The following is a 115,343-nucleotide window of genomic DNA, read 5'->3' as shown; positions in this document are numbered from 1 at the left end:
TACTGAGGACACTTCCAGCGGACAGGAAGGCTTTTACTGGCTGAAAGAAATTCTGAAGTATGACCCTTCAGCAGTGGTGGTGATGATAACGGCTTTCGGGGATGTGGAAATGGCCGTGCGGGCACTGAAAGAAGGCGCCACTGATTTTGTGCTGAAACCCTGGCAGAACGAGAAGCTGCTGGCCACGCTGTCATCCGCTTCCAAATTGCGCAACTCCTACAAAGAAGTAAACCAGCTAAAAGAAGTAAACCGCACGCTGTCCACGCAGCTGAACTCCTCGCAGAACATTATTCAGGGCGAAAGTGCAGCCATGCGCCAGCTGTTTTCCATTATTGATAAAGTAGCCGGAACCGATGCTGATGTGCTGCTGCTGGGCGAGAATGGAACCGGAAAAGAGGTGATTGCCCGCGCCATTCACCAACGCTCCTCCCGCGCCGATAAAGTATTTGTGGCGGTGGATATGGGCGCCATAACCGAATCTTTGTTCGAGAGTGAATTGTTCGGTCATAAAAAAGGCGCTTTTACCGATGCCAAAGAAGACCGCATCGGCAGGATAGAAGCAGCCAACGGTGGCACCCTGTTTCTGGACGAAATCGGTAATCTGTCGCTGGCCATGCAGGCCAAACTGCTCACGGTGCTGCAGCGGCGCGAGGTAATACGCGTGGGCACCAACAAACCGATTCCGGTGAATGTGCGCCTCATTTGCGCCACCAACATGCCACTGAAAGAAATGGTGCAGCGCAACGAGTTTCGCCAGGATTTGCTGTACCGCATCAATACCGTAGAGCTGAACCTGCCGCCTTTGCGCACCCGCCTGGATGATATTCCACTGTTTGCCGGCCATTTTCTGGCAACTTACGCGCAGAAGTATAAACAGCCGCTAAAACGTTTGGGAGCTTCGGGTTTGGAACGCCTGCGCCGCTACAGCTGGCCGGGCAACGTGCGCGAACTGCAGCACGTGCTGGAACGTGCCTCTATCATGAGCGACAACCGGGAACTCGAAGCCGACGATTTCTTTTTCCTGGCCGAACACGAAACACCTGCCACAGCAGGCGCACCAGCCGTTCCGCAAAGTCTCGATTTGGATGAACTGGAGCGGGAAACAGTTGTAAGGGCGCTGCAGAAACACGAGGGCAACATCTCCAAAGCTGCCAAAGAACTGGGCTTATCGCGCGGCGCGCTGTACCGACGGCTGGAAAAGTATGAGCTTTAGAAACTACAGGCTGCAACTGCTGCTGCGCATAGCCCTTTTAATCATCAGTATCTACTTTTTTGCGCGCCTGGATTTTAACCCCGGGTACCGCGGCACTATCATCGGGCTTGGTGTTTTTATACTGCTGCAGGTATGGCTCCTTATTCGGTTGCAGGAGCGTACCAACAGGCTTTTCCTACGCTTCCTCAATTCCATTAAGTATGATGATTTTACGGACCTTTTCCAGACCAGCGGTGAGGGCAAACGGCAGCAGGAACTGGCGCTGCGGCTAAACGAGGTGATGCATAAGTTCCGGGAAGTACGCGCCGAAAAGGAAGCTAATATGCAGTACTTTGAAGCTATTGTGCAGCACATCGGTATCGGCATCATCACCTACAAACCCGATGGTAGTATACTTTTGCTCAACAATGCCGCCAGGAAATTGCTGCGAATCGGGCAGGCACAGCAAATTCAGGATCTGGCAGCTGTGAGTCCGGAATTGGCAGTAGGACTGCAACAACTGGAGCATGGCGAAACCGCGCTGGTGCCGTTGCGGCAGGAGGGAGAGCAGGCCCATTTGTCGGTGCACGTGATGGAACTGTCGCTGCTCGGCGACCGCATCCGGCTGGCTTCTATCCAGAACATTCAGCGGGAACTGGAAGAGAAAGAAATGGAAGCCTGGCACAACCTCATCAAAGTGCTCACCCACGAAATCATGAATTCGGTTACGCCGATTGCCTCCCTCTCAGCCAGCGCCTCTGAGGAAATCAGCAGCTTTACGGATACACAATCTGATGAGGTAACGCTGCTGCGTGAAGAACTGGCCGACATCGGCCAGTGCCTGCAAACCATCAGCCGCCGCTCCGATGGCCTCATCCGTTTTGTAACCGATTTCCGCAACCTCACCACCATTGCCGTGCCGCAGCTAAACCGCTTTAATGTAACGGAACTGCTGCAGGAAATTAAAATGCTCATGCGCAAACAGCTGGCTCAAAAGCAGGTAGAACTGCAGGTAGAAGTGCCATCAGATAGCCTGCTGCTTTCCGCTGACAGAAGTATGGTGGAGCAGGTGCTTATCAATCTGGTGAAGAATGCTATGGAAGCTGTGCAGGAGCAACCCCATGCCCGGATTATACTGCGGGCTTACCTCGACGAGCGTAGCCGCCTGAGTATAGAAGTAGCCGACAACGGCAGCGGCATGACACCTGAGGCGATGAGCAAAATCTTTATCCCGTTCTTCAGCACCAAAAAAACAGGTTCGGGTATTGGTCTGAGCTTGTCGCGGCAAATCATGCGGTTGCACAAAGGCACCATTTCGGTACAGTCGGAACTGGGGCAGGGCACGCGCTTTGTGCTACGGTTCTGATGGCGGGTTAGCCAGGTTCTCAGAACAAGGGAGTCGTTATACCTGTGCCGGAGACAAAACCTTTTAGCCCTGTTTTGCTTATACCTGAAGGCCATGCAGCTGCGTGGTTTAAAGCCTGAAGTATATGAACGTTACAGAAAAAGAAGGTTTTTTAACAGTAAGTGCCGACAGCACCGCTCCTCTGGTAGCCAACATCAAAGCCGGTAATCAGACCATGGTGATTGATGAATCAGTTGTGGTTACAGGCCATAAGACAGGTCCCGATCCATACGATTATATCTTAAGCGCCCTTGGTGCGTGTACCGTAATTACGCTGCACATGTACGCGCAGCGCAAAGGCTGGCCGCTGGAGCGGGCAGAAGTAAGCCTCTGGCACGAGCGCATACACCCCAACGATTGCCTGAACTGCGAAGATAAGAACACTAAATTAAGTCAGGTAACAAAGCGGCTGCGGCTTTATGGCAACCTGACGGCGGAGCAGCGGATCAGGCTTGAAGGCATTTCTTCCAAATGCCCGGTACAGAAAACGCTGGAGGGCGGCATTACCATCAACACCATCCTGGAAGTATAAAACAAGCTACCGTCTGCTTCGGAAACCATACTTTAAATGGCGTCCGGAGGCTTACGTTACAGCATACTTTTGCTATCTTCGTTCGGCTGCCAGATGGTGAGCTCACTAAACACTAAACCTGCATGCTCAAAACAAAAGCTTATACTTACTTCATCGCGCTTGCCCTTGCGTTCGGCACAGCAGCCTGTGTGCCGCTGGAGCAGCAGGGCCAAACCGGCAGTACCACCGGTGGCACCCAAAGCCAGCTTCGCTACGAAGATTTTATTTATGCGGACAACGTGAAATCAGTGCAGACTTACAGGGTTACCGGTACACCGCAGCAGGTGCTGGAGCCCGCTGTTGTGTCGCTGAACGAGGCGCGACCTATTGTGCTGGAGTTTGACCGCATAAATGCGGGGCCGCAGCGGCTGATAGCAAAACTCGTGCACTGCAATGCCGACTGGACGCCATCCGGGCTTAACGAAACGCAGTACCTTAATGCTTTTAACGAGTTTTTTATTACCGATGTGCAGAACTCGGTGAACACGCGCATCCCATACGTGCACTACCGCTTTGAGGTGCCGCGCGTAAAGCTGAGCGGCAATTACCTGCTGGTGGTGAGCGAAGAGGGCGGCAACCTGCTGCTGACACGCCGCCTGCTGGTGTACCAGGATGCGGTAACCGTTACTGCCAAACTCGGTGCGCCTGTCGGTCCGTCGGGGCGTGAAACACGGCAGCCCGTAGAGTTTAACGTCTTTTACCCGGACTTTCCTATACTCAGCCCCATGCAGGAAGTAAAGGCCGTGATGCGCCAGAACTACCGCTGGGACAATGCCAAAGCCTATCACCCTACCTATGTGCATGATGCTCAGCGCCGCCTGGAATACGTGTTCTTCGACCCGCAGGAGCAGTTTAAAGGCCTGAGTGAGTTCCGCGCCTTTGATACCCGCAGCCTCAACTTCAACGACATCGGGGTGGAAAGTATAAACCTGCAGGCCAGCCCGATAGAAGTAAACCTGCTACCCGACGCAGACCGCCAGAACGCCGTGTACAGCCAGGACCCTGACATCAACGGGCAGCGCATTTTCGGTAACAAACAGTATGGCTACGGCGAGGTGAATGGCGACTATACCTGGGTTGATTTTGAACTGAAAGTACCCGAAGCAGCTTCCGGCGAAGTATACATTATGGGTGAGCTGACCGGCTGGCGGCCGCAGGACAATGCCCGCATGATTTACGACATTGGCCGCAGCGTATATTCTGGCCGCCTGCTGCTGAAGCAGGGCTACTACAACTACTATTATACTTTAAAATCCAATAATGCCGCAGCGCCCGATGCCAGCTACTTTGAAGGCAGCCACTTCGAAACGGACAATGTTTACGACATCCTCATTTACTACCGCCCACCCGGCAGCCGCGCCGATTTGCTGGTTGGATACCAGGAGCTGTTCTTTAACAGGAAGTAGGAGGTGCTGGCATTGTATACAAGGCAGATAAGTGTAGGTTCATGTTAAGCAACAAGTTGTGAAAAAGTACAAAAACTTAATTGCATTCATTGAATATGAGAGAAACGCAATACTATTTTTTTATCTGCCATGCTTCTGAGGATAAAGATAGCTTTGTTAGACCTCTTGCTATAGATTTATCTAATAGAGGTTATAAAGTTTGGTATGATGAGTTCTCACTTAAATTAGGTGATTCATTAACTAGTGGGATTTCCGAGGGAATAAAATCATCTCTTTACGGTCTTGTTGTTCTAAGCAAAAATTTTCTTAATAAAAATTGGGCAAAAAAAGAATTTGAAGCCTTTCTAAACAAGGAGGTCATTACTTCAAATAATTTGATTCTTCCTGTTTGGTTAGAAGTAGATTTGGAAGATGTTTACGAATTCTCCCCTTTTCTTACAGATAAAGTTGCCATTAAAGCTGAAAGAGGAAATATTAACAAGGTTGCTGAAGCTATTTTTACAAAGGTTTCAATTTATATAACTTCTGTTCAAGACATTAAAGATACAATTGAACATTTAATAAATTGTAATGATGACCGGAGGCAAAAATATTATTTAGAAGTAATTAATAGAGTCAACAATATTTTTCATTATCAAAAAGAATATTACAATTGGTATACAGATGATAACCTGTTTAAGGAAAATGACTGGGACCAAGCTCTAGTTGATATTAAAGAGAAAGAGCTTCAAAAAGATTATAATATCCCTAGTGGTGTATGGCTACTTCCTGAGCCGTTCGATTGGCATGAAATAGATAGAGCGAAGAAGCTACTTTCAAAATGGGTATTTAGAAAATTAAATTATTTTGAATGTGAAGAACTCTACTTTTTATTAGAAGAAGTATTAGATACTGATGTGCATTATATACTGTATGGGTTCCCTCACTCAACGATAAGAAGTAAGTTAGTGTATGAGGAGTCAATCAAGGGTATAAGAACTATTGGTCTAAATCCAAAGAAAAATAAAATAATCGAACCTGACTCGCAAGAACTACTATCTACCCTCTATAAAAAATATTACGCTAAGGAGTAGATTAAAATAATAAAGCCCAACAACAGCTAAAAAGCATTAGGCATAACCTTTTTTAGCTCAACTGCTAGGAAAAAAATCTGATAAAAACGGAAGAGAAAATGAATTCGTAAATTTAATAGAAAGAAACAAGAACGATGACAGCTAAAGATCTTAAAATAGAGATTCAGAAAGTTCTGGACAAAGTTCCGGACGATCTTCTGGAGGACGTTCTTTCCTACTTGCAGGAAGTCCAGAAAAGAAGCGCATCTGATTTTAATAATTCCCAGCATTTGAAAAAAATATTAACAGAAGACAGTGAGCTTCTTAAGAAGTTGGCTCAATGATAAGTATAAAAGAAGTTGAGCAAATACATGATCTGTTAATAGAGGAATTTGGAGGGGCGAAAGGAATAAGAGATTTTGGAGCATTAGATGCCGCTATAAATCGTCCATTCGCCACGTTTGGCCAACAGGAACTATACCCCACGCCAGCCGGCAAAGCAGCAGCTGTTATTGAAAGTATCTTAATAAACCACCCATTCATAGATGGCAATAAACGGACTGGTTATGTACTAATGCGTCTTTTACTTTTACAATCCGGGCAAGACATTAAGGCAGAACAAGAAGAAAAATACGATTTTGTTATCTCCATAGCCACAGGACGATTGACCTTCGATGGTATAAAAGACTGGATTGAGAAGAAATTGCATAAATAAACCTCTAGGTGAAATGTTAAAGAGATCTTAAAGCCTGTTTAGCGTTTCCGATTAATAACTTAAAATAATATAAATGCAGCCATTATTAGTGCTTTTCACAAACAATTATACTTTGGCCGCCGTTCGCTTACAGATGATAAAACCAGCAAGGGCATTAAAAAGGATGACTCAGAAAGCTGAGAAAATACAAAAGAAGTAAAACTCGTATATTAGTACATCTCAAATGAAAATTATGGCAGCAAGAACGATAAATATAGATACTATACTTAATCAGGTAAGGCAGCTTGATTATATAGACAGAATTAATTTACTGGAAAGGGTAATCTCACTAATTAAAAAAGAGAATGTAGTAAAAGAGCAGGTGAAACTGGCCTCCATTAGTGGACTTGGCTCCGAAGTATGGAGAGATGTGGATATAGATAAGTATGTGGAGAATGAAAGGCAATGGGATTAAACAAGTTTAAATCACAGGAAGTCTTTCTGGACACAGCCCCGCTCATCTATTTTATCGAAGGGAATACAGTATACCAGGACAAGCTGCTTAAACTATTTACCGCCTATGACAAGGGTGACTTTTCATTCATCTCCTCTACACTAACGCTTTTAGAAGTTCTTGTCCAGCCGATGAAAATGAATCGGCTGGATTTAGTTGAACAGTATAAACGAGTTTTATCCGAAGCATCAGGGATAATATTAGTTGAAGTTACAACGGCTGTTGCAGTTAAAGCAGCTGAACTGAGAGCAAAATACGGGTTAAAAACTCCTGACGCTATCCAGGTTGCAACAGCTGTAACACATGGAGCAAAATATTTCCTGACAAACGACCTTAGGCTGAAAACTGTTAAGGAAATCATAACAGTTACTCCAAATGAATTATAGAAGCACTTTGCCCAAACAAGCGCATACTTAATCCTTGCTCTGCTTCCGGCTTCGCATTTACAAGCCGTTACTAACATCTTCAATCAGAGGCACATGACCAGAGAAAACAGCTTGAAAAGATTTCTTGATGCACAGGAAGCGGACTACCAGATTGCTTTATCTGAAGTTAAGAATGGTAGAAAACGAAGCCACTGGATGTGGTACATTTTTCCGCAGATACAAGGCCTTGGTTTTAGCGAAACCTCAAAGTTTTATGCGATAAAAGACATCCGGGAAGCGGAAGAATACTTGAAGCATCCGGTTTTAGGTAGCCGGCTTGTTCTTATCTGTGAGGAATTACTCGCGCAGGAGTCAAATAATGCCAACCGTATATTCGGTAGTCCTGATGATCTAAAATTAAAATCATCGATGACCTTGTTTTCGGCGCTTCCTAACACCAACCCGGTCTTCCAGTTAGTTTTAGAAAAGTTTTTTAATGGAACAAAAGACCATAAAACTTTGCAAATTATCGACAGGCAAGCATAATTGAAAGCGTGTGCAATCGCTAAACATAATCCGCAACCTAAACTCACATAAAATGAAAAACGGCTACAAGGCCTTGGTAGGAATCCTGGTGCTATCTGTGGTATCTGTTTCCTGTAAAACTGGCAGTAACGAGATGCAGCAGACGCATGAAACAAACGATACAATAAGCCTGGAGGATAACAATAAAAGCATGACAGCATCAGAAAATACGACTTCCACAACAGGCATTATTGCCGGCCAGGCCAAACCTGAGCTTATCTCTAAGCAATTTGCTTTTACCGAGGGGCCGGCAGCAGACAAGCAGGGCAACGTCTTTTTTACGGATCAGCCCAACAACAAAATCTGGAAGTATGGCACAGACGGAAAGCTATCTGTTTTTATGGACGATGCTGGCCGGGCCAATGGTTTATACTTCGATAAGGAGGGGGATTTAATTGCCTGTGCAGATGAAAAGAACCAGTTGTGGGCTATCTCGCCGGAAGGAGAAGTTACCGTGCTAGTAGAAAATTACGAGGGGCACCTGCTCAACGGTCCGAACGATGTATGGGTAGCGCCAAACGGCGGCATGTATCTGACGGACCCATACTACCAGCGCGATTATTGGGAAAGGACGAAGCCTGAAATAGAAGGGGAAAATGTATATTTTCTGCCAAAAGGTGTAACGGAGCCGGTACTAGTTGCCGATGATTTGGTACAGCCAAACGGCATCGTAGGCACCCCCGACGGCAAGTATCTGTACATCGCCGATATTGGCGATAACAAAACCTACAAGTATGAAATTGCGGCGGACGGCTCCTTAAAAAACCGCCAGCTTTTTGTAGCCCAGGGCTCCGATGGTATGACAATTGATAACAGGGGCAACGTTTACCTGACGGGAAAGGGCGTAACGGTTTACAACCCGGCAGGAGAAAAAATCGAGCATATTCCGATTCCGGCCGAGTGGACGGGCAATGTTACCTTTGCCGGCGAAAACCACGACATGCTGTTCATCACTGCATCAGAAGGAATTTATACGTTGCCCATGCAGGTAAAAGGCGTGCAATAGCGGCGACCAGTATAAAGTATACTTACAGGTGTTTATCGGTATAAAGCAGCAGAGGCAGGTATAATTACCTGCCTCTGCTGCTTAAGCTACATGCTATACGTTAAACCTGAAGTGCATAATATCGCCGTCCTGCACCACATAGTCTTTGCCTTCTACGGCCATTTTGCCAGCTTCCTTTATTTTGGTTTCGGTTTTATACTCCTGGTAATCTTTTAGTTTGATAACTTCAGCGCGGATAAAGCCTTTCTCAAAATCGGTGTGAATAACGCCGGCGGCAGCAGGCGCTTTCCAGCCTTTGCCAATTGTCCAGGCGCGTACTTCTTTTACGCCCGCCGTGAAGTACGTAATCAGGTTCAGCAAACTGTAGGAAGCGCGTATCAGCTTGTTCAGGCCAGACTCTGTGAGGCCATACTCGGCCAGAAACAATTCCTTCTCCTCCGGGTCGGTGAGTTCGGCAATCTGCGCTTCAATAGAAGCAGAGATCAGCACCACCTCCGCATTTTCGTTCTTCACGTGTTCGGCCAGTGCTTTGGAGAACTTATTGCCCTCGATCATAGAATCTTCGTCTACGTTGGCAGCGTAAATCACGGGCTTGGCGGTCAGCAGTTTCAGGTCGTCTACAGCTTCCAGGTCCTCTTCCGTCACATCCAGGCTGCGGGCGTTCAGGCCGGCTTCCAGGTGCGCTTTATACTTCTCCAGGCTCGCCTGTTCCTTCTTCGATTTCGCATCGCCGGCTTTTGCGGCACGCATTACCTTCTGTATCTTTTTATCGATGGATTCCAGGTCTTTCAGCTGCAGCTCCGTATCGATGATTTCTTTATCTGCGATAGGGTTTACCTGGCCATCTACGTGCACAATGTTTTCGTCCTCAAAGCATCGCACCACGTGTATAATGGCGTCTACCTCGCGGATGTTTGCCAGGAACTTGTTGCCCAGGCCTTCGCCTTTGCTGGCGCCTTTTACGAGGCCGGCAATATCCACAAACTCAATGACGGTGGGCAGCACGCGCTCGGGGTGCACCAGTTCTTCCAGTATTTCCAGGCGCTCGTCGGGCACGGTAATAATGCCCACGTTTGGCTCTATGGTACAAAAGGGGTAGTTGGCAGATTCTGCCTTGGCATTAGAAATGGCGTTAAACAAAGTAGATTTGCCTACATTTGGCAGCCCTACAATTCCGCATCTGAGTCCCATTAATTTCTGTTGTTAATTTCAGGGTGCAAATATACGACAAATTGAGGATTTATACCTGTATCCTGTTATTCCGTTTGCATTCGCCTGTTAAAACCCGTAGAGAAAAGCACAATGCCCCGAAAAAGGAATAGCCCATGGAAAACCACGGGCTATACTTTATAGCTTTAATACAGTATCTTCAAACGGAGATGCAGCTTATTCCCACTTCAGCTCTTCATCGAAAGCAGGCGTTGTTGCTACTTCAGCTGTAACTTCGGCTTCGGTATCAGCTGCCGGAGGAGTCTCCAGGGCTGCCAGCGCCTCTTCTGTCAGAAGTTCGGATTTAACGTGATCAATGGTTCCCTGCAACGCTTCGATGAACTTGGCAAAATCCTCCTTGTACAGGAAAATCTTGTGCTTCTCATACGAGAAGTTGTCCTCATTAAACTTCCTTTTGCTCTCCGTAATGGTTACGTAGTAGTCGTTAGAACGAGTTGACTTCACATCAAAGAAATACGTTCTCTTCCCGGCTCTTACCCTTTGGGAATAAATTTCTGCTTTTTCGTTGTTCTCTTCCACGGTTAATAAACGTTAAATTCAACCTTGCGAACCTAAAAGTATGATATACTTTGGATATATAAAAATTAATGAATTTAAAATTTAAGTAAAAACTTTTATGGTATATTTGTATTTGTACCAAAATAGTAAAGTATGCAGCTATGTTCACTTTTACTAGTATTCCTGATTTCGCTGTTTTCCGGTAGCCCCACTACCTATACTGCACAGGGTAAAGCCTCTTTCTACGCCGACCGCATGCACGGCCACCGCACGGCCAGCGGCGAACGCTACGACAAGACAAAACTCACTGCCGCCCACGCTACCCTGCCATACAACACCAGGGTGCTGGTTACAAACCTGAAGAATGGCAAAACCGTGGTGGTGACCATCAACGATCGCATGGCCCGCAGCCGCCACAACATCATCGATTTGTCCAGAGCTGCCGCCAAAGAGCTTGATATTGTTAGGGCAGGTACCGGCTCAGTGAAGCTAAAAGCCCTTGGCAACGAGGAGGAAGCGCAACAAGACGCGCCTTTAAGCGTTTCTGAAGCAACCGAAACCAGGTAAACTGTAGCTCTCATGAAAACACCCCTCACACTGGCTGATGTGCAGAAATTCGAGAACATGGAGTTTCTGGCCAGGCAACTGGTAGAGGGATTTATTACCGGGCTGCACCAGTCGCCTTACCATGGCTTTTCGGTGGAGTTTTCGGAGCACCGCCTCTACAACAGCGGCGAGAGCACCCGCCACATCGACTGGAAAGTATACGCCCGCACCGACAAGCTTTTTGTGAAGCGCTATGAAGAGGAAACTAACCTGCGCTGCCACATGCTACTCGACGTGTCACCCTCCATGTATTACCCCACCGACAACAACGGCAAACTTACTTTCTCAGCCCTCTGTGCTGCCGCCCTGGCCACCCTTTTGCGCAAACAGCGCGATGCCATCGGCCTGGTTACCTTCTCAGATAAAATAGAACTGCAGACGCCGGTACGTTCCACCGCTTCGCACCTGCATACCTTGTTGCTGCTGCTGCAAAAGCAGCTGGAGCAGAAGCCCACTGCCAAAGACACGAACGTAGCGGAAGTAATACACCTGATTGCGCAGCAGATACCCAAGCGCTCGCTGGTCATTATCTTTAGCGACATGCTCAGCCGCCACAATGACAGCGATGCCATTTTTGCCGCCTTACAGCATTTAAAGCACCAAAACCACGAAGTGCTTCTCTTTCATGTAATGGACCGCAAAACAGAGGAGGAGTTTGATTTTGCCGAGCGCCCCTATGTGTTTGTGGACGTGGAGACAGGGCAGGAGCTAAAGCTGCAACCTTCGGAGGTACGCGACAATTACCGCCTGGCCGTAGAGCAGTATAAACGCGAACTGGAACTGAAATGCGGGCAGTACAAAATCGACTTCGTGCCCGTAGACATCAGCGAACCGTTTGATAAAGTGCTGTATGCGTATTTGGTAAAGCGGGCGAAGGTGCGATAGATTTTCTTATCCTATTGTTCTTATCGGACGCCTTAGAGTAGCCTTTATTGCATCATAAAGTAGAGAGTTTACTGGCCTTCATCAGGCCTGAAATGGCCTCTTGTTTTCCCTTTACTTAAAAGCTAGCAAGGGAGATCTGCTGATAGCAACAATGAAAATGTATAGTTGATAGCATTTGATGCTAAGTTGTGCAACAGCTATCAATGTTGTATGCATCCTTTCTTTTTTAGTCGCAACAGCAATGTTTGTCGCCATTAGCCTTTTCAAAACATTCTTTTCCTTCTTTAAAAGCAAAGTATGAAAGTCCGAGCGTTCCAATGCTGTCTATGTATGGGATTCCAAACGCTTCATAAATTCCACTGCTTGCGAGCAGAATAACTGACATATAAACACAAACCAAAGTACAATTGGCATCGGCTAAAATCGGGGCAGAGTTTAATTGCTTTCCGACTTTTCTTTTCCAGGCAAACAAAATCCACATGATTAGGATTGAAATTATTGAAATTACAACTCCCCAAAAAGTAGTTAATGGTTTGTGTCCTGTCCAGATGTTATAAATGCTCGTTACTACAAGTCCGACAACCAATATGTAAAAGGCAATTCCGGTAATTTTTAATGCAGTTCGTTCAAAATTATTTCTTTTACTGTTCGGATGATTCTGGATCCTCAGAATCATATGGGCTATTCCAAGCCCCGAGATAACTTCAATAAAGCTATCCAGACCAAAACCAAAAAGAGCCAGGCTTTCGTCTTCAAATCCGAGATAAGTTGAAATCAGACCTTCTGCTATGTTGTATAATATTGTAAACACAGCGAGTCCGAAAGCAACATTATACAGTTTTTTATTATCTGTCGCTAAAACCGTTTCCATTTTGTCTTTTGTTTTCAGGTTGCATACAACTGCCTTGTATAAACAGCGACCGAAGGCTGACGTTTATACAACGTTAGGCGCTGACATTTTTTTCTCTTACAGAAGGTTCTTCCTGAGTATTCCCAAACCTTCATTCATTATCTCTGCAAGCCTTGCGATTTCTTTCTTAGTCCACTCTGGACTGTATTCCTGTCCTTCTGGTGTAATTGCTGGGATATTGTTGCCGAAGAAAAGCTTATCATAAACTAGATTTCTTACCTTTTCTTTTTTGTTTCCTCCAAACTCAATTCCCAGTGTAGTAACCACGTCCGTGAACAGATTCCAGGCGTTCAGAAACTCTTTGCAGTCAATGAAACCAGTCGGATACTTTACCCAATCTTTTATTAAGTCGAGGTCGTACTTTGCAGACACTTTCTCTTCTATGGCTAATCCGTCCTTTTGGGCAAACTCAAATAGGTAATCTTTTTTACTGAAGGTCAGGAGTCGCAATTCTTCTGCTGCGGGGTCAGTAACCAAACCGTCAACTTCATCAAGAATCCAAATCAGGTACTTTGCTTGGTTGTTTAGTTGCAACTCAATTATATAGTACTGCTTTTCCAATTTTTATTGTTTGCGCCTAACGTGCTGGGCTATAGGGCGGCGTAGCTAACCTTTAAGCGTGGTTATAGTACCGTGCTTCTCCTTTATTTTCACACTAAAAAATACACTTGCAATTAATATGCTTGCTGAATAAACAATGCTGAGTCTAAATGCCAATGAGCCAGAAATAAGAGCCAAAGTGATTAGCACAGCACTTACTATTATTAAATTTAGTAATATTTTAATTAGAATTGGTGAGGATATTTTCATAGTCAAAATTTTGTAGGCAGCAAAGCAAACTAATAATGAAGGTAGGGAAAACATTAATCCAAATATGATGAATAGTGGGAGTACTTCTAAGCCCATATTCCATTCTTCACTGACAAGTCCAGCAAGTATAATCAATAAGGGGGCAACGAAGACAATGGTTGTGAACCAGAGTTGAATTGGATAAAGTTTATTCATTCTTCTTTCATCATTAGCATTGCCTATTACTATCCGCTATACGTGAACCTACGCTTATCTGCACTATGTGCGAAGTGGTTAAGCTATTCACTGAAAGGGTTTGGCTCTCTCAATTGATTAAATATAGTATAAATTTTATACATTTATACTATTCACACTCTACTTCGGTGTATTGTCCAGCGACTGCCACAGGTATTTGCTGGCTATACTTCTGTACGGCCGCCAGTTTTCGGCAATCGCCTGCATCCGTAGCCGCAAGGCTTTGCCGGTTTCTTCCAGGCCATAGTGTTTTTTAATCGCATTCTGAATGCCCAGATCATCCGTCGGGAACACATCCGGCCGCTCCAGCGCAAACATCAGCAGCATTTCTACCGTCCAGCGGCCCACGCCTTTAATCTGCGTCAGGTGGTTTATCAGCGCCTCGTCTTCCAGGGCATCAATCGTGGCGTGCTCTAAGTTACCGGCTGCCGCGAAAGCAGCCACATTGCGCACATAGCCAATTTTCTGAAACGACAGCCCGGCGCTGCGCAGCACCTCATCGGGCGTTTGCTGCACCAGGTGCGGGTGTGGGTAGTTGTCTGGGAATAACTCGATAAACCGCCTGAAAATAACGGCGGCTACTTTGGTGCTTAGCTGCTGCGATACAATGGCGCTCAGCAGTTTAAAGTATAAATCCTCGGATTTGGAAGATTTCAGCGGCTGGCCCTTGCCAATGATAGCGGCAAGCACCGGATCTTTGGCCAATACAGCCATTATTTCGGAGGCCGGGAAGTCTGGAAACATTTTTCTTGCTTTTACTTGTAGCCTCTAAGTAAAGAAGATCTTCCGGAAATGAAAAAGAGCAGAATGCGTGGCTGAAATATATTTCAGCTACGCATTCTGCTCTTTGCTTGTGTAGAGGAGCTGGAGTGGAAACGATAAAGGCGAACGGAAAGAAGTTATATGCTGCCTTATAAATAGCCGTACAGCATTAAGTATAAGTATGAAGGAAAGTTTAAATCAAGTATAAACCATTAATCACCATGATGTTTATACTTCAGGTCTTTCGTCCTTTGTCATACTTTACTTTTGTCCCTATACTTAGCTAGGAGCTACTTTGCGGTGAAGGAATAAACAAGTGCAACACCGGCCGTTGCCTGGCTCTTCCTGGCGATAGCCCCGGCTTCGTTTTCGAAGAAGTCATCCTTTGTCAGGTCAAGCCGTACTTCGGGTTTTACGTTCAGGTGTCCGTCGGCTAGTTTAACATTGCCGGTAAGTGTAAAAGCAGTTGCTTCTACCGGGCCGAAATACCGGATGCCGTGGGGATCAGAAAAGTACTCGCTGCGCAGGCCAAGGCTCAGTTTGTCGGTAGCCTTGTAGTTCAGGTACAGGGCTGCACCTCCCCAGCCAGCGTCTGCAGACCACGGATCAGCCGGGATTGTTTCTGATGTGCCCGTAGAAAAGGAGCCATAAGCCGCATTAATGCCTAGCTTCAAAGCATCATTCAACTGGTAGGAGGTGGTGAGATCGAAAAGACTGGTGTAGGAGCCTTTAGCAGAACCGAAATTGGAGAGGGTGTTGTATTCATCTCCGCCTATCCAGTTCACGTACAGATCAAATCCTGCTAGCGGCGCCACGTGTATCTGTGCTGTAATGGACTTCTTCTTGTTAAAGTCGGTCAGGCTGTCCCAGCCATTTACCACGCCCAGCATCAGTCCCAGGTGCGGGTTAAAAGTATAATCCAGCTTGGCGCCTGTGTGATAAAACGGTCCGTTGCCAAACAGGTAGGAGAGGCTGTAGTTAAAGTTCAGCGGCGCATCAATGAGTTCATACCCGATATGTGTACCATACTGGCCCATGGTAAAGCGCAGCTTGTCCGACACATCGTAGGCAATATAGGCTTGTTTTATCATTTTGGCAGCACCTTCGTTGCCAAAGTCAGCGAGATCGGCGTTCGGACCGAAAATGATGTCTGCCACCACATGCGCTTTGCCATAGTCGTAGGTAAACATGGTTTGTACCAGCCCAACGGAGAAGGTGTTGTGGTATAGATCGAATACGCGGCCCTGGTTGGTACCAGACTCCGGCCGGTTCAGGTTATACTGGTAATAAGTGTCCACGTAGCCTGTAATGCCCAGTTCGCCCGGTGGCTTTTCAGTAGAAATGTCCTGTGCAATAACTATATTTGCACCTGTAAAGACGGTTGCTGTCGCAAGGGATAAAAGCTTTTTCATGCTGGTTTCTTTTGTGGTTAGAAAAACTTGAGAGAAGTGAAAAACAGAAAATGATCCGTTGGTGCTTCGCAAATTGCCGTTTGAGAAGCCAATCAGATAACGGGGAGTACATCTGTTACTAACAGACAGGACAGGCATCGGAAGCTCCTGAGAGCAGCCCTTTATGTTTAGTAAAGCAAGTGGTAGTGTGGCCAAACGCTACCATTTGTCTTTTCTAGCCATGTCATCGTTGTTGCCTTTGCAGGCCATTATTCAACAGCTACAAGCACACTGCTATTATCTCTGCGCCTGCCTGTTTATTAACAGCAACATGCGCGATTTTAAAGTATAAGTTTTACCTCGTAGGCAGCGTCGCTGAAAATGGTGTGAACGGTTGTACAACGCTGACTTTTCACAGGCATATTAAAAGGAATTCCGATACTGATAAGGCTCTATAAAAACCTTCACATCCGGATGTTCTGATGATGGAGATGTTTTTTCATATAGTATAAATTTATATTGTGGGGTATTTTAGCAGGGGGTATGTGCTAAGATGTTGGTGAAAGTATAAAATACCCCCCTCATAAACAAGGGGTATGGTAATAATTTTTAACAAATATTTATTAAATAGGGTTGATTGTTAAAAATTTAAAAGTAAAAGCGTGGTTTTGTTGAATAAATGTTTGCTTCAGACATCAGTGCTGGGTTAAGCGGGAAAGACTGTAAAAGATAAATGTCCTGTGCCGTTGGCAGCAATCGCCAACGGCACAGGACATTTATTCTGCAAAAGAGCTTTAAGCAGTTATTTACCAGAACCTATGCCATGCGCTTGATTCTGGAAGGAAATTGGCTATGGTTGTGTTATATCAACCCGGCAAAAAGGAATACAGCATATCTCAGGCAGTGTTGTGCCGGGAATTAGCGCGCAGTTAAAGCAAATTACAAGGTTGTTGCTACTGCTGCCGTATTCATCGCCCGCAATACCTCCAACAGGTGCTGCTGCATTTCGTCAGTTATATCCAGGTGCGTTACAAAGCGTATCATTTGCGGGCCGAAACTGGAAGCAAGTATGTTCTGCTCCGCGAGCGCTTTAACAAAAGCAGCATCCGTATACTTGTCGTTGAGTTTGAAGATAACAATATTCGTTTCTACCGGCAACACGCTCTCCACATAGTTGGCCTGAAGCAGCGCCTCTTCCAGTTGCTTGGCTTTAAGATGATCCTGCTGCAGGCGCTCTACGTTATTTTCCAGCGCATATATACCGGCGGCGGCCAGGAAACCAGCCTGCCGCATACCGCCGCCCAGTGCTTTGCGAATGCGGAGGCTCTTTTTGATAAAATCCCTGCTGCCTAATAATACCGATCCAACAGGGGCACCCAATCCTTTGGAAAGGCAAACAGAAATGCTGTCGAAGTATGAACCATAGGCTTGGGCATCATCGCCTGAAGCTACGAGCGCGTTAAATACCCGGGCGCCATCCAGGTGCAGGGCCAGGTGGTGGCGCTTGCATACTTCCGAAATGGCTGCAATCTCCTCCAATGTATAAAAGGCGCCGCCGCCTTTGTTGGATGTATTTTCGAGCGACACCAGCCGCGTTTCCGGAAAGTGGATGTTGTCCAGCGGACGAATATGCGATGCAACCTGCTGCGGCGTGATTTTGCCGCGCGTGCCATGCACCAGCGCCACCGAAGCCAGCGAGTTAAAGGCAATACCGCCGCCTTCGTACTGGTAAATGTGGGAGGTAACGTCGCAGATAACTTCTGTTAGCGGGGCGGTATGCGCTTTTATGGCTATCTGGTTGGTCATGGTGCCGGATGGGCAGAAGAGTCCCGCTTCCATGCCAAACAGGGCAGCAGTTTTTTCCTGCAGAGCGTTCACCGTTGGGTCCTCGCCGTACACATCGTCGCCTACAGGAGCGCTGAACATAGCTTCCAGCATGGCGGCAGAGGGTTTTGTTACGGTATCGGAACGGAGATCTGTTATCTGATTCATGAATTTGCTTTTAGAAATACTTTACTTTGTAAAAATAATAACTTAGTTTTGCCGTTCAAATTAAAATTTTGCAACGATGGGAGTTACCAGATTAAAACGAAAAGATCGCAGAAATAAAGCCAGAGCAAATAACAGAGTAGCCAGAATCAAGCAACTGTTGCTGACACCTGTTATCAAGAATGTGGATATGGATGAGCTGAGAGTTCAGTTTGGCGAAGCGCCTAAAAACAAGGTAGAAACTGCCGAGGCTCCTGCTGCACAGAAAGAAGAAGCTGCTGCCGAGTAACCCGCTTTACGGGCACTGCGCCCCTGTGCAGGCCGCGGCTGTATCAGCCAACAGGCGGTTTGCCAGATAAAGATTTCAGGGTGTGTCTGCCATGGCAGACACACTTTTTTTATGCCCGCTTGCCAAGCTCCAGCACCTGCAAATCGCGCAGTTGCCCCGCCTCAATAGCAAAGCGCACCATCGTCCTGACTTTGTGGAAACCATGTTTGCCGGCCGCGCCGGGGTTGATGTGGAGCAGGTTGTTCCGGTTTTTGTCGGGCATGATTTTGAGGATGTGCGAATGCCCGGTAATGTATAGCTGCGGCGGGTTTTCTTTGATGATATCACGTACATCGGGGTGGTATTTGCCGGGATAGCCGCCAATGTGCGTCATCAGCACATCCAGCCCGGCCGCTTCGAAACGCAGCACCTTCGGGTACAGCTGCCGTATGTCCTGCCCGTCGATATTGCCGTACACGCCCCGCAAAGGCGCCACCTCGCGCAACCTGTCCGCTACATCCATGCTTCCAAAATCCCCGGCATGCCAGATTTCGTCGCGGTCGGAGAGGAGCCGCAGGATCTGATCGTCAAGGTAAGAATGGGTATCAGAGAGCAGGCCTATTTTCATGACTGGGATTTTTAGGATTAGGGTGATGTGTAGGATTTTGTCTGAACCAAGATTCTTGTGATTTATCTGATTAAGTTGACGCTTGGTATAAGTATGAATATCGGTACAGAATTATTTTAAACATATTTTGTACGCTTATTTATACTTGATTAATGCTCTGCCTGGCTACATGCTTCAAGAATTCAGATAAATCACTCTCATCAGCTGCAATCAAAGGTTGGGACAAAATCTTATCCATCACTTAAATCCTAAGAATCCTGGCCCCCGTTCCACGTTTCCGGCGACTTTCGCCACGCGGCCAGGGTGTCCATTGCAGCTTCCGGAATGTAACCGTTGGCCAGGGCAGCTTCTGTAAGTGCGTTATAATTGCTGAGGCAGTGGAGCGAAATACCTGCTTTTTTGAAATTCTCGTCCGCTACCGCAAAGCCATAGGTGAAAATAGCAGCCATACCCAATACTTCTGCACCGGCTGCTTTTATAGCTTCAGCGGCTTTCAGTGAACTACCGCCCGTTGAAACCAGATCCTCAACCAGCACGACTTTCTGCCCTTTTATCAGGCGGCCTTCAATCTGGTTACCCATGCCATGCTTTTTCGGCTCAGGCCGTACATACAGGAACGGCATTTCCAGCAGGTCGGCTACCAACGCGCCCTGTGCTATACCTGCCGTAGCAACGCCTGCAACAGCTTCAGCATCAGGATAATGTTGTTTGATGAGTTCTGCCAGTTGCTGTTTGATGTAACTGCGGATGTAGGGGAAAGAGAGCGTAATGCGGTTGTCGCAGTAAATGGGCGAGTTCCAGCCGCTGCTCCACTTAAACGGCTGCGCCGGATTTAACTTTACCGCTTCTGTTTCCAACAGGAAAGCGGCTACCTGATGTGCTGTGTTCGAAGAATCCATAGCCAAATTTACGTAAATATTCTTCCTTTTTGAGCTATCGTATTTTGATTCAGAATAATTCTTCATTGATTTGTGTAAATTTCGGCTTCACCAGAAGCACCCAAACGCATGAACGTTTTTATAAACGATATTCCGCTGATCCTCAAAAAGGCCACGGAGAAGGTGTACAAGCACGAATATGATCTGGTCCTGAAGGCATCGGATCACTTTACCTCCAAAGATCTGGTGGGAGATGTGCTTATCAAGGATGCGGATGCGCAGCTGATTGACAAGCTGGTGCGGCTGATGGAAGTAAAAAAGCTTAAAAAGCTGAAATCGCTCACGCTGGTGGCCGGCAAAAAGAAGAAACTGATCGCGCACCTCAAAGATCAGTTTAAAATTGTGAAGGCAGCCGGCGGCCTGGTGCTAAAAGAAGGTAAAATCCTGATGATTTACCGCCTCGGCGTGTGGGACCTGCCAAAAGGCAAGCTGGATAAAAAGGAAAAAGTAGAAGCTGGCGCCCTGCGCGAAGTAGAGGAGGAGTGCAGCATACAGGTAGAAGTAATTGGCAAGCTGCCCAAAACCTGGCACTCTTATGCGTACAAGGGCAAAAAGATACTAAAGAAAACCAGCTGGTTTGTCATGAACTGCACCGACGACAGCCTCATAAAGCCGCAGGCCGAAGAGTTTATTGAGGAAGTACGCTGGATGACACCTGAGGAAGTAACAGAAGTACTGCCCAAAGCCTATACATCAATCGCCTTTATCGTGCAACACTATCTGCAATCTCTGAAAACCGGAAAGGTATAAACTCATCCACGTTGCCGCCAAAGCGGTGAATCTCGCGGATGATGGAGGAGCTGATGGCAGCCAGCTGCGGCGAAGTGATCAGGAACACTGTTTCCAGATCTTGGTTAACGTGGCGGTTGGCCTGCGCGATGGTGTTTTCGTATTCAAAGTCGGTGGTGTTGCGCAGCCCACGAAGCAGAAACTGTGCCCCCGCTTCCCGGGCAAACTCAGCCGTAAGGCCTTTAAATTTCTGCACTTTAATGGTCGGCTGATCTGCAAAAATACGCACCATCACCTCAAACATTTTCTCTACAGGTATATAGCGCTGCTTGCTACTGTTGTTGCCGATAGCTACAATTACCTCATCAAAAAGCTTTGCACCGCGCATGACTACATCATAATGGCCGTTGGTAAAAGGGTCAAAAGAACCGGGGAACAGCGCTATTCTTTTCATAGGTTTAATTTTGAATAACTGAATTTTGAATGATTGAGTGGTGAGGCTTAAACAGGAAACATTTTCTAGGCATTCTGTTATGCAGTCATTCAATCTTAAAAATTACTCGCACAGGTGCAGGCTGTAAAGGTCAAAATAACGATGCTCAAATAAATCGTGAAACTTATAACTGTACGATACATCGGTGGGTCTTCTGCCCAGCTTTACGTGGCGTACATACCTCATCAGGATATGGAACAACTGGGAGTCGTGCATGATGTCGCCCCATACAGTAATGGTTTCCTGCTCTGGGTTCAGCTTCTGCTCCTGCATCACAAAAACGATGTAGTAAATAAAGTCTTCCGGGTTGTGGTAGCGAAAAATGTTGCAAAACTCCAGGCCGTTGGGGCCTGCCACCAGCAGTGTCAGATAGTTGCTTTCCACAAAGGCATACATACTGCGCGGCGCATGGCGTTCGGCCTGGTGCAGTATGCTGCGGATAAGTGTGCTGGTAAGGTGCACCAGGTGCAGCGGCTGTTCCTGAAATATGCCCTGCAGCGCCTGGTAAACGGCCGCATCCACCGAAAAAATGTTTATCGCCTCCAGCCCCGGATGGCGGTACGAGAGCACCACTTCCTGCTCCGGGTTCAGGTTGCTGTGCAGGCGCAGGTAATCAGACTGGTGTGCCGGGTCGTAGAGCGTTTCGGGCAACAACGTAAAATGCTGGTTGCTGATGCATACACGTATCTCCTGCCAGCTTTGCAGCTGCAGCAGCGGGCTTTCGGCTGCTAACAGGCGTAACTGCCCGGCCATCTGCGCTGGCGTAAGCACCGTCAGCAGTTCGTAATCTTCCAGCAGTATAAATTTGTTCCGGGCAGCATCTATTACGGCCATACGCACCGACTGCTGCGCCAGAGACAGGTATAACTGGTATTCCGGTGCCTGCTGCAGGTCAAATGCCTCATCCTGAATTTTATGCGAGAGCCGGAAGTAGGTGCTGGTTGTATTCAATGTATCGGTTTTTAGAAGCAGCGCAGTACCGCAGCGGCTGAACTGCTGCAAGTATAAAAAAATTATGGCAAAAGGCCGCCAAGCCTTCCCTATCTCCCAAAATGATCGGGCAGGCCCAGCAAATCGTCGAGCGAGAACAGGTGCTGCAGCGCGCGGTGTTTGTCTGAAGTAGGTATGGCCTGCAACTCTTTGATTTTAAGCCATTGCACCTGCCTGATCAGCTGCCTGTCCGCGGCAAGTTCAGGGTCAGTGCCCGTGATTATACTACCGCCCGTAAGGCTTACCTCAAAGAAAAACTCAACGGCGTGCAGCGGCGGCTCCACAAACTCATTTACAAACAAATAGCGGCCTACGGTTACTTGCAAGCCTGTTTCCTCCAGCATTTCGCGCACCAGGGCCTGCTGCAGGGTTTCGCCGAAGTTTACACCACCGCCGGGCGGGGCCCAGAACGCATTGTTGTTCAGGGTGCGGTCGTGGCGCACCAGCAGCAGTTTGTCTTCCTGCAGGCACACGCCACAGACGCGCACGCGCAGTTTATTGGCATAGGCAGCAGCATTTGGGTTCAGGTCCGGCATCGTTTTGTGCGTGTAGGTTTAGGTTGTAGTTTTACAGGATGATACAAACGTACAATCCCGATTTTGAACAGGACATACGCGAAAAGCTGGAGCGGCAGGAATTTATGAAGCTCCTGGGCTTTAAGGTTACAAAGATAGCAGTTGGCAGCATAGCTGGCGAATTAACGTTAGAGCAGCGGCACCGGCAGCACAAGGGCTTTGCGCATGGCGGCGTTATTGCTACACTCGCCGATATTGTAGCGGGCTTTGCCGCCGTGAGCTTGGTGCCCAAACATTACCACGTGGTCACTGCCGAAATCAAAGTCTCCTACTTTCATCCGGGTGTGGGCGACAAGCTGCTGGCGAAAGGATGCGTCATCAAGCAGGGGCGCAAATTCAATTTCTGTGAAGCCGAGATATACGTGGTCAAGGGAGAGCAGGAGCCGCTGCTGATTGCCAAAGCTTCTGCCACCATGGCGACTACAACCCCGGAAGAAATACCCCGTAAAGTATGAGATATCCTGCTGGTAAGTGACTTAAGAACTTATTACAATGCTTTTGTTGACACAAAGCTTCCTGTTTTCAGATTTTTAGGCCTTCAGGTAGTATTCTTGCAAGTTAATTTATATTTTTGGCAAAACTAAAGCAATAGCATGAACAAAGGAGTTGTAAAGTTCTTTAATGAATCAAAAGGATTCGGATTTATTAAGGATGAAGAAACAGGAAAAGAGTATTTCGTACACGTTACCGGCCTGATTGATGAAATCAGAGAAAACGACGAAGTTACTTACGAACTGAAAGAAGGAAAAAAAGGCCTGAACGCGGTAGATGTAAAGCGCGTTTAACCGCCATTTCATACTCGTTTTAAAATCTTTTAAGCCTTACCCCGTGTAAGGCTTTTTTTTGCCCTTGGTAGCTGCTTTTAAGTATAATTAGGCGTAAATTTGTGATAGTGCACGCACCTGATCGGTATGAGTTTTACTACAGTTGCATCGTGCTTATACCTGGCGCAGACTACAGCGCCAGCCTTTTTTCCTTAATTTCTGCATAAATCATGCGCCCCCTGGAAGCCCTTAAAGAGAACTTTCCGTTTGAACCTACTGCTGATCAGGCAAAGCTTTTTGCTAAGCTCGACGCTTTTATACTGGACAGGCAGGAAGAACGCCCGGTCTTTCTGCTGAAAGGATATGCCGGCACGGGCAAAACAACCGTGGTAACGGCACTGGTGAAAATCCTGAATGCCTTCGGCTACAAGTATGTGCTGCTGGCGCCCACCGGCCGCGCTGCCAAAGTGATGGTCAGCTACAGTGGCACGCCTGCTCATACCATTCATAAAAAAATATACCGCCAGACAGCCAATCCATACTCCGAAGGACTAGCTTTTACCCGCCAGCCGAACAAAGCAGACAACACTTTTTACATTGTGGATGAGGCCTCCATGATTTCGGACGACAGTGGCTTTGGGCAAAACGGGTTGCTACAGGATTTGCTCAGCTACGTGTTCGACAAGAAAAACAACAAGCTGCTGCTAATTGGCGATACGGCGCAGTTGCCGCCAGTGGGCCAGGCGCTGAGCCCCTCGCTGGAAGCTGCTTACCTGCGACAGAATTTACGTTGCCACGTGCAGGAGATTGAACTGAAACAGGTGATGCGGCAGGCCGAAACATCGGGCATTCTGATGAACGCCACCAACCTGCGCAACCAGCTCGGAAGCGAGAAGCTCGACATCAAGCTATTTACCAAAGGCTGGCGCGATATTTACCAGATGACGGGCGAAAAACTAGAGGACGGCCTGCGCTACGCCTACGACAAGTTCGGCATCGAAAACACCACCGTTATCTGCCGCTCCAATAAATCGGCCAACATGTATAACCAGCACATCCGGCGGCGCATCTTTTTTGCTGAGGATGAACTGGGCGTAGGCGATTACCTGATGATTGTGCGCAACAACTACTTCTGGCTGCCCAAGGATTCGGATATCGGTTTTATGGCCAACGGCGACTTTGTGGAAGTAACCAAGATAATCCGCTACGAAGACATGTATAACTGCCGCTTTGCCGATATCCGAATCCGCTTTGTGGATTACCCGGATGCACCCGAAGAGGAAGTAAAAATTATGCTCGATACGCTTTACACAGATGCACCCGCGTTGCCCGCTGACCGGAACAAAAAGCTGTACGAGGAAGTATTACAGGATTACCAGGACATCAAAACCAAACGCGACCGCAGCAAGGAACTTAAGAAAAATCCATACCTGAACGCCTTGCAGGTGAAGTTTGCTTATGCATTAACCTGCCACAAGGCGCAGGGCGGCCAGTGGAAAGCAGTTTTTGTGGATCAGGGTTTCCTGAAAGACGATATGCTGAACGAGGAATTTGCCCGCTGGCTGTATACAGCGGTAACGCGTTCATCAGAAGAACTTTACTTGCTGAACTTTAATCAACAATTATTGGTTAGCTGACAAACGATTTCTTACCTTGCATCGTTTTATATATAATTTTCAGTATAATTGCCAAAGCACTCATTTAACATTTTCAAGCAGATGAAAAAAGTAATCCTTTCTATGGTTTTCGCCGCGCTGGTTGCGGGTGGCGCCAGTGCCCAGACACAACTTAAAGCACCAGCTACTGCCCCACAGGAGCAAGCTAAAAATGGCCCGGCTATTACGTTTGAAGAAACCGAGCATAATTTCGGTGACATTACGCAGGGAGATGTAGTAGAGTACACCTTCAAGTTTAAGAACACCGGCACACAGCCCCTCGTAATCGACAACGTAGGCGTAACCTGTGGCTGCACCACACCTAACTGGACAAAAGAGCCCGTAATGCCAGGTAAAACCGGTATTGTGGCTGCTAAGTTTAACAGCGCCGGAAAAATGGGCCAGCAAAAGAAAGCGATTACCATACACTCCAACGCCGCCGCCGGCGATGCTTATGTATACATCGTAACCAACGTAAAAGAGAAAACTACTGCCAGCGCTCAGAAAAACTAAGTATAGGCAGCAAATATAAAGGCATAAAAAAAGCCCTCCATCTCGGAGGGCTTTTTTTATGCCTTTAGCTGATCAAAATAAACATTGTTGGTTGTATTCCATTTATAAAATATTTGCTATATTCGTTCTGTAAAGCCCTGCCATCTAAGAGCTTGCGTACACTGCTATGGACAAACGAATATTAGGAATTGCCTGCGCCTGCCTGTTAAGCTGTCAGGCGCTGCATGCGCAGGAGGCGACACAGCCACTGCTCCCACAGGAACTGACGCACGAGGTATATGCAGGATATGGTCTGCTGTCGCTGCCTGTAGTGGTGAATGGTTTAGGCGATTATATCGGCAATGCATTTGTAGGAGGAGGAGACGAAAAGCATGTGCTGGGTCCTATTATGATTGGCTATACTTATTTTATCTCCAAAAAAGTAGGGATAGGCATAGAAGCGGGCTATACTTCGTACGCATCGCGTTACAGTAATACTGGTGAACTGGATTTCCGGAATTCCTTTTTAGTAGTAATGCCGCATGGAGAGTTTTATTGGGCCAGGCTGCGGAGCGTGGATTTTTTCTCAGGTATAAAAGTGGGCGGCTGCTACATTAAAACAGATGATGGCAATGCAGACACTGGCAATGCCTTTACAACAGCTTTTCACTTAACTACCATCGGTGTTCGGGTAGGCAGGAAATTGGGCTTCTACATGGATTCCGGTGTAGGGTTCGACGGCTTTACAAATGCCGGCTTAAGCCTGCGCTTTTAAACAAATCAGCAGCGCCATACTTTGGTGAGGTATATCATTCTTTACAAAGCCCTGGATACGGCATAGAACAACGCACCCCAGCCTACAATCAGCAGTACGCCGCCGATAGGTGTAACAGCTCCAAGCCACGTTACACCTGTAAGGCACAACGTATACAGTGAGCCGGAAAAAACCAGGATACCCAGAAAAAAGCACCAGGCGGCCACCTGCAATGCCGGCTGGTGTACATGAAAGAGGAGCAGGCCGACCGCCAGCAGCGCCAGCGTATGGTACATCTGGTATTTTACAGCGGTTTCGTAGGTATCCAGGCGGCCGCTTGCCTGCAGCATCGGGCCAAGCGCATGCGCACCAAAGGCACCGAAGATAACGCTAAGCGCGCCCAGCAGGCTGGCAATAAGTAGTATGGCTTTTTGTGTCACGTTTTAAAATGATCAAAATCAGCAATAAGGTTTCCAGTATAAATAGCCAATCAAAATTGAGTATAAGTATAAAAGTAACTGAAAGAAAATAAACAGTTGCTCCTTAAGTAATATTATACTTTAAGTCTTTTGTCTTTATACATCAGTCTGCATCATCTGCCTAAAGGTCTTCTTCCTCGTCTTCCCCTTCCAGTGCTTCTTTTACCTGCTCTTCAAAATCTTCCTGATCGTCGTACTGCGTGAATTCCAGCGTTTTGCCCTGTGCTTTCAGTTCGTTCACTACATCCAGGGCTACCTCCAGCGGTTCCGCTTCCTTGCCTGTCAGGTCAGTATCCCAGTCGGCGCCAAGCAGCAGTGCGTCGCCATACATGCCCACGCACCAGTTTTCCAGAAACTCCACCAGCGAAACCGATTCCGGTACATAATCTGCCCAGTCGTCTTCCGCGCAGGCTTTCGCACCAAGCTCGTCAGACCAGAACAGGATAACCTCCGTGTCTTCGAATTCTGCTGAACTGGACGTCGCCCAGGTTTCGTCTTTCGTCAATCCCCAGACGGCATCTGACGCAATTAATTGCCGGATAAATTCTTTATATTTCTTCTCGATGGTGGCTGCATTCTGTGTCATTTTGCTGTTGTTTTCGTGTGAAAATGGTGCTGCTGCCGAAGCAGGTTTCCTCAAAGGTACTTATTAAGTACGTTAAACCTGACAAATGTATAATGTGCTTAGCGGAACAGGTCAGGATAATCGGTGATGATGCCGTCTATGCCTTTGGCTTTCAGCTGTTTAATTTCATTTATATCGTTCACCGTCCACGGAATCACTTTTATACCCTGCCGATGGCAATCCGCTACCAGCTTTGATGTTACGAGTTTATAGTTAGGGCTGTAGATATCGGGCACAAAACCGAGTTTGCGCAGGTTGGCTTCCAGACCAAGTATATTTTCGACCAGCAGCGCTGTTTTTATCTCCGGGTACTGCGCATGCAGCACCTGTAGCGTCCGCACATCAAAAGACTGAATAATTACATAGGGTTCTATCTCTTTCTCAGTGATTACGTCCATCAGGCGCTGCACAAACTCATCTGGTGCCGGGTGATACTTGCCGTCTGTTTCTGCCTTAGATTTTGTCTCGATGTTATAGAATACCTGCGGCAGGTGGTGCGCCCGGATGTATTGCTGCACCGTGTCGATGACTTCAGAAAGCAGCGGCTTGTATGTTTTAAGTTTTTGCTGATCAGGAAATTTATCGTAGTATTTAGAGCCCGCATCAAACTGGCGGATGTCGGCATAATCCATCTCGTAGAGCACATACTTCTGTTTGTCAGCATCAGGTATCTCATCTCCGTTGGGCAGCAGCTCGTGCGCCGGGTTGATGTAGGGATCGTGGGAGAGGAGCACCTGCCCGTCGCGGGAGATTTGCGCATCCATCTCCAAAGTAGTTACGCCTATTTCCAGCGCTTTCAGCATGGCGGGTATCGTATTTTCCGGCATCAGGCCACGTGCGCCGCGGTGCCCTTCTATGTCAAAGGCCGGCAGCGAAACAGCAGGAGAGGAGTTTGCAGGCATCATTTTAGTGGAGGTGCAACCGGAGAAAAGCAATACAGCAAGTGAAGTATAAAGTATAAATCGCATATAGCGGGCTTCGAGGTATAAAGCAAAAATTTACTGTTCGCGCGTAAAAACAAACCCTAAACCGAAAGATAACGATTCCTTTATCCTGGAACAGCCGGATTTACAAAAACGCTTGAAAGCCTCCTAAGCAATAGGCTTCTATTTGCTGTAATCCCGCGCGCCAAAGATGCCGCTGCCCACCCGGATCAGGGTGCTGCCTTCTTCTATGGCAATTTTCCAGTCCGACGTCATACCCATGGAGATTTCGCAGAAATCCGGGTTGGCGAAGAAGAAAGTATCGCGCAGGTTTTCGTAGCAGCCACGCAGGTAACGGAATTCCTGGCGCAGCTTGGCCTCGTCGCTGGTGTTGGTGGCAATACCCATCACGCCCACCACGCGGATATACTTCATGCTGCGGTATTCTTCGGATTGCAGCAGCGCCACAGCCTCTTCGTAGTCCATGCCATACTTGGTGAGCTCATCAGCAATAGAGATTTGCAGCAGGCAGTTAATCGGCAGGGTGCGGCCATACATCTCGGCGCGTTTGTTTATCTCCACCAGCAGCTTCAGGCTGTCCACTGACTCTATGGTATCAACAAACTCAGCGATAAACTTTACTTTATTTGTCTGCAGGTGACCAATCAGGTGCCAGGTGATATCGTGCGGCAGCTCGGCATACTTCTCTACCAGCTCCTGCACTTTGTTCTCGCCAAACAAGCGGTGCCCGGCTTCATAAGCTTCTTTTATAGCTGCTGCCGGGTGCGTTTTAGATACGGCCACCAGGCGGCAGTTGGTGTTACGCAGTTGCTCATCAAAGTATAAAATGTTATCAGCTATGGTCATGGTTTCGTTGTTCGTTAATTGTAGTTCGTTTTTCGGTTGATGATTGTTTATACTATGTTGGTGCAGGTTATATTGCGCGGATTATATTGCTGGTGCGAGCTTGCAGCTCGTACCTCTGATTTGTTTCTACTGCCATACTTATTCCTGTATTTATAAAATTCCTGTATTATAAAAGGTACGAGCTGCAAGCTCGCACCAGCAATTCTCTAACTCTTTAACCCTTTAATTCTCCAACTCTCCAACTCTCCAACTTCAGTCTTCCAGTACGCTGGTGATGAAGGTGTTTTTTAGCAGCATCCAGATCAGCAGCAGCAGCAAGGCCCACGTCAGGTATACCTGGTAATAGTCGCGGGTATCGCGGAAGCGGCGCTCGATGATTTCCGTTTTTTCCAGGCGGTTGATGTTCTGGAATACTTTCTGGAGCGCATCTTTGCTGCTGGCCCTGAAAAACTGTCCCTGCCCGATATCGGCAATCTGGCGGAGGCTGGTTTCATCCAGCTTCGCTTCCACGTAAAGCGTCTTACCGCTGTCGTCTACATCGTAAGGCACCTGTCCATCTTTACCAATCCCGATGGTATAAAGTTTTATATTGAAGCCATAGGCCAGCCGGGCAGCCATCTCGGGGTCCAGGCTGCCGGCCGTGTTTTCGCCGTCGCTGATAAGAATGATGACTTTGCTTTTGGCGTTGGAGTCGCGGAGGCGGTTTACGGCCACGGCCAGCGCGCTGCCGATAGCGGTGCCGTCGTTAGGTATCATCTTAAAGCCAATGGAATTTATACTTTCGCGCAGCAAATCATAATCGGTGGTGAGCGGGGCCAGCGAATAAGCATCTCCGGCAAACACCACCAGTCCGATGCGGTCCTGCACGCGTCCATTGATAAAGTTAGTAGCTACATCCTTGGCGGCCTCCAGGCGGCTGGGCTTAAAGTCCCGCAGTTCCATCGAGCCCGACACGTCCAGCACCAGCACAATATCAATGCCCTCCGCCGACAGCTCCACCTGTTCGTTTATGCGCTGCGGACGGGCCAACGCCACCAGCACCAGCATCGTGAAAAGTATAAACACCAAAGTCGGAAGGAGGCGCAGCGCGCTGCTCCACTGCCAGCGTGCTTTCCCTTCAAACAGGGCCATATCGAGCTTGTTGCGGGTGTTGCGGCGCATGGTATTTTTGAGCAGAAACAGCAGCGGCACCACCGGCAGGGCATACAGCACCAGCGGGTATACCCACTCGAAGGAATGAAGGGTGCTGTAGCTGAACCATTCCGGGCGCAGCCAATCCCACGAATCGTCGTTAAAGGTTAACATCTTTGGTCAGTTCTCTCTGTGTTGTGTAGCGACTCTTGGCAAAGCGCCGCAGCATGCCCAGCGCCAGGTTCGCCTCGCCCTCCGATTCGGATTGCAGGTTGCCGTAAATGGCTTTATCCAGAATGCGCAGGGCGGTGTTCACTTCCTCGTCGTTCAGGTAAAATTCGACAATCTCTTTGGTGGTAAAGGAATTGATGGCACTGCGCTCCAGCCTGGTCAGGTAATTTTTCCAGAGCGATACGGCTTTTTCGATACTGGCCGGCGCAGCTGTTTTCACGAAGCGGTCTACGTGCGAGCTGTAGCGTGAAGCAAAGTATACATGATCCTTGCGGAGGCGGTAGAGTTTATACTTGGTCAGGATGGCCTGGCCGAAAATAAACCAGATCAGGCTCAGAAACACGGCGCCGGCCACCAGCCATACCAGCATCACCGGCCAGTTAAAGCGCTCTGCCACCGGGGCCAATGTGGTCTCTGCTTTCAGTTGTAAAGGTTCGGATACCTCCTGCACCAGTTGTTTTAGCACTACGGCATCCGCTTTGGCGTACACGGCTATGGTATCATCGTCCTGCAGCACGTACACCGGCAGGGCGAGCTGCTGCACCGGGTAAATCTCGAAGGTACGTAAGGTATACACCGCGCTGTCGGTGCTGATGCCACCTTTGGTAGAAGTGGGGTAAAAGTCTTTGCGCACAAACTCGAAGGGCGCAAAGCTATAACCGGAACCCGGAAGTATGACTTCCTGCGCAGCCGGGTGGCGGTGCACCAAAGTATACGTCAGCGGCTCGCCCAGTTTTACAGTGTCGGCAGCAAAATGGCCGACGGGCTTTGGCACCTGCCGCGCCCCGGCCAGCGCGGGCGCCAGCATAACAAGCAGAAGGAAGTATAACTTACGCACTTTTCTTGGTAGACTTATTTCGGAGCCTGAACAGGTTTACCAACTGCGGCACATAATCCTCGTTGGTCTGGATGGCCAGGTAATTGGCCTGGTATTTCTGGCAGATGCGTTCCACTACATGCTGGTTTTCGGCATACTGGTTCAAGTAGCGGCGCTGGAATTCTTCGCCGGACGTATTCAGCCACAGAATTTTGCCGCTTTCCTTGTCGCGCACCGGCACGATGCCCATCGGGGGCAGCTGCTGCTCGCGGATATCCTGGAGTTGCAGTACAATCAGGTCGTGGCGTTTGGCCAGCATTCCCAGTTCTTTTTCATAGTGCACATCTATAAAATCAGAAATAAGCAAAATGATGCTGCGGCGCTTGATAATGTCGAGCGTAAGCCTGATGCCCGCTGCCAGGCTGGTTTTGCCGGACCTGGGTTGCAGCTCGTGCAGGGCTTTGATGAGCGTATAGGCCTGCTCTATACCTTTGGCCGGTTTGATGTACTTTTCCTTCTGATCCGAAAAGCAGATAATGCCTATCTGGCTCTGCTGCCGCGCTGCCGACAACGCCAGCACACCGCAGATCTCTTTGCCCACATCAATCTTCTGCTGCCTGCCGGTGCCGATAGATTGCGAAGCGCTCACGTCCAGCATCAGGAAAACGGACTGCTCTTTCTCCTCGCGGTAGGTTTTCACGAACACGCCATGCCCTTTGGCCGACACGTTCCAGTCAATCGACCGCACGTCGTCGCCGTACTGGTAGGCGCGCACATCGTCGAACTCCAGCCCGGTGCCTTTAAACACCGAGTGGAAATCGCCCTGCATCTGCGTGGTAATTGCCTTTCTGATCCGTATCTCGTACTTTCGTAGCTTTTGTACAAGCTCCTTCATAGCTTTGTGCCGTAGCGTCAGTTTTTAAAATTAGCACATGTTCTCCTATTTTTTATCCGCAAAAAGATTTTTCTGCCTGTTTTTCTGCCTGAGCCTGTTTAGTTGCCAGTCTGAGAACGAGGAAAAGCCTAAAAATATGATTCCGGAAACGAAGATGGTGCAGATTTTAGCAGATATACATACCCTGGAGGCGCAGATAGAAGGAAAAATTTTATATCCTGACACAGCGCTGATGACTTTTAACTACGGGCAGGATCAAATTCTGAAGCGGCGCGGCGTAACACGGCAGCAATTCCGCAACACCTATCATTATTACGTTACGCATGTAAAGGAAATGGACGCGCTTTACGAAACTATCATCGATACGCTGAGCGTACGCGAGAGCAAGGCCAAAGCAGCGGCAGGTATAACAGATACCACGCGTACCCGTGACCCGGCTCCTTACAATAGCCCTCTTTACAATACACCTCCCTCGCAGCGGTAAAGCATAGCAAGTGTAATCCGCTTTATATCAGCTTGCTGCCATTAGGAACTTTGCCGGCAGGCTGCGCCAGCACAATATCGCCGTTTTCGTCGGCAAAACCCGTAACCAGCACCTCCGACATGTACCTGCCAATTTGCTTTTTGCCCAGGTTGGTTACGCAAAGCACCTGCTTGTCTACCAGTTCGTTTTTGGTATAATGTTTCGTAATCTGGGCGCTTGATTTTTTGATGCCGAGCGGCCCCAGGTCTATCGTGAGTTTATAAGCCGGGCGGCGGGCCTCCGGGAAATCATGCACTTCTGTGATAGTTCCTACGCGGATGTCGGTCTGCTCGAAATGCTGCCAGGTAATGGTTTCCATAGGTTGGGGTTGTGAGTTGATTTGGTGTGATAAAGGCTGCGTATAGATGGTGGCAAAGGTTTTAGCTGAAGTTTATACTTGACCGGAACAGGTTTTATTTTCCCTTTGACAGCATATAAAGCTCCGGCGTTTGCACGGCTATTGCTGCTTTTTTATAGTCTTTTATATTTCTTGTCAGCAAAAGTGTTATGCCGGATTCAATAGCTGTAAAATACTGGATGGCATCTTCAAAATCCCTGAAAGCGGAATTAAGGGCTAATTCTATAATTTTATCATCAACGCTTAAAACGCGCACCAGTACTTTAAACCTGCTCAGGATTCTTCTTGCTTCTGAAGTATTGTATTGTCTGGACAATAGGTAATTCAGGTTCGAGAAAGACAGCGAAGAAACAAACAAGGTTAGCTCTCCCTTGTCGGCCAAGGTAAACAGCGCAGCGGCATAAGCATAATGAGGTTCTCTCTTAGCCAGTAAATCCAAGCAAACGTCTGTATCGACGAATATTTCAGTCATCCAGGTATTTCTTAGCTAAATGACTGGCGTATTTATCTTTGTAGTCAAAGTCTTTGGGAATAGTTATCACACCTGAGAGGCTTTTCACCAAAGGCGAAATATCTTCCTTTGTTTTTTCAGCTGCTGTTACGCTGTCCAGATAAGATTCGATCAGTTTGGAAAGGCTTGTCTTTTTGGCAGCAGCATAAGATTTAGCCCTTTCAATTACTTGCTTATCTAAAACTAAAGTTAATTTGGTGTCCATACGTGTGGAATTATACAATTTATTACGTGTAAACAAGAGGGGGAGTTAGTTTTATGCTATCGCTGATGGAGGCAAACCCTTAGTGTAAAGCATTTTGTAGAACAAAGTGCTTCTTCTTATAATAAATAGCTATCGATTTCTTTTTCAAGTTTAGGCAGTTCTTTAACAACGATTGTCCAGATTATGTCCTCTGAAACAGTATCATAACCATGGATGATTCTGTTCCTTGTATTTACGATCCGACGGGCGTTGGTAATATTTATATCTGGCCTTACCCTCAAAATTCGGTTCAGCGCTTCTCCTATGATTTCCAGATTGCGCTCAACTGCTTTCCTGGTCTTAAGATCCTTCTGGAATAGAGGAAAGCTCCTTTGCTCTGGCAAAAACTCGTAGATTTCTGTGATAGACCTTCTTATGTCTGCTAACCACAATCTGATGTCACTTTCCATAAACAAGCACTTTTGTACGGTCTATCTCTTGTTGCAGGAATGTGTTCCTGATAGCCTTCTGCTCTAACAGGTCAATATCTCTTTGCAGGATTTGTTCTAATTGAAATTTTAATTCAAAATAATGATCTGTATATTCTATGGGGTCTGGTGCGTCAATATCTACAACTAAGTCAATATCACTATCAGCATTAAATTTGTCGTTAGTAACGGAGCCAAACGCAAAAAGGCTTCTTACATTGTGTTGGCCGCAGAGATTTTCTATTTGTCCGATATGATCGCTGATTATTTTCATAATAGTTGAAATCTATGTTTTCCGCGTTAAGCTGTTTAATTTTATGTTTATACCAACGGTGTAGTATAAGAGCAGTAGCGGATTTAAATGCGATTACCTGTCCCCCTCAATAAAAGTTTATTAAATGCACAGGCTTTGAATTTACCACGTCGCAAGCTATTGCTCTTATACAATGTTGTAAGCTGGCCTTCTGCCCTCTACTATTGTTAGTAGAGGTTTCTAGTTTCTGACCAACTGCTTTTGTCTCGGTTGAGTGTGACTTCTGTGTTGACTTATACTTACATATAAAAGCTATATTTTAATTGCATTTGTTCATCAGATCTGAGGTATTTCAGAATCTCTCCAACGTTTCTGGCACACTCGATAGTTATTGGCATTTGTCTGTCAAACTGGGTATTGTTCCAATTCATTTTCGTTAAGGCTAAAATCTCATCTAATATAACATTTGGTGACTCATCATAAGTAGCCAATTTCACTTCAATAGCCCGTGGAATATATCTTCCAGGATATGTTTCGTAATATGGTACTGAACCTCTTGTATACAACAAATGGTGCTTATCAGTCATAGTCAGATGAGTGCCACGCATTGGAGGATAGTTTCCTTGTCTATATAATCGAAGGTCCGATGTCTGAATTGAAACTAGGTCAATTTGGTTTATATGTAGTTTTTTGGCCGCTTCAGTAAACCCATAAATTTCATCGTCATTAAAGTTTGATGTTTTGTGCAAAACAAGTCTTTTCGGATAAATTTTTACTGCATCATAGTACTCCTTTAATGATTGAGTAAGTAAGTTAAATGCTTGCTGACCCTCTAAATGAGGTGTTCTATCAAACTTTTTCAATTTAATTTCTTCTCCACGTAGTATAACTCCTTTACCAAGCTCATTGAATATTTGAGCAATACTGGTTTGAGTTGATTTTTTATCTCTGCTCTTAAAAAAGCTTATACCTGCGTAGCAAGTTGTTTCAGCAGAGTCTTTACGAATTAAAGCCCAAGGTGTGCCAGATGCTTTATAATAAAGAGCCGTAAAGAAATTCCAAGCAATGGTAGCTGGGTCTTGCATTTCTGCTGTTGGTTTTGCAACTCTATCTCTTATAATTTGAATAGGCACATTGTACTGCATTGCTTGCGCCTTTAAATTTCTTCGGAAATTTTGCTCTTTTATTGATACATTTTCTTCGTCGAAGTCCCTTTCAAATATTTCTTGTTCTTCATTTTCCTCTTTATCTTTGGGCTTTGTCTCCATGATGTGTTTCATCATGTTTTCTGAAAGTGCACAGAGAATTACGTCAGGCTTTTTGTTTTTTGAAAGAAATTTGATTTCATTGAGGTACAGATTTGTAACTTCATTTATAATTTGTTCAAGCGAACCATTTCCTTTTATTACTCTATCAAAGTCAGAGTTATTTAGTTTGCGTAAGTATGTTTCATCATATGCTACTTCACACTTAAAGCCAATATTTTTGCTGAAACCACAGAAATTCATGAATAAATTTGGATGTGGATTTTTACTTTCTTTACCAGCTATGTGACTTTTACAACTTTCAATCCATTCTAACACTTTATCCACACTTTCTCCTTTTCCAACAACGCCAATAGTTATTTTTTCAGGTCTAACCTGAGCAATATCAAAAGGATTAAATGAGTAAATACCACTTTTAGGGCAGATGTGATGAGCTGTACCAAATTGTAAGGATGGTTCTTCTATATATCTTAATTTCATTCTTCAAAAAGTTTTATATCCTCAAGTTCGGTGTCAGCTTGTAAGTCAGTTAAAGGAGCATCTATGTCCTTTTCATTAACTTTTACAGGTTTCCATTTTGCTTCCTTCAAACTAGGTGACATGCTTATAGGCTCAGGAGTATGCAATTTGAGGTATGGAAATTCAGGAGTAAAGAGGTCAGTATAAGCCAAGTAATAAGAAAAGAATCTAAAATAGTTAAAAACAGAATTATTGTTTTCTAGACGTTTTATACCAGACATGTAGGCAGATTCAAAACGGCTTTCATGATAACCGCCTGGATTTGTAAAGCTCCAAGTCGGGTTTATTACCATGTACCAATCAGTGTCAAAATTTAGAAATGATGCTTTAAATGCAAGGCTGCGATAACAAATTACATGACCTTCTTTTTTATTTATCATTTCGAAAATGACAGTCTTTGTTGATTCTTTTTTTCCCTTCCAACGTATTTGTTTAACCTTGGGAGGTCTGGAGTTTGCAAAACGGAATGTACTACGAGGCGCATACCATTGAATGCCCTTTTTATGGCACAACTGCATTAAAGTATTGCGCAATAAATTTTTAAACACTCTATTGTAAGCCTCATTTTGGTCATAAAGCTCAGCGCAATCCAATAGAGTAATTGTACCCAAGTCAATTATCTTTCTGAAAGGCTCATTATACTTAGTTAAATCTCTAAAAGTATAAAGCCAGTTTTCATGAAGTATCCAATCGGATGACATTGCATTATTTTCCCTCAATGCACGTTGTACCAGTTTAGCTGGCTTTAATTTTTTAACTTCTCTTTTACCAATTGATATTAAATAACTGTTGAGATTTGCCGTGATATTTTCTTCATCAATATTCAAGTTCGCCTTGTAAAGATGAGATGGAAATGAAATTCTCACCATATTTGGGCAGATGTTTTCAGGCTCACTGTTTAAATATCCGCTTTCAAACTTCTTCTTTCTTTGTTCTATTTGAACATCTGAAAATTCGTGTTCATACAATTTTGAAATGTTCAGCAATTTTGGAGTGGCCGAAATTGCGTTTATCTTTTGTAGGATGGAATCTTTATCAATGATGTGTTCTTCTGCGATGAATGAAAAGCCTTCTGGAATTACCTCTGCAATTTTAGCTTCATTGTATTGTCCGCGTTTTTCGGTAATGACATAAATAAACAAAACATCGAATTGCTGGTGTAAGTTATGCCGACCGAAAGTTTCAAGAGTGGACTTTATTTTATCAAGACTGCTGGTTGATGTTACCTGAATGGCAACTCTGTTCTTAAAATCGGCTAAATCAATTGCAGGAAAATTTTTTCTTTGGCTCGTATTGAGATTTTCAAGTTGCAAGCCTAGAACTTCATTGAGAACAGGAACCAAAAAGCTTTCCGCATGTATATTGATATGGTAGTTTCCTATGGCATTAAAGCCTTCAACTTCTAAAACAAATCTAGCTGCGTAAGAAGTTATCTTGCTTATATAATCGATTCTGTTCAAAATATACTGTTCCCTTTCTAGTTATGAATCAAATTTCTACTTAGTGGTACTCTATATTTTAAGGCTTGCTTACAACTACCAGGTAGCAGAAACTACTCCTGCTACCTGCACTATGTATATAATCTTTAAAGTTATTCAGTTCTTAACATATCTTATTTACAGCCAATATAGCACTTTCTATTTATACTTCATACCACGCCAAAATTCCGCCTCAGAAACATAAGCCACACCACACCGTAATCCTATGCAGGAGGTCTGCCTGATGGCAGCCAACGCCCCTAACTGCATTAAGTGCTAAAACTGAAACTATGAAAAAAGAATCCGGAGCAACTTTTCCTGTCTGGGATCAGGAAGTAAGCATGCCTGTTACCAGTCCCCTGCGCGAAAACCTTACCTGTGATGTATGCGTCGTGGGAGCGGGGATAGCGGGTATTACAACAGCCTACCTGCTGGCGAAAGAAGGCAAAAAAGTAATTGTGCTGGAAGCCAAAACCATTGGTGCCGGCGAAACCACCCGCACCACTGCGCACCTGTCCAACGCCCTGGACGATGGGTACCCGCACCTGATAAACTTGTTCGGGAAAGAGGGTGCCCGGCTGGCCTGCCAGAGCCACGGCAGCGCCATCGACAAGATAGAAGAACTGGCCAAAGCTGAGAACATAGATTGCGATTTCAGCCGGGTGGATGGCTACCTTTTTGCCAACAACCGGCAGCAGGAAGAAGAAATACTGAAGGAACTGGAAGCCGTGCAGCAAATTGGCTGGCGCGATGTGGTGCTTCGCAAAGATTGCCCGGTCGAAACGCTGACCGCACTGCCTACGCTGCACTTTCCGAACCAGGGGCGTTTCCATCCAGCCAAATACCTCTCTGGCCTGGCTAAGGCCTTTTTAGATTTGGGGGGCGAGATATACACTGATTCTCCGGCAAAAGAATTTCAGTCCGGGCCTGTTGCAACCGTGGTCACCGCCGACGGACACGCAGTTTCGGCAAACCACCTGGTGGTAGCCACCAACACACCTGTAAACGATAAAGTAACCATTCATACCAAGCAGGCACCTTACCGTACGTATGCGCTTGGCGTAGCGGTGCCTGCCGGCTCCGTACCCGACGCTTTGTACTGGGACATGGATGATCCGTACCACTACGTCAGACTCATGCGGAGCGATGTAGCGGAAGATGGAACCGGGCCTAAGTATGACCTGATGATTGTAGGCGGCGCAGACCATAAAACAGGGCAGGAAGATAATACAGCCAGCCATTTTCTGGATCTGGAACGCTGGACGCGGCTCAAATTCCCGATGGCGCAGGATGTATTGTATCGTTGGTCGGGACAGGTGATGGAACCTGTTGATAGCCTGGCTTATATCGGACGCAATCCCGGCGACACGGATAATGTATACATCGCTACAGGCGACTCCGGCCATGGCATGACGCACGGCACCATTGCCGGTATGCTGCTGACAGACCTGATTATGGGACGGCCAAACCCCTGGGCAAAAATTTACGACCCCGGCAGAAGCCCGCTTAAATCGGCTGGCCAGTACCTGAAAACAAATCTGAATGTGGCGGCCCAGATGAAGGATTATGTGACCCCCGGCGAGGTGGACGATATGATGGAGGTAATGCCGGGCACTGGCAGAATTATGCGTGATGGCATGAAGAAGATTGCCGTATACTGCGATCAGGAGGGCAACAGGCATCAGTGTTCGGCGGTGTGTACCCACATGGGTTGTATCGTGAACTGGAACAATGTCGAAAGTTCCTGGGATTGTCCGTGCCACGGTTCCCGCTTTGATCCATACGGGAAAGTGGTTACAGGCCCGGCCATTAAGGATTTAGGCCCTATTTAAATTCTTATTTATCATAAAGACAGAAAAGCCCCTGCTATACTTTATAGCCGGGGCTTTTCTTGTTCTTTGGTTGATATATTATGATAAGTGGAGTTTTCTGTATCGGTTGCTTAGACCTTTGAAGCGAAGGAAGAGAAGAAGGGCAGCTACCGATAAGCCCACCAGCAAACCCGTCCAGATACCTGTTACACCAAAGCCTGCTTTAAAACAGAGCAGATACCCTACCGGCAACCCGATGACCCAGTAAGCCAGCAGGGAAATCATACTGGGGACACGCACGTCTTCCAGCCCGCGCAGGGCGCCCAGGCCCACCACCTGCACACCATCCGAAATCTGGAAAAGCGCCGCGATGATCAGCAGCCCGGCAGCAATGTGTATTACCTCCGGATCATCGATATACAGCATTGGTATTAGCCTGTTGCCCAGAACCATTAGCAGGCCGCTGCCCAGCATAAACAGGGTGCCCATGGTAAAGCTGGTGTAGCCCGCCATGCGCATGTCGTGGTAATTGCCGAGGCCCTTCTGGTTGCCCACCCGTATGGTGGCCGCGGCCGCAATACCACTGGCCATCATGTAGGTTACAGAAGCCACGTTGATAGCAATTTGATGGGCCGCCAGTTGCTTGGCACCCAGCCAGCCAATCATGATAGCAGAAAAACCGAAAGCGCCCATTTCGAAAAGCATCTGCACTGAGATAGGCAGCCCCAGCCTGTAAATGCGGTACATGTGGATGAAAGAAAGATGCCGCAGGCGTATAAAATGGCGGAAAACGACAAAACGCTTGCTGTAAAGCACCCAGCCGCCCATCATCAGCGCCATCACTACCCGCGAAATAAAGGTAGCCCAGCCGGCGCCCGCCAGCCCCATGGCGGGCAAGCCCAGCTTTCCCCAGATAAAGATGTAGTTGAGCACAATGTTGAGGCTGTTGGCAATGATGGAAATATACATGGCCTGTTTCGTGAGCGACAAACCTTCGGCAAACTGCCGGAATGCCTGAAATACCATCAGCGGCACCATCGACAGGAACAGGATGTTGATGTACGGAATAGCCAGTGTTACCACTTCCTGGGGCTGGTTGAGCAGCGTAATGTAAGGCGACAGAAAATAACCGGCAATAAATAGCAAAACCCCCAGCAATACATTTGAGACGAGCCCGTTGAGGAGCAGCAGGGAGATACGGGTATAGTTGCGACGGCCATCGGCGGCAGCAATCAGGGGTGTAATGCTATAAGAAACTCCCAGTCCGAAAACCAGCACCACCGTAAACATACTATTGCCAAGAGAGGCAGCAGCCAGCGGTATGGTTCCGGTCTGGCCCACCATCAGGCTGTCAAACACACTTACCATAATATGCCCCAACTGGCTCAGCACCACCGGGTAAGCCAGCGAAAAATTTCTGGAGAAGTGTTGTTTGTAACTAAGGGTATTCATCAGGAAAGAGCTTCAGAATTGGCCCGCAAAGGTACAAAAATAAAGGAGAAGAAAGCAGCTGGATATTGGATTGATGTAGAGACTCCTTCTCTTCCGCTTTCATAGCAGAAGAACGATGGAAAGAATAGTATAGCAGGGGTGTAAGTTCTCCTTTTTTCTAATGCTACAATACGAGAATAAGTTTTCCCCTGCTTCAAGTTTTCAACTTGGAGCTTATCTTAGGGCCAGTTTTCAACTGGCGAAAGTTATTCTGAACAATACCACCAGTTGAAAACTGGCCTCATTTATACTCCAAGCTGAAAGCTTGAAGCAGGGAAACGTTCAAAAACGCATTTTATACTTGCGTTCTCATCATAGCATTGGAAAAGGGGAGGCCAGAAGTGCTTGGATAAAGTATTACACGAAACAATAAATCGGTGACCAGAAACAGCCTGAAAAAAGTAGTATAGAATCCATCAGCGCAGGCGCGCCAACGCCTCTTTCAGCCTTTGCAGAGCTTGCTGGAGCACAGATTTTTCTACTGCAAACGACATACGGGCGTAGCCGGGCGCGCCAAAGTTGTCACCGGGTGCCAGTTCAAGGTTGTACTGCTCCCGCAGGTAGCGGAACAAATCCATACTAGTACTGATGGTTTCTCCGTCCGGCGTGGTGCGGCCTATGTAATAGCTGAAATCAAGAAAGAAATAGTAAGCGCCATCCGGCAGGTAATAACGCACCTCCGGAATAGCATCCAATCCCTGCCGCATCAGGCCGCGGTGCGCCTGCAAGACATCCAGCATAGGCAGGAGAGCTTTATCGCGGTTTTGCAGGGTAGCCAGTGCGGCATCCTGCAAAAAAACACTGACACCCGCCAGCGTGGCCGACTGGAAATCAATACATTGTTTTATCAGTTCCTGCGGGCCTGCCAGGTAACCCAGCCGCCAGCCTGACATGGCAAACGATTTGGAAAAACCATTTACAACGAAGGTTCTTTCTGCCGGCGCCCTTTCGCAGGAAAAGATAGAAGTAACAGGCTGGCCGTAAGTAACAAAGTCATATATTTCATCTGAAATCACATAAAGGTCCGGAAACTCATTTACCACTTCCAGCAGCGCCTCCAGTTCGGCTTTGCGGTATACGCGGCCCGTGGGGTTGCCGGGATTGGTTAATATAAGTATACGGCTGCGCTCGTTTAACGTGCGGCAGAGCGCGTCTGGCGTGATTGCATACCCCTCCGCCAGATGCGTCTGCAGGGTAACACTTTTGCCCTTGCTATACTTCAGCAACTCCTGAAACCCGAACCAGGCAGGCGCCGGAATCACCACTTCATCGCCTGCACGCAGCAGCACCGTGAACAGGTTGAAAAGCGCTTGCTTGCTGCCGGGCGTAATCAGCACCTGCTCCGGCAATATGGTTATACCTTGTTCCGAATCATACCTGTTGGCAACAGCCTGGCGCAATGCTTCCAAACCTTCAGCAGGGCCATAGTATGTTTTGCCTGCTTTAAGCGCTGCAATGGCGGCATCGATGGCCGCGTCGGGGCTATCGAAATAGCTGCTGCCGGTGGCAAGGGTAATGTATGCTTTAGGGTTACTTATACTTTGTTTCATAGTTCAATCTACAGAGAACAGCACATCGGCAAAACGCTTGTTTTTATCCTGAAAAACGGTTTGCAGTGTAAAGCCGCAGGCCATGCCTAAATCCTGTACCTGTGGCAGCGTATACTTGTGCGAGTTTTCGGTATGTATGGTTTCCCAGGCAGCGAAATGAAAGGACTTCTGCAGATCGCGGATGTATACTTCCTGCTCTTTTTTGCTGACCAGGTAGCTGCGCATCACACCGTCCTGCGGGTTATACAGCGCATAATGGCGAAACTGATCCAGGTCAAAATTGCCGCCCAGCTCCCGGTTAATGCGGCGCAGGAGGTTAAGGTTAAACGCGGCGGTTACGCCGGCAGCATCATCGTAAGCGCGCAGTATCACGTCGGGGTCTTTGCGCAGATCGATGCCCATGAGCAGTTTGTCGCCGGGCTGCAGGTAAGCCCGCACACTGCACAAAAAGTTCCTGCTTTCATCAGCTTTAAAATTACCAATATTGGAGCCCAGGAACAGAACAACTTTGCGGCCGGACTTATTTGCCTGGAGCCATTCCAACGCTTTAGAATATTCGCCTACAACGGCCTGCATACTTAGAGCAGGCATTTCGGTTTGCAGGCTGCCACTGAGCTGCTGCAGGATATCGCCTGAAATATCTACGGGTATATAGCTGAAAGCACTTTGCTGAACAGTGAGTTGCTGCAGCAGAATTTTTGTTTTCAGCGCATCGCCTGCACCCAGATCAATGAGGTGAAAAAAGCCAGCGCCGGCAAATTCCCTGGCTATTGCTTCTTTGTTTTCAGTCAGCACTTCATATTCAGCGCGTGTCAGGTAGTATTCCGGCAGTTCCATTATCTCCTGGAAAAGCCTGCTGCCCTCGCCGTCGTAAAAGTAGCGGGAGGGGAGTGATTTCTGATCCTGGCTCAGACCATCGTTTACATCGGTTGCAAAGGCTGCTGTATCGCTGGCGCCGCTTTTCTTCTGGCTCAGGTTTATCATTGATTGAAAAGCCGTGTTTATTTCCATTTTCTTATTTTTGGGCCAGCCGGATACCGGTATACTGCCAGCGTTTGTCCGGGTGAAAGAAGTTGCGGTAGGTGGTACGGATGTGGCTTTGGGACGTAGCGCAGGAGCCGCCGCGCAGCACCATCTGGTTCAGCATAAACTTGCCGTTGTACTCGCCAATAGCGCCGGGCGCTTTGGTAAAGCCCGGATACGGGTGGTAGGCGCTGTAGGTCCATTCCCATACATCGCCATACAGTTGCTGCAGCCCTTCCTGCGCCGGGTCGGCGGCAACAGGCTCCAGTAAATCCGTCTCCACAAAGTTGCCCTTTTGGGGCGGATATACCTGTGCTGCTGCTTCCCATTCAAACTCAGTGAGCAGGCACTTGCCTGCCCAGTTGGCAAAAGCATCGGCTTCGTAAAAGCTCAGGTGACAAACCGGATCGTTCAGGTTTACTTTCTCCAGGCCATGCATGGTAAAACGATGCCATACTTCGTCCTGCTTAACCCAATATAGCGGTGCTTCGAGGCCCTGCGCGCGCACCAGCGCCAGCCCTTCATCCAGCCAGTGCCGGAAATTATTGTAGCCGCCGTCCTGCATAAACTCCAGGTACTCGCCATTGGTTACCAGCCGGTTCATAATACTGAAATCCTCTACCAGCACATCATGTACGCCCAGTTCGTTGTCGAAGCTAAAGCCAGCTCCCTGGTAGCCGATGGTATACCTGCCGCCGGGCACTTCCAGAAATCCAGCCTTGCCCGCATCCTTGTTTTCAGGCTGATAAGATTGCGGCTTGTATACCGGCAGCAGCGGATTGGTGCTCAGGATATACTTGATGTCGGTAAGGAGCAGTTCCTGATGTTGCTGTTCGTGTTGCAGGCCCAGTTCCAGAATCGGGAGCATTTGTGCGGCTTTGTCCCCGGTTATACTTTGAAGCAGTTTCTGTACGTGTGCCGTTACATGCTGGCGGTAAGCGTAAATATCGCGCAGGGGCGGCCGTGTGAGCGTGCCCCGCTTGTCGCGCTGCACGCGGCTGCCCACCGTGTTGTAGTAGGAGTTAAACAGGAAGCTATACCTGGGATGAAATACTTTATAGCCGGGCAGGTAGGGCTGCAGCACAAAAGCCTCAAAAAACCAGCTGCTGTGTGCCATATGCCACTTCGGCGGACTCACGTCTGCCATGGGCTGCACCACGGTGTCTTCCGGCTCCAATGGCGCGCAGATACGTTCAGTAAGAGCACGGATGCTGGAAAACCGTTGCACGGCTTCCTGGGTAAGGGAGGTAGTTAAAGTATCCATACAAGACAATTTATACCTGGTAACAGGCGGGAAAGCGTTATAAAGAGAACAAACGTAGCAGCTTCAGGTTTTGGATTTATAAATTCCAGTGAAAACAAAAGGTTACCAGCAATGATACGTGCAGCTCGTAGCTACCCGTAATAGGCCAGGGGACGCAAGCTGTCTACGTCAGTTTTGCCGATAATGGTTTATCTTGCCACTTTCTTCAAACCAACAACTTATTTATGCATCTGAAGCTAAGTTATCAACCCCATACCTTATCCTTTAAATTTGATGCCCGCACCTCCCGTGGTTCCCTTTCAGAACATAAAGTATACTATCTGCGCCTGTGGCAATCCGAATACCCCGACATGGTGGGCGTGGGGGAGTGCGCGCCTCTGCCGGGACTGAGCATAGACTACCGCCCGGACCTGGAGCAGAAACTGCAGCAGGTAATGCAACAGGTAAACGAAGAACAGGTGGCGCTACAGGCCGGAACACCCTTGCCGGATGCCCTGCAGCTACAGGCCTGGCCCGCCCTGCGCTTTGCCCTGGAAACAGCACTGCTGGATTTGCAGAACGGAGGCAAAGGTATACTATACCACAATGCTTTCAGCCGCGGCGAACGGGGCATTCCGATAAACGGCCTGATTTGGATGGGCGATAAAGATTTTATGCAGGAGCAGATAAAGAAAAAGCTGGATGAAGGGTATACCTGCCTCAAACTCAAGATCGGCAGCCTGAACTTTGCCACAGAACTGCAGATTTTACAATGTATACGCGAGACAGCCGGCGCAACCGATCTCACCATCCGGGTGGATGCCAACGGTGCTTTTGCGCCACACGAAGCTTACAAAAAGCTGGAGCGCCTGGCAAAGTATGACATTCATTCTATTGAGCAGCCCATAAAACATGGCCAGCATGAGCAGATGGCACAGCTTTGCGCCTATACGCCCATTCCGGTGGCCCTGGACGAAGAGCTGATTGGCGTGCAGAGGCGGGAGGCGAAAACAGCGCTTCTCGAAAGTATAAAGCCACAGTACATCATCCTGAAGCCTACTTTATTGGGTGGACTGGCAGCCAGTGCAGCGTGGATTGCACTGGCAGAAGCGCAGCGCATCGGCTGGTGGGTTACTTCGGCCCTGGAGTCGAACATCGGGCTGAATGCCATCAGTCAGTTTACGGCCAATTATGATATTACCATGCCACAGGGTCTGGGTACCGGGCAACTTTACCACAACAACATTCCTTCACCCCTGCAAATCCGGCAGGGAGAACTCTGGTACAGCGAGTAATTTTGAATGAGTGATTGAGTGAATATGATAGTAAATATACATTCATTTCTGCCACTTTAAACGGGTTCTTAATCTTCAAATCTGCACATTCCCAAATCTGCAAATCATTGTTCAATCGTTCAGTTATTCAAAATTAAAAACCTTGGCCGCCGATGGGCGTTATGGAGGAAAGTATAATTTATAACCTTAATTAATTTAAAATGCCTACAGAACAGTACCACGAACCTGCCAACGAGCTATCAGAAGAAACCCGCACCTTTGCCCGCATGATTACCTCCGTGATCGAGGAGGCGGAAGCCATCAGCTGGTATGAGCAACGTATTTCGCTGGAAAAAAATGAGCAGGCCAAAGCTATTATGAAGAATGCGCAGAACGAGGAGTTCAAGCACTTTGGTATGGACCTGGAATTTTGCCTGCGCCAGAAGCCAAAATGGCGCGAGATGATGAAAACTATTCTTTTTACGAAGGGTGATATTGTAGCAAAAGGTGAAGAGGCGGAGGATTAACCCCCGCCTTTTTTATGCAGATGCAGAAAGGCCGTTACTTTGTCAGAATGCAGTCCTGTTTCTGTCGTTCAGGTTGCTGTCTATACTTAACCTGCCGGGGCCGCCCACTACCAGTGCCCACGCCATACCGATAACCAGCAGGTGATATTCATAACCTTCGCCGGGCTGGTTGCCGCCCCAGTTCATAAAAAAGCCATTGGGCAGGTGCACCATCAGTACAATGCCGATAAAAAGGCAGAGGATGCAGAAAGCCCAGAAACGTGTCAGGAGTCCGAGTATGAGACAGAGGGATCCGAAAAACTCAATGATGATCACAAGCCAGCCCAGCACTTCGGGTAAGCCCGTCATCTGGCCGAAGCCGGCTGAAAAATCGGAGGGGCCGGGTCCGCCAAACCAGCCCAGCAGCTTCTGCGCGCCGTGCGGAAAAATCACAATGCCGAGAAATATCCTGACGATGGTTAAACTCCAGGTAGCCGGAGTTGTAAATAGTCTGTTTCTGAATTCCATAGCTTTTTTTCTTAAGTTATTGGTTATAAAGCAATACGGAATATATGGTATATAGATAGTAAAATTTAAATGATGGATAATCTGGCAAACTATTCGTGTGGAAGCTTAAGCAGCCACATCCAGGCAGGTTTTACACTTTGCCACCTGCTAAAGTATAAAACCTGCCTGGATGTGGCGATTTATACTTACGGCGAGGTATAACGGGAAGACTTTCCCATACATTTTCTGCTCCTAAACTTCGGAAGACTTAGGTTATACCTGACAGCTGCGAGCCGCAGGAGAATGATAAAGACAATGGATACAATGAAATTGGTATTGCGTTCCACGTGCAGGCCTGCCAGCACCAGGTAAAAGGCAGCGCCCATCAGGCAGGCGCTGGAGTAAATCTCTTTGCGGAAAAGTACAGGTACTTTGTTGGTGAGCATGTCGCGTATTACCCCGCCCATCACTGCCGAAAACATGCCCATGATGGCTGCAATTTCGGGCCGAAAGCCTAGGCTAAGCGTTTTTTCGGTACCGACAATGGTAAACAGCGAAATTCCGAGAGTGTCGAAAAGAAATAATGTGCGGCGCAGTCTTTCGAGCCAGCGGTATAAAATGCCGGAGCACGCAATACCGGCCAAAATAATATAAAGCAGCCGAATGTCCTCTATCCAGACCAGCGGATAGCTGCCCAGCAACACATCGCGCAGGGTACCGCCGCCAATCGCCGTCACAAAGCCTGTGAAAGCTGCCCCAAACCAATCCTGTTCCTCGTCCTGCTCACTTACGGCCAGCGCCCCCGACATGGCAAAGAAAAAGGTGCCCAGCAACTCTAGTATATATTGTATGCTCACGATCTTACATTTTAGTGAGACAAGGTAAGCGGCAAATTTATGGGATGAAAATGTACGGCAGATTTATAATACAGGCAATACCGAACACCTGACAAGCATAACCGGCGTCTTGCTGGTGTTTAGAAAGTGTGAGCCAGTTGTAAGAATCTATAAATTATACTTGCGGCAAAATCTCGCGCCAGCGGCCACTCTCTGCAAATTCCCTGATAATCTGGTTGCGGTGCAGCAATAAGCCCGCCATGTACCTCTTTAGGAAAAGTATGTTTGCCAGGTGGCCAAGAAAACCGAGCGGCGAAGTATAAGAAAAACGATCTTGCATGATCGTATGGCCATCTTTCTCCTCGAATACATGCTCATGGCGGAACGATTGGAATGCCCCGCGCACCATTTCATCGGCAAAGAAGGTTGGCCTGTGATAGTCCGTAATCTTACTCGTTAGCCGTTGCCTCACCCCAAAATGCCGCGCCTGCCATGTTACCTGCTCATGCAGCTTTATCAGACCTGATGTAACACCAGCCACAGCTTCTTCGGAAGTATGGGCCGTTGAGATTTTGTGCAAATCTATGCTCCGTGACAAGTCAAAGCAAATGTGAGCGGGGGCGGCAATGCGGGTAGTAAGCAGTATAACCGGCATGGTTTTACTTATAATTTTGCAGCAGCTCCTCTGCCACTTTGGGCACGCCGGTGCTTGCATTTTCCTCATATAAGTGCAGGTTGGGCCTACGGGGTAAATCCGGCATTCTGGGGTCTACCACAAAAATGGGTACCTCTTCCGGTACATAATGCACCAAACCGGCCGCCGGATACACCACCAGCGAAGTGCCGGCTATCAGAAATATATCTGCCGACAAGGCCTCTTCTATGGCTTTTTCCATCATCGGTACCGGCTCGCCAAACCATACAATATTGGGCCGCAACTGCGATCCCCGTTCGCAGGTATCTCCCAGGTTGAGTTCCCAGCCTTTCATCGGGTACACCAATTTCGGATCCAGGGTGCTGCGGCTTTCGAAGAGCTTGCCATGCAAATGAATTACGTTGGAGCTTCCGGCCCGCTCGTGCAGGTCATCTACATTCTGCGTGATAATACGCACATCAAAATCTTTTTCCAAGCCGGCCAGAGCCAGATGTCCGGCATTGGGCTTTACCTCGTGTGCGTTTTTGCGGCGCTCGTTGTAAAAGTTTAGCACCAGTGCCGGATTTTTGCGCCAGCCCTGCGGCGAGGCTACCTCCATTACATCGTGTCCTTCCCAGAGCCCGTCAGCATCCCGGAAAGTAGCGATACCGCTTTCGGCGCTGATGCCGGCGCCAGTTAAAACTACCAATCGCTTTCTCATAGGATATTGCTTTTGCTATACTACGTGCATACCTATACCTGCCTGTAATCTGCAAGGTTGTAGAATGATGGGGTAAAAGTCTTCACCTAATAGCAATTAGAAATATTACTTACCGTATACTCAACAGTAAGTAATATCTCCTTAGTTTTAAATCCTTCTAATCGCACCAAAGTAGAATTGAAACTATTGGAGGTTCGCGCTCTGTGCGCTGGCGCCCATACTTCTTCTAACAGCCGTGTCGCGCTTTTTCCTGATTGTAGACGCATTGCCCTGATGATGCCATCGTAAGCTTCCGTAGAGATCTGCTGAGCTATCTCTCGCTACTGGCAGGACGTCAGGACTTTTTTCGATACGCGGTGTTGCCTCGCTTGCTTATTAGCTCATACACCATATCCGGCAGGTTGTGCAGTTCTTAATCCTTAGATAAAGTTCGATTGACAGACTCGTGCCCCGCATACTTTTAATTGGTTTCGCGGAGTATGCTTTTCGTGTCGGCAGCACTTTCCAGGGTCAGGTATTCGGCTTGCAGGGTTCTGATTTTGATGTTGTCGGCAGTAGAGATTTCACCTTCTACCTGGCGGCGGCGTTGGTTTAACTGGCCGTATACGTTGTCCACATAGTCCCAGTCGTCCTGCGACCAGCTGCGGCGCTTGGTGCGCACCTCACCCATAAAAGTCAGGTATGCCTCCCGAATGTTGGCGGCCGAAATATCATCTATGTTTTCATACTCATCCAGCAGCTGTCTCTTCCATTGTTTCAGTTGTTGCGGGCGCAGCGGCTGCTGTTGGCGGCGCTCCTGCCGGGCTTCCCAGCGGGCGTAGCGGTCCTGCAACTGGCGGTATTCTTCTTTTCCTTCTGCCGAGAGGCTGTCGAACTTTTGCTCAAGCTCAGCATTGCGTTGCCGTAGTTTTTCCCGTGTTTCGGGCCAGTCTTCCCGGATGGCCTCATCGCCTTTGTCGACCTGCTCGTTTAGCCAGCCGCGAAACTCTTCTAACTGATCATCTGCCGTTTTGCCCGTAACAATCAGTTTAGCCGTGTCGGCGCGCTCGTCTGTAGTAACCACCGGGTCCTTATCGGTTACATCTCCGTTGCCCTCCACCTGCCGGCGGCCTTCACAGCCGAGCAGCGACAGGCCAAGACAAACAACGGACGCATACTTTAGAATATTGTGTAACTTGTGCATGAGTATAGGGTTTTGCTATTCTTACGGAAAGGAAAGTTTCGGGATGCTTCAGGGCCCGGCAATCAGCGGTTTGTCTTTGCTGATGCCATCGCCATACACAAACTGGCTGCTAACGGTAACGGGCAGTTTGCCGCGTGCCGGTATGTGGCCGAACAGTAGTGCTGCGGCAGCTGCCTGTGCATGGTAGTGCGGCTGATAGGCTACAATTAACGTCGCACTCTGGCCTATGCCCGGAAACTGGTTTAAGGCATAAGCATTATCAAAAAGGATAATAATGGCTTTGTTTGATTTCGCCAGTTTTGTTACCAAAGCGGTGGTTTCCTCAGAGTAGCCCAAGTGGTTACTTGGCCGGATGCTGGGACCATACAGGCCTACCAGCACCAGATCATACTGTTGTAGCTTCTTCCAGAGTTTGTCTGTTTCTTTTTTGCCGGCTTTGCGCTTTAACACAAAGCTTTTGTTCGGAATAGCCTTGTCTATTTTTCGCTGAAAGACTGTTGGCTTTACCGCCCCGAATGATACCGTGGCGACACGTACCTTGCGGCGCCGGCGCACAGGCAGCAGGTGCTCTTTGTTGCGGAGCAGCGTAAGGGCAGCCTCTGCAATGGCCGTATTGGTGCTGTCGGCGGCATCGGTGTTCAGGTCTTCGTACAGGTTGGCAAGCTGTATGGGTTTATACTTGTCGAGACCAAGCCATTGTTTAGCAGCCAGCACGCGTTTGCAGCGTCGGTCTATACTTTCCTGCGTCAGGTCGCCGCGGTCAATGGCTGCCCGGATAGCCTGTATAGCTTTCGGAACACTATTTAAACGCTCCAGCACATCGTTACCGGCCATCAGGGCACGGGCTTCGGCCTCGCCGGGTTCAAAATATTTTGTTACGCCCTTCATCACCATGGCATCCGTAAAAACCAGGCCTGTAAACCCCAGCTCTTTTTTGAGCAGTCCTGTTATGATAGGTCTCGAAAGCGAGGCGGGCAGGTGTTCGGCGGAGTCGAGCTGCGGGATATGCATATGCGCTACCATGATGCCGCCCACCCCCTCGGCGATCAGTTCTTTAAATGGGTATAGCTCCAGCGAATCGAGGCGATGCCGGTCGAACGGGATCACGGGCAGATCATAGTGTGAGTCTACATTGGTGTCGCCGTGACCGGGAAAGTGTTTGGCCACCGCCAGGATGTCGTTCTCCTGCATGCCGCGCATGTATGCCAGGCTTTTGGCCGTTACATCGAGCCGGTTTTCCCCGAAAGATCGGTAACTGATTATCGGGTTGTCCGGGTTGTTGTTGATGTCTGCTACGGGAGCAAAGTTAACGTGCATGCCCAACCGCTTGAACTCTGCAGCCACCTGTGCGCCCATCTTATAAATCAAGCCATTGTCTGCTACTGCACCCAGCATCTGCTGGAAAGGGTATTGTACCGTGCTGTCCAGGCGCATGCCAATGCCCGTTTCAGCATCCATACTGATAATGAGCGGCACCCTGGAAGCAGCCTGGTAGCGGTTGGTAAGTATGGCCTGCCGTACGGGACCTCCCTGGAAGAAGATAATGCCACCTACTTTATACTGCTTTATCAGGCGCATCACGTCAGCCTCATAGTCCGGTCCCTTATCTGAAAAAGCTTCTACAATGATTAACTGGGCGATGCGCTCATCCGGTGTCAGGGTGCTAAAAACAGAATCCACCCACCACGAGGGCTGATCCAGCGCCGCCAGAATATTGGCTGGTCGCACATAAGGCTCCCGGAGGATAACGGGAATTTCGTGTTCCGCTTTGTCCGGCAGGGTTTGCTGCGCATCAGAGCCCTGGCAGCCAGGTAGCAGCGCGCAGAGCACCAGCAGGAAACATAGCAGCCCGGACCGTATGGCAGGCTGTAAAGGGTGATTGGTTAGTGACAGCATATTGCTATTTAAACGCCGTGAGTTGCTCTTATTGTACGGGTAAATACTTTAACAGCCATACCTGTTTTAGTGGTGGTATGTTTGCTCCCCGGCAAATGCCTTACGTTGATTTGGGTAGTATGGTCGGCAGAAAGCAGGTTGTTTTGTGCATTTCAAGTATATTTAAGCGGCGCAAGACCCTACACATGGCACGAAGCACAGTAAATCTATCCCGCGACCGCAGAACCATCTCAGACGAAAATGATTTGTTTGCCTACAGCTTCCTGCCCGGTACTTTGTTTGTGGCATTGCTGTGGCTCATCAGCCTGCTTTCGTACCTGACGGAGGCCAACCTGGTGTGGCTGGGCATATTCCCGCGCAGCTTTTTTGGCTTAATTGGTGTACTGACGGCTCCGCTTATACATGAAGGGCTGGTGCACCTGCTCTCCAATTCTTTTCCGCTGGTGCTGCTGAGCGGTTTTATACTATACATGCACCGGCCTGTAGCCACGCGTGTGCTGTTGCTGGTGTATGTGCTCAGCGGCCTGCTGACGTGGTTTATCGGGCGGCAAAATTACCATGTGGGCGCCAGCGGTGTAGTATACGGCATGGCTGGCTACCTGCTCTTCAACGGCTTTCTGCAGCGCAACCGCGGCGCTATGGCTGTTTCGCTGGTGGTGTTGTTCCTGTACAGCGGCCTGTTTTATGGCCTTTTCCCGACAGATGAGCAGATTTCGTGGGAAGGGCACCTTGGCGGCATCCTGTCGGGGCTGGTGGCAGCCATACTATATGGTAACAACCAGGCAGCACGGGTGGCACTGCCGGCTGCGCCCGTGGCAGCTAGTATAGCGCAGCGCCACCTGAGCAGCACCATCGGCTATCATTACCGGCACCTGCAGGTGAGTTATACCGTGTTGCCCGGCACGGCTCCGGCAGATAACAGGCACAGTTATGTGCTGCATACAACCAGCTTCTCTTTGGCAGTTCCAACAAAGCCTGCCGCTTCTTCGTCTAAACGGAAACGGGAATAAACAAAAGCAACATGGCAGATAAGCAGGCAACTACTACTACTGAACAGCACAGGCAGCAAACCAAAGAAAGCAAATGGCCCTTAATTGGCACTGCCATACTTATCGGGGGCCTGGTGGCAGCTTATTTTATCTTTCCGGGTTTTCAGGCGGGAGTAAACGAAGCATGGCAGGTGCTGACCAGCGGAGACGAGCAGCGCATTTCGGGCTGGGTAAGCCAGTTTGGATATTGGGGACCGGTTTACATCGTGCTGGCGATGGTGGCGCAGATGTTTCTGCTGGTGATAAACGTGGTGCTGCTGATGCTGGTAGCCATTATTGCCTATGGCCCGATCTGGGGATCTGTTATAGCTGTTGTGGCCGTACTGGTAGCTTCTACGGCAGGTTATTTTATAGGGCGAAGCGTGGGGCAGGCGGGGATTACAAAACTCATCGGGCACAAAGCAGAGAAAAAAGTAACGGATTTCGTAGATAAGTATGGCTTGTGGGCTGTCGTTATTGCCCGTATTTCGCCTTTCCTGTCAAACGATGCGGTGAGCTTTGTGGCAGGCCTGGCCGAAATGGGCTACTGGCGCTTTATTGGCGCTACCATGGCGGGCATTGTGCCGCTTACGATATTGCTGGCTTGGCTCGGTGAAAATAACGAGCGCCTGAAAACCGGCTTGATCTGGGTATCAGTTGTCAGCCTGGCGCTCTTTATTGGATACATTGTGTACGACAAATATGTCCGTGGAAGTAAGTCCTCCGGCAAGGCCTGACTTACAATTTACAGGAACATTGCTCATTAGAACCTCAAACGCACACTTTCTAATCATAAAACGCTCGTTAACTAAAATAAAAAGAGTTCCTTTTCAAAATGGGTTAACTGCAGTTGTATCCCAATAAAGCATACTAAACACCAGGTCATTAAAAAGTAAGAAATGATGAATATCGCAGTTATATCCGGAAGTGCAAGACCTGAAAGGCAATCTCATCAAGTGGCGGTGGAAGTGAAAAACAGTTTAGATAAATTAAATATCCGGAACTGGCTTTTTGATGTGAAAGAATTAAATCTGCCTCTGTTGGACTATACTTATGATAAGCATCCCGCCCCGGGTGAGATACTTAAACAGTTAAAAAATAAGCTCGACCATACGGACGCTTTTATCATTGTTTCGCCTGAACATAATGGCAGTTTTTCTGGTGCCCTGAAAAACACCATGGATTATTTTTATAAAGAGTACGCTCATAAAGTTTTTGGGATTGTAACTGTTTCGTCAGGTGTATTGGGAGGAATAAATGCCTTAAAAAACCTTCAGCATTACGTACTGAAGTTAAACGGAATTGTAGCTCCCGAATTTCTGATTACGCCACAGGTACAAAAATTATTCACCAATCAGCAACTTACTGATGAAAGCTATGGACAGCGGATGAATAAGTTTCTGGACGCTTTCGTTGCTTTGGCAGAAATCGTATATCAATCTAAAGAACAGGATGCCAGGCAGGTTTAGTGATTAATAAACATTATACATATCATAAAAGACTCCTTGTTATGAAACCTAACTGGCCCAAACTTTCTTACGAGCATGAAAAAGAGACTTATAAAACCTTGCTGTTATGGATGCAGGTTGTAGGCAAAATTAAAATTGACAAACTTCCGTGGATTAATCATGCCTGGCATGTAACGCTACGAGTTACACCAACCGGGCTGACCACATCAGAAATGCAGGATGGAAATCAACATTTCCAGATTGACTTTGACTTCATCAACCACCAGTTAAAGATAATAACCGATTCGGGAGAAATCCGGCAATTTGAACTTAGAGGCATTTCTGTTGCTGATTTTTACAGGAATATACATAAGCTGCTTGCTGAATTAAAAATACAGGTAAAAATTAATCCCATTCCTAATGAGATTGAAAATGCCATTCCTTTCTATCAGGATGAGATACATCGCAGCTATGATGTGAAGGAGATTGGGAACTTTCATCGGGCCCTGCTTAATACCCAGGATGTTTTTACCCGGTTTCGTGCTGAATTCAAAGGTAAATGCAGTCCTGTCCACTTTTTCTGGGGTGCTTCAGACCTTGCCGTATCACGCTTTTCTGGGCGCAAAGCCCCAAAACATCCTGGCGGAGTACCTAATTTGCCGGACTGGGTAGCCGAAGAAGCCTATTCCCAGGAAGTTAGCAGCGCTGGCTTCTGGCCGGGAAGCGAAGCACTTCCCTATGCTGCCTTCTATTCCTATATTTACCCGGAACCCAATGGATTTAAAGATGCCCCTGTCAAACCTTCTCAGGCTTATTATCATCAACAACTAGGAGAATTTATTTTACCTTATGAAGCAGTGCAACAAGCTGAAAACCCCGAGGAAACATTGCTTGATTTTTTGCACAGCACCTACGATGCAGCCGCAGACTTAGCAAAATGGGACAGGGATGTACTGGAAGTTAACAAGTAAAGCAGGAATTATAAAACAGGGCTTATGGAGCATAAGGAACGGCCTGGCTGGGTAGAATTCTTTTCTTTGTATACTTTTAAGCTAAGTATAGGGAGAAAGAAAGTATGACAAAGGACAAAAGACCTGAAGTATAAACATCATGGTGAAGCTATGACTTATACTTGATTTAAACTTCCTTTCATACTTATAATTACACAGACAACTTACTTGTAAGGATTTCTGCATGCTTTTCTGAGAGCTTTAATTTCAAAGCTATGTGCTGGCTTTTCGCCTCGCCGGCCAGGCCTTACTTTTCTCTTTGATAAGGCAAACCACCCCGCCTGCGGCACCCCTCATTTTTATATTTTTTAACAATCAATCAGTTTAATAAAATATATAAATAATCACAATGTTGGCAATTAGCCTAAAATAGTGCATTTAAAGCCTGATTAAACAATATTTACAACCATTCCGGGAGACTGTCGTTTAAGCGTGTTTATCATTCGAAATCGATGTTTCACGAAATAGAAGTATATGTTTAGGTACAAACTGCTGGCAGCTGCTCTCTCTGTTATGATAGCTTTTGCTGAAGAATTTTCCTTTGTTAATGCGGAGTCCACAACGCCAAAAACTGAAAAACACCTGTTAATCCTGCCTTCTGTAGATTCCGCCGAGGCCAAGATAAAGACGGAGCCCGCGCCGCCGACCTTCACCGTTTCGGCCTCTGTTTACTACCCCGAGCCAAACCAGACCGATGCCACGCCTTATACCACTGCCGACGGTTCCCGCATCAATAAGCATGATCCCGGAAAACAACGGTGGATTGCCGTATCGCGTGATTTGCACAGCCGTTGGGGCGGCGAAATAAACTACGGCGATTCGCTGCTGGTGACAGGCATTTCTGAAGAAATGGATGGCCTGTACATCGTACGCGATGTCATGAACCGCCGCATCCACAACCGCGTCGACATACTGGTAGGCCGCAAAGACCGCATCATGGGCTTCTGGGACGAAGTGCAGGTGGCCAAACTATAGATGCGCTTTCGGCTGTAACCAAACGAACCGCCCGCCCAAGCCGTACTTAAGGCAATAAAACAAAATTGCCTTTTAAATCTGAATTATACTTATGGCGGATCAGAAACAGCGGCAGAAGGCTGTAAACGAACAACTGACCCGGGAGCGCTACCAGCTGCTGCACCGTATAGAAGACGCGCTGGAGGGGCCGATGGTGGTGCTTGGCTTTATCTGGCTGCTGTTACTGGTTTTGGAACTGATACGGGGACTCTCGCCCCTGCTCGAACTATGCAGCAACATTATCTGGGTTATTTTTATACTTGATTTCCTCCTCAAATTTATACTTGCCCCACACAAGCTCCCGTTTCTCAAGAAAAATGTACTGACGACCATTTCGCTGGTGATACCGGCGCTACGGATATTCCGCATTACGCGGGTCTTCCGGGTGATGCGCTCGGTGCGGGCCGTGCGCGGCCTGCGGCTGGTAAAGGTGGTTGGCTCCATCAACAGGGGCATGCGCAGCCTCGGCAAGTCTATGCAGCGCCGCGCTTTTGGCTACGTAATGGCTATCACGCTGGTGGTGGTGCTGGCCGGGTCGGCGGGCATGTATGCCTTTGAGAACAAAGAAGGACTGACAACTTACGGAGACGCACTGTGGTGGACGGTAATGCTGCTCACTTCCATCGGTAGTGACTACTTTCCGGTAACCGCCGAAGGGCGGATGCTGTGCCTGCTGCTAGCGCTCTACGGCTTTGCGGTGTTCGGCTACTTTACCGCTACGCTGGCTACCTTCTTTATCGATCGGGATGCTGACAGCAATGAGTCGGAAGTAGTGGGCGCCAAACAGGTACACGCGCTGGAAGTGGAAATAAAGCTGCTTCGGTCTGAACTGCAGGCTGTTCTGCAGCACCTGCCGCCGGAACATCCACCTGAAAAGCAGCAGCATCCTGAAGTATAAAATAGTTTTGCCGGTAGCCGCCAAAGCTGTATTTTAGACGCTGAACAAGCCGGCAACAGTCGTGGAAGCCTGGTTATAGTATAAGATCTCCTTGCTGCTGTTTTATACTTGGCCTGCTTTCTGCCTGCTTTTGTCCGGCTATCTTAAAACATTTCTGAGAATCTATGACTCACGAAGAAGCGCTGGAAATACTGCATCGCATGACGACAAGCGACAGCCTGTTGCGCCACGCACGCACCGTGGAGCTGGTAATGACAGCTTATGCCCGCAAGTTGGGAGAAGACGAACACAAATGGGCCCTGGCCGGTCTGTTGCATGATGCCGATTATCAGGCTTACCCCGATCAGCACCCGAACGTGATTGTGCAGCTGTTGCGCGAGCGTGGGGAGCAGGAGGTAGCACATGCCGTCTCAGCACACTATACGCACTGGGGCGTTCCCTACGAAACAACGCTGGATAAGGCCCTGCTGGCCTGTGATGAGCTGACCGGCTTTGTGGTAGCCTGCGCCCAGGTGCGGCCTCAGCGCCTGGATGGGCTGGAAGTAAAATCGGTGGTGAAGAAGCTGGGGCAGAAAAGCTTTGCCGCTTCTGTCGATCGCGAGGAAGTACGGCAAGGTGCAGCGTTATTCGGCGTGGACCTGAACGAGCACATCGCTTTTATTATAAAGGTGCTGCAAGCGCATCAGGATGAACTACAATTGCAACCGCTGGCATGAGCCCTGAGGCAAAATAGCGTATCTAAAGCTTACTACTGGTGCTTTAAGTGAAAGTATAATCCTGAGGTTATACCTGTGTCGGTTTAGCTACTGTAATCTTTCAGGATTTCGAAGCCTTCCTTGTCGTCCCGGGCATCCACTACTTCATTTATGACAAACTGAATTTCCTGCTCCGACCAGTCCTCCTTTTCGGCGGCTTTCACGAACTGATCTAAGGCAGCAAAGCGGGAGCCTTGTTGCGGAAGCGTTGCCTTTACCTTTTTCCTGATACGCATGATAAGCTGGTTTTTACAAAAATACAAAACGGCCGGCAAGCGGGCTTAATCTTTTCCTTTTCGGTTAGCGTTTAGCCTCCGGTAACAGTATTTAGCTTTGCCGTGCACTGGTAAGGGTACATCACCTGCTTTATAGCTCCTGGCTTTTGCCGTCACCGGGCTGACAACTCTGATGCCGTAGCGCGCGCGAGGACGCAAAATATTGCGTCTCTGCACAAGTATAAAGGCTGCTGTGAGGTATGGCAGAGTATATTCTGTTAGTAGCTTTCCTGGTTCAGTGGGCTACGCTGCCGCGCTTCAGGGTTGCTCTGCGCCTCCTGGGGCACACCCATCTTTTCTTCGCGCCTTTGTTGGTACTGCTGGAACTGCTGCGGCGTCAGAGCATCCTTTATCTGTGAAAGGCGTGTCTCGTTGATGATATCCATCTGGGCAACCATTTTGCGCGGGTGGGCTTTATACTTTTCTTTGGCAGCCTCTGCGCTTTGCATACTGGTTAGGTTGATGGATTGTATCTTTTTGGCCTGCTCTGCATTCAGATGGAGGCTTTTCACCATGCTGTCCGTAATGGCACGGGCGCGTTGCGTAATATCCGGCTCCGCCTGCTGGGCAGTGGCTTTGGCGGCTTGTTTACCGGCTCCCTGGGCAAAGGCGGCAGAAGTGAAAAGAGCAATAAGTATGGCAAAAGCTGCTTGCTTCATAATTCGGGTAATTTGGTATTCAATTTAATGTAAGGAACAATTATCGTTCCTGATTTATACTTTTGGACAAGGTCTTGTTAACAAAGGCATCAAACGTATAGTTTCGGGCGGGTAGCGTTAGCTTTCGTTGTGAAAGTATACTTTGTAAAAGTGCATACCGCGTTCTTTGTCGAAGCCCCGCTCTACATACTGTTCACTTTGCTCGGGGTTATGGCCACTGAACTTGATTTCTATCTGCGTGTCGAGTTTGATGAAATTGCGGAACTTGCGCTTCATGTTGCGTACGGTGTTTTTGTTGATGGCGAAGTCGGTAAATCCCTCGATGTCGCGCTCTTCGGCAAATGCCTGGCTGTAGTTTTTGAAGCGTTCTTTTGTTTCCGGCTCGTCAATCACGCTGCTTGTGAATTCCTCTAAATCAAAAGTGTCGCTTTTAGAGAAATAGTCCACGGAGCGGCTGATGAATTCTACCTGCGCTTTTTTGCTTTCGGTTCGGGCAAACACTTCTTCCGAGAAATCCTTACAGAGGTTCAGCGCGGTTTTGGTGTTGAAGTTGGTGTCTTTGAGTTCGGCTACGTTCAGGAAATCCTCTTTCCAGAACACGGCATCGGTGCTGTTGGCATCCACCAGCTTTACCCGGAAACCATCTTCCGCCTCCACGTTAAAAATCATACAGCCTTTGTCCACGCCTTTCAGGTTTACCCCGAACTGGTAGTCCACGCGCAGGTCGTCAGCCTCGTCGCGGAAGGTGAGAAAGGTGTCTTTGTTCTCCGATTTAAAAATGCCAATGGCATCTACTATAGCATCCGCCATCACACAGCCCGAGAAGTATACCACGTACAATTCACCGCTTTTTACCTTGGGATGATCCGACTGCTCATACAGGTGGTTCAGGATGTGTACCGAATAAGTATGAAATTTCTCCGGCTCCGCAAACATCAGCGCAGCATAGGCAAACATCTCGTTCAGGGCCAGGTCGGAAGTATGGGTAAACCGGAAAAACTCCTCCTGCTTAAACGGCGACAGAAAATAAGTGAGCAGCAAGTCGGAGAGCTGTTCCTCCCGTACGTCCACCAGTTCCCTGGATACCAGCACGCCCTCATCTTTTGCCTTGTTGCCAACGCGGTGCACCGCCACCTGCTTCAGGCGCACCTGTGTTTTCTCGCTCATTTCTGCTTGTATTTATTACGGCTGCAAAGGTAAGCATTTATGCATCCGGAAAGAGCAAAGGTATACTACCGGAGTGCCTGAGAATATATTTTCACAGGGTACAATTCTGATAATCAGTCTTGTAAATACATGTATGAAAATTTACAGAACTAGTTGAAATAACGTGGCACGGTTTTTACATTCAGCCAAACGAGCAGCGCAGCTTTCTATTTCAGAAACTTAAAAGGAGGAAATCATGAAGAAGACATTTTTACTTATCGCCATTGTGTTAGGCCTTATTGCCACACAGGTGAATGCGCAGCAGATACAGAACAGATACGGCAAACAGCCGCAAACTTATAGCAGAACCGGCAATCAGGTTAGCCCGGTACGCTTCGGCGTGCGGGTTGGCGGAAATCTGGCGCAGTGGGAGGGAGAATCGGTGAACAGCGCACAGGATTTACTTGATTTAACGGATGGCTCGGCGAGCAGAAAGATGCGCGAGGGCTTCCATGTGGGCGCTTATGTAAGCATACCCGTCATTCCGGGATTTGAAATTGAGCCCGGGCTGCAATACTCGCAGAAAGGAACTAAACTGACCGGCAAACTGCCCCTGGAAGGGAGCGATTTTCTGAATGCCAACCTTACCGTAACCAACAAAGCCGAGTATATTGATGTGCCGGTGCTGGCCCGGGTATACGTAGGCGAAGGGTTTAACTTCTTTGTCGGGCCGCAGGTATCGTATCTTGTTTCTAACAAGGTGAAGGCAGAAGCAGGCGCCCTTGGTTTTAATGCCCTAAACCGCGAATGGGACATGAACAGCGGCTTCCGGGATGTGGATGTGGCAGTAACGGGCGGACTGGGCTATCGGTTTACGAGCGGCTTCAATATTAGCGCCGGCTACGATTACGGCCTCAGCACCATTGATAGCAACGGCAATTTCGACACCTATAACCGCGTTGTAAAAGCTTCTCTCGGCTATACCTTCTAAAAGATACTTTGTGTAGGTTTCGAGGATTTATAAGGCCGGCCACAATACATAAAAGGCGCTACCTGATTTGCAGGTAGCGCCTTTTACTGTTTATACTTAAAGATAAAATTAAGCTGTCGTTTCAGGATGATTAGGACCTTCGTAGATGGTGTTTGCTTTCCGGCGCTTAAACCACTTGACAACTGTAGAACCGGCAGCAACAATGGCTAAGCCGATTACTTTCCAGAACTTAAGCAGTACAACAAAGAAGCCGGCTTTGGCCAGTATTTTTCCTGCCACTAGGCCACCGATAGTCCAGGCAGCAACATCGTCCACTTCGGGGTTAAAGTCGAAATAGCTGTGGCCTTTCTCAAAAGCAACGCTATTGGTTACCAGGTTGATGTTCTGCTTTACATCCGGCAGGCTGCTCATGCCGGCAATGGCGTTCAGCACCAGCACGCCTTTTCTGCCCAGCAGGCGCACATTGTAATTCAGGGTATTATTTCCTTCGGTTTCTCCAAACTGTATCTCTTTAGCCCAATGCAGGATTTTACGCTCTTTGTCATAGTATGGCTTTGATGCCCAGCCTATCAGGTAAATTGGTTCGTAGCCCTCTTTCTGGCGTGCCGGGTTTTCCTCCAGGGTTTCTGACTGCATGGTTTTCAGCAGGTCAGCATAGTCAATTTCCCCGGCGTCATCGTCTTTTACATAACCAATTTCATCATACTCGATATTGAAAACCCAGGAGCTGGAATCCAGCACGCCATACTGCTCCGGGATAAGCATACCCAAGCTTGTCCCGCTTTTCGGGTTTCCCCACAAGTCGGTCAGCACATACTCGGCCTGTTCCGCATCCAGGTATTTGAAGCCTTCGGGAACCGTAATTTTAGCAATGCCGTCGCGCAGGCTTATTTCGCCATGCTGATATTTCATACTGCTTTCTATCTGCTGCATTTCCAGCTGCAGCGAATCAGTTTCCTGCGCAAAAGCAGCCGTGGTAGCAAGAAAAGCAAAGAACAAAAAGTAAAGGTGTTTCATAAATATAAGAAGGTATAAGGTTTCTCCGGCAGGTATATATAATGAAAATCAAATATATAAAAGTAATTCTTATATACTATAATAGTTTTAAAAAATAGTATAAAAATATAATTAGAATACTGCAGCACCAGTCATCATCTTATAGATTGAAGGATAAATGAGGCAGAGCTGCAGCAGGATTTTGAGACCGGAAAATAAAAAGCGCCCCGGCCATTTGGCCGGGGCGCTTCAGGTATAAAGCAGGTATAGCGTCAGTTTTTAAAGTACGTTCATGCCCTGCTTATACTTACCAGAGTCTGATTCTGTCTTCCGGCTTTTTGTAGAGCTTGTCGTCCGGCGTCACATTAAAGGCTTTGTACCAGGCATCCATGTTCACAGGCGCGCCGATGGTGCGGTACTGGCCCGGTGAGTGTGGGTCAGTTACGATCTGCTGTGCGGCGCTTTCCGGCAAAATGTTGGTACGCCATACTTGTGCCCACGCCAGGAAGAAGCGCTGATCTGGTGTAAAACCGTCAATCTTTTCATTCGATTGGCCCTGTTCTGTCATTTTAAAGGCCTCATAGGCAGCATTCAGGCCACCCAGGTCGCCGATGTTTTCGCCCAAAGTAAGCTTGCCGTTTACGTGTATGGTATCGAGCACAGTATAGGCATCGTATTGTTGCTGCAGCGCTTCGGCTTTCTCCTTAAAGCGGGCGCGGTCTTCTTCTGTCCACCAGTTGCGCAGTGTGCCGTCTTTGTCATACTGACTGCCGGAATCATCGAAGCCGTGGGAGATTTCGTGCCCGATAACAGCGCCAATGCCGCCATAATTCACCGCATCATCCGCATTCGGATCAAAGAATGGAAACTGCAGGATACCGGCCGGGAACACAATTTCGTTCATCACCGGGTTGTAATAAGCATTAACGGTGGGCGTGGTCATGCCCCAGCGGGTTCTGTCTACGGGTTTGCCCAGCTGGCTTACCATGTCGTTGTAAGCCCAGGTATCAGCGTTTTTCACGTTCTGGAAGAAGGATTTGCGGCTGATATCGAGTCCTTCATAGTTTTTCCAGTTGTCCGGGTAGGCTACTTTAGGCGTAAAGGCATGCAGTTTGGCCAGGGCTTTCTCCTTGGTTTCAGCGCTCATCCAGTCCAGGTTTTTGATGCGGATCTCGTAGGCCTTCACCAGGTTGCTGATCATGTCCTGCATACGGGCTTTCGCCTCCGGCTTAAAATACTCCTTCACGTACAGCTGGCCCAGCAGTTCGCCAATGCTTCCGTCTGTTAAAGACGACATTTTCTGCCAGCGCGGCGTTGGCACTTTCTGCCCCGACAAAGCCTGGGTATAAGCAAAATTGGCATCTACAAAGGGCTTGCTTAAGTATGGGGCAGAGGCTTTCAATACGTTCCACTGCAGATACGTCTGCCAGTCAGACACGGGTACGCTGGCCACCAGGCTGTTCAGTTCCTTAAAGAATTTCGGGTTGTTGACCAACACCGTGTCCTCGCCCGTAACCTTCATCTTAGCCATCAGCGGCTTCCAGTTGATGTTCGGTGTGGTCTTGCTCAGATCAGCGACAGCAAACTTGTTGTAGGTTTTGTAGGGGTCGCGCATTTCTACGCGGCTCATCTGCGCTTCGGCCAGTTGCTTCTCCAGGTTGAAGATAGTTTCGGCATTTTTCTGCGCTTTGGCCTTTGGCACACCCGTCAGCGTGAACAGGGTAGTAATGTAGGTTTTATAAGCGTCCTGAATTTTCTGCGTGCGGGCATCATCTTTCAGATAATAGTCGCGGTCGGGGAGGGTTGTGCCGCCCTGGCTTAGCTGGGGCACCATGTTCGTTACATCTTTGCGATCCTGGCCTACATAAAAACCGAACATCGGCGAGCTGAAACCTACGGTTCTGAGGTAAGCTGCTTCGTTGAGTACATCCTGTGGCTTTTTAACCGCACCTGCTCTTTTCAAGTCTGCTTTGATGGGTGTAAAACCGAGTTTGTCGATGGCATTGCTGTCCATGGCGGCAGCGTAGAAGTCACCTACCCGTTTTTCGATGGAGCCCGGCGCTGCGTTCTTGTTGTTAGCAGCTGCTGTCAGGAGAGACTTTACAGCATTAATGTTGAAATCACGAAGCTCGTTGAAGCTGCCCCAGCGTGTTTCTTTGGCCGGCACGGGGTTGTTTTTTACCCAGTTGCCATTGGCATATTCGTAAAAATTGTCTCCGGGATCTACCGACAGGTCCATGTTTGCCTTGTCGATAAAAGGCTTATTCTTTGTACTTCCGGCATCATATTGTGCGGATTGTGCGGACGCATCAACGGCACATAAAGAGCCGGCTCCAAAGAGGAGTAATGTCAGATAATTTTTCCAGTTCGAAACCGGCTTGTTCGCGTGCTGCTTGGTCATAGGTTTGTTAAGCGTTATTAATCAAATAAAGTATAAGGAGTTAAAGCAAATATTAAGCCTCGTATAAAAGAAGATTAAATATCTTTTTTTACGTATAAATCATTTATTTCAAAACTGTTAAGTGAAATCAGCAACTGCTGAAGTATAATGATAATTTGAGCGCATTACTTAAATATGTACTTTGCGCCATTTAAGAGAGGGTATCATCCAATAAAATTAATTCTTTTGTTAAATACCCGCACAGCAATTTATTACCAGGGAACAATTTATACATAAAATCAGCCAGAAAAATACAGAGCCGCATTTACTGCAGGCCAGGCTCCCCGATTTGTAAAAGCAAATGGTGCCGGAAAGCAAGGTTATTTAAATGCGAAACAAAGCTAATATTTTTATTGTTACAACATTAAATTGCTTGTGCATGCCTAACAAACAAAAGCATGAAATCGTTTGCCCGGGCATTTTTTTACTTAAGGAACAGGCCGTTTACCTGTCCCAAGGCGCCGGATTTTAAGATTTAATTTGCGGGAGCGACAAAGGATTTAACAATAAGAAAACAGGGCAGGTTACAACCAAGCCGGAATACATAATTAAATTTAGGCACCAATAAGGGCTTAATCTACTGCGAAGAGTAAGCTTACAGAACAATGATTAAAACGAAGAAAGATATTATATTAGAAGCAGCGCTTAACCTGTTTGCCGAAAACGGCTATACTGCTACGCCTACGAGTTTGATAGCAAAAAAAGCAGGTGTTTCGGAGGGGCTTATTTTTAAACATTATATCAGTAAAGAAAACCTGCTGGACATTGTAGTGAAGACTGGTTACCGGCGCGTGATGGAAACGAGCAAAGGGCTGGTGCTGGAAGATGATCCCCAAAAACTTATCGCCAATGTGCTTGATATGCCCCTGATATTGGTAGAGGAAGACAGGGCTTTCTGGCGCATGCAGTTTAAACTGGCGAATGAGGAAATAGCACAGAAGCACCACATGCGTTACGCGCAATCTATCATGAAAAACCTGGTAGAGGCGTTCACAAAGTTAGGCTATCAGGAGCCGGAACTGGAGGCTGAGTTTCTGCTGCTGACGGTGGAAGGCTTGTGGCGGCTCTTTTCGATGGAGGGAGATAAAGATAAATTTATAAAGCTGTTAAGTCTTATCAAATCCAAGTACGAGGTAGTTTAGGTTGTACTTTCAAAATATTAAGCCACTCCTGGGTTAATAATATAAAGTATAAATATTTGATGTATAGATTCCCGTGCTGTTCCGAAGCTAAACAGGAACATGGGGCTATATGCGCTTATACTGTGCATCAACAAACATATTACCCGGCTGCCGTTTTTATCTGCCTTACTCTTTTGCACGCTTTCTAAGCACTTTTCTGGTACTTTTTGCCTCTCAGAGATAAGGTTATGGGCTCTTATACCTTCATAATGTGCCAGGTTTGCATATGGAAGGAGGTATGAGCTATGGTTTATACTTTATACTTTCATTAATCATACTTGCAGCAAAATATGCTAAATGCAGGAGAATGATATGTTTGTACATTTGATAAGCAGCATCTAAGACAGATTAGAATCTTTAAGCAATACTAATGTGTTGCTTCGCCTGCCCTGAACGTTTGTTGAGAGGTTTTTTTGTGTCTGATAAATCTGTACAGCAAAGGTCGTTCGTATGTATAATTAGAATTTAACTATTTAACAGTACGACCTTATCAGAAAACATGAAAACAAACTTGATAAAATTCCAGATGCTAGGTGCAAACGGAAAGCAGAAAACGAAAGATGGATGGCACCGTGTAGTGCAAGTGCTGGCAATGGCATGTATCGTTACCATGATATCGGCTTGCAACAATGATGATGAAATTGATATAGAGCCCAATGGGCCACAGCCGGAATGGGGGCCAAACATTGAGCCGCAGATGCTGGCTGTGATTGAGAAACTGGACAGCCTGGTTGGCCAGCCGCCTTTATACGAGCGCACTGCAGAAGAAGCGCGTATGGCGCCTACTCCGAAAGATGCTGTGCTGGCAGTTATGGAAGACAATGGCATTCCCATGCCTCCTTCTAAAGTTGACACTACCGGTCAGGAAATTGCCGTAGAAGGCGGCACCATTCATGTGCGCATCTATACTCCTAAAAATGCCACTGCGCCTTATCCGGGCATTGTGTACTACCACGGCGGCGGCTGGGTAATCGCGAGCATTGATGCCTATGATGCCTCAGCCCGTGCTTTAAGTGAAAAAACAGGAGCTGTGGTCGTATCTGTAGGATACCGTCAGGCACCGGAGTACAAATTTCCTACCGCTCACAACGACTCTTTTGCAGCTTATAAATGGGTGCTTAGCAATGCTTCCTCTCTTAATATAGATGGTACGCGCGTGGCTGTGGCCGGCGAGAGCGCAGGCGGTAATTTGGCTGCTGCCATGTGTCTGATGGCCCGCGACCAGAACGTGCAGATGCCGGTGCATCAGCTGCTGGTTTACCCTATCGCAGGCTATGACTTTAACACACCATCTTACATCAAGTATGCCAAGGCGCATCCCCTAAGCAAGTCGCTGATGCAATGGTTCTTCGATAAGTACCTGCGTTCTCCTGAAGATGGAGATAACCCGCTGATTTCGCTCGTGCAGGCAACAGATTTGGCGAGCCTTCCACCGGCAACAGTCATCAACGCCCAGCTTGACCCGCTGCAGAGCGAGGGACAGGAATATGCTGATCACCTGGAGGCGGCAGGCGTGGCCGTTACAGCGCAGGTGTATGAAGGCGTAACGCATGAGTTTTTTGGCATGGCCACCGTGGTGCCTGAAGCCAAAGAAGCGCAGGAACTGGCTGCCAGAGAACTGAAAGAGGCCTTTGAAAAATAAGCCCGACAGGCAGTAAATAAATCCGATAGTACGGGCTTACACAAGTATAAACCGCCATCCTGATAACTCCCGGGATGGCGGTTTATACTTGTAATCTAACGAAGTAAGGTGTTGCTTTATCGGCACATAAATCTGGTATTTTATTAGGAAATACCTCTTCTTAGGCTATGGCGCAGTGTTGAACGGGTTGGCGGCGCTGTATAGTTTATACCTGTTGTATGCAGCAGCAACCACCTGAAATGCTTATATTAGCCTGACTATCCTAATCAAGTGAAATAAACCTGCATAAAGAAAATGAAAGCAAGCGGTGATTTCTGCATCAGCACCAAGGGGCGCCGCATTGTTATCATCGGCAACGGCATTGCAGGCGTTACGTGCGCGCGCCACCTGCGCAAACGCGACAGCGCCGCCCATATCACCATCATCTCCGGCGAAACAGAATACTTTTTCTCCCGCACCGCGCTCATGTACATTTACATGGGCCACCTGAAGTATAAACATACCCAACCTTACGAAGACTGGTTCTGGCAGAAGAACCGCCTCAACCTGGTGCATGATTGGGTAACGGGTATAGATTTTGAGCAGAAAGAGCTGCAACTACAACAGCAGGCTCCGTTAAAGTATGACATCCTGGTGCTGGCGCTGGGATCTAAACCGAATATGTTCGGCTGGCCGGGGCAAAACCTGAAAGGGGTACAGGGTTTATACAGCTACCAGGACCTCGAAAGTATGGAAGCTGCCACGCAAACCTGCGGGCGTGCTGTGGTGGTAGGTGGCGGTCTGATAGGTATAGAAATGGCCGAGATGCTGCGCAGCCGCCAGATTGAGGTTACGTTTCTGGTGCGTGAGGCTAACTTTTGGGGCAACGTGCTGCCCGAAGAAGAAGCGCAACTCGTCAGCCGCCATATCCGCGAGCACCACATCGACCTGCGCCTGAACACCGAGCTGAAGGAAATTCTGGATGACGGCAACGGGCATGTGCGGGGCATAGTAACGGGTGCCGGAGAAGAAATTGCCTGCCAGTTTGTGGGCCTGGCAGTTGGTGTAAGTCCAAACACCGGCTTACTGAAAGACACACCGCTGGAAACGAACCGTGGTATTCTGGTAGATGAATTTTTTGCAACCAGCATCCGAAATGTATTCGCTATTGGTGATTGTGTGGAGTACCGCAACCCGCCGCCGCTGCGCAAACCCGTAGAGCAGGTGTGGTACACGGGCCGTATGCACGGCGAAACGCTGGCGCACAACCTGGCACATTTTCCTGTAGCATACCAGCCGGGGCCGTGGTTTAACTCCGCCAAGTTCCTCGATATTGAATACCAGACCTACGGTATAGTGCCGGCTAAGTGGGAAGAGCCGCTGGAATCGTTTTACTGGGAGCACGAAAGCGGCAAAGTTGCTTTCCGGGCGGTGTTTGACGGGCGAAGCAAAAAGCTGCAGGGTATAAACGCGCTGGGGATGCGCCTGCGCCATGACTTCTTTGACCGGGTATTGCGTGAAGGCGGCACGGTAGAAGAAGTGCTGAAGCAGCTGCACCGCGCCAACTTCGACACGGAGTTTTATGATAAACACCACCACGCCATACTAAAGGCCTATAACCAGCAATTTGGCACTAATTTGCAACCGGAGAAGGAAAAGAAAACACTGCTGTCGGTCTTTGGTTTATAAACTGCACCATGAAAAATATACAAAAACTCGGGCTTGGCATTTTTCTAGCAGCGCTGGTGCTCTTTAACCTGTTGCTTTTTCTGGGCCAGTTCCGCCTATCAGAGCAGCAGTTACAGGAGGTGGTAAAGCCGGAACAATTTCAGATACTGAAAACAGAACTGGCGCCCATACTGGATAAAACCTACACTTCCAGCTTTGCTTTTGTCAGTAATTTTAAAAAGTACTTTGATGCTTATAACGAGGCGCAACAGGCAAACTGGCAGTCTGGCGGTGTCGTAATCTGGGACGATTATACTTTTGCGCTTACCAAAATCGCCAGCCAGGGCTTTGTAGAAGATAACCGGCTGCTGCTGCTCCTGCTCACCATTGTGCTGGGCGCAGCGGGAGCGCTGCTAAACATCCTGCCCAAGTATAAAGACGAGCCTGCCGGTATCAAGAACAACGGTGTCATGTTCTCGTCCAACAAATCGAGGGGTATTATCGGCATCATCATCGGGGCCTACCTGATTGTGTTGTACGTGCTGATTTACTGGTTTCCGGCCTACATCGTAAACTGGACGCTGCTCGTAGATCCGCTAAGCTATGCACTTTCGGGCGGCCCGGCCAGTCAGTGGTTTCTCTACGGCACCATTTATACCTTAGCCATTCTGGTGATGGGTGTTAGGATGTTCCGGAAGTACCGCGGCAACAAATACCAGACACTGCGCACCGCATCCGTCATGTTTTTCCAGCTCAGTTTTGCCTTTATACTGCCCGAAATCCTGGTGCTGCTCAACAAACCCTGGTACGACTTCAAAAACATCTGGCCACTGGATTATGATTTCTTTTTTGACTACAACGTGGCCAGTATGCTCAGCAGCGGCGCCATCGGCATGTTTATGTTTGTGTGGGGCATTTTGCTGATAATTATAGGTGTGCCGCTGATGACCTACTTTTACGGCAAGCGCTGGTATTGCAGTTGGGTGTGCGGCTGCGGCGGCCTGGCCGAAACCGCCGGCGACCCTTACCGCCATCTATCTGATAAGTCCCTGAAAGCCTGGAATGTGGAGCGCATCATGGTTTATAGTGTGCTGGTGATTATTGTGCTGATTACGCTTCTGACCATTGTCAATTACTTCATGAATTTTGGTCTGCTGGGCCAGGCCACGGGCGTGCTGCACCAGTGGTATGGCTTTCTGATAGGCGCTGCTTTTGCCGGTGTGGTGGGCGTGGGCTTTTACCCGCTGATGGGCAACCGCGTGTGGTGCCGCTTTGGTTGCCCGCTGGCCGCATACCTGGGCATTGTGCAGCGCTTTAAATCCAGGTTCCGGATTACGACCAACGGCGGACAATGTATTTCCTGCGGCAACTGCTCCACTTATTGCGAAATGGGTATTGATGTGCGCTGGTATGCGCAGCGCGGCCAGAATGTGGTGCGCGCATCGTGCGTGGGCTGTGGCATATGCGCTTCGGTTTGCCCCAGAGGTGTGCTGAAACTGGAGAATGGCCCGGAACAGGGCCGCATCACCGATATCCCGTTCCTGACTGGGAATGAATCCATCGAAGTTTTATCCTGACGGACTGAAGTAAGTAAAAGGGCATAAGTATAAGCAAGAATAAAGTCTTGCTTATACTTATGGTGATCAGGCTTTTATACTCTCCTGATCAGGTGCTGAAAATGTGTTGTTTATTCAGTTTACAGCAGCATCAAAAAAGACCAGTCGCAAGTATAAACGAGCCGTGGTTTAACAAAAATCCCCTGCCGCATGCCGGCGGCAGGGGATGGAAGTATAAAGCTGATGCTGTAGCTTATAAGGACTCGTTGTGCTGGGTTAAGTCAAGGCCTGTATGTTCCTCATCCGCAGACACGCGCAGGGGCGTAATCAGGTTGGTGAGCATAAGTAGCAGCCAGGAACCCGCAAAAGCAAAAACCGAAACGCCCACCAAAGTAACCAGGTGAATCAGGAATAACTTTGTTTCGCCGAAAATCAGGCCGTTACCAGTGGTGTTGGCCGGGTTTACGGCCTGGCTGGCAAATACGCCTGTCAGCAGCATTCCTACGATACCGCCGACACCATGGCAGGGGAAAACATCCAGCGTATCATCCAGGGTGGTTTTGGTGCGCCACTCCACTACCAGGTTGCTGATAACGGCAGCAATAAAGCCAATGGCAAGCGCGTGCGGGATGGTCACAAAGCCTGCCGCGGGTGTAATGGCCACCAATCCTACCACTGCACCAATACAGGTACCCATAGCAGAAGGCTTGCGGCCTTTCAGTGCATCAAAAAATATCCAGGCCAGCGCAGCTGAAGCAGAAGCAGCCATTGTAGTGCCCAGCGCTACCACGGCAAGCGGACTTGCACCCATGGCCGAACCGGCGTTAAACCCGAACCAGCCGAACCAAAGCAAACCTGTACCCAGCAGCACATACGTAATGCGGGCAGGATTATGCGTAGTATCGGAGCGCCTTTTCAGGAAAATAGCAGAGGCTAGGGCCGCCCATCCTGCTGACATGTGCACGACAGTGCCGCCGGCAAAGTCCAGCACACCAAAGTTGAACAGGAGGCCGTCGGGGTGCCAGGTGGCGTGTGCCAGCGGCGCATAAATAAAGGTAAAGAACAGCACGATGAACAACACATAGGATGTGAAGCGGATGCGCTCCGCAAAGGCGCCCGTAATAAGGGCTGGGGTGATGATGGCGAACTTGAGCTGGAACATGGCAAACAGCAGCAACGGAATAGTAGGGGCCAGGGGCCAGGGTTTGCTCTCAATGACGCCATGCATCATAAAGTAAGTAAGCGGGTTACCAATCAGGCCGCCAATGGAGTCGCCAAAAGCAAGGCTGAAACCATACACGACCCAGATTACGGCCAGCAGTGCCATACAGATGTAACTTTGCAGCATGGTGGAAATAACGTTCTTCTTCTTCACCATACCTCCATAAAAGAAGGCGAGGCCGGGTGTCATGATCAGTACCAGGGCAGTAGCCGTCAGCATCCAGGCAGTATCTGCAGCGCTGATGGGGCTATTGTCTGTAGCGGCCGGAACAGAAGGGAAAACAAAAGTAGCAGCAACAACAACCAGTAGCAGCAGAAAAGGCACCCTGGACAGGTACCGGCCTCCGGGCGGCGCAATAGTATGAGGCACTTCTGTTGTCGCTCCTGGAGCGGCAAATTCCGTTTCCCGGATTGTTGGCGCCGGTCCGGGCGAGGCAAATGCCTGTTTCGTTTCGTCTGTGTAGCTCATAAGTTTTAGTATTAATGTTAATACATGTTTTCAGGTAATACTTTCAATATCCATATTGTTATTATAAAGACAATGTTATTGATAAATATTCAATAAAAAAATAGTTTTAATGTATTTATGATATTTTTTTATGTAAATGATTGAATTATATGAAAAGAAGCATGAACGGAGCAGGGAAATAGAACCGGCATAAAAAATCCCCAGCCACTTTTAAGCAGCAGGGGATTTCTGAAGTATGATTAAAGTATATTTTAGTAATCTGTGCGCTCCAGTGCGGCCACGCCAGGCAGTGTTTTACCTTCCATGTATTCCAGCAGTGCGCCGCCACCCGTTGATACATAGGATACTTTGTCGGCATAGCCCATCTGGTTTACAGCAGCAGCAGAGTCGCCGCCGCCTATCAGCGAGTAAGCGCCCAGGCGGGTGGCATCTACCACAGCATCGGCAATCGCTTCGGTGCCCACCGAGAAGTTAGACATCTCAAACACGCCCATTGGCCCGTTCCAGAGTATGGTTTTAGAACTGCGGATAACGTCTGCGTACGTTTCACGGGCATCAGGACCGATGTCCAGGCCCATCCACAATGGTTTGATGTGGTAGCTCAGGCAAATGTCTACATTGGCGTCGTTGCTGAACTCATCGGCAATCACCGAGTCAACAGGTATCATCATGGTTACGCCTTTTTCGCGGGCCATGGCAATCAGGCGGGCCGCCAGATCCACTTTGTCTTCTTCTACCAGCGAGGCGCCGATGTTGCCGCCATCAGCTTTTATAAAGGTATAAGACATGCCACCGCCAATCAGCAGGTAGTCTACTTTGTCAAGCAATTTTTCTATGATCAGGATTTTATCAGATATTTTAGCGCCGCCCATAATCGCGGTATAAGGACGCTCCGCGTTGTCGAGAACGCGGCGGGCGTTTTCCAGTTCGGCCTGCATTACGTAACCCATTACTTTATCATTAGGGAAGTAGCGCGCAATCACGGCAGTGGAGGCATGCTCACGGTGGGCGGTGCCGAAAGCATCGTTCACGTATACATCGCCCAGGCTGGCCAGCTCTCTGGCAAATTCAGGGTCGCCTTTTTCCTCGCCCTTGTGGAAGCGCAGGTTCTCGAGCAGCAGGATATCGCGTGGTTTCAGGTCTTTGGCAATGGCGGCTGCTTCAGGGCCGATGCAGTCGGAGGCAAAACGTACCACGGTATCAAACTCATCAGACAGGTGATCTACCAGGTGCCTGAGCGAGTAGCGCTCCTCCGGCCCGTTTTTGGGGCGGCCCAGGTGCGACATCAGGATAACGGAGCCGCCGTCGCCCAGAATTTTACGGATAGTGGGCACCACCGCCCGGATGCGGGTATCGTCTGTGATGCGGTTATGCTCGTCGAGCGGCACGTTGAAGTCCACGCGCACCAATGCTTTTTTGCCGGCAAAGTTATACTGGTCGATAGTTTTCATCTGGTAGAATTAATTATTGTTTTTGTTGTTACTATTGGTTTTTCGTGATTCGCAGGATTTTTGTTGCTGTTTTGCAAGTATAAGCAAATATCGCATAACAGGTATAAGTTGCATCTGGTATAAAGAGAATACTCTGGGCAGCCTGGCGCAGACACCCGCAGGAGCCGTGCCTACTGTGAGGCCTTTCTATAATTCCGGCTTTACCGCCCTAATACTTCAGCGCTATGCTCGTTAGCTTAAAACGCTCGTTTCAGCCAATAATCTAAGAAGGGGAACCTACCCCACCCAGCCGTTCTGTACAAGTTGCATAGTATAAATAGCAGCTACCGGAAATGATTCCAGTCCCTGGGTTGAGCGCCTGGGGGTAGGGGCCCTCGATTGGTGTGTTCCGGTGCCCGAAGGGCAGCGCTCCAGCGCAGGTTCACGCCACAGCTCTCAACCCAGGGACGAGGCCTCCCGGCCTTGAGGACGCCAAAACCAAAAATGAAACAAACTGCTTGTAAAACTGAGGATGAAAAGCAGCTACAAAGTATAGCAGAAGGTATAAACTATGCTTCAACCACTACCACCTGAACCTTAACCTTTTTAAACTAACACAGCGCCTGACTTTAAGCGCTTAACTTTATCCCTCTATTTATTATCTTTGCGGAGATGAGAGTAGGAATAATTTTCGGTGGGCCATCGCGTGAGCGTGAAATTTCGTTTGCAGGCGGCCGTACAGTTTACGATAACCTGGACAAAGCTTTGTTTGAGGCGGTTCCGGTATTTGCCGACAGCCTCGGCAACTTTATACTGCTGGACTGGCAATACATTTACAAAGGCACCATCCGCGATTTTTACCCGCCGGTGGAGGCGCTGCCCGAAACAGAGCACGGCCTGCAGATATACCTGGAGTCGCTGGGCGAGCTGAGTATAGCCGAGCAGGACGCGATTATTGCCAAAGCAGGCAGGCGGCTGCAGCCCAACGAGTTCCGGAACCACTTCGACTTTGCATTTCTGGCGCTGCACGGCCCTTATGGCGAAGATGGAAGCATCCAGGGGCTGCTGGAGTGGTATCATATTCCGTATTCCGGCTCGGGCATCCTGCCGTCAGCAGTTGGTATCGACAAGGCGGCGCAGAAGGAAATGCTTAAACAGCACGGTTTCCCGACACCCGATTACCGGACCATACAATACAACGACTGGTCGGACCTGGCGAAGCGCGAAAGTATTTTCAGGCAGCTGGTGGCTGACTTAGACCTGCCGCTGGTACTAAAGGCGCCGCACCAGGGTTCATCTATCGGCGTTTCCATCATCAAAGAAAACAATTTTGCCGCTTTTGAGGCAGGGGTGGAGCGCAGCTTTTTCACCAAAACTATCTATAAAAGCCAGTGGCTGGCGCAGAGCGAAGAAAAGCAGGTAGCCGGCATGAAGCAACTGGTGGATATCCGCGAAGGCATCGGCATGCCCGTGTTGCTGCAGAACGGCACCATCATTTATCATCCCGAGGAACTACTCAACCACATCAGGCATACTTTCAACAGCACTGCCACCGACGCTATTACGCTCACCAACATAGAGCACGAGCAGCAGGTGCTGGTAGAGGCGTTTATACAGGGTAGAGAGTTTTCGTGCATTGTGGTGCAGGAAGAAAATGGCAGGGCGCTGGCTTTGCCGCCAACCGAAATCGTGAAAGGCAGCGAAGTGTTCGACTACCGCTCCAAATACCTGCCCGGCCTGAGCCGTAAAATCACGCCCATTAACCTGCCGACGGAAGATATCCAGCGCATCAGAGAAGCGTGCAGCAAACTGTTTAAGGCTTTTGGCTTTAACGTGTACGCCCGTTTGGATGGCTTTTTTACCGAGAATGGTGAGATTTTCCTGAATGATCCGAATACCACGTCCGGCATGTTGCCCTCGTCGTTCTTCTTCCACCAGGCGGCCGAAATCGGGCTGAATCCATCTCAATTCCTGACTTACATCATCCGCACTTCCGTAGCCGAACGCCTCAAATCGGGCAAAGATACCGTAAAGCTGGCGCGGCTGCTGCAACAGCTGGATACAGCCATCAAGGATCAGCAGGCACACCGCCACGACAAGATTCGCGTAGGCGTGATTATGGGCGGTTATTCTTCGGAGCGCCATATTTCGGTAGAGAGCGGACGCAATATTTACGAGAAACTTTCGTCATCAGTAAAGTATGAGCCGTTGCCTATTTTCCTGACGGGCAGCAACGAGGAGCACCGCCTGTACACCATTCCGGTGAACATTATGCTGAAGGACAACGCTGACGACATCAAAGAAAAAATACTGCACTTTGCGCACGGTGGCCAACCGCACCCGGTGCTGGCGCAAATCATGCAGGAGGCCGAAGGCATTACCCGAAAGTATACGGGGCAGGTGCTGCAGGAGCCGCAACGCATTACGTACAGCCAACTCAAAAACCTGGTAGACGCGGTGTTTATCGCCTTGCATGGCCGGCCAGGCGAAGATGGCGCTTTGCAGCAGGAACTGGAGAAACTGCACATTCCGTACAACGGCTCTGGTATCCGATCCTCGCAGATCACCATCAACAAGTATGAAACCAATGAATTGCTGGCCAAACATGGCGTTTCAGTAGCCAAGCATAAGATGGCTTTAAAAGAAGACTGGCTGCAGGACAAAGAGGCATTCTACCAAAGTATAGAAGTTAGCTTCGCGTATCCGTTCATTGCTAAGCCCGCAGACGATGGCTGTAGTTCGGCCGTTAAAAAGATAAAGAACCGCCGCGAACTGGAAGCGTTTACGACGCTGATGTTCCGCGAGATGGAGGAACTGGACACCGAATGCGCACGCACGCTGTCGCTCGGCTTCAAAGAGGAATTTCCGAACAAAGCCGGTTTCCTGGTAGAGGAGCTTATCTCCAAAAACGGGGCGAAGCACTTTCTGGAAATTACGGGTGGCCTGCTTACGAAATACAGCCCGGACGGCACCGTGGATTACGAAGTGTTTGAAGCATCTGAAGCGCTGGCGGAAGGGGAAGTGCTGTCGCTGGAGGAAAAGTTTCTGGCAGGCGAAGGGCAGAACATCACACCGGCCCGTTACGCTGCTGATCCGAAACTCCGCCAGAAAATTTCGAATAAAGTGAAGGAAGACCTCAGGCGCGTGGCCCAGATCCTCAACATCGAAGGCTATGCACGCATCGATGCCTTTGTGCGGGTGTACGAAAACAACGAAGTGGAGACAATCATCATCGAAGTAAACTCGTTACCTGGCATGACACCGGCTACCTGCATTTTTCACCAGACGGCCATCAACGGGTACAAACCGTACGAGTTTATCAACCGCATCCTGCAGTTCGGCATCGAGCGCACCCGGATGAAGAATATGGAGTAAGTTAGAAAGTTAAAGAGTAAGAGAATTAGAAAGTTGAAATGAGGAGAAGAAGTAGGATAGAAGAGTCTTGTGTCTTTTGTCCTGCGTCTTTTGGCTTATAAAAATACACCCATGTTCAGAGCAAGATCATTTTTAGATGTTATCAAGCATCTGCTTATTATGGCCGTTATTGTGGCGGCGCTTATCATCGGCTTCTTTTATTGGTACCTGCCGTCTACCACCAACCACGGCGAAACCATTGCCGTGCCCAAGATTGCGGGTATGCAGCTGCCGGAAGCCGAAGAGCTGTTAGAAGAACAGAACCTGCGCTACTACATCAACGACTCCAGCTATAACTCCAATCTGAAACCGTACACCATCCTGACACAGGACCCGGCAGCGGGATCGAAGGTGAAGGAGAACCGCAAAATCTACATCTCGGTGAACATGAAAAACCCGCCGATGATAAAGATGCCGAAGCTAATCGATGGGTCGGTGCGTAATGCGGAGCTCATCCTGAAAAGCTATGATCTGAAAAAAGGCAAAATTACGCTGGTGCCCGACCTGCAGCAAAACGCTGTATTAAAGCAGTTTGTGAACGGAAAAGAAGTGAAACCCGGCGAATTGATACCCAAAGGCTCTGTAGTAGACCTGCACGTGGGCGACGGCTTGGGCAACACCGAGTTTGAGGTGCCGGAAGTGATAGGTATGCCGGTAGATGAAGCATCGGTGCTGCTGGTAGGGCAGGGGCTGCAAATCGGTACGATTATTTATGTGCCCGGCAGCGAAGAGCCGGAAGGCACCGTGGTAAAACAACGCCCCTTTGCCGATGTAGGCGCTAAAATACGCGTGGGTGAGCTAGTAGACCTCTGGGTATCCGGCGAAGAGCCTGTACAGGGAATAGAATAAGTATAAAATCAATCAGGCGCCTGTCAGCAATGGCGGGCGCTTCCGTTATAGGTAAGCAGGAGCTACTGGTAGACCCCAGAAAGTTAACCTGCATCAGGTTTTGAACTTGCGTGAGTACCAAGTATAAATACCAGGTGCGCAAGCTGAAAATTTGCGGTCGTAATAGGATATATTGCAGAAGAAGCTAACCCAATGCTGGAGAGGGAAATTTTACTTGTGTTGAGAATTCTTATTCCTTGGAATTGAGTTAGGTAATCTGCATTGATCGTAGCAGTAACTCCGCCTAATTCAGCGATAAGGAAGCAGGCGGGTGGCTTTATTTACATAAGACGAAGTATAAATCACGGAAAGAAACATGAAAAAGCTGGCGCTTATATTAGTTATACTTCTCAGCGGGGCAGCGGCCAGGGCGCAGGCGGTGCTGCAGCCCTTGCAACAGGACGCACGCCAGCCACACACAAATATTGTACAAAAGCGCCAGGCTGCCGCGGCAGCTTTGTCTCTGCCTTTTTTTGATGATTTTGCCGGTGCTACCGTTAAGCCCGACCCGGATCTATGGCAGCAAAATGGCGGCGTATACATCAACAGCCGTTATGCTTTTGCACCTGTTACCAAAAATGTAGCCTCTTTTGACGGGCTGGACGACTTCGGGCAACCGTATGCCCCCGGCTCAGTGGCAGCCGGTCCTTCTGATACCCTTACCTCTAAACCTATACGGCTCGATGACTTCTCTCCTTCCGATTCGGTATACCTGAGCTTTTACTGGCAATCGGGCGGACTGGGCGACGTGCCCGATAAAACGGTAGCTAACCTGGTGTATTTACAGCTGGAGTTTAAAGATGATGCAGGCAAATGGCTGCCGGTCTGGCAGCAGGCGGGCATCGGCGAAACATCGGATTTTGTGCAGGTGTTTGTCGGCTTAAAGGATAAAAAGTTTTTCCATGACAGCTTTCAGTTCCGCTTTCGCAGCGTGGGCGTACGCAATGGGCTGGCTGACGTCTGGAATGTGGATTATGTGGAGCTGGACGACAACCGGCACAAAGGCCGCAACACCACCCGCGACATTGCCATCAGCGAGGGCATAAGCCGCCTGCTGGAACATTACACGGCCATGCCGTACAGGCAGTTTCTGAAAAATCCGGATGAGCAATTGGCAGAAGAGGTGCGGGCCACGGTCAATAACCTGGGCGGTTTGCCCGGCGCCATCAGCTGGCGCGGCTACATCCGGCAGCTGCACAAAACGGCTGCAGATACCTTCCTGCGTGCCGAAGCGCTGGTGCCGGCCGGAGCACGCCAGTATGCTGTTACCGGCACGCCGCGTGTTGAAAAACTTAACATGCCTAAGTCGCCGTTTACGCTGGTGCATGGCGTGGTGCTGGAAACAAAAGAGCAGAATGCCCGGCAACGCGCCAACGACAGCACCGCACGGGAGACAGATTTTGCCGATTATTTTGCTTACGACGATGGCACGGCCGAAGCGGGGTTCAGCTTTCCGGGTACCGGCAATACGCAGGTCGCGCAACGTTTCGATTTAAATCTTGCTGACCAGGTGAAAGGCTTCCGGGTATACTTTCCGCGGGTAAACCAGGATCTGAGCAAAACAGGCCTCGCTTTTAAAGTATGGGCAGATGAGGATGGTATGCCGGGCGAGGTGCTGTACCAGCAGAGTTTCCCGATTCAGTATAGCGATTCGCTGAATGCCTTTTACGAGATCACCCTGAATGAGCCTGTGGCCGTGAGCGGCAGTTTTTACGTGGGCTGGTCGCAGCCGGGTAACCTGTACGTCAACATCGGCTTCGACCGGAACGAAGTTGCTACCGGCCGTCGTTTTCTTTTTACAGGTTATAACAACTGGCAGCCGGACACCGTGCTGGCGGGCGCCATTATGTTGCGGCCTGTTATGGCCGGCGAAGAGGCACTGGGCATTGAGGAAGATCTGGAAGCAGCCCGCATTAAAGTATACCCCAATCCCTCCTCCGGCAACGTATACATCGATGGCGAATACCAAAGCCTGGTGCTGTACGACATAACAGGAAGACAGCTATACCGCCATACATACAACGGCAGCGCAGCGTCCCTGCAACTGGGCAGCCTGCCGGCCGGACTTTATACCCTGCGCATCACAACCAAAAAAGCGACTATATCCAAAAAACTAATCTTAACCAAACCATGATTACAGCAGCAGACATCACCGTAGAAGAATTGAAAGAGCGCCTGAGCAAGGGCGAAACACCCGTGATTATAGATGTTCGGGAAGACTGGGAATACCAGGAAAGTAATATTGCAGGCGCAAAAAATATCCCCCTGGGCACACTCCCGCAACGTCTCAACGACCTGGAAGACCTGAAAGAGCAGGAAGTGATTGTACAGTGCCGCTCCGGCAACCGCTCCGCCAGCGCCAAAGCGTTTCTGCAGCAGCAGGGCTTTACGAATGTGCGTAACCTGCTGGGCGGCATGCTGGCTTATCAGGGCTAAGTATAGCGTTAAAGTATAAACCGGTTAATTCCGGCATCAGGAATAAAAAGGTGATTAATAAGAATGCAAGAGGCAGAAAGTGCTTTTACTTTGCCTGTTGCTTCTGAAAATATGTGTCGGCATCAGGCAATCTGCCCTGCAGGCGTTCAGCAAATTACAAAAATAAAAAGGCTGACCTTTAAGGTCAGCCTTTTTAAGCTCTGAGAATTTATACCTGAAATTACAACAAGCTGTCAACGTGTGCTACAAAGTACTCATGCGCTTCTTGTGCACTCAGGATATGGCCTTGCTTCTGAGCACTGTCAGCAAGATCAAAACCTAACTGCGCGGCTGCCAAACGCTGTGTTGGTGTACCGTGGTGGCCTGGGCTCTCAAATCCACAATCGCCGATCTGGAAGTATAGTATAAAGAACTCCTCTACACGCTTCTGGTTATAGGTAGCGCCACGCTTGTGCGTCATAAAATAAGCTGCCATAAAGTCTGCTTCAAGCTCTGTGTAGCGGGTTGCCGCAGAAGGATCACTTGCAGCTCCGTTAGGGTACCATTCTGCAGTATGGTTAAATTGCACCTGGTGGGCCCATTCGTGCGCCAGCACCCCCGTCCAAACAATATCAGTTGCTATGCCGGATTCAGAAACCATTTGTACCAGGCCATCACCTATTACGATCAAATTGTTGCCAGCGGCAAAACCATCAAGTGAAAAATAAGGAGATTCAGGAAGGTTAGGAGACATTGCATTAAGCGCTAACAATTCATCCGCGATAGCATAAGCATCTGCCCTGGAATTTACGCCAACCCCGAATGCTTCGAAAATGTCGGCAAGTTTTTCGCGATCATTCAAAGTCGCATTGTGCTGCCCGTTAACGCGGATTTCATCAGGCATGTTCCAGAATTTTTCCAGTTCACGCTGTCGCTTTACTACTAATTGTGTGTATTCACCATCGGCGCCAAAATACTGCTTCGACCTGTCCAGGTAGTAAGGATAGATGAAATTCAGTTGCGTATACAGGCTGTAGTTACCTATTGCTATCGGATCAGCAACCAGGAGCCTGGCATATTTGTTTTGCACTGCTACGAACTCAGTAGGACCGCATGTGCTGGGTTCCACCGCTTCACCCACAAGTACGTTTCTTAAGTTCTCACTGAGTGGGGTAAGATCTGCAGGCAATCTGAGCGCATACTTTTCTTGCATTGCCTGTCTTGATGAGGGAGCCACCACTGCGTTCTGCGATTTTGAAATGGAGTCCATTTTAATTTCTTCCATTTCATTTTCACAGGAAACTGTTAAGAAGCCCAATCCAAGGCACAGCAAAGCGAATTTTGATCTTTTCATTTAGTATTTATTAAGTTTAGTTTTTGCAGCGTAGAAAATTTAAAAGTTATAATCATTATTTAAATATATAACATAATTTATTAATTCCGGTATCTAATAAGATTATACTTTATCGCACTACAAGCATATCCTATTAAGAACAGTTCAAGTCTGTTTTAGGATCTTTCAAAAAAAATACTATTTTAGGTTGTAACAGGCAGAGCCTCAGCCATAAAGATTTTTTTACTTTCCGGGATAAGCTTTGTGGTTGAAGAAGTATGGTAACCTGAAAAAGCAGGAGGGACAGTTTGCCGCTTGACAAAGCTGGCGGTTGAACAGCAATATCAATAAAAAGCCTTACTGGTTCTGATGGATTATACCTCCTAAACCTGAAGCAAGTGTTGGCCACAGGTAGTTAAGCAAGTATAGATCTCTGCTGGCACCCTCTACTCAATGATAAAAGGAGAAGGGCTGAAGCATAATATCAAAATCACAAAAGCCAGTATGCCGAGTACGCGGCGGGTAGGCGTTAGCGAACGTTCATCGGGGCAGGAGGGGTGGAAAAGTCCCATCACACGCGAAAGCAGCAATCCAAACACCAGCCAGCCGGTATAGCCATCCGCTTCCGGAAAAAGAAAAGCGATAATTACCTGTATGGCCAGCACCACGCCTGCCATGTACAGGCTATACTTCAGCAGCGGTGTGGCCGGTTGCAGCACAAACATCAGGTACAACACATAAAAAGGCCAGACCCAGATATAAGCTTCCACCTCCGGAAAGATAGTGGCGAAACTGTATTGCAGCAGCAGCATGGCTGCCATTGCGCCCAGTCCGTAGCGTTTACTCCCCAGCAACTTCCAGTAGGCCCAATAGGCGAAGGGGGCCAGCAGTACCAGCAAATCCTCGGACCAGAGCGGCTCGTGGTACGGCGATATTATGCCCAGTCCGGCGTATAATATAAAGCAGGCAAAAAAGACAGGCGAGAGGCGGTTGAACTTGTTATACCCCAGCAGGCCATACAGCACATGGCCGCCGTCCAGCTGGCCAATCGGGAGCAGGTTGAGCGCCGTGAAGAACAGCGCCAGAAAGCCGGCAAACACAACCGGGTAATGTATGATTTCATAGTGGTTGGGCACCAGGGCCGGGTCTGCAACAAAACGCTCGAAGAATATGAACAGCAGGTTGGTGCCCAGGGCAAAGTTGCCGAAGCCGTTGTCGTATACATGTTTGGCATAGTCCAGCCCGTATTGCTGGTACTCGGGGTGCACCGAAAACACATATTCGGGCGGCGGCAGGTGCGTAAAAGCATAAAACAGCAGCGGAATAGCTACTACAAAGCCTGCCAGCGGCCCCGCAATGCCGATATCGAAGAATTGCTGCCGTGCAAAAATCGGGCTCTTGATGCGGATAAAAGCGCCCATGGTGCCGATAGAAGAGGTGATGCCGAACCATAGCGGAATGTAGTAGGGCAGCGTTACGTTGGCGCGGTGGTACCTGGCCGTAAAATAATGCCCGAACTCATGCACCGTCAGCACGCCCAGAAAAGGCAGCGCAAAGTATAAGCCGGCCAGCAACTCACTTTCTGATAAAGTACCGTTCCAGTCGAAGCCATGGCGGCCCAGGAAGAAAAGCTTGCCTGTTTGCCACTCTGCTCCCGCAACAGTGGTAGTTGCGAGCGTAAGGCAGAACAGCAGCAGGTGCAAGCCGTACGCGCGCTGTTGCTTCTTAATCCGCATCCGCAAAAACCGTATTGATGATGAGCGGCGCCTGCAGGTGCAGCGTTTGCAATCCTACTTTGCGGGCGCTTTCGATGTGCTGGATGCTGTCGTCGATAAACAGTGTTTCTTCCTTTTTCAGGTCGTGTTGCTGTAGTATCATTTCAAACACGGCTGCATCAGGTTTGCGTTTGCCGATCAGGTGCGAGTAATAGGTCTGGTCGAACAGCGCGTCGAGACTGGGAATGGTAAAGCTGTGCGCCACCATCTCGTTGAAGCGTTGCAGGTGGATGGCGTTGGTGTTGCTCAGCAGAAAAAGGCGGTATTTATTGCCCAGTTCCAGCAGCAGGTCGATGCGCTCTTTCGGGATGCCGATCAGCATGGCATTCCAGGCAGCATCAATTTCCGCGTCTGTGGCTGTGATGTGGTATGTTTCGCGCAGGTCATTGCGGAAAGCGGCCGGCGAACTGACGCCCGTTTCAAACAGGTCGAACAGATGGGCCTGCTCCTGCTGGTTAAAGGCTATGTTGCAGCTTGTTAGGCAAAGTTGCTGCAGCGCCGCTATCGTTTTGTTGTAATCTATGTTGATGATAACCCCGCCAAGGTCGAAGATGATATTTTTGATTTGTGATAGATCCACGCAAAAATTATTCTTTTCTGTTTGAAATATTGAATGCAAATATGTAAAATTGCACTCCCAAATCAAAGAAAGCACCTTTCTTTCAAGGGAACGGGCCTATAGCTCATTCGGTTAGAGCAACTGACTCATAATCAGTAGGTGCCTGGTTCGATTCCAGGTGGGCCCACGTTGATAATCAAGCACTTACGAGATAAAACTTGTAGGTGCTTTTTTATTTGCAAACAATTTGAGAAACAAAGGGATAGTTACTTTCATTTGGTTTGAGCCAAAAAACGAAAGGGAGTAAGGCAAGTCTTATCCCACCTATATTAAAACCAAGGATTCTTATTCTGGAAGGATATGTATTTACCACCCATGATAAATAGACTTTTTCTTGAGTGTTAGAGTTTCTTTATCCACGTTGTTCATTAATTCATCGGCTAAATTTATTTGTGGATCATACCAATCTGCTTTTTCTTCTGCCCATTTAACCCAAGCCTCATGAGCTTCTGCGTGATTAGTTTTTAACGTAGAATCAGATTTCATATCCGCAATGTACTCCCGCAAAATTTTAACTTCTTTCCAGCGCTTAGCATCTTGTAATAAATTTTTAAAACCTGCAAGTTCTTTCTCCTGGCGTGCCTCAAGTTCTCTTTGAATCCGTTCCCTTTCCTGGCGTTCTTCCTCTTCTTTTTGCCATCTTATTTTCTGCTCTTTTTTCTCTTTGCCTTTCTGTTCTAGGTAGTATACTATTTCCCCTAAACGATCTTCCAATAATAACTTCCCATCTTTCCATTCTCTTCGGGGATATTCATCTAAATGAAAGATTAAGATACCGCTTGGAGTATTTATTGTTCTATCCCAGCTACCTTCTTTTACTATATTTCGGATCGTCTTTTCTCTGAGTCTTAATTCAAATTTCTCATTTTTGATAAAAGCATAGGTAGTATGATATTCAACTATTAAATCATGTCCCCGTGCTTTTAATAGTTTTATGAAGGCATCCATAAACCTCAGAGCTCTTGAGGCATTCTTTGGTGTAACCTTAATGCTAATATATTCGGAACCGGACCAGGCCAAACCATCGTGTAAATACTTTGGCTTCTCTAGCTTATCTTTCACTGCAACAATCAGAGGGTCTGGATTAACTAGTTTTGCAGAAACCTTGATTAATTTTTCAGCGCCAGTATCACATCCTTCGGGCAGAGTAGGTAAGGACTTTGCTCTCTTCTCTATTACTTTGGGCTCAATTACTACTTCTAACGGACCTGAATAATTTGCCGGTAAAATAGCTTCCGGAATAGGCTTACCTGCCCTGAGTTTAGACCAATATCCCGAACCTGGTAAAGGAACAGACAAATTATCACAGATCTTTTTGAATTCTGGATAGGGTATTTGGAATTGAGCTGCAAGTTTGGTGGCGGGCTCTTTCCAAACCATTGTAAAAAGTTCTTCCCGTTTTATCGTTTCAGATAGCTTGTCGTCGGTTTCCATGCCTTATTAAATGTCTTTATAGTTGCTTAGATGCGATCAAGGGGCAATGCAATAATATTTTAAAATCAATATAAAATAAGCTTTTCTATTTGGTTATATTTGGCAACAGATGGTGCAACACCAGAATTGCTACCGTGAACCAGATATACCTGCGCCCATGGCCTTCAATGAAAACTCACGTGTTAAAATACCAGCTATACTGCATTTAACCCGTTTGGGCTATACTTATCTTTCTCTAAAAGGCGCTAAGCCAGATCAGGATACTAATATCTTCCCCGAAATCTTTGCCGAAAGTATCACCCGCATAAACAAGGATAAGGAGCTGCAGGACGATGATGTAATGCGCTTGCTTCAGGACATAAGCCTGTTACTGGATAACGAAGATCTGGGGCTAGCTTTCTATGAAAAGCTGATTTCAACTTCTGAAGTGAAGCTAATTGACTTTGATAACTTCAGCAACAACAGCTTTCACGTAGTAACCGAACTTACCTATAAGAATGGAGAAGAGGAATTCAGGCCAGATATCACGCTGTTGATAAACGGAATGCCATTGGCGTTTATCGAAGTAAAGAAACCAAATAATCATGAAGGCATTTTACAGGAGCGTGATCGTATAGACAGGCGCTTTCAGAATAAGAAGTTCAGGAAGTTTATCAATATCTCGCAGCTGTTGGTATTTTCCAACAACATGGAGTATGATAACGGAACTGTAGAGCCGTTGCAAGGTGCCTATTATGCTACCACGTCCTACAAGGGAGCGCAATTCCATTATTTCCGGGAAGAGGAGATTCAGGACCTTACTTATATACTAAAGCCAGAGGATGATGCGCTGGAGAACTTTGTGTTGAAAGATACCAACCTGGCCACTATTAAGCATAACCCAGACTTTCTCACGAACAAACAGTTTCATAGGCCAACAAATCGTATCCTTACCTCGCTGTTCAGCAAAGACAGGCTGGCGATGTTGCTACGTTACGGTTTAACCTATGTAAAAGGGAGCCAAGGAATCGAAAAGCACATTATGCGCTACCCGCAGTTCTTTGCAACGAAAGCCATTGAGAAAAGCATAGAGAGCGGTTTGCGTAAAGGCATTATCTGGCACACGCAGGGCAGCGGTAAAACGGCACTGGCCTTCTACAATGTGCGTTACCTGACGGATTATTTCCAGAATAAAGGTATCGTTCCCAAGTTCTACTTCATTGTGGACCGTCTGGACCTGCTCACTCAAGCATCGAAGGAGTTTACCAGCCGGAATTTGCTTGTTAAGGCTGTAAACTCCAAAGAAGGCTTTGTACACGATATTAGGAACCAAAGCGCTATTCATAACCTGCAGGGCAAAGCGGAAATTACGGTCGTGAATATCCAGAAGTTTAGTGAGGAGTCTAATGTGGTGGTGCAGACAGATTACAATACAAATGTGCAGCGTATTTACTTTCTGGATGAGGTACACCGCAGCTATAACCCCAAGGGCAGCTTTCTGGCGAACCTGATAAGTTCTGACAAATCGGCTATTATTATTGGCCTGACTGGTACGCCGCTGATTGGGAAAGGCCACCACTCTACTAATATTTTCGGCGAATACATACACAAATACTACTACAATGCCTCTATAGCTGATGGCTATACCCTGCGCCTGATACGGGAAGGGATAGAAACCAACTATAAAATGCAGATGGAGGAGATCCTGCGCCAGATTGAAGTGCTTGCTGGCGACCTAAAGCGAAGCGACATCTTTGCACATCCCAGCTATGCAGAGCCGATGCTGGACTACATTATCGAGGACTTTGAGAAAAGCCGCCTTATGTGGAACGATTCTTCTATTGGGGCCATGGTAGTTTGTGATAGTTCTGATCAGGCGAAACAGTTGTTTGAAATCTTTAACCAGAAGTATGCAGCGGCAGGTACTGTTGCTGAAGGTTCAGTTGCTGGTGGCTACTCTATGGCGGCTGAACAAACTGCTACCTACAATAAAGCTAAGAAGAAGAAGTATAAGGTTACAACAGCCGCCCTTATACTGCACGATGTAGGTACCAAAGAAGACCGTAAAAAACTGGTCGAGGATTTCAAGGACGGCAGGATAGATATGCTGCTGGTGTACAACATGCTGCTCACTGGCTTCGATGCCAAGCGCCTGAAGAAGCTGTACCTGGGACGTGTGGTAAAAACACACAACCTGCTGCAAACACTCACGCGCGTTAACCGGCCTTACAAGAAATTCCGCTTTGGCTATGTGGTGGACTTTGCCGATATACGTTCGGAGTTTGATGCCACCAACCGGGCCTATTACGACGAGCTGAAAGGGGAGCTGGGTGACGAGATGGAACACTACTCTGACCTGTTTAAAAGCAAAGAAGAGATAGCCGAAGAAATAAGCCAAATCAAAGAGCTGCTGTTCCAGTTCGATACGCAGAACCTGGAAAACTTTAGTATGCAGGTGTCGGCGATGCAGGACAGGCAACAGGTGCTTGATTTGAAGAAAGCCTTAGCCAATGCCCGAAGCCTGTATAACCTGATCCGCTTGCTGGGGCACGACGAGCTAATCGCAAAGCTTGACTTCAGGAAAATCAATATCCTCTATACAGAGGTATCGAACCACCTCGATTTACTAAACCAGAAGGAGGCGCTGGAAAGTGGTGCCGATACTGGCAACCTGCTGAACGTAGCGCTGGAAGATGTGCTCTTTCTGTTCCGCAAGATTTCAGAGGCAGAGCTGGTACTGGCTGACCAGTTGAAGAATACCTTGCGTAAAACGCGCGAGGCGATGGCAGGCAACTTCGACAAGAAAGACCCGGAGTTTACTTCGCTGTATGAGGAGTTGGAGCGCATGTTCAAGAAAAAGAACCTGGATGAGATAACACAGGACGAGATGAAGGCAAACATTGATGCCCTACAACATATCTACGACCGGGTAAAGGAGCTGAACCGCAAAAACGACCTCCTGAAGGCCAAGTATGAAAGTGATGCCAAGTATGCCCGTGTGCACAAACGGCTGCGGGAACATAGTGCTACGGCAAGTACAAAAGACATAGCAGCCATATATGAGGCCTTGCAGGGTGTTAAGCAGCACACCGACGAGCAGATTATCCTCAACAGCAACCTACTGAGCAATGAAGGTTACTTTAACCAGCTGGTGATTAAAAGTGTGATTGACAATTTTGTAAAAAAGAACCAGATAAAATTAGACCCTGACACCACGCAGTACATCAACCATTGCGTGGTGCAGGAATACATGAACGAATATTACGGACGAATAAGATAAGATGACGACGGACTTTATGCAGAAAACCAAGGCGCTGATAGATGACCTCAAAGGCATCTGTGCGTCTTATGGTTTGGGGAACGATGGCAACGAGTTTAAGATTATTACGCAGGTTTTCCTTTACAAATTTCTGAACGATAAGTTTGCCTACGAACTGAAACAACTGGAGCCTGCGCTGCAACAGGCCGAAAAGTGGGAAGACGCACTGGTAACTATACCGGATGATGATTACCAGATGCTGTTGTTCCAGTTACCTCCGGGCACGGCCAAACTAAAGCGCGACCATTTGCTTACCACGCTGTTTCAGAAGCAAAACGAGCCGGACTTTGCCAAGACCTTTGACGATACCCTGCGCGATATTGCCATCCTTAACAATGATATTTTCTCGGTAAAGACGGGTACTGGTTCCAAAATCACGCTGTTTGATGATTTAAGCCAGTTTATTTCGGATAGCTCGCAGCGCGACAACTTCTGTAAGGCGATTGTAAACAAGCTGATTCCGTTCAGTTTTGAGCATATTTTTGGGCAGAAGTTCGATTTCTTTGCCACCATATTTGAATACCTGATAAAGGACTACAACAAAGACGGCGGCGGCAAGTATGCGGAGTATTATACGCCCCATGCCGTTGCCAAAATAATGGCCGATATCCTGGTAGACGAGCAGGTGCAGGATGTCACCTGCTACGATCCGTCGGCGGGTTCGGGAACGCTGCTCATGAACATTGCCCATGCCATTGGCGAAGACCGCTGCACCATTTACTCCCAGGATATTTCGCAGAAGTCTACGGGAATGCTGCGCCTGAACCTGGTACTAAACAACCTGGTGCACTCTATCCAGAATATTATACAAGGCAATACCATGCTCTCGCCTTACCACAAGGATGAAAACGGGAAGCTCAAAAAATTTGACTACATCGTGTCTAACCCGCCGTTTAAGCTCGACTTTAGCGACTACCGCGAGAGCCTGGACAGCAAAGAAAACCACGCGCGTTTTTTTGCAGGAGTGCCCAAAGTGCCGAACAAGGACAAAGACAAGATGTCTATCTATCTCCTGTTTTTGCAGCACATCATGCACTCGCTCACTTCCAGAGGCCGGGCAGCCATTGTAGTGCCAACGGGTTTTATTACGGCCCAAAGCGGCATCGAAAAGAAAATAAGGGAGCAACTGGTAGAGCGCAAAATGCTGCGGGGTGTGGTAAGCATGCCAAGTAATATTTTTGCCACCACGGGCACCAACGTATCTATTCTGTTCCTGGACAATGCGAATAAGCGCGGCGATATAGTGCTGATGGATGCTTCTAAATTGGGTACTACCGTAAAGGATGGCAAAAACCAGAAAACGCTGCTTTCGGAGGAGGAAGAGAATCTGATTATAAGCACCTTTAACAAGCATGAGGCGGTAGAGGATTTCTCGGTGGTAGTCAGTTATGGGGATATAAAGGGAAAGAACTACTCGCTCAGTGCCGGACAGTATTTTGAGGTGAAGATTGAGTACACCGACATCACGCCAGAAGAGTTTGCCGAAAGAATGCAGCGCTTTAACAGCAACTTAGATGGGCTTTTTGCAGAATCTGCCACGCTGGAGCAGGAAATGAAAAAACAGTTGGAGGGCTTGCGCTATGCCTGAATTGCCAGTTAACAAGCTATCCGATGAGCAGCTATTCGGACAGGTTTCAGAGTTAATCGCCCTTGCCCGCCGGAAGGTAATTGCCAGCGTGAATACCACCATGGTAACTACTTATTACCAGATAGGCAGGCTGATTGTAGAACATGAGCAGCATGGAAAAGAAAGGGCTGCCTACGGTAAAGGAACGCTGAAGCAATTATCGAACGTACTGAGCAGCAAATTCGGCAAAGGTTTCTCAGTAGAGAACCTGGACCGGATGCGGTTTTTCTATAAAGCATATGCCAACCAGATTTCGTCAACAGGGTTGACGAATTTGGGCAGCAATGAAGATGAGACGAATAAAAGGGTTGCTATGCCTGATTTCCGCTTGTCGTGGTCGCATTACATCAAACTGATGCGGATAGAGAACCCTGACGAGCGCCGGTTCTACGAAATTGAGAGCATACAAAACAACTGGACTTTGAAGGAATTGCAGCGGCAGTTCGACAGCGCCTTATATGAGCGCCTGGCCCTGAGCCGCGACAAAGAGAAAGTAAAACAACTCTCCGAAAAGGGGCAGCAGCTGCACCAGCCACAGGACCTAATTAAAGATCCTTATGTGCTGGAGTTCCTGGGGCTGAAGGAGGAAACTGCTTACTCCGAATCGAAGTTGGAGAACCACATCATAGATGAACTCCAGCACTTTTTGCTGGAGTTGGGCAAGGGCTTTGCTTTTGTGGGACGGCAGGTGCGCTTTACCTTCGATGAAAAGCACTTCCGGGTAGACTTGGTGTTTTATAACCGCTTTCTGCGCTGCTTCGTGCTGCTCGACCTGAAAATCGGCGAAGTAAGCCACCAAGACCTGGGACAGATGCAGATGTACGTGAACTACTACGACCGCTTTGTAAAAACCGAAGACGAGAACCCGACCATCGGTATTATTCTCTGCAAAGAGAAAAACAAAGCCTTAGTAGAAATTACACTACCCAAAGAAAACAACCAGATTTTTGCGAGCAAATACCAGACGTTCTTGCCCAGTAAAGAAGAACTGAAGGCGGTGCTGAATGAAAGTATACATAAAGATGAAAATAGGATAGGGGGTAGTGAGGAATGAGTAAGTGGAGAAAGATGTTAGTTGGAGACTTTATTAAGTTTAACCCAATTGAGAAAATGGCAAAAAGCACCATAGCTAAAAAGATAGCTATGGAAAAACTTACTGCCAATGAAAGAAAAATTACAGGCTATGAATTGTCTGGCTATAATGGAGGTGCAAAGTTTAGGAATGGAGATACTTTATTTGCTAAAATTACTCCATGTCTGGAAAATGGGAAAACAGCACAAGTAGATATTTTAGATGATGCAGAAGTTGGATTTGGTTCTACTGAATTCATTGTTCTGAGAGAAAATGAAAGCTCCTCAAATGATTTCATCTATTACTTAGCAAAAAGCCCTGTTTTCAGAAAAAAGGCCATAAGCTGTATGGAGGGCACTTCAGGCAGGAAAAGGGTTAATGAAGGAGCACTAATGTTGCAAGAAATTAGAGTGCCTGACCTCCCAACTCAAAATAAAATAGCCGCAGTCCTTTCCTCTTTAGACGCAAAAATAGAACTCAACAACCGCATCAATGATGAGCTGGAGGCGATGGCGAAAACACTGTACGACTATTGGTTTGTGCAGTTCGATTTCCCTGATGCCAGCGGCAAGCCCTACAAAACCAGCGGCGGCAAAATGGAATGGAATGAGGAACTGAAAAGAGAAGTTCCTGAAGGGTGGAAAGTTGGCACATTGTCTGACTTAGGAAATATTGTAGGTGGCAGTACACCGTCAACAGCAGAACCAGAAAATTTCACCACAGATGGCACACCTTGGATAACACCCAAAGACTTGTCTTTAAATGTTGGTAAAAAGTATATAACGAAAGGCGAAACTGATGTTACCGATAAAGGTATAAAATCTGCGTCACTAAAGCTCTTACCAAAAGGAACAATACTGATGAGTTCGCGTGCACCTATCGGCTACATGGCGATAGCGCGAGAAGAAGTAACAACCAACCAAGGTTTTAAGTCTTTTGTACCAAAGGAAGGATATTCCACAGAATTTGTATTCCTAACTGTTGAGCGAACAATGCCAGCTATAGCTAGTAAGGCTTCAGGTTCAACTTTTAAAGAAGTTTCTGGTGGTGTAGTCAAGGCTATTGAGATTGTGTTGCCTCCAAAACCTATTATAAAGGCTTTCACTTCTGTAGTTGAGCCTATTTTCAAGAAGCAGGACATACTTGAACTCCAAAATAAACAACTCTCCGAGTTAAGAGATTGGCTGTTGCCGATGCTGATGAACGGGCAGGTAACAGTGGCGGAAGCGGAGGAAAGTTTGGCGATGGCAGCAGAGCCAGAAGAGATATATAGCATTCGGCGTAATGGATTGAATATTCCGGAAAATAAAAAGGCTTTTGCCAAACAGGTGTTGGGCGGTAAGATTGTTTCGCTTTTCAAAGATGATCCGCATTTTACGCACATCAAATTTCAAAAGCTACAATATCTGGCAGAGCACATTGCTGAAGCAGACTTAAACCTGAACTATTATTTTCAGGCAGCAGGGCCTTATGATAATAAGTTCATGCATTCCATTTCTAATAAATTAAAGTCAACAAAATGGTTTGAGGAGAAGGCTTATAAATTTATACCACTTGAAAACCAACTTCAAATTGAAGGATACTTTAAAAGATATTTCAGCCCGGTAGCAGAACGGTTAAGTAAGCTGTTTTCCCTGTTGGCTGACAAATCAGAAGCTGAAACGGAGATTATGGCTACCTTATATGCTGTATGGAACAACCGTATCATCAAACAACAACCCATTTCTGATAAAGAATTGATAGAAGACTTTTACAACTGGAGTAACCGAAAACATCAGTACACACAACAGCAAATACTGCAAAGTTTACAGATTATACGGTCAAACAATTTCATGCCAACAGGATTCGGGAAAGAGATCAAAAGAGCAAAGAGTAATTCCAAGCAATCAAAAAAATGAAAGCATTCATATCATACAGCCACCAAGACACTCAAATGTTAGATAGGCTGCACAAGCATTTAGCTCAGCTTAAAAGGGAAGGGCGTTAACTTCCTGGACAGATGAACAAATATTAGCTGGGGGGCGCCTTAATTCATCAATTTCATATCAACTTGAGGCATCATAGTTATTTCATGCCCTTTTGAGCCCAGATTATATTGCTTCCAATTATTGCTATGAAAAAGAATTTCAGCGGGCAATACAATTGCAGGAAGAAAGAAAGTTAATCATTGTGCCAATAATCTTAGAGCCATGCGATTGGCTTAATACACCATTCAAGGATTTTAAAGCTATCCCTACAGATGGTAAACCAATAAGCACATGGGCTAATGTTAATACGGCTTTTCTTAATGTAACCGAAAATCTTCGAAAACTAATTGTTAGCGCCGGCCAAACGGAGGTGTCGGTTGCAGTCTCTTCAAATTCAGGTTTTAAATCTGGCCGGAATTACCGCGTAAAAAAAGACTTTGATACGATTGAGAAGCTGGAATTCAAGGAAAAGTCTTTTAAAGAACTTACGGACCTCTTGAAAAGGTATATGGAAGAGATCAATGTGCTTGAAAATATTAAAACCCGAATTTATAAAGATGCACCATCAGAGTTTGAATGCATGATAGTAAACCGGAATAAAATTGGCTCAGAATGTCTTTTAAAAGTCTCATTCGATTCTTCTAGCTCGACAAACAGTGGATACGCATTTAATAGAAATGATCTTAAGTATGAACTACATAAGGATGGCAGAAACAACGAAAAAGGATTTATTCTAAAACTTGATGAATACCACTTATTTTGGGAAGATAGTAATAGTCTTTTTTATCCTCGTGACTCACAGGAACTATCAATTCAGGAAATGGCAGATTTGATTTGGGAAGAATGGCTTGAGTCTGTTGATATTTCATTATAAAAGATAGGAGCTACAACCTTGAGCCAGTGGTGTTGCTCTCTACCGCCGCCCTCGGGCATGCGGTAGAGAGCAACACCGAGCGGTACGAGCACTTGTTAGTGCCCGGTAATAACGGTGGAGCGGATTATGGCTGTTTGGCCTTATCATCGGATTATTCATGGTCATCCCAAATAAAGCTCATACTATAAGCTGGCTATACTTGAAAAAAGTTGCTGTGGTGTAGCTATATCCCCCTTTCAAGCAGCGGATGTATTACCGGTCAGTTCTATCTGAACTGTAATTCGGGTGGTGCTGGCTTCTCAGGAAAAATTCACCCGCCAAAGCGATAGAGCCGTCCAGCTTAACCGCCAACTGCCTTATCCCGTCTGAAGCATACATAAATCCAGGGCTGCCTTTTTCTTTCCTTTGAAACAAACGGCGCAGAAACCCCTATACCTGTAAAAAACATAGCATATGTCTGGTCATCTTATTGTTGGTCCTATACTGGGGTTTAGAGGGTTGAAGGAGGGGCGCTGGTATACGTCTGCCCTGGTGGTACTCCGGGGTACCGCTACGCCGCCGCAACTATCCCTTACATTTGGTGGTGTGTTCCAGGTTGCGGCGAAAGCAGTTTTGTTAAAGACGTTTGCAGATTGCAAGGTATGGCGGCTGGACTGGTGGGTGCAGCAAAGCGATTGTGAGCAGGCTGTAATGTATGCCGTAAATGGCGGCGAACAATTTGCGTATGTGGTTCCGGAGCAAAACAAGCCCTTGCGCATTTGCTATGGCTCCTGCTTTGGCGTGCACACCCTGAAAGATTTAAATAAAGTAAAAAGTAAAAACGAGATGTGGAAAGTGCTGCAGCGGATACACGGGCAGCAGCCATACCACTTGTTTTTTATGGGAGGCGATCAAATTTACTCAGATCAGGTATGGGAGACGGTATTGCCCCTGAGAGAATGGCTGGGTAAACCGCTGAGAAAAAGGATGCAGGCGCCTTTTACGGCTGAGATGCAGCAGCAGGTAGAGCAGTTTTATTTTGACCTTTACTGCCGGATGTGGCGTCAGAAGCTGCCAGCGGCTACCATGAGCAGAATTCCGACCCTGATGATGTGGGACGATCACGACATTTTCGATGGCTGGGGTTCTTATGTACCTGAGCAGCAGGAGTGTGCGGTGTTCCAGGGCATCTATGGCCAGGCCAGGGAGCATTTTCGCGTTTTTCAATTGCAGGCAGCGCACGACGACGATTTAGGGGAACTTACGGTGCTGGGGAAGAGTGGGTATACCTATGCGCACCGCATGGGCGATGTGGCACTGGTGGCGCTGGATTTGCGGTCGGAGCGTACCCTTGATCAGGTGATGAGTCAGGAGACCTGGGACCGTTTGCTGGCCTGGATGGAAGATGAACTCAAAGCGAAAAAGCTGCCGGACGGTTCCGCGCAGGCGGGTTGCAGGCATTTGCTGTTCATGTCGGGCATTCCGGTTGTAAGTGCGGATTTAACCATGCTGGAAGCAGCCTTGGAGGTAGAGCCGGGACAGCAACGGATGGAAGACGACCTAAAGGACCAGTGGCTTAGCCGGGCGCACCAGCAGGAACGGCTGCGGCTGATTCACCGCCTTTTACACTTTGCGCAGGAGTCCGGCTGCCGCGTTACCATTGTGTCCGGCGACGCACATGTAGCCTTTCTGGGGTATATTCAGTCTGAGAGGGAAGGTACTGCCTGTACGGAAGCCAATGTGATAAACCAGCTGACCTCTTCGGCTATGGTTAATTTACCACCGCCTGCCATTGTGGTTTATATGATGGAAAGGCTGCTGGCCGGTAAGGTAGAAGAGATAGACAAAGGTATCACCGCCCGCCTGTTAAAGTTTCCGGGTACTTCGCGCCGCATCCTCGGCGCTCGCAACTGGCTGTCGCTTCACATAGATGAGCAGCTGCGCATATGGGCTGACTGGTATGTAGAAGGGCAGGAGAATCCCCTGACGAAAGTGATAGATCCGATAATGTAGCTGCCCTGTTGCTAGTATGGAACGCTACGTATGCGGCTTGAATTCTGAATAGGCGAAAACCAGATTAAGCGGAGTGCCGCCTGAAGAGTAAACGATTTATACCCTCAAGCGGCACTCCGCTTAAAAAAGCTGTTTTATTTATAAGCCGATAACAACGCGTTTGGTAATCCGGCCTGCAGATGAGCTTACGGAAAGTATATACATTCCTGCTTTAAGGGTATTTACATCAAGTTCTGCCGTGCGCCCGTCCGTAGCTGTATGTACCTGCTTGGTCAGCACTGCTTTGCCGTTTAGGTCCTGTAGTTCGATGGTAATTTTACCTTCACCTGCTTTGCTACCGGTTTCTACATAAAGCACCTTGGTGGCCGGAACGGGATAAACGGTAAGCATGCCGGCTGGAAGCCTATTTCCGCCAATTGCATTGCTGCCGGCAGATAAGTTACTGGCAACAGCAGGTGCGCCCAGGCTGCTGGTGTTTATTACAGTGAAGTTGATTGTCACAGAATCACCGGCAAACCCCGTAGCTTTGGGCCCGGAGTAGGAGGTGGCTTTAAGCGTGTAATTGCCGGTTACGGGTGTCCATTCGCCCGCGTCTCCCATTATTTCATAAGGCACGATAGATTCTGTCGCACGCATTGTTTGCCCGCCACTCAGAGAAAACACCACGCTGCCCACTTTTGTACGGGTATTCGCGCGGATGTTCAGGTAGCTGGCCGGCAGGTCAGCCAGGTTCAAAACAGCACCATCCGTCAGCGTCTGAATATCTTTCCCTGTTCTGGCATCCGACAATGTGTAGCTTATTGCCTGCTGCGGTGCCGGATCAGGCGAAGCGTTTACAACCACAAAGCTGACTGTGAGCGGAACACCGGCCTGTCCTGTTGCTTTTGCGCCTGTGTATGGTGTAGCCTGAAGCGTATAGTGCCCGAGTACCGGCGTCCAGCTGCCGTCGTCGCCCATCAGCTCATAAGGTACGATGGACTCTGTAACGTTCTTGCTCTGTGTGCCACTTAACGCAAACAATACGCTGCCTGCTTTGGTAGTGGTGTTGGCGCGGATATTCAGGTTAGCTGTTGGTAAGTCGGCCAGGTTCAGAACGGCACCATCAGCCAGCGTCTGAATTTCTTTTCCTGTTTTGGCATCCAATAGCGTAAAGCTTACTACCTGTTGGGGCGCTGGTGCCGTGAGTGTTTCCACCACCGCAGTGGCATACTTCACCATGAGTGCATCGTAAGCATCATAATCTGTTATGGTGCCCTTTGCCCAGCCTCCCAGTCCATCTGCCTTGCTAAGGTTCTGCTTTTTGTTAAGTGCTTCCCACCAGTAAACGCCGCTTGCTTTGTAGCCCTTGTAAGTATAGGTTGAAAGAAACTTGATATAGCTGGCAAAAACATCTATTTGCAGCAGTTCAAAGCCATATTCCACGTTGTCGGGATGGATTCGGTGCCAGAAGAAAGGGTATACCGGCTTATGCAGCCTGTTGCCGTAGTCCAGGGCCACATCCATGTTGTCGCGGATGTATTGCAGGTTGCGTTCATGCCCTACTGCTTCATCTGCTGTTTCCAGGTACACAGAAGGAGCCAGGAAGTCTACCAGCGAAAGCAACGTACCATACTTAGCTTCAGGATTATACCGGGTAATGTCATTTTTATCCCACGCATTAAACGGCATGCCGTAAATGCCTATCTCCACGTTTGGCCGCATCTCCCGGATGATGGCGATGAGTTTGCGCCATTCAGCTTCAGCATGCTTGTAACGGCTGTCCGTAACAGGGTAATCCCGCAGCGCGTTGTAAACCCCTTCTGTTTCCCAGTCGAGTACAAGCTTGCCGCCACTGTCGGCCTTCCGGAACAACTTACCTACTGTATTTCGTACTTTGGCAGGATCTACACTGTTGGCATCTCCAGTCTGCGCGATACTACTGGCAGGCAGAAAGTTAGTTACAACAATGTTTTGGGTTTTAAAGTAGTCCAGCGACTGGGGACCGAACCGGTAGTTCATCACATACAGCTCAAACGAGGTGCCGGCCACCTGGCTGAAAGACGGCACCGACAAAAGCAATAAGGCAAATAACAGGAGTAGATTTCTTTTCATTCTTTTACTGGTAATGATGTTGGTAAATAAAAATAAGGCGTAGCAAAGCTTTGGTACCCAGTGCCTGTTTCGGCATCATGATTGAAACGCTTGGATTAATCAAGTATGGCAGGGCGCTTTTGAATAGGGCTAATTTATATAAATAATTATAAATACTGGATTGTCTGGTATGTTTGAATCAAAGCTACGTGAAATTAATATATCAAGCGCCATTAAGCGGTGTTTTATTAGAAAGTTTATAATTATTGTTCTGATAATAAATAAGCCGGGCGCATTCTGTTACTAAATAATTTGCGGTTAATATGTCATATTGCCACATAATTGAGCCTGGTAAGAGCAACAAGATAGTGTGTGTCTAAAGTTCCTGTATGTATAAATGCAAGTTGCTGGTGGTAGTTTGTGTTGCTAGTATTTTATAAATACCTTAGTTAAGAATATGCCTGCGGAATTGCTGTTGTTGATTAAATTATAATTTAGGAGAGAGTATGGGTGAGCTATTTAGAGGTATTAATGAAGGTTGGTACTGCCGGTCTTAGGCTCATACGCTGAATTTTTCTAACACGGCAGGGTAGTGTTTCATTAGGTCGGGCTAGATCTGCTGCGCCGTATACTTCAGGAAATCCCGCTGCACGTCTTCCCACTTGTGCGATTCCTCCATTTTCCAGAGCAGGTGAATATGGTTTGGCATGATCACGAATCCGTATACTTGCACCCGCTCGTTCTCCACCAGAAACCGAAGGCTGCTCAGGATAATGTCTTTATACTTGTCTGGCTTAAGCAAGTGCTTCCAATCCAGTATAGTGGCTGTGAAGAAGGCCATGTGCTGTTGCTCAAGCATCTGGTAATATGTAGTTAGTTGTTGGTGATAACACCAACAACGGCGGGAAATTCGGTATTTATCACGCTCTAGTGTAACATCTAACAATCAAAAGATATTATCTAAATTTATATTCAATGTACTGTTTAGTTTTGGACCTTTTTATTTTAAATTTTGTAGGATTATAATTTTCTATAAGAGGTTGTTTTAAATTGCTGCTAAAAAATAAGATTTCCTTACCGTCCCTTGCAGAGAAAGCAGAGTGGTTAAATGAATATTTCTTTTGTGGCAGTTTCTGATAAAGGTTTTCAATGTTAATATTGTCATCATAAGAAACAAGCCAATGGATTTCGTTGATGTTTTTAATCTTTTCGCTAACTTCTTTATGATTCTCATGTAAATAATAATTCATATAAAGTGAATCTCCTTTTAAATAATAAGGAGGGTCAAAATAAAAAATCGTATTATAACCTTCTTTAGTACTTGTAATGCCACTTTGAATCTTATCAATTAATTCAATTGCATCTATATTATATAAATTGATGAATCTTTTATTTTTGGCTATTTGGTTTATACGAGCTATTATTTCTTTTTTGTTAAATCTACAATCTATTTTATATTTACCATTTTGATTTACGCCACCAATTACACCACCTGTAATAATGCCTGAACGATTAGTTCGATTTAAAAACAATGTAGAAAAACCTAAAGTAAGTAAATCAATAGTTTCTTTTTCCTTCTGAATAGCTTTTTGCTGAGCCCAAGTTTCTATACAAATTTCTGTTTTATCAATAAGATGGCATAACTTTTCAGTTTCATTAATTACCGAATGCCAGAAAGCAAATATTGATCGATCTTTATCATTTATTGTTATTTTTTCTACATACCCTTCTAAAAGAAGAAACAAAGCAACCGATGCCCCGCCTGCATACGGTTCAATGTAATGTCCATGAATATTATTATCAATACAGAGCTTGGCAACAAAATTTGAAAGTTTATTCTTGCCTCCTGGGTATCTCAATGGTGAATAAAACATTTTATAGTTTAGTTATATCTAATTCATTTAACAAATCAGCTTCATCTTGAAGTAAAAACTCAATCAATACCATTAAGTTATTACTTATTTGATTAGCTGCAGTACTTACAGCGCTAACATGATAATTATGAACAATCTGGTGCAACTGGTCTAAGTCAAATGAATTGAAAGCATTTTTAAATCCAGTATTTTTTATTAAATCAATAAACCTTAACCTTAACTCATTGAAATCTGTGAATCTTCTACTTCCATAAGCACGACCGAAGTAACTGGTCTTGTTCATTGTTGTACGCCCATTAAACTTTGTGTTTTCAACAACATATTTTAAAACAACCTCAAAAGTCACTCTAGCCATTGCAACTTTAGAGTTGGAATAGTTATTAGAATCTAATTCAAAATATTCTTTAATTCTTTCTTTAATACCAGGGGGCAAGGCTTTCCTTTTTGTTATAGGGAATTTCTTTGTACTTCCTCTTGTACCACCGATTGAAGTGGTACTTGCAGTTCCAGTTGTAGCTCCCGCTGCAGATGAGCTACCAGTTCCCGAAGTACTTGCAGTTGCGATAACAGTTGTAGTTCCAGCAGTTGATAAAGTTCCTGTTGTACCACTAGGTGCGGTTCCGGCTGTCGTTGTACCTGCAGTTGAGATGGTTGTCCCAGTTGTTGAACCGCTACTCGTACCTGTTCCAGTTGTTGCACCTTTTGCCTTTACATCAAAACCATAAGGTTTTAATAATTCAAGAAATTTAGGATTCCTGTCAATTGTTTCTGTTGTAGTAGAAGGATTATCTTTTAAATAATTAATTAATGCTAAAACATAAGAACTAAATTTTGTTGAATCTGTAACTTCTATTTTAAATGATGGGCTATTTCTGAAATAATAACCGCACTCTTTCGCATTTCTAAATAAACGTTCAAAAATAATAGTTTTACCACCGGTTTTTCCTCTTCCTCTCCTTAACAAAATTCGAAGATCATCGCCACCAATAACTACTGCTTTCTTGTAAAAACTGGCTAATTTTATTAAATCTCCTGGTTTAGAATCTAATTCCTTAACTTCTTCAAACCTACCAGCATCACTTAATTTTAAAACTTCAAGGGCTTTTGCAATCCTTTCCCAACGTCTAAAAAGATTACCTGCGTGCTCTTCTACAATCCTTGCATCAATATCTTTTTGATTTTCATATAATAGGACAGGCAATTCTTCTATAATTGTTTTAGGAAGCCCTAATTTAAATTTGCCAGGCATTTGTAATGCTTTAACAGCAGAGCATCTTCTATTTCCATCTTTGACAATATATTCCCCACCCTCAATTATTACCCATAAAGGCCGGTCAGGATAAAATTCATTAGCATTTACTATAGCCTTTGCCACTTCCTCTGCCGCCTCAGTATATAATAAGTATTCAATTAAATCATCTTCCTTCTCACTACCACTATAAAGCTCCGCAAAACGGGGATTATTGATATCCAGGACTAGATCATCTAATTTGATGTCAATTAACTTGGCTTTGGTTTTCATTCTTTGGTTTGTATAGAAAATAGATGTATTTAATCAATAGTTGTGTAAATAATTAAATTTATATTTTTTATATTATTGGTTTTTTCATCAATAACTCCTTCCATTAACTTCTCATCTCACAATTCACAAAGCCCAATTCCTCTAGATTCTCCTGACTTCGCTTTTCCAGAAAGGCACTTTCCTCAAACTGAACAGCCAGTTAGGTAGTCAGCAGCTTCATCTTCTCTTCAAGGGAGCGCCGTCGTCTTTCTCAGCTTCGAACAATAAATATCTGTATTCGTTGTTCAAACAGAGGCTTAAGGTACTGAAAATTGTATAATAGTAAGTATAAAAGTATAGATTATTTTTAATAAAGCAGATTCATCATTTTATCTCCTGCTCAACGTAATGCCTTTGTTTTTCGCCGGTGAGGGGTAAAGTTGCATCAATCCGTTTAGAGCACTAAAAAGAATTGTGCGGGTCAGATCGCCTTTGCGCGATGCTTTTAAGAACACGCCACAGAATCCGGGGACTCAGTAAACTGGCCGGCGGTGCCAGCATGTTCATGACGTTCAGGAAGGCTGCGCCTATCACGGCGTCGTGGTGGGTTGCCCGGTGTACGCTGTCCATGTAAGCGTTAATCAAATCAGTTCCGGGCGCTTTCCTGCCCCTGGTTTCGGGAAAACGGAAATCTTCGCCCACCGCTGTCTGCCAGGGGATATCGGTGATGCGGGCTATTTGCCGGAAGTAGGGCTTGTACAGGTGATGCAGGCCGGGTTGCTCTTGCAGCAGTTTGTCCAGGGCGGCAGCCTGCATGGCCGCTGACGTCATGCCCTGCCCGTAAAGCGGATTAAAACTGCATACCGCATCGCCTAACACCAGATAGCCTTCCGGGAAGTCGTCCAGCTTTTCATAATGCCGCCGCAAACTGGCCGGAAACTTATAGCTGACGATATCAGAGAGCGGTGTAGAGGTCGTAATAATGGTGTGTACGTCCGGCGCGGGTAAGCTTTTGGCAAAAGCGATAAACCCTTCCTCGTCCGTGGGGGCATGGTGGCCATGCCAGCCTCCTAGCGATACGATCCATTTATGATGCTCCACCGGAAAAGCGGCACCTGCTCTGTATTCGTGGGGCGCTTCGGGCGTTACAAATACCCAATCCTGGTTTCCGGGAAGCGAAGCATCACGCTCGTAAATGCGGGTGGCATACCCGGCACCACAAGTAACAGTACTTTCTTCCGGTTTTTGGTAGCCTGCTTCTTCCAACCACTTCGGCGACCGGGAGCCGCGTCCGCCGGCATCGATTACCAGGTCAGCGAAAAGGTGTTGAGGTACGCTGTCTGTACCTGCCTTTACCAGCTGCACTCCGGTTATTTGCTTCTGATTTTCACTTGTCAGCAGCTTTTCCACGGAATAGCCATCACTGATAGTCACGTTTGGGATCGCAGCTACGCGGCGGCGGATGTGCCACTCCAGAAAGGGGCGGCTTGTCACGATGCCTTTCAATCCCAATGCAAACCTGGCCCGGTAGCCCCCATAGCAATACCACCGCATGCTCTGGGCCATGTCCAGTAAAGGAGAGCCCCCGCTCATCAAACCTTCGTGCAGGTCCGGGAAATAGTGTGTCAGGATGGTGAGCCCCTGCGCCAGCAGGCCGTGTAGGTGGCGCGTATGGGCCTGCCCCTTACGCGCTTCGGGAAAGTCATGCACCACGTCACGCTCAACGATAATTACCTGTTCAAAATAATCGCTGAGCACGCGGGCAGCCAGCAGGCCCGCCAGGCTTCCCCCAATCACCAGGGCAGACGTTCCCGGCATCTTGTTCATACGTTCCGCCGTTTAAAGGAGAAATTTTAGCAGGCTGGAGGCAAGTCCCACCGGCCATGAGTTTGATTAGAAGGTTACTTTTTGTATTTTCCCTTCAAAGGTCTGTGCGATGTAGTAGGTTTTGGAGCCGCTTCGCTCAATGGAGTTGGGGAAGTTTAACCCGGTAACCAGGGCTGTATTTTTCCCCGGCGTGGCACGCACGATGGTGCCTGAGTTCTCTACAAATGTCTCGCCTGTCCAGGTGCCATATTCTACTACGACTGGCTCTTGGTCAGCCCCCAGCTCGATATCGGTTAAAGTCGATAAGCCTGACTGGTAAAGGGAGACATTCCCCTGAAGATCGACCTGGTAGATGGCAGCTTTCTCAGCTGGGTAAGGATATCCGGTAAACGTGCAGACCAGGAATTTGTGCCCATCGAAAACGATACCGGTGGGAACCGCCTCTACCTGAGCCGGTTCTCCCGAGGGGTTGCCGATAGGGGGCAGGAGCGCGAAAACGCTCAACGCTCCCGTGGAGGCCTTCCGGCGGATAATGGCATTGGCAGCCGCATCTACCATGTATAAATCTCCCTCAGGTCCGGTCGTAAGGTTAAAAAGATCGGTCTCATCCGTGTCGTCCTCAAAGTCATACCCTCTTACAAAGGCGCCGATATCCTCATAGGCCAATGCACTTGCCTGTAAGGGAGCTTCACCGGGCCTGATCGAGGCTGTAGCCAGCTTGTAAAGTTTTCCCTCCACACCGTGCAGCATCCACAGCGTATCATTTGCGAGGAGAAGGTGGTTGAGCCCAAATACAGCCCCCTCGGGGCTGACAACAGAAGGGAAGCCCGTTACCACCGGAAACACATTCCCTTGCGGTGTAATGATGGACAGCTGCCCGTCATCGGCAAGGCCGGTACCGGCCTCCGTAATCCATAACTGGCCTTTTGCATCTGATTCAATACCCAGTGGTGCCGTCAGGCCGGAGGCATACTCGTTTACCTGTGGCTCATGAGGTTCCGGTTTTTCTACAAAATCGGGCAGGTACTCGCAGCCGGTGGCGCCGGCAAGCACAAGCAGCAAAAGAGAAAAGGCAAGGTGTTGTCGCATAGCTGTAAGATTAAGTGCAAAGGATTTGTTCTAAAAGGCAGCTATTGACAAGGCATCTGCTGCAAAGCCCTTTTTTGCTGTTTGTTGTACTGGCTGATTAACCGGCGTAGGCAGCGCTAACGGCACTGCCTGTCGCTAAATTACTGGCTGGTAAAGTATACTTCTCCGGCGAGGCAAACAATACTGATTTTTCAGTATTCGAACAGCGCTTTAGTCTTATAATAGCGCGCGTAAATCTTTCCGGATGGGTATGCCTGTTCTTAAAATGAGGGAATAATACCGAGCTTCTAGGGGAGTTGCCGGAAGCGCCAGGACGAAACGGGGAAGCCGGTATTTAAAGGTAAAAACGCACTGATAAATACTATGAAAAGTATGGTATAATCTGAGAAATATATTGTATTTTAGGAGTGCTGATAGCCGGTGATTTTGGAAGGCATAGTTCCGGTTAACAAAGGTCTACAATCCATAAATATCTTTTCAGATGAAGCACAGCATTTTTGAACCTGGGATAAAACCGCTCCTTTTTGAGCGGGTGGATAAGCTCAATGCCGATACCAAGGGTATGTGGGGCAAGCTGACAGCCACGCAAATGCTACGCCACCTCTCGGAGGCAAACCGCATGGCCTTTGACGAAATACCGATGCCGGACAGAAGCACTTTGCTGACCCGCACTTTAATTAAATGGATGTTCCTGAACAACATCAAGCCGCCGGGCCGGGAGAAAGGCAATATCCAGACTTTTCCGGAAGTAGATGTGGTAGGCCTGGGTACGGCTGTGGAGGATATAGAATCAGAAAAGCAGCGGTACAAAGCCACTGTAGACCGGCTGATTGACAGCACTGAACTCAGCAAATTTCATACAGCCTTCGGAAAAATGTCCAGAGACGACTGGGGCTACCTGGCTTATGCCCATGCGGATTATCACCTTACACAGTTTGGCATGTGAGCGCTATCAACGAAAGTACCCGGCTCCTGGAAGCGCAACTGCAGGAGTGCAGGGAAACAATTTGCCGCGTTGATCTGCTGAACCGCCTTGCCTATGCACTCCGGCACACCGACACTTCTTTGTCGTTGCAAAGAAGCCGGGAGGCTGTTGCGCTTGCCGAAGAAGCAGCTTACCAGAAAGGGCTGGCCGAAGCTTACCTGAACCAGGGCTTTGCGGAAATGGTGCTGGCCAACTATGGCGTGGCCCTGCAGCTAAACGGCAAAGCAGCCCGTATTTTTAACAAGCTCAAAGACAAGCAGGGACAGGGGCATGCGCAGTACAACCTGGCCCTGGTTTACAGGAGCATCGGCGATTACAACCAGGCGCTGGTGTTCTGCCAGCAAAGCATTGCTTTACGGCAGGCGCTTGGCGACGAAGATGGAGAGGCGGCCTGCCAGATGCAACTGGGCTATATCAACTTTCAGTTCGGCAACCTCGACGAAGCCTATAAACACTACGACAGCAGTATAGAAATCAGACGGAGGCTAAACGACCGCGCCGGCATTGCGGCTGTGCTGGTAGGCATCGCTATTGTGGAGCAGAAACGGAAGCAATACCAGCAGGCTGAAGCACACCTGCTCGAAAGCCTGGCTATCCGGAAGGAGATTGGGGAAATACATGGCTGGCTGGTGTCGATGAACTACCTGGGCGACTTGTATCTGGAGATGGACAGGCTCAGCGAAGCGGAGAAGTTGTATGCGGAGGCACTGGCGCAGGCAAAGCAACACGCCAATCCGTTTCCGGCTAACTATTGCCGCCTGTGCACCGGCATCGCTAAAGTATACATGGCCCAAGCCAGCTACGGCGAAGCCATCAGTTACCTGGAGCAGGCCCTGACAACAGCCAAAGGCGCAAACCTGAAGTACCTGATGTTTGAAATTTATCTGGCGCTGTCGGAAGTATACCGGAAGACCGGAGATTATGAACAGGCGCTGCGCAGTTACGAGCAGTTCCACCTCCACAAAGAAGAAGTCATCAACCTGTCGGCGAGCGCCAAGCTCAAAAACCTGGAGCTCACCAACCAGATAGAAGCGGAAAAGAGAACAGCCGAAATACACCGGCTGCGCCACATCGAACTCAAGAAGACCTACGACCAGCTGCAGAAAACACAGCAGCAACTCATACAGGCTGAGAAAATGGCCTCATTGGGCGAACTTACCGCCGGCGTGGCGCATGAGATACAGAACCCCTTGAACTTTGTAAACAACTTTTCGGAGGTGAGCCTGGAGCTGATAGCGGAACTGCGGGAAGAAAGCCAGAAAGAAGACAGAGATGCCGCTCTGGAAGCGGAACTGGTTACGGTGCTGGAGCAGAACCTAACGAAGATACACCATCACGGAAAAAGAGCCGACAGCATTGTAAAAGACATGCTGGAGCATTCGCGGGCATCCGGCGGAGACAAACAGCCTGTTGCTTTAAATGCTTTGGCCGATGAATACCTGCGCCTTTCGTTTCATGGTTTCCGGGCCAAAGACAAAAGCTTCTCAGCGGCCCTCACTACCCACTTTGATGAGCACGTCGGTAAAGTAAACATGGTTCCCCAGGAAATAGGACGTGTGTTGCTGAACCTGTATAACAACGCCTTTTATGCCATCCAGAAAAAGCTCGATCAGGCAGATAGCAGCTACCAGCCCGAACTGCGCGTAAGCACGGACCTCCTGGACGACAAAGTGGAAATCAAGATACGCGACAACGGTACCGGTATTCCCAAAGCCGTAAAGGATAAGATCTTTCAGCCTTTTTTCACCACCAAACCCACCGGGCAGGGCACCGGCCTCGGCCTTTCCATCAGCTATGATATTATTACCAACGGCCACAGCGGCGAGATACGCGTTGACTCGAAGGAAGGGGAATACACCGAGTTTACGATACAGCTGCCTCTGGCTTAGGGAGTGTTTTCGTGGGTTTAATCTTTAGAGTGTAAGGTACGAGCTACAAGCTCGCACCAGCGAGGTTGCTCTATCTGTCGCTAGTGCGAGCTTGTAGCTCGTACCCCTTTGCTGTCTCTTTCAGTCTCCTGCTCCGCATACTTTGCTGCCTTCTGATATCCGTTAGATTTTAAAAAACATACTTGTTTATGGCAGGAAGGATTAGCAAAGCAAACCCGGTAGGTTTTAAAACCTACCGGGTTTGGAAATATTTACGTCTTCTTTATTTTAATTTAGTACGATTTTAAAAGTTGAGGTACGAGCTGCAAGCTCGCACCAGCGCGTTAATGGTTAGCTTTACAAAGGTTAGGGAGTGCTATACTTCCGCAGATGAAGTATAGCACTCCTGCATTGATTCTTACTCAGCCCTGCTCATTGATGGCGGATAGCTGCCGGGTGTGCTGGCCCAGGCTTTGTTGGGTGTCGGACCCATGACGAGTTTCAAATCGCTGCCAGCCATTACTTCTGCATGCGTAATATAACTTCTGTTCAGCGGTTTGCCGTTCAGGGTGGCCGACTGAATGTATATGTTCTGGTCCGATACGCCTGCCGCCGTTACACGGAAGTGTTTGCCATCTGGTACTTTTATACTTACCTCCTCAAAAAGCGGGCTGCCGATAATGTATACTCCTGATGCCGGGTTAACGGGGTATAAACCCATTGCGCTGAAAACATACCAGGCCGACATCTGTCCGCAGTCTTCGTTGCCGCTGATACCATCGGGAGTAGCTTTGTACATGGTTTTCAGGATTTGGTGCACCATCTGCTGGGTTTTCCAGGGCGCGCCGGCATAGTTGTAGAGGTAAGCGATGTGGTGGCTGGGCTCGTTGCCATGCGCGTACTGCCCAATCAGGCCCGAAATATCCGGGGAAGCATTGGCGCCGTTTATCTCTGAGGTTTCATTAAACAAAGCATCCAGTTTCTGGATGAAAGCTGCCTGGCCGCCATGCAGGTTAATCAGTCCCTGCACATCTTGCGGCACAAACCAGCTGTGCTGCCAGGCGTTTCCTTCAGTGTAATCCGTGTCCTGGCGGTGCGACGAGTATTTGGGGTCGAAGGCGGCGTTGCGGGTGCCATCTGTTTTTATGCCACGCATAAAGCCGGTAGCAGGGTCGAACAGAAACCGGTAGCTGTGGGCACGTTTCATGAAGTAGTCGTAATCTTCTGTTTTGCCCAAATCTTTGGCTACCTGCGCAATGCACCAGTCGTCGTAGGCATACTCCAGGTTTTTAGTAACAGATTCGTTTTCCAGATCAGCAGGTATAAAGCCATACTGTTTGTAGAATTTTACACCACGGATATCCTGCATGGCACTTTTCTTCATGGCCGCATAAGCCTCCTCCACGTCATAATCACGATAGCCCTTCAGGTAAGCATCGGCAATAACGGGAACGGCGTGGTAGCCGGTCATGGTGTTGGTTTCGTTGCCCACCAGTTCCCACACGGGTAGCAGCCCATATTGGCGGTAGTGGCTCAGCAACGAGCGCACCATCGCATTTACGCGGTCGCCCTCTACCACCGTAAACAGCGGATTGGCCGCCCGGAAAGTATCCCACAGCGAAAAGATGCTGTACCTGGTGTAGCCTTCTGCCTCATGCACCAGGCTGTCGGCTCCTTTATACATGCCCTGCACATCGCTGAAAACAACGGGAGCCAACTTGGTGTGGTAAAGCGCCGTGTAGAAAATCCTTTTCAGCGAGTCATTCGGGCTTTTAACCTGTATCTGCCCCAGGGTTTCGTTCCAGGAAGCGTTTGCTGCGGCCCTGGTCTGTTCAAAATCCCAGCCGGGCAGCTCCTGTGCCAGGCCTGCTTTGGCGCCAGCTATACTTGCCGGGGAAATACTGACTTTGAGGTAAACGGCTTCTCCGGGCGAAGTATTAAAATCGAACTTAGCCTTAACAAAGCGCCCTTTTGCTTCGGCAGCTTTGCCCGGTGCCTGCCTGTCTACCACCGTGGTGTAGTTGGTGAAAGGTTTGGAGAAAGTAGCTACAAAGTATACGCGCTGATCCTCGGCCCATCCTTTAGACAAGCGGTAGCCAGAGATAGTGGAGTCGTTTTCGATGTGGAGGTAGGCATCAGTCGGGGAGTCCCAGTTGATGGCAAAGCCCAGGTTAAAGATGATGGCAGCACTATCGGTGGCTGGGAAAGTATACTTATGAAAACCGGTTCTGGTGGTGGCTGTCAGTTCTGCCCAGATGTTGTAATCTTTCAGTAGCACGGCATAGTAACCAGGCGCAGCTGTTTCATCGGCATGCGAAAACGACGAAGCGTAGGCAGTATGGCCGGCATCCTGCACGGGCGGGCGGAGCCAGTTTGCCTTGCCGGTTACGGGCATTACCGAGATATCGCATAAATCGCCGATGCCGGTGCCGCTCAGGTGCGTATGGCTGAAGCCTGAAATATAGTCACTGGAATAATGGTAGCCCGAGCACCAGTCCCAGCCCTGTTGTCCGTTATCGGGACTCAGCTGTACGGCCCCGAACGGTACAGTGGCGCCGGGATATGTATGGCCGTGGGCGCCTGTGCCGATAAAAGGATCTACGTAGGCGGTGAGCTCTGCGGTATCCTGCTTTATACTTTGTTCTTTTCCGGTGGTGCATGCCTGCAAAAGGCCGGTAGCCAGCAATGATGCAAGGGTATACTTATACAATGCTTTCACTGCCTTGGGTTTATGGATGTCGGATGATGCCATTTACAATTTGCGTCTTTACTTGCTGCTGAAAACCTACTTCTAAGACCTTTCAGGAGCAGGGCTGTTTTATTCTGAAATCAGACACTAAAATTTCATGTCATTCTGTTAAGAAACCTGGTTGAAGGGAGGTTAAGCCTTTGCAACTTGCCAATAAGATCCTTACAGGATGACAAAACGAAGAATGAATCAGCCCTGACTGTCAGGAGGAGCTAGAAGCGGCGCTTCAGTGCATTATTGCTTCGTAATCTTCAATTTATGCTTTCAGCAGGTATGGCTTTTCGTTGTAGAGCTTTAGGATAAGTTCGCCGAACAGGGTGTTGGCCCAGGCAAACCACTTGCGCGTAAATTTCTCGGGATTGTCCTGGTGGAAGGACTCGTGCATAAAGCCGGTACCGCCGTGCGTGGTTTTCAGCATCTGGAGGCAATGCTTTATTTCTTCGTCCGAGGTGGTGGTAAGTGCCCGCATGGTAATGCTCATCGGCCAGATCATCTCCAGGCCTATGTGCGGACCACCGATGCCTTCGGCTGCCTTGCCTTTGAAAAAGTAGGGGTTGCTGGGGCTGAGCACGAAATTGCGGGTATTCTGGTAAATAGGATCGTTAATAGGACAGCAGCCCAGGTAAGGCAGCGACAGCAGGCTCGGGATGTTGGCATCATCCATAAACAGTTTGTTGCCGAAGCCGTCTACTTCGTAGGGGTGTATTTTACCAAAATCGAGGTGCGGCGCTACGGCATACTTTTGCAGCGCCTGCTCAACTTCGTCAGCCAGTTTGGTGCTGTCAGCGGCCAGGGCGGTGTTGTGCAGCACTTTTTCACTCATCTCTGCCAGCTGCCTTAGCGATACCACGGCAAAGAAGTTAGACGGCACTAGGAACAGGAAAGTGGTGGCATCGTCGGAAGGGCGGAAGGTGGAGCAGATAAGGCCAATCGGCTGGATAGGGTTGCCATAACCCGCGCCGGCTACCGTATCGGTTTGCCAGCCTGTTACGCGCTGAAACTTGTAAGGCCCATGGCCTTCTTTGCGCTGCTGCGTCCGGAAAGTATCAACTACCAACTGCATGGCTTTTGCCCAGTTCTCGTCGAAGCAGGAGGTGTCGCCAGTGGCTTTCCAGTAGCCGTGTGCCAAGCGAATCGGGTAGCAGAGCGAATCTACTTCCCATTTGCGCTCATGCAGTTCAGGCTTCATGTCGGTCAGGTCGGTTTCCCATTCACTGCCGGTTGGTCCGAAGTTGAAGGCATTGGCATAGGGATCAATCAGGATGCATTTTGCCTGACGGTTAATCACGCCGGCCAGCATCTTACGGAGTTTCTTGTCTTCTTTGGCAAAGGGCAGATAGGGCCATACTTGTGCACTTGAGTCGCGAAGCCACATGGCGTTGATGTCGCCCGTAATAACGAAGGTATCTGGTTTGCCATTCATTTCCTGGTACTTCACCGTGGTGTCGAGCGTATTCGGGAAGCAGTTTTCGAAGAGCTGGGCCAGTTCCTTGTCGCCAATGGCTTTCTTTACCTCCTTTATTTTCTGCTCCACCACTTTGCTGGTAAAATTCCGCTCGTTCAGGGGCGGCCGCCGGTTCACCAGCGCGTCCTGCAGCGTGAAAGATGTCAGCGAAAAGCCGGAGGCAACGCCTGCGGCAGCAATACCGCCGGTTTTAAGAAAGTCTCTTCTGGTAACCATATGTTTTAGGGTGCTTTAGGTAGAGGTAGTATGCTTTAAGAAGTTATGGTAGTCGGGGTCAGGGGGTTAAAGATGTAAAGTTATGCTGTTGTTTATAACCTGGCGCAATTTGTCATTCATCGTCCTAAAATTAATATTTAAATTGATGAAGTTAAAAGAAATATGCCCCCTGCATAGGAATTTGTAAGTGTTAAAAGCAGGAGGTGCTTTATTGTATCGGTTTATACCTGGCGTTGTCCATACTTGTAGAAAAGGCTGTTTAGCAATTCTCCTGATTATTTTATCAGGATTAAGGCACCAATTAGCCCCCGGCGGTGTTGCATTAATCCGGGGATAAACAACCCAAATTTTAAAGTGGAGAAAAAAAGCACATAAAATGAATAATTTTGACAAACTTCTCAATTTTATTTGCTAGTTTTGTAACGAATAGTATTGCTACCCGCAAGAAATTTATAGACGAAGAGGCGAGAGAACAGGCTCTGTGACCCTCTGGCAACCATCCGCATGGAAAGGTGCCAAGTCCTGCCCAACAAACAAAAGGGAAAATATAAATTAAAAACATGAACAAATCAGTTAGTACCGCTCTTACCTGTCAGCTTAAAGTTTCTGATAACTTTTCTCCTGTTGCTGCCACATCCTGGCAAATGCATTGTTGTTGCTGTAGCTGCTGTTCCTGCTAAGGAACCTCTCTTTTCCTGGTAGTATGCGCGTACAGTAAGTTATACACGGCCGCCTTTTCGTCTCACCAGGCTTATCATCATTTATAATTTTGTTTTTGCACCTTTAGCTGGCCGGGTTATACTTTGTATGCGGGCATCGGGTGCGCAGCCTTATTGCCATGATTGCAGCAACAACCAGCATAAACACATCAAAACAGCACCGCTTTGTATCTTCTGCGGCGCAGTTTCCTATACTTTCCGCAGCCGGCATGGCTGTTCAAACTTCCGGGATAAAGTTTTCAGCTACCATGCGCCAGGGGCGCTGTTGTCATAGCTCCCGCTGATTCCCGGTCATCTTATTATATATTGCTTTTTACTGTAAACTTCTGTACGCCTGGCAGCAAATATGAATTGAAGGGCATCAGGGCAAATTATACATCATACAAGAACTCAGAACATGCAAAGTTTCACATCAGAAATAGATAACCCAATTGTAGAAAGAGACATCATTGAACTGGAGAAAAAAATCCGGCAATACCGCGAGGGCAAGCTCCAGGAAGATAAGTTTAAAAGCCTGCGCCTGGCGCGCGGCATCTATGGGCAGCGCCAGCTGGGTGTGCAGATGGTTCGCATCAAACTGCCGTTCGGCAGGCTGACGACAAAGCAACTGCTCCACATCTCGGACATATCAGACGAGTATGCAACCGGCAACCTGCACCTGACCACGCGCCAGGACATTCAGCTGCACTTCGTAAGCCTGGACAGAACGCCGGAACTATGGGCAAAACTCGACCGGGAAGACATTACCATTCGGGAGGCCTGTGGCAACACGGTGCGTAACGTTACGGCCTCGCCCGAAGCAGGCATAGATCCAAATGAGCCTTTTGATGTGACGCCTTATGCCGATGCGACTTTCCGTTATTTCCTGCGCAACCCTGTTTGCCAGGAAATGGGCCGCAAGTTTAAGATAACGTTCTCCTCCAGCGACAGCGATACAGCCATGACCTACATCCACGATGTTGGTTTTATACCTAAGCTGCAGGAGGTAAACGGCGAAACCGTGCGTGGCTTTAAGGTGGTAATCGGCGGTGGCCTGGGCGCGCAGCCGATGCTGGCGCAGCCGCTCTATGATTTCCTGCCGGAGGATCAGGCAATTCCGCTGATTGAAAATATTATCCGCGTGTTTGACCGCTACGGCGAAAGGACTAACCGCAACAAGGCCAGATTTAAGTATGTGCTGAACAAGCTTGGGCTGGAAGAGGTGATGCGCCTGGTGAAAGAAGAAGCCGCGGCGCTGAAAGTACATAGCTTTGAAGTAGATAAAACAGCGGACTTTACGCCTGCCCTGCCTGCACCGAAGCCGATTCCTGATTTCGTGATTGACAACACAGAAAAGTATGGCAGCTGGCTGAAAACCAACGTGTTTGCCCAGAAGCAGGAGGGATACTACGGTATCTATGTAAAAGTGCCGACAGGCGATGTCAGTACCGCTACCGCCCGGCAACTGGCGCCGCTGGTGCATGATTTTGCCGCCGACGAGATAAGGGTAACCCAAAACCAGGGCCTGTTACTGAAGTATGTGAAGCAGGAAGCCCTGCCATACTTCTTCTCGCAGCTGGATGCACTGGGTCTGGCAGCACCCGGCTTTAACAGTGTGGCCGACGTAACTACCTGCCCCGGCACGGATACCTGTAACCTGGGCATCTCCAACAGTACCACGTTTGCGAAGGTGCTGGAAGACGTAATCATCAGCGAGTACCCTGAGCTGATCTTTAACACCGACATTAAAATAAAGATAAGCGGCTGCATGAACTCCTGCGGGCAGCATGGCATCAGCAACATCGGCTTTCATGGCTCATCGCTGAAGAGCGGAAAGAGCGTGCTGCCGGCCCTGCAGGTGTTGCTGGGTGGCG

General features: G+C 47.9%; 106 protein-coding genes, 1 tRNA gene and 1 riboswitch (2 of these 108 cut by a window edge). Of the genes, 51 read left to right on the top strand and 56 right to left on the bottom strand.

What is annotated here, in order from left to right; translation table 11 throughout:
• The 11 genes from I2I11_RS13525 to I2I11_RS13475 all read left to right on the top strand — a co-directional run.
• On the top strand, positions 1 to 1,213 hold the 3' portion of the coding sequence (locus I2I11_RS13525) for a sigma-54-dependent transcriptional regulator (protein ID WP_196268252.1). 179 nt of this gene lie to the left of the window's left edge; only the last 1,213 of its 1,392 coding nucleotides appear in the window; its start codon lies off the left edge, out of view; it ends in the stop codon at positions 1,211 to 1,213.
• Complete coding sequence (locus I2I11_RS13520) at positions 1,203 to 2,558, top strand: sensor histidine kinase (RefSeq protein ID WP_196268251.1); 1,356 nt, start codon at positions 1,203 to 1,205, stop codon at positions 2,556 to 2,558. Before I2I11_RS13525 ends, I2I11_RS13520 begins: the two co-directional genes overlap by 11 nt.
• A 124-nt stretch (positions 2,559 to 2,682) precedes the next feature.
• Entirely contained in the window at positions 2,683 to 3,129 is a 447-nt protein-coding gene (locus I2I11_RS13515; RefSeq protein ID WP_196268250.1) for an OsmC family protein, read from the top strand.
• Positions 3,130 to 3,251: 122 nt separating this feature from the next.
• The gene (locus I2I11_RS13510; RefSeq protein WP_196268249.1) at positions 3,252 to 4,574 is read left to right on the top strand and encodes a type IX secretion system plug protein; all 1,323 of its coding nucleotides are present in this window, start codon (positions 3,252 to 3,254) and stop codon (positions 4,572 to 4,574) included.
• A 95-nt stretch (positions 4,575 to 4,669) separates the two neighbouring features.
• Positions 4,670 to 5,647: a toll/interleukin-1 receptor domain-containing protein gene (locus I2I11_RS13505; protein WP_196268248.1), complete on the top strand. Its 978-nt coding sequence runs from the start codon at positions 4,670 to 4,672 to the stop codon at positions 5,645 to 5,647.
• A gap of 134 nt (positions 5,648 to 5,781) precedes the next feature.
• Positions 5,782 to 5,970 (top strand): hypothetical protein, encoded by a 189-nt coding sequence (locus I2I11_RS13500; RefSeq protein ID WP_196268247.1) that lies wholly within the window; start codon positions 5,782 to 5,784, stop codon positions 5,968 to 5,970.
• Positions 5,967 to 6,341, top strand: a complete 375-nt coding sequence (locus tag I2I11_RS13495) for a type II toxin-antitoxin system death-on-curing family toxin (RefSeq protein WP_196268246.1) — start codon at positions 5,967 to 5,969, stop codon at positions 6,339 to 6,341. The genes I2I11_RS13500 and I2I11_RS13495 overlap by 4 nt, the downstream gene beginning before the upstream one ends.
• A gap of 232 nt (positions 6,342 to 6,573) precedes the next feature.
• Entirely contained in the window at positions 6,574 to 6,795 is a 222-nt protein-coding gene (locus I2I11_RS13490) for a hypothetical protein (protein WP_196268245.1), read from the top strand.
• A complete protein-coding gene (locus tag I2I11_RS13485; protein ID WP_196268244.1) occupies positions 6,786 to 7,220 on the top strand; it encodes a type II toxin-antitoxin system VapC family toxin in 435 nt (144 codons plus the stop codon). Before I2I11_RS13490 ends, I2I11_RS13485 begins: the two co-directional genes overlap by 10 nt.
• A gap of 93 nt (positions 7,221 to 7,313) precedes the next feature.
• A complete protein-coding gene (locus I2I11_RS13480; RefSeq protein ID WP_196268243.1) occupies positions 7,314 to 7,745 on the top strand; it encodes a DUF1810 domain-containing protein in 432 nt (143 codons plus the stop codon).
• A gap of 190 nt (positions 7,746 to 7,935) precedes the next feature.
• The gene (locus I2I11_RS13475) at positions 7,936 to 8,790 is read left to right on the top strand and encodes an SMP-30/gluconolactonase/LRE family protein (RefSeq protein ID WP_230680293.1); all 855 of its coding nucleotides are present in this window, start codon (positions 7,936 to 7,938) and stop codon (positions 8,788 to 8,790) included.
• A 93-nt stretch (positions 8,791 to 8,883) separates the two neighbouring features.
• On the opposite strand, the gene ychF is transcribed toward I2I11_RS13475, so the two are convergent.
• Complete coding sequence (gene ychF / locus I2I11_RS13470; RefSeq protein ID WP_196268242.1) at positions 8,884 to 9,981, bottom strand: redox-regulated ATPase YchF; 1,098 nt, start codon at positions 9,979 to 9,981, stop codon at positions 8,884 to 8,886.
• A 195-nt stretch (positions 9,982 to 10,176) separates the two neighbouring features.
• The gene (locus tag I2I11_RS13465) at positions 10,177 to 10,539 is read right to left on the bottom strand and encodes a DUF3276 family protein (RefSeq protein ID WP_196268241.1); all 363 of its coding nucleotides are present in this window, start codon (positions 10,537 to 10,539) and stop codon (positions 10,177 to 10,179) included.
• A 132-nt stretch (positions 10,540 to 10,671) separates the two neighbouring features.
• Here I2I11_RS13465 and I2I11_RS13460 point away from each other — a divergent pair, with 132 nt between their 5' ends.
• Both I2I11_RS13460 and I2I11_RS13455 read left to right on the top strand, forming a co-directional pair.
• A complete protein-coding gene (locus tag I2I11_RS13460) occupies positions 10,672 to 11,085 on the top strand; it encodes a septal ring lytic transglycosylase RlpA family protein (protein ID WP_196268240.1) in 414 nt (137 codons plus the stop codon).
• Positions 11,086 to 11,097: 12 nt separating this feature from the next.
• Positions 11,098 to 12,009, top strand: coding sequence for a DUF58 domain-containing protein (locus tag I2I11_RS13455; protein ID WP_196268239.1), 912 nt, complete (start codon positions 11,098 to 11,100; stop codon positions 12,007 to 12,009).
• 226 nt (positions 12,010 to 12,235) lie between these two features.
• Here I2I11_RS13455 and I2I11_RS13450 read toward each other — a convergent pair whose 3' ends face one another.
• From I2I11_RS13450 to ltaE, 6 genes are all read right to left on the bottom strand, one after another.
• Positions 12,236 to 12,880, bottom strand: coding sequence for a cation efflux transmembrane domain-containing protein (locus I2I11_RS13450; protein ID WP_196268238.1), 645 nt, complete (start codon positions 12,878 to 12,880; stop codon positions 12,236 to 12,238).
• A 96-nt stretch (positions 12,881 to 12,976) separates the two neighbouring features.
• Complete coding sequence (locus I2I11_RS13445) at positions 12,977 to 13,480, bottom strand: hypothetical protein (RefSeq protein ID WP_196268237.1); 504 nt, start codon at positions 13,478 to 13,480, stop codon at positions 12,977 to 12,979.
• 45 nt (positions 13,481 to 13,525) lie between these two features.
• On the bottom strand, positions 13,526 to 13,924 hold the full coding sequence (locus I2I11_RS13440) for a hypothetical protein (protein ID WP_196268236.1): 399 nt from the start codon (positions 13,922 to 13,924) through the stop codon (positions 13,526 to 13,528).
• Positions 13,925 to 14,083: 159 nt separating this feature from the next.
• Positions 14,084 to 14,707: a DNA-3-methyladenine glycosylase family protein gene (locus tag I2I11_RS13435; protein WP_230680264.1), complete on the bottom strand. Its 624-nt coding sequence runs from the start codon at positions 14,705 to 14,707 to the stop codon at positions 14,084 to 14,086.
• A gap of 308 nt (positions 14,708 to 15,015) precedes the next feature.
• Positions 15,016 to 16,137: a porin gene (locus tag I2I11_RS13430; RefSeq protein ID WP_196268235.1), complete on the bottom strand. Its 1,122-nt coding sequence runs from the start codon at positions 16,135 to 16,137 to the stop codon at positions 15,016 to 15,018.
• A 918-nt stretch (positions 16,138 to 17,055) separates the two neighbouring features.
• Entirely contained in the window at positions 17,056 to 18,108 is a 1,053-nt protein-coding gene (gene ltaE / locus I2I11_RS13425; RefSeq protein WP_196268234.1) for a low-specificity L-threonine aldolase, read from the bottom strand.
• 76 nt (positions 18,109 to 18,184) lie between these two features.
• Here ltaE and I2I11_RS13420 point away from each other — a divergent pair, with 76 nt between their 5' ends.
• Positions 18,185 to 18,394 carry a hypothetical protein gene (locus I2I11_RS13420; RefSeq protein WP_196268233.1) on the top strand — a complete coding sequence of 70 codons (210 nt, stop codon included), beginning with the start codon at positions 18,185 to 18,187 and terminating at the stop codon, positions 18,392 to 18,394.
• 109 nt (positions 18,395 to 18,503) lie between these two features.
• Here the strand turns inward: I2I11_RS13420 and I2I11_RS13415 are convergent, their stop codons facing one another.
• Both I2I11_RS13415 and pyrE read right to left on the bottom strand, forming a co-directional pair.
• The gene (locus I2I11_RS13415; RefSeq protein ID WP_196268232.1) at positions 18,504 to 19,001 is read right to left on the bottom strand and encodes a metallophosphoesterase family protein; all 498 of its coding nucleotides are present in this window, start codon (positions 18,999 to 19,001) and stop codon (positions 18,504 to 18,506) included.
• A gap of 248 nt (positions 19,002 to 19,249) precedes the next feature.
• Positions 19,250 to 19,900 carry an orotate phosphoribosyltransferase gene (pyrE, locus tag I2I11_RS13410; protein ID WP_196268231.1) on the bottom strand — a complete coding sequence of 217 codons (651 nt, stop codon included), beginning with the start codon at positions 19,898 to 19,900 and terminating at the stop codon, positions 19,250 to 19,252.
• Between the two features lie 108 nt (positions 19,901 to 20,008).
• Here pyrE and I2I11_RS13405 point away from each other — a divergent pair, with 108 nt between their 5' ends.
• Positions 20,009 to 20,689 carry an NUDIX hydrolase gene (locus tag I2I11_RS13405; RefSeq protein WP_196268230.1) on the top strand — a complete coding sequence of 227 codons (681 nt, stop codon included), beginning with the start codon at positions 20,009 to 20,011 and terminating at the stop codon, positions 20,687 to 20,689.
• On the opposite strand, the gene coaD is transcribed toward I2I11_RS13405, so the two are convergent.
• From coaD to I2I11_RS13390, 3 genes are all read right to left on the bottom strand, one after another.
• Positions 20,643 to 21,122 carry a pantetheine-phosphate adenylyltransferase gene (gene coaD / locus I2I11_RS13400; protein ID WP_196268229.1) on the bottom strand — a complete coding sequence of 160 codons (480 nt, stop codon included), beginning with the start codon at positions 21,120 to 21,122 and terminating at the stop codon, positions 20,643 to 20,645. The two genes, I2I11_RS13405 and coaD, sit on opposite strands and share 47 nt — an antisense overlap.
• A 102-nt stretch (positions 21,123 to 21,224) precedes the next feature.
• Complete coding sequence (locus tag I2I11_RS13395) at positions 21,225 to 22,112, bottom strand: DUF3822 family protein (RefSeq protein ID WP_196268228.1); 888 nt, start codon at positions 22,110 to 22,112, stop codon at positions 21,225 to 21,227.
• 89 nt (positions 22,113 to 22,201) lie between these two features.
• Complete coding sequence (locus tag I2I11_RS13390; RefSeq protein ID WP_196268227.1) at positions 22,202 to 22,687, bottom strand: NUDIX domain-containing protein; 486 nt, start codon at positions 22,685 to 22,687, stop codon at positions 22,202 to 22,204.
• 38 nt (positions 22,688 to 22,725) lie between these two features.
• Between I2I11_RS13390 and I2I11_RS13385 the strand changes: the two genes are divergently transcribed.
• The 5 genes from I2I11_RS13385 to I2I11_RS13365 all read left to right on the top strand — a co-directional run bounded on the left by I2I11_RS13385 (position 22,726) and on the right by I2I11_RS13365 (position 26,412).
• Positions 22,726 to 23,181 carry a PaaI family thioesterase gene (locus tag I2I11_RS13385; protein WP_196268226.1) on the top strand — a complete coding sequence of 152 codons (456 nt, stop codon included), beginning with the start codon at positions 22,726 to 22,728 and terminating at the stop codon, positions 23,179 to 23,181.
• A gap of 138 nt (positions 23,182 to 23,319) precedes the next feature.
• Positions 23,320 to 23,511 (top strand): cold-shock protein, encoded by a 192-nt coding sequence (locus I2I11_RS13380; protein WP_196268225.1) that lies wholly within the window; start codon positions 23,320 to 23,322, stop codon positions 23,509 to 23,511.
• 209 nt (positions 23,512 to 23,720) lie between these two features.
• Entirely contained in the window at positions 23,721 to 25,127 is a 1,407-nt protein-coding gene (locus I2I11_RS13375; RefSeq protein WP_196268224.1) for an ATP-dependent DNA helicase, read from the top strand.
• Between the two features lie 81 nt (positions 25,128 to 25,208).
• Positions 25,209 to 25,658: a DUF1573 domain-containing protein gene (locus I2I11_RS13370; protein WP_196268223.1), complete on the top strand. Its 450-nt coding sequence runs from the start codon at positions 25,209 to 25,211 to the stop codon at positions 25,656 to 25,658.
• 166 nt (positions 25,659 to 25,824) lie between these two features.
• Positions 25,825 to 26,412: a hypothetical protein gene (locus I2I11_RS13365; RefSeq protein ID WP_196268222.1), complete on the top strand. Its 588-nt coding sequence runs from the start codon at positions 25,825 to 25,827 to the stop codon at positions 26,410 to 26,412.
• A gap of 41 nt (positions 26,413 to 26,453) precedes the next feature.
• Here I2I11_RS13365 and I2I11_RS13360 read toward each other — a convergent pair whose 3' ends face one another.
• The 7 genes from I2I11_RS13360 to I2I11_RS13330 all read right to left on the bottom strand — a co-directional run bounded on the left by I2I11_RS13360 (position 26,454) and on the right by I2I11_RS13330 (position 32,359).
• A complete protein-coding gene (locus I2I11_RS13360; protein ID WP_370582977.1) occupies positions 26,454 to 26,831 on the bottom strand; it encodes a DUF423 domain-containing protein in 378 nt (125 codons plus the stop codon).
• A gap of 160 nt (positions 26,832 to 26,991) precedes the next feature.
• Entirely contained in the window at positions 26,992 to 27,456 is a 465-nt protein-coding gene (locus I2I11_RS13355; protein WP_196268221.1) for a DUF2750 domain-containing protein, read from the bottom strand.
• Positions 27,457 to 27,554: 98 nt separating this feature from the next.
• Positions 27,555 to 28,463 carry a glycerophosphodiester phosphodiesterase family protein gene (locus I2I11_RS13350; RefSeq protein ID WP_230680262.1) on the bottom strand — a complete coding sequence of 303 codons (909 nt, stop codon included), beginning with the start codon at positions 28,461 to 28,463 and terminating at the stop codon, positions 27,555 to 27,557.
• A gap of 138 nt (positions 28,464 to 28,601) precedes the next feature.
• Positions 28,602 to 29,285 carry a YggS family pyridoxal phosphate-dependent enzyme gene (locus I2I11_RS13345; protein WP_196268220.1) on the bottom strand — a complete coding sequence of 228 codons (684 nt, stop codon included), beginning with the start codon at positions 29,283 to 29,285 and terminating at the stop codon, positions 28,602 to 28,604.
• 252 nt (positions 29,286 to 29,537) lie between these two features.
• Positions 29,538 to 30,590: a vWA domain-containing protein gene (locus I2I11_RS13340; protein ID WP_196268219.1), complete on the bottom strand. Its 1,053-nt coding sequence runs from the start codon at positions 30,588 to 30,590 to the stop codon at positions 29,538 to 29,540.
• Positions 30,577 to 31,485, bottom strand: coding sequence for a hypothetical protein (locus tag I2I11_RS13335; protein WP_196268218.1), 909 nt, complete (start codon positions 31,483 to 31,485; stop codon positions 30,577 to 30,579). The genes I2I11_RS13340 and I2I11_RS13335 overlap by 14 nt, the downstream gene beginning before the upstream one ends.
• Positions 31,478 to 32,359: a DUF58 domain-containing protein gene (locus I2I11_RS13330; protein ID WP_196268217.1), complete on the bottom strand. Its 882-nt coding sequence runs from the start codon at positions 32,357 to 32,359 to the stop codon at positions 31,478 to 31,480. The genes I2I11_RS13335 and I2I11_RS13330 overlap by 8 nt, the downstream gene beginning before the upstream one ends.
• A gap of 37 nt (positions 32,360 to 32,396) precedes the next feature.
• On the opposite strand from I2I11_RS13330, the gene I2I11_RS13325 reads away from it, so the two are divergent.
• Positions 32,397 to 32,843 carry a DUF4296 domain-containing protein gene (locus I2I11_RS13325; protein ID WP_196268216.1) on the top strand — a complete coding sequence of 149 codons (447 nt, stop codon included), beginning with the start codon at positions 32,397 to 32,399 and terminating at the stop codon, positions 32,841 to 32,843.
• A 22-nt stretch (positions 32,844 to 32,865) separates the two neighbouring features.
• Here the strand turns inward: I2I11_RS13325 and I2I11_RS13320 are convergent, their stop codons facing one another.
• The 7 genes from I2I11_RS13320 to I2I11_RS13290 form a co-directional block, all read right to left on the bottom strand.
• Positions 32,866 to 33,201, bottom strand: coding sequence for a tRNA-binding protein (locus I2I11_RS13320; RefSeq protein WP_196268215.1), 336 nt, complete (start codon positions 33,199 to 33,201; stop codon positions 32,866 to 32,868).
• 94 nt (positions 33,202 to 33,295) lie between these two features.
• Entirely contained in the window at positions 33,296 to 33,712 is a 417-nt protein-coding gene (locus I2I11_RS13315; RefSeq protein ID WP_196268214.1) for a type II toxin-antitoxin system VapC family toxin, read from the bottom strand.
• Complete coding sequence (locus I2I11_RS13310; RefSeq protein ID WP_196268213.1) at positions 33,705 to 33,956, bottom strand: DUF6364 family protein; 252 nt, start codon at positions 33,954 to 33,956, stop codon at positions 33,705 to 33,707. The genes I2I11_RS13315 and I2I11_RS13310 overlap by 8 nt, the downstream gene beginning before the upstream one ends.
• 116 nt (positions 33,957 to 34,072) lie before the next feature.
• Positions 34,073 to 34,405: a HepT-like ribonuclease domain-containing protein gene (locus I2I11_RS13305; RefSeq protein WP_196268212.1), complete on the bottom strand. Its 333-nt coding sequence runs from the start codon at positions 34,403 to 34,405 to the stop codon at positions 34,073 to 34,075.
• Entirely contained in the window at positions 34,395 to 34,697 is a 303-nt protein-coding gene (locus I2I11_RS13300) for a nucleotidyltransferase family protein (protein ID WP_196268211.1), read from the bottom strand. The genes I2I11_RS13305 and I2I11_RS13300 overlap by 11 nt, the downstream gene beginning before the upstream one ends.
• Positions 34,698 to 34,975: 278 nt before the next feature.
• Positions 34,976 to 36,421 carry an argonaute/piwi family protein gene (locus I2I11_RS13295; protein ID WP_196268210.1) on the bottom strand — a complete coding sequence of 482 codons (1,446 nt, stop codon included), beginning with the start codon at positions 36,419 to 36,421 and terminating at the stop codon, positions 34,976 to 34,978.
• On the bottom strand, positions 36,418 to 37,920 hold the full coding sequence (locus I2I11_RS13290) for an SMEK domain-containing protein (protein WP_196268209.1): 1,503 nt from the start codon (positions 37,918 to 37,920) through the stop codon (positions 36,418 to 36,420). The genes I2I11_RS13295 and I2I11_RS13290 overlap by 4 nt, the downstream gene beginning before the upstream one ends.
• A 308-nt stretch (positions 37,921 to 38,228) precedes the next feature.
• Here I2I11_RS13290 and I2I11_RS13285 point away from each other — a divergent pair, with 308 nt between their 5' ends.
• Positions 38,229 to 39,770 carry an FAD-dependent oxidoreductase gene (locus tag I2I11_RS13285; RefSeq protein WP_196268208.1) on the top strand — a complete coding sequence of 514 codons (1,542 nt, stop codon included), beginning with the start codon at positions 38,229 to 38,231 and terminating at the stop codon, positions 39,768 to 39,770.
• 78 nt (positions 39,771 to 39,848) lie between these two features.
• Here I2I11_RS13285 and I2I11_RS13280 read toward each other — a convergent pair whose 3' ends face one another.
• The 4 genes from I2I11_RS13280 to egtB all read right to left on the bottom strand — a co-directional run bounded on the left by I2I11_RS13280 (position 39,849) and on the right by egtB (position 45,077).
• Positions 39,849 to 41,201, bottom strand: a complete 1,353-nt coding sequence (locus I2I11_RS13280; RefSeq protein WP_196268207.1) for an MATE family efflux transporter — start codon at positions 41,199 to 41,201, stop codon at positions 39,849 to 39,851.
• 455 nt (positions 41,202 to 41,656) lie between these two features.
• Complete coding sequence (locus I2I11_RS13275) at positions 41,657 to 42,790, bottom strand: pyridoxal phosphate-dependent aminotransferase (RefSeq protein WP_196268206.1); 1,134 nt, start codon at positions 42,788 to 42,790, stop codon at positions 41,657 to 41,659.
• A gap of 3 nt (positions 42,791 to 42,793) precedes the next feature.
• Positions 42,794 to 43,801, bottom strand: a complete 1,008-nt coding sequence (gene egtD / locus I2I11_RS13270) for an L-histidine N(alpha)-methyltransferase (protein ID WP_196268205.1) — start codon at positions 43,799 to 43,801, stop codon at positions 42,794 to 42,796.
• 4 nt (positions 43,802 to 43,805) lie between these two features.
• Positions 43,806 to 45,077, bottom strand: coding sequence for an ergothioneine biosynthesis protein EgtB (egtB, locus tag I2I11_RS13265; RefSeq protein WP_196268204.1), 1,272 nt, complete (start codon positions 45,075 to 45,077; stop codon positions 43,806 to 43,808).
• Positions 45,078 to 45,301: 224 nt separating this feature from the next.
• Between egtB and I2I11_RS13260 the strand changes: the two genes are divergently transcribed.
• Together I2I11_RS13260 and I2I11_RS13255 are read left to right on the top strand one after the other, a co-directional pair.
• A complete protein-coding gene (locus I2I11_RS13260; protein WP_196268203.1) occupies positions 45,302 to 46,351 on the top strand; it encodes an o-succinylbenzoate synthase in 1,050 nt (349 codons plus the stop codon).
• A 200-nt stretch (positions 46,352 to 46,551) separates the two neighbouring features.
• On the top strand, positions 46,552 to 46,857 hold the full coding sequence (locus tag I2I11_RS13255) for a ferritin family protein (RefSeq protein WP_196268202.1): 306 nt from the start codon (positions 46,552 to 46,554) through the stop codon (positions 46,855 to 46,857).
• A 42-nt stretch (positions 46,858 to 46,899) separates the two neighbouring features.
• Here I2I11_RS13255 and I2I11_RS13250 read toward each other — a convergent pair whose 3' ends face one another.
• Positions 46,900 to 47,364, bottom strand: coding sequence for a DoxX family protein (locus tag I2I11_RS13250; protein WP_196268201.1), 465 nt, complete (start codon positions 47,362 to 47,364; stop codon positions 46,900 to 46,902).
• Between the two features lie 69 nt (positions 47,365 to 47,433).
• On the opposite strand from I2I11_RS13250, the gene I2I11_RS21440 reads away from it, so the two are divergent.
• The gene (locus I2I11_RS21440; RefSeq protein WP_255531380.1) at positions 47,434 to 47,565 is read left to right on the top strand and encodes a hypothetical protein; all 132 of its coding nucleotides are present in this window, start codon (positions 47,434 to 47,436) and stop codon (positions 47,563 to 47,565) included.
• On the opposite strand, the gene I2I11_RS13245 is transcribed toward I2I11_RS21440, so the two are convergent.
• The 5 genes from I2I11_RS13245 to I2I11_RS13225 form a co-directional block, all read right to left on the bottom strand.
• Entirely contained in the window at positions 47,550 to 48,200 is a 651-nt protein-coding gene (locus I2I11_RS13245; RefSeq protein WP_196268200.1) for a trimeric intracellular cation channel family protein, read from the bottom strand. The genes I2I11_RS21440 and I2I11_RS13245 overlap by 16 nt on opposite strands.
• A gap of 154 nt (positions 48,201 to 48,354) precedes the next feature.
• Positions 48,355 to 48,834, bottom strand: coding sequence for an SRPBCC family protein (locus I2I11_RS13240; RefSeq protein WP_196268199.1), 480 nt, complete (start codon positions 48,832 to 48,834; stop codon positions 48,355 to 48,357).
• A gap of 4 nt (positions 48,835 to 48,838) precedes the next feature.
• Positions 48,839 to 49,534 (bottom strand): SIR2 family NAD-dependent protein deacylase, encoded by a 696-nt coding sequence (locus I2I11_RS13235; RefSeq protein ID WP_196268198.1) that lies wholly within the window; start codon positions 49,532 to 49,534, stop codon positions 48,839 to 48,841.
• 460 nt (positions 49,535 to 49,994) lie between these two features.
• Complete coding sequence (locus I2I11_RS13230) at positions 49,995 to 50,717, bottom strand: hypothetical protein (RefSeq protein WP_196268197.1); 723 nt, start codon at positions 50,715 to 50,717, stop codon at positions 49,995 to 49,997.
• Between the two features lie 48 nt (positions 50,718 to 50,765).
• The gene (locus tag I2I11_RS13225) at positions 50,766 to 52,613 is read right to left on the bottom strand and encodes a glycoside hydrolase family 3 protein (RefSeq protein WP_196268196.1); all 1,848 of its coding nucleotides are present in this window, start codon (positions 52,611 to 52,613) and stop codon (positions 50,766 to 50,768) included.
• Between the two features lie 185 nt (positions 52,614 to 52,798).
• Here I2I11_RS13225 and I2I11_RS13220 point away from each other — a divergent pair, with 185 nt between their 5' ends.
• The 7 genes from I2I11_RS13220 to I2I11_RS13190 all read left to right on the top strand — a co-directional run bounded on the left by I2I11_RS13220 (position 52,799) and on the right by I2I11_RS13190 (position 58,727).
• Complete coding sequence (locus I2I11_RS13220) at positions 52,799 to 53,623, top strand: rhomboid family intramembrane serine protease (RefSeq protein ID WP_196268195.1); 825 nt, start codon at positions 52,799 to 52,801, stop codon at positions 53,621 to 53,623.
• Positions 53,624 to 53,634: 11 nt separating this feature from the next.
• Positions 53,635 to 54,378 carry a TVP38/TMEM64 family protein gene (locus I2I11_RS13215; RefSeq protein WP_196268194.1) on the top strand — a complete coding sequence of 248 codons (744 nt, stop codon included), beginning with the start codon at positions 53,635 to 53,637 and terminating at the stop codon, positions 54,376 to 54,378.
• Positions 54,379 to 54,540: 162 nt separating this feature from the next.
• Positions 54,541 to 55,110: an NADPH-dependent FMN reductase gene (locus I2I11_RS13210; RefSeq protein ID WP_196268193.1), complete on the top strand. Its 570-nt coding sequence runs from the start codon at positions 54,541 to 54,543 to the stop codon at positions 55,108 to 55,110.
• Between the two features lie 41 nt (positions 55,111 to 55,151).
• The gene (locus tag I2I11_RS13205) at positions 55,152 to 56,060 is read left to right on the top strand and encodes a DUF5996 family protein (RefSeq protein WP_196268192.1); all 909 of its coding nucleotides are present in this window, start codon (positions 55,152 to 55,154) and stop codon (positions 56,058 to 56,060) included.
• Positions 56,061 to 56,612: 552 nt separating this feature from the next.
• Entirely contained in the window at positions 56,613 to 57,074 is a 462-nt protein-coding gene (locus I2I11_RS13200; protein WP_196268191.1) for an RlpA-like double-psi beta-barrel domain-containing protein, read from the top strand.
• Positions 57,075 to 57,165: 91 nt separating this feature from the next.
• Positions 57,166 to 58,011, top strand: a complete 846-nt coding sequence (locus I2I11_RS13195) for a potassium channel family protein (RefSeq protein ID WP_196268190.1) — start codon at positions 57,166 to 57,168, stop codon at positions 58,009 to 58,011.
• Between the two features lie 164 nt (positions 58,012 to 58,175).
• Positions 58,176 to 58,727: an HD domain-containing protein gene (locus I2I11_RS13190; protein WP_196268189.1), complete on the top strand. Its 552-nt coding sequence runs from the start codon at positions 58,176 to 58,178 to the stop codon at positions 58,725 to 58,727.
• An 83-nt stretch (positions 58,728 to 58,810) separates the two neighbouring features.
• Here I2I11_RS13190 and I2I11_RS13185 read toward each other — a convergent pair whose 3' ends face one another.
• The 3 genes from I2I11_RS13185 to I2I11_RS13175 all read right to left on the bottom strand — a co-directional run bounded on the left by I2I11_RS13185 (position 58,811) and on the right by I2I11_RS13175 (position 60,867).
• The gene (locus I2I11_RS13185; RefSeq protein ID WP_196268188.1) at positions 58,811 to 59,002 is read right to left on the bottom strand and encodes a hypothetical protein; all 192 of its coding nucleotides are present in this window, start codon (positions 59,000 to 59,002) and stop codon (positions 58,811 to 58,813) included.
• A 257-nt stretch (positions 59,003 to 59,259) separates the two neighbouring features.
• A complete protein-coding gene (locus I2I11_RS13180; RefSeq protein ID WP_196268187.1) occupies positions 59,260 to 59,700 on the bottom strand; it encodes a hypothetical protein in 441 nt (146 codons plus the stop codon).
• Between the two features lie 117 nt (positions 59,701 to 59,817).
• Positions 59,818 to 60,867, bottom strand: a complete 1,050-nt coding sequence (locus tag I2I11_RS13175; RefSeq protein ID WP_196268186.1) for a nucleoid-associated protein — start codon at positions 60,865 to 60,867, stop codon at positions 59,818 to 59,820.
• A 235-nt stretch (positions 60,868 to 61,102) separates the two neighbouring features.
• On the opposite strand from I2I11_RS13175, the gene I2I11_RS13170 reads away from it, so the two are divergent.
• On the top strand, positions 61,103 to 61,837 hold the full coding sequence (locus I2I11_RS13170) for a porin family protein (RefSeq protein WP_196268185.1): 735 nt from the start codon (positions 61,103 to 61,105) through the stop codon (positions 61,835 to 61,837).
• Between the two features lie 108 nt (positions 61,838 to 61,945).
• On the opposite strand, the gene I2I11_RS13165 is transcribed toward I2I11_RS13170, so the two are convergent.
• On the bottom strand, positions 61,946 to 62,854 hold the full coding sequence (locus I2I11_RS13165; RefSeq protein ID WP_196268184.1) for a DUF2167 domain-containing protein: 909 nt from the start codon (positions 62,852 to 62,854) through the stop codon (positions 61,946 to 61,948).
• A gap of 286 nt (positions 62,855 to 63,140) precedes the next feature.
• Positions 63,141 to 65,234, bottom strand: coding sequence for a M13 family metallopeptidase (locus I2I11_RS13160; protein WP_196268183.1), 2,094 nt, complete (start codon positions 65,232 to 65,234; stop codon positions 63,141 to 63,143).
• Positions 65,235 to 65,878: 644 nt separating this feature from the next.
• Here I2I11_RS13160 and I2I11_RS13155 point away from each other — a divergent pair.
• The 4 genes from I2I11_RS13155 to I2I11_RS13140 all read left to right on the top strand — a co-directional run bounded on the left by I2I11_RS13155 (position 65,879) and on the right by I2I11_RS13140 (position 71,320).
• On the top strand, positions 65,879 to 66,415 hold the full coding sequence (locus tag I2I11_RS13155; RefSeq protein ID WP_196268182.1) for a TetR/AcrR family transcriptional regulator: 537 nt from the start codon (positions 65,879 to 65,881) through the stop codon (positions 66,413 to 66,415).
• A 538-nt stretch (positions 66,416 to 66,953) separates the two neighbouring features.
• Entirely contained in the window at positions 66,954 to 68,096 is a 1,143-nt protein-coding gene (locus I2I11_RS13150) for an alpha/beta hydrolase (protein WP_230680260.1), read from the top strand.
• Between the two features lie 294 nt (positions 68,097 to 68,390).
• Positions 68,391 to 69,764 (top strand): NAD(P)/FAD-dependent oxidoreductase, encoded by a 1,374-nt coding sequence (locus tag I2I11_RS13145; RefSeq protein WP_196268181.1) that lies wholly within the window; start codon positions 68,391 to 68,393, stop codon positions 69,762 to 69,764.
• Positions 69,765 to 69,772: 8 nt separating this feature from the next.
• Entirely contained in the window at positions 69,773 to 71,320 is a 1,548-nt protein-coding gene (locus I2I11_RS13140; protein ID WP_196268180.1) for a 4Fe-4S binding protein, read from the top strand.
• A gap of 232 nt (positions 71,321 to 71,552) precedes the next feature.
• Here the strand turns inward: I2I11_RS13140 and I2I11_RS13135 are convergent, their stop codons facing one another.
• Both I2I11_RS13135 and I2I11_RS13130 read right to left on the bottom strand, forming a co-directional pair.
• Positions 71,553 to 72,989 carry an ammonium transporter gene (locus I2I11_RS13135; RefSeq protein WP_196268179.1) on the bottom strand — a complete coding sequence of 479 codons (1,437 nt, stop codon included), beginning with the start codon at positions 72,987 to 72,989 and terminating at the stop codon, positions 71,553 to 71,555.
• Between the two features lie 251 nt (positions 72,990 to 73,240).
• The gene (locus I2I11_RS13130; RefSeq protein WP_196268178.1) at positions 73,241 to 74,440 is read right to left on the bottom strand and encodes a phosphoglycerate kinase; all 1,200 of its coding nucleotides are present in this window, start codon (positions 74,438 to 74,440) and stop codon (positions 73,241 to 73,243) included.
• A 651-nt stretch (positions 74,441 to 75,091) separates the two neighbouring features.
• Between I2I11_RS13130 and I2I11_RS13125 the strand changes: the two genes are divergently transcribed.
• From I2I11_RS13125 to I2I11_RS13110, 4 genes are all read left to right on the top strand, one after another.
• Positions 75,092 to 77,794: a D-alanine--D-alanine ligase family protein gene (locus tag I2I11_RS13125; RefSeq protein ID WP_196268177.1), complete on the top strand. Its 2,703-nt coding sequence runs from the start codon at positions 75,092 to 75,094 to the stop codon at positions 77,792 to 77,794.
• 111 nt (positions 77,795 to 77,905) lie between these two features.
• On the top strand, positions 77,906 to 78,682 hold the full coding sequence (locus tag I2I11_RS13120) for a PASTA domain-containing protein (RefSeq protein WP_196268176.1): 777 nt from the start codon (positions 77,906 to 77,908) through the stop codon (positions 78,680 to 78,682).
• 355 nt (positions 78,683 to 79,037) lie between these two features.
• Positions 79,038 to 80,855, top strand: coding sequence for a T9SS type A sorting domain-containing protein (locus I2I11_RS13115; protein ID WP_196268175.1), 1,818 nt, complete (start codon positions 79,038 to 79,040; stop codon positions 80,853 to 80,855).
• Positions 80,852 to 81,157 carry a rhodanese-like domain-containing protein gene (locus tag I2I11_RS13110; protein WP_196268174.1) on the top strand — a complete coding sequence of 102 codons (306 nt, stop codon included), beginning with the start codon at positions 80,852 to 80,854 and terminating at the stop codon, positions 81,155 to 81,157. The genes I2I11_RS13115 and I2I11_RS13110 overlap by 4 nt, the downstream gene beginning before the upstream one ends.
• A 220-nt stretch (positions 81,158 to 81,377) precedes the next feature.
• On the opposite strand, the gene I2I11_RS13105 is transcribed toward I2I11_RS13110, so the two are convergent.
• The 3 genes from I2I11_RS13105 to I2I11_RS13095 all read right to left on the bottom strand — a co-directional run bounded on the left by I2I11_RS13105 (position 81,378) and on the right by I2I11_RS13095 (position 84,824).
• Entirely contained in the window at positions 81,378 to 82,490 is a 1,113-nt protein-coding gene (locus tag I2I11_RS13105) for a neutral zinc metallopeptidase (protein ID WP_196268173.1), read from the bottom strand.
• Positions 82,491 to 82,915: 425 nt separating this feature from the next.
• Complete coding sequence (locus I2I11_RS13100; protein ID WP_196268172.1) at positions 82,916 to 84,205, bottom strand: site-2 protease family protein; 1,290 nt, start codon at positions 84,203 to 84,205, stop codon at positions 82,916 to 82,918.
• On the bottom strand, positions 84,195 to 84,824 hold the full coding sequence (locus I2I11_RS13095) for an HAD family hydrolase (RefSeq protein WP_196268171.1): 630 nt from the start codon (positions 84,822 to 84,824) through the stop codon (positions 84,195 to 84,197). The genes I2I11_RS13100 and I2I11_RS13095 overlap by 11 nt, the downstream gene beginning before the upstream one ends.
• 92 nt (positions 84,825 to 84,916) lie before the next feature.
• Between I2I11_RS13095 and I2I11_RS13090 the strand changes: the two genes are divergently transcribed.
• Positions 84,917 to 84,990 (top strand) — tRNA-Ile (locus I2I11_RS13090).
• A gap of 179 nt (positions 84,991 to 85,169) precedes the next feature.
• Here the strand turns inward: I2I11_RS13090 and I2I11_RS13085 are convergent.
• The gene (locus I2I11_RS13085; RefSeq protein WP_196268170.1) at positions 85,170 to 86,297 is read right to left on the bottom strand and encodes a hypothetical protein; all 1,128 of its coding nucleotides are present in this window, start codon (positions 86,295 to 86,297) and stop codon (positions 85,170 to 85,172) included.
• 157 nt (positions 86,298 to 86,454) lie between these two features.
• Between I2I11_RS13085 and I2I11_RS13080 the strand changes: the two genes are divergently transcribed.
• The 6 genes from I2I11_RS13080 to I2I11_RS13055 all read left to right on the top strand — a co-directional run bounded on the left by I2I11_RS13080 (position 86,455) and on the right by I2I11_RS13055 (position 97,127).
• On the top strand, positions 86,455 to 89,556 hold the full coding sequence (locus I2I11_RS13080) for a type I restriction endonuclease subunit R (protein ID WP_196268169.1): 3,102 nt from the start codon (positions 86,455 to 86,457) through the stop codon (positions 89,554 to 89,556).
• Between the two features lies 1 nt (position 89,557).
• Positions 89,558 to 91,183 carry an HsdM family class I SAM-dependent methyltransferase gene (locus I2I11_RS13075; RefSeq protein ID WP_196268168.1) on the top strand — a complete coding sequence of 542 codons (1,626 nt, stop codon included), beginning with the start codon at positions 89,558 to 89,560 and terminating at the stop codon, positions 91,181 to 91,183.
• Positions 91,176 to 92,276, top strand: coding sequence for a PDDEXK nuclease domain-containing protein (locus tag I2I11_RS13070; protein ID WP_196268167.1), 1,101 nt, complete (start codon positions 91,176 to 91,178; stop codon positions 92,274 to 92,276). The genes I2I11_RS13075 and I2I11_RS13070 overlap by 8 nt, the downstream gene beginning before the upstream one ends.
• Positions 92,273 to 94,192 carry a restriction endonuclease subunit S gene (locus tag I2I11_RS13065; protein WP_196268166.1) on the top strand — a complete coding sequence of 640 codons (1,920 nt, stop codon included), beginning with the start codon at positions 92,273 to 92,275 and terminating at the stop codon, positions 94,190 to 94,192. The genes I2I11_RS13070 and I2I11_RS13065 overlap by 4 nt, the downstream gene beginning before the upstream one ends.
• A gap of 181 nt (positions 94,193 to 94,373) precedes the next feature.
• Positions 94,374 to 95,135, top strand: a complete 762-nt coding sequence (locus tag I2I11_RS13060; RefSeq protein WP_196268165.1) for a toll/interleukin-1 receptor domain-containing protein — start codon at positions 94,374 to 94,376, stop codon at positions 95,133 to 95,135.
• A gap of 453 nt (positions 95,136 to 95,588) precedes the next feature.
• On the top strand, positions 95,589 to 97,127 hold the full coding sequence (locus I2I11_RS13055; RefSeq protein WP_196268164.1) for an alkaline phosphatase D family protein: 1,539 nt from the start codon (positions 95,589 to 95,591) through the stop codon (positions 97,125 to 97,127).
• Between the two features lie 138 nt (positions 97,128 to 97,265).
• Here I2I11_RS13055 and I2I11_RS13050 read toward each other — a convergent pair whose 3' ends face one another.
• The 6 genes from I2I11_RS13050 to I2I11_RS13025 form a co-directional block, all read right to left on the bottom strand.
• Positions 97,266 to 99,218 (bottom strand): T9SS type A sorting domain-containing protein, encoded by a 1,953-nt coding sequence (locus I2I11_RS13050; protein WP_196268163.1) that lies wholly within the window; start codon positions 99,216 to 99,218, stop codon positions 97,266 to 97,268.
• 589 nt (positions 99,219 to 99,807) lie between these two features.
• Entirely contained in the window at positions 99,808 to 100,056 is a 249-nt protein-coding gene (locus I2I11_RS13045) for a transposase (RefSeq protein ID WP_196268162.1), read from the bottom strand.
• A gap of 97 nt (positions 100,057 to 100,153) precedes the next feature.
• The gene (locus tag I2I11_RS13040; RefSeq protein ID WP_196268161.1) at positions 100,154 to 101,071 is read right to left on the bottom strand and encodes a DNA adenine methylase; all 918 of its coding nucleotides are present in this window, start codon (positions 101,069 to 101,071) and stop codon (positions 100,154 to 100,156) included.
• A gap of 1 nt (position 101,072) precedes the next feature.
• Positions 101,073 to 102,593 carry a hypothetical protein gene (locus I2I11_RS13035; protein WP_196268160.1) on the bottom strand — a complete coding sequence of 507 codons (1,521 nt, stop codon included), beginning with the start codon at positions 102,591 to 102,593 and terminating at the stop codon, positions 101,073 to 101,075.
• A 441-nt stretch (positions 102,594 to 103,034) separates the two neighbouring features.
• Positions 103,035 to 104,399 carry an FAD-dependent oxidoreductase gene (locus I2I11_RS13030; protein WP_196268159.1) on the bottom strand — a complete coding sequence of 455 codons (1,365 nt, stop codon included), beginning with the start codon at positions 104,397 to 104,399 and terminating at the stop codon, positions 103,035 to 103,037.
• A 66-nt stretch (positions 104,400 to 104,465) separates the two neighbouring features.
• A complete protein-coding gene (locus I2I11_RS13025; protein WP_196268158.1) occupies positions 104,466 to 105,488 on the bottom strand; it encodes a ScyD/ScyE family protein in 1,023 nt (340 codons plus the stop codon).
• A 481-nt stretch (positions 105,489 to 105,969) separates the two neighbouring features.
• Between I2I11_RS13025 and I2I11_RS13020 the strand changes: the two genes are divergently transcribed.
• Together I2I11_RS13020 and I2I11_RS13015 are read left to right on the top strand one after the other, a co-directional pair.
• Entirely contained in the window at positions 105,970 to 106,434 is a 465-nt protein-coding gene (locus I2I11_RS13020) for a DUF1569 domain-containing protein (protein WP_196268157.1), read from the top strand.
• Entirely contained in the window at positions 106,431 to 108,362 is a 1,932-nt protein-coding gene (locus tag I2I11_RS13015) for a tetratricopeptide repeat protein (RefSeq protein WP_196268156.1), read from the top strand. The genes I2I11_RS13020 and I2I11_RS13015 overlap by 4 nt, the downstream gene beginning before the upstream one ends.
• Before the next feature lie 397 nt (positions 108,363 to 108,759).
• Here I2I11_RS13015 and I2I11_RS13010 read toward each other — a convergent pair whose 3' ends face one another.
• Both I2I11_RS13010 and I2I11_RS13005 read right to left on the bottom strand, forming a co-directional pair.
• Complete coding sequence (locus I2I11_RS13010) at positions 108,760 to 111,093, bottom strand: GH92 family glycosyl hydrolase (RefSeq protein ID WP_196268155.1); 2,334 nt, start codon at positions 111,091 to 111,093, stop codon at positions 108,760 to 108,762.
• 253 nt (positions 111,094 to 111,346) lie between these two features.
• A complete protein-coding gene (locus I2I11_RS13005; protein ID WP_196268154.1) occupies positions 111,347 to 112,771 on the bottom strand; it encodes a glycoside hydrolase family 125 protein in 1,425 nt (474 codons plus the stop codon).
• A 447-nt stretch (positions 112,772 to 113,218) separates the two neighbouring features.
• Positions 113,219 to 113,325, top strand: a riboswitch (SAM riboswitch).
• Between the two features lie 562 nt (positions 113,326 to 113,887).
• On the opposite strand from I2I11_RS13005, the gene I2I11_RS13000 reads away from it, so the two are divergent.
• Positions 113,888 to 115,343 carry the 5' portion of a nitrite/sulfite reductase gene (locus I2I11_RS13000; protein ID WP_196268153.1) on the top strand. It continues 662 nt past the right edge of the window, so only the first 1,456 of its 2,118 coding nucleotides appear in the window; the start codon lies at positions 113,888 to 113,890; its stop codon lies beyond the right edge, outside the window.

This window comes from Pontibacter rufus (assembly GCF_015694705.1).
GTDB classification, from domain to species: domain Bacteria; phylum Bacteroidota; class Bacteroidia; order Cytophagales; family Hymenobacteraceae; genus Pontibacter; species Pontibacter rufus.
The sequence above is the reverse complement of the archived record's forward strand: the minus strand, read 5'-3'. Positions and strand labels throughout refer to the sequence as shown.

Coding starts and splice junctions, on each gene's coding strand:
- I2I11_RS13120 (WP_196268176.1), top strand. CDS start 77,906: ATGTTCAGAGCAAGATCATTTTTAGATGTTATCAAGCATCTGCTTATT.
- I2I11_RS13320 (WP_196268215.1), bottom strand. CDS start 33,201: ATGGAAACCATTACCTGGCAGCATTTCGAGCAGACCGACATCCGCGTA.
- I2I11_RS13075 (WP_196268168.1), top strand. CDS start 89,558: ATGACGACGGACTTTATGCAGAAAACCAAGGCGCTGATAGATGACCTC.
- I2I11_RS13280 (WP_196268207.1), bottom strand. CDS start 41,201: ATGAATACCCTTAGTTACAAACAACACTTCTCCAGAAATTTTTCGCTG.
- I2I11_RS13085 (WP_196268170.1), bottom strand. CDS start 86,297: ATGGAAACCGACGACAAGCTATCTGAAACGATAAAACGGGAAGAACTT.
- I2I11_RS13355 (WP_196268221.1), bottom strand. CDS start 27,456: ATGACACAGAATGCAGCCACCATCGAGAAGAAATATAAAGAATTTATC.
- I2I11_RS13045 (WP_196268162.1), bottom strand. CDS start 100,056: ATGCTTGAGCAACAGCACATGGCCTTCTTCACAGCCACTATACTGGAT.
- I2I11_RS13230 (WP_196268197.1), bottom strand. CDS start 50,717: ATGCACAAGTTACACAATATTCTAAAGTATGCGTCCGTTGTTTGTCTT.
- ychF (WP_196268242.1), bottom strand. CDS start 9,981: ATGGGACTCAGATGCGGAATTGTAGGGCTGCCAAATGTAGGCAAATCT.
- I2I11_RS13255 (WP_196268202.1), top strand. CDS start 46,552: ATGCCTACAGAACAGTACCACGAACCTGCCAACGAGCTATCAGAAGAA.
- I2I11_RS13510 (WP_196268249.1), top strand. CDS start 3,252: ATGCTCAAAACAAAAGCTTATACTTACTTCATCGCGCTTGCCCTTGCG.
- I2I11_RS13010 (WP_196268155.1), bottom strand. CDS start 111,093: ATGGCATCATCCGACATCCATAAACCCAAGGCAGTGAAAGCATTGTAT.
- I2I11_RS21440 (WP_255531380.1), top strand. CDS start 47,434: ATGATGGATAATCTGGCAAACTATTCGTGTGGAAGCTTAAGCAGCCAC.
- I2I11_RS13345 (WP_196268220.1), bottom strand. CDS start 29,285: ATGACCATAGCTGATAACATTTTATACTTTGATGAGCAACTGCGTAAC.
- I2I11_RS13080 (WP_196268169.1), top strand. CDS start 86,455: ATGGCCTTCAATGAAAACTCACGTGTTAAAATACCAGCTATACTGCAT.
- I2I11_RS13460 (WP_196268240.1), top strand. CDS start 10,672: ATGCAGCTATGTTCACTTTTACTAGTATTCCTGATTTCGCTGTTTTCC.
- I2I11_RS13195 (WP_196268190.1), top strand. CDS start 57,166: ATGGCGGATCAGAAACAGCGGCAGAAGGCTGTAAACGAACAACTGACC.
- I2I11_RS13070 (WP_196268167.1), top strand. CDS start 91,176: ATGCCTGAATTGCCAGTTAACAAGCTATCCGATGAGCAGCTATTCGGA.
- I2I11_RS13125 (WP_196268177.1), top strand. CDS start 75,092: ATGAGAGTAGGAATAATTTTCGGTGGGCCATCGCGTGAGCGTGAAATT.
- I2I11_RS13100 (WP_196268172.1), bottom strand. CDS start 84,205: ATGCGGATTAAGAAGCAACAGCGCGCGTACGGCTTGCACCTGCTGCTG.
- I2I11_RS13240 (WP_196268199.1), bottom strand. CDS start 48,834: ATGCCGGTTATACTGCTTACTACCCGCATTGCCGCCCCCGCTCACATT.
- I2I11_RS13310 (WP_196268213.1), bottom strand. CDS start 33,956: ATGGACACCAAATTAACTTTAGTTTTAGATAAGCAAGTAATTGAAAGG.
- I2I11_RS13020 (WP_196268157.1), top strand. CDS start 105,970: ATGAAGCACAGCATTTTTGAACCTGGGATAAAACCGCTCCTTTTTGAG.
- I2I11_RS13135 (WP_196268179.1), bottom strand. CDS start 72,989: ATGAGCTACACAGACGAAACGAAACAGGCATTTGCCTCGCCCGGACCG.
- I2I11_RS13225 (WP_196268196.1), bottom strand. CDS start 52,613: ATGCTGTCACTAACCAATCACCCTTTACAGCCTGCCATACGGTCCGGG.
- I2I11_RS13025 (WP_196268158.1), bottom strand. CDS start 105,488: ATGCGACAACACCTTGCCTTTTCTCTTTTGCTGCTTGTGCTTGCCGGC.
- I2I11_RS13205 (WP_196268192.1), top strand. CDS start 55,152: ATGAAACCTAACTGGCCCAAACTTTCTTACGAGCATGAAAAAGAGACT.
- ltaE (WP_196268234.1), bottom strand. CDS start 18,108: ATGAATCAGATAACAGATCTCCGTTCCGATACCGTAACAAAACCCTCT.
- I2I11_RS13365 (WP_196268222.1), top strand. CDS start 25,825: ATGGACAAACGAATATTAGGAATTGCCTGCGCCTGCCTGTTAAGCTGT.
- I2I11_RS13235 (WP_196268198.1), bottom strand. CDS start 49,534: ATGAGAAAGCGATTGGTAGTTTTAACTGGCGCCGGCATCAGCGCCGAA.
- I2I11_RS13130 (WP_196268178.1), bottom strand. CDS start 74,440: ATGAAAACTATCGACCAGTATAACTTTGCCGGCAAAAAAGCATTGGTG.
- I2I11_RS13370 (WP_196268223.1), top strand. CDS start 25,209: ATGAAAAAAGTAATCCTTTCTATGGTTTTCGCCGCGCTGGTTGCGGGT.
- pyrE (WP_196268231.1), bottom strand. CDS start 19,900: ATGGATTCTTCGAACACAGCACATCAGGTAGCCGCTTTCCTGTTGGAA.
- I2I11_RS13110 (WP_196268174.1), top strand. CDS start 80,852: ATGATTACAGCAGCAGACATCACCGTAGAAGAATTGAAAGAGCGCCTG.
- I2I11_RS13490 (WP_196268245.1), top strand. CDS start 6,574: ATGGCAGCAAGAACGATAAATATAGATACTATACTTAATCAGGTAAGG.
- I2I11_RS13105 (WP_196268173.1), bottom strand. CDS start 82,490: ATGAAAAGATCAAAATTCGCTTTGCTGTGCCTTGGATTGGGCTTCTTA.
- I2I11_RS13030 (WP_196268159.1), bottom strand. CDS start 104,399: ATGAACAAGATGCCGGGAACGTCTGCCCTGGTGATTGGGGGAAGCCTG.
- I2I11_RS13435 (WP_230680264.1), bottom strand. CDS start 14,707: ATGTTTCCAGACTTCCCGGCCTCCGAAATAATGGCTGTATTGGCCAAA.
- I2I11_RS13190 (WP_196268189.1), top strand. CDS start 58,176: ATGACTCACGAAGAAGCGCTGGAAATACTGCATCGCATGACGACAAGC.
- I2I11_RS13050 (WP_196268163.1), bottom strand. CDS start 99,218: ATGAAAAGAAATCTACTCCTGTTATTTGCCTTATTGCTTTTGTCGGTG.
- I2I11_RS13275 (WP_196268206.1), bottom strand. CDS start 42,790: ATGAAACAAAGTATAAGTAACCCTAAAGCATACATTACCCTTGCCACC.
- I2I11_RS13375 (WP_196268224.1), top strand. CDS start 23,721: ATGCGCCCCCTGGAAGCCCTTAAAGAGAACTTTCCGTTTGAACCTACT.
- I2I11_RS13405 (WP_196268230.1), top strand. CDS start 20,009: ATGAACGTTTTTATAAACGATATTCCGCTGATCCTCAAAAAGGCCACG.
- I2I11_RS13260 (WP_196268203.1), top strand. CDS start 45,302: ATGCATCTGAAGCTAAGTTATCAACCCCATACCTTATCCTTTAAATTT.
- I2I11_RS13220 (WP_196268195.1), top strand. CDS start 52,799: ATGGCACGAAGCACAGTAAATCTATCCCGCGACCGCAGAACCATCTCA.
- I2I11_RS13485 (WP_196268244.1), top strand. CDS start 6,786: ATGGGATTAAACAAGTTTAAATCACAGGAAGTCTTTCTGGACACAGCC.
- I2I11_RS13145 (WP_196268181.1), top strand. CDS start 68,391: ATGAAAGCAAGCGGTGATTTCTGCATCAGCACCAAGGGGCGCCGCATT.
- I2I11_RS13065 (WP_196268166.1), top strand. CDS start 92,273: ATGAGTAAGTGGAGAAAGATGTTAGTTGGAGACTTTATTAAGTTTAAC.
- I2I11_RS13305 (WP_196268212.1), bottom strand. CDS start 34,405: ATGGAAAGTGACATCAGATTGTGGTTAGCAGACATAAGAAGGTCTATC.
- I2I11_RS13055 (WP_196268164.1), top strand. CDS start 95,589: ATGTCTGGTCATCTTATTGTTGGTCCTATACTGGGGTTTAGAGGGTTG.
- I2I11_RS13450 (WP_196268238.1), bottom strand. CDS start 12,880: ATGGAAACGGTTTTAGCGACAGATAATAAAAAACTGTATAATGTTGCT.
- I2I11_RS13035 (WP_196268160.1), bottom strand. CDS start 102,593: ATGAAAACCAAAGCCAAGTTAATTGACATCAAATTAGATGATCTAGTC.
- I2I11_RS13155 (WP_196268182.1), top strand. CDS start 65,879: ATGATTAAAACGAAGAAAGATATTATATTAGAAGCAGCGCTTAACCTG.
- I2I11_RS13250 (WP_196268201.1), bottom strand. CDS start 47,364: ATGGAATTCAGAAACAGACTATTTACAACTCCGGCTACCTGGAGTTTA.
- I2I11_RS13330 (WP_196268217.1), bottom strand. CDS start 32,359: ATGAAGGAGCTTGTACAAAAGCTACGAAAGTACGAGATACGGATCAGA.
- I2I11_RS13215 (WP_196268194.1), top strand. CDS start 53,635: ATGGCAGATAAGCAGGCAACTACTACTACTGAACAGCACAGGCAGCAA.
- egtB (WP_196268204.1), bottom strand. CDS start 45,077: ATGGATACTTTAACTACCTCCCTTACCCAGGAAGCCGTGCAACGGTTT.
- I2I11_RS13140 (WP_196268180.1), top strand. CDS start 69,773: ATGAAAAATATACAAAAACTCGGGCTTGGCATTTTTCTAGCAGCGCTG.
- I2I11_RS13160 (WP_196268183.1), bottom strand. CDS start 65,234: ATGACCAAGCAGCACGCGAACAAGCCGGTTTCGAACTGGAAAAATTAT.
- I2I11_RS13340 (WP_196268219.1), bottom strand. CDS start 30,590: ATGTTAACCTTTAACGACGATTCGTGGGATTGGCTGCGCCCGGAATGG.
- egtD (WP_196268205.1), bottom strand. CDS start 43,801: ATGGAAATAAACACGGCTTTTCAATCAATGATAAACCTGAGCCAGAAG.
- I2I11_RS13415 (WP_196268232.1), bottom strand. CDS start 19,001: ATGAAAATAGGCCTGCTCTCTGATACCCATTCTTACCTTGACGATCAG.
- I2I11_RS13505 (WP_196268248.1), top strand. CDS start 4,670: ATGAGAGAAACGCAATACTATTTTTTTATCTGCCATGCTTCTGAGGAT.
- I2I11_RS13210 (WP_196268193.1), top strand. CDS start 54,541: ATGATGAATATCGCAGTTATATCCGGAAGTGCAAGACCTGAAAGGCAA.
- I2I11_RS13315 (WP_196268214.1), bottom strand. CDS start 33,712: ATGACTGAAATATTCGTCGATACAGACGTTTGCTTGGATTTACTGGCT.
- I2I11_RS13350 (WP_230680262.1), bottom strand. CDS start 28,463: ATGCGATTTATACTTTATACTTCACTTGCTGTATTGCTTTTCTCCGGT.
- I2I11_RS13150 (WP_230680260.1), top strand. CDS start 66,954: ATGAAAACAAACTTGATAAAATTCCAGATGCTAGGTGCAAACGGAAAG.
- coaD (WP_196268229.1), bottom strand. CDS start 21,122: ATGAAAAGAATAGCGCTGTTCCCCGGTTCTTTTGACCCTTTTACCAAC.
- I2I11_RS13175 (WP_196268186.1), bottom strand. CDS start 60,867: ATGAGCGAGAAAACACAGGTGCGCCTGAAGCAGGTGGCGGTGCACCGC.
- I2I11_RS13520 (WP_196268251.1), top strand. CDS start 1,203: ATGAGCTTTAGAAACTACAGGCTGCAACTGCTGCTGCGCATAGCCCTT.
- I2I11_RS13040 (WP_196268161.1), bottom strand. CDS start 101,071: ATGTTTTATTCACCATTGAGATACCCAGGAGGCAAGAATAAACTTTCA.
- I2I11_RS13380 (WP_196268225.1), top strand. CDS start 23,320: ATGAACAAAGGAGTTGTAAAGTTCTTTAATGAATCAAAAGGATTCGGA.
- I2I11_RS13475 (WP_230680293.1), top strand. CDS start 7,936: ATGACAGCATCAGAAAATACGACTTCCACAACAGGCATTATTGCCGGC.
- I2I11_RS13440 (WP_196268236.1), bottom strand. CDS start 13,924: ATGAATAAACTTTATCCAATTCAACTCTGGTTCACAACCATTGTCTTC.
- I2I11_RS13005 (WP_196268154.1), bottom strand. CDS start 112,771: ATGGTTACCAGAAGAGACTTTCTTAAAACCGGCGGTATTGCTGCCGCA.
- I2I11_RS13495 (WP_196268246.1), top strand. CDS start 5,967: ATGATAAGTATAAAAGAAGTTGAGCAAATACATGATCTGTTAATAGAG.
- I2I11_RS13165 (WP_196268184.1), bottom strand. CDS start 62,854: ATGAAACACCTTTACTTTTTGTTCTTTGCTTTTCTTGCTACCACGGCT.
- I2I11_RS13455 (WP_196268239.1), top strand. CDS start 11,098: ATGAAAACACCCCTCACACTGGCTGATGTGCAGAAATTCGAGAACATG.
- I2I11_RS13285 (WP_196268208.1), top strand. CDS start 38,229: ATGAAAAAAGAATCCGGAGCAACTTTTCCTGTCTGGGATCAGGAAGTA.
- I2I11_RS13385 (WP_196268226.1), top strand. CDS start 22,726: ATGATACAAACGTACAATCCCGATTTTGAACAGGACATACGCGAAAAG.
- I2I11_RS13185 (WP_196268188.1), bottom strand. CDS start 59,002: ATGCGTATCAGGAAAAAGGTAAAGGCAACGCTTCCGCAACAAGGCTCC.
- I2I11_RS13430 (WP_196268235.1), bottom strand. CDS start 16,137: ATGAAAAAGCTTTTATCCCTTGCGACAGCAACCGTCTTTACAGGTGCA.
- I2I11_RS13480 (WP_196268243.1), top strand. CDS start 7,314: ATGACCAGAGAAAACAGCTTGAAAAGATTTCTTGATGCACAGGAAGCG.
- I2I11_RS13295 (WP_196268210.1), bottom strand. CDS start 36,421: ATGAAATTAAGATATATAGAAGAACCATCCTTACAATTTGGTACAGCT.
- I2I11_RS13170 (WP_196268185.1), top strand. CDS start 61,103: ATGAAGAAGACATTTTTACTTATCGCCATTGTGTTAGGCCTTATTGCC.
- I2I11_RS13115 (WP_196268175.1), top strand. CDS start 79,038: ATGAAAAAGCTGGCGCTTATATTAGTTATACTTCTCAGCGGGGCAGCG.
- I2I11_RS13390 (WP_196268227.1), bottom strand. CDS start 22,687: ATGCCGGACCTGAACCCAAATGCTGCTGCCTATGCCAATAAACTGCGC.
- I2I11_RS13200 (WP_196268191.1), top strand. CDS start 56,613: ATGATAGCTTTTGCTGAAGAATTTTCCTTTGTTAATGCGGAGTCCACA.
- I2I11_RS13300 (WP_196268211.1), bottom strand. CDS start 34,697: ATGAAAATAATCAGCGATCATATCGGACAAATAGAAAATCTCTGCGGC.
- I2I11_RS13420 (WP_196268233.1), top strand. CDS start 18,185: ATGGGAGTTACCAGATTAAAACGAAAAGATCGCAGAAATAAAGCCAGA.
- I2I11_RS13500 (WP_196268247.1), top strand. CDS start 5,782: ATGACAGCTAAAGATCTTAAAATAGAGATTCAGAAAGTTCTGGACAAA.
- I2I11_RS13325 (WP_196268216.1), top strand. CDS start 32,397: ATGTTCTCCTATTTTTTATCCGCAAAAAGATTTTTCTGCCTGTTTTTC.
- I2I11_RS13180 (WP_196268187.1), bottom strand. CDS start 59,700: ATGAAGCAAGCAGCTTTTGCCATACTTATTGCTCTTTTCACTTCTGCC.
- I2I11_RS13515 (WP_196268250.1), top strand. CDS start 2,683: ATGAACGTTACAGAAAAAGAAGGTTTTTTAACAGTAAGTGCCGACAGC.